General features: G+C 63.5%; 92 protein-coding genes, 1 tRNA gene and 2 pseudogenes (1 of these 95 cut by a window edge). 52 read left to right on the top strand and 43 right to left on the bottom strand.

The genetic code is table 11. From position 1 onward, the window contains the following. The 4 genes and pseudogenes from AOT83_RS08970 to AOT83_RS08955 form a co-directional block, all read right to left on the bottom strand. A pseudogene (locus AOT83_RS08970) lies at window positions 1-1,058 on the bottom strand (hypothetical protein); the annotation flags it as partial. Window positions 1,059-1,174: 116 nt separating this feature from the next. Then, the gene (gene dcd / locus AOT83_RS08965; RefSeq protein ID WP_030097194.1) at window positions 1,175-1,744 is read right to left on the bottom strand and encodes a dCTP deaminase; all 570 of its coding nucleotides are present in this window, start codon (window positions 1,742-1,744) and stop codon (window positions 1,175-1,177) included. A gap of 52 nt (window positions 1,745-1,796) precedes the next feature. Next, window positions 1,797-2,477, bottom strand: a complete 681-nt coding sequence (locus AOT83_RS08960; protein WP_109394504.1) for a L,D-transpeptidase family protein — start codon at window positions 2,475-2,477, stop codon at window positions 1,797-1,799. A 43-nt stretch (window positions 2,478-2,520) separates the two neighbouring features. Beyond that, on the bottom strand, window positions 2,521-3,228 hold the full coding sequence (locus AOT83_RS08955; RefSeq protein WP_078284845.1) for a L,D-transpeptidase family protein: 708 nt from the start codon (window positions 3,226-3,228) through the stop codon (window positions 2,521-2,523). Between the two features lie 23 nt (window positions 3,229-3,251). Between AOT83_RS08955 and AOT83_RS08950 the strand changes: the two genes are divergently transcribed. Further along, on the top strand, window positions 3,252-4,151 hold the full coding sequence (locus AOT83_RS08950; protein ID WP_030097199.1) for an alpha/beta hydrolase: 900 nt from the start codon (window positions 3,252-3,254) through the stop codon (window positions 4,149-4,151). On the opposite strand, the gene AOT83_RS08945 is transcribed toward AOT83_RS08950, so the two are convergent. Together AOT83_RS08945 and AOT83_RS28030 are read right to left on the bottom strand one after the other, a co-directional pair. Further along, window positions 4,141-4,554 carry an MmpS family transport accessory protein gene (locus AOT83_RS08945; protein ID WP_030097200.1) on the bottom strand — a complete coding sequence of 138 codons (414 nt, stop codon included), beginning with the start codon at window positions 4,552-4,554 and terminating at the stop codon, window positions 4,141-4,143. The two genes, AOT83_RS08950 and AOT83_RS08945, sit on opposite strands and share 11 nt — an antisense overlap. 116 nt (window positions 4,555-4,670) lie before the next feature. Continuing rightward, complete coding sequence (locus tag AOT83_RS28030; RefSeq protein WP_227465306.1) at window positions 4,671-5,093, bottom strand: WhiB family transcriptional regulator; 423 nt, start codon at window positions 5,091-5,093, stop codon at window positions 4,671-4,673. A gap of 309 nt (window positions 5,094-5,402) precedes the next feature. Here AOT83_RS28030 and AOT83_RS08940 point away from each other — a divergent pair, with 309 nt between their 5' ends. Together AOT83_RS08940 and AOT83_RS08935 are read left to right on the top strand one after the other, a co-directional pair. Next, window positions 5,403-6,296, top strand: coding sequence for a formylglycine-generating enzyme family protein (locus AOT83_RS08940; protein ID WP_267888681.1), 894 nt, complete (start codon window positions 5,403-5,405; stop codon window positions 6,294-6,296). Between the two features lie 130 nt (window positions 6,297-6,426). Then, window positions 6,427-7,230: a transglutaminase family protein gene (locus AOT83_RS08935; protein WP_030097202.1), complete on the top strand. Its 804-nt coding sequence runs from the start codon at window positions 6,427-6,429 to the stop codon at window positions 7,228-7,230. 25 nt (window positions 7,231-7,255) lie between these two features. Here AOT83_RS08935 and AOT83_RS08930 read toward each other — a convergent pair whose 3' ends face one another. After that, on the bottom strand, window positions 7,256-7,468 hold the full coding sequence (locus tag AOT83_RS08930; RefSeq protein ID WP_030097203.1) for a CsbD family protein: 213 nt from the start codon (window positions 7,466-7,468) through the stop codon (window positions 7,256-7,258). 349 nt (window positions 7,469-7,817) lie between these two features. On the opposite strand from AOT83_RS08930, the gene AOT83_RS08925 reads away from it, so the two are divergent. The 3 genes from AOT83_RS08925 (at window position 7,818) to AOT83_RS27615 (ending at window position 13,398) form a co-directional block, all read left to right on the top strand. Then, entirely contained in the window at window positions 7,818-10,325 is a 2,508-nt protein-coding gene (locus AOT83_RS08925; protein WP_057965437.1) for an arylsulfatase, read from the top strand. A gap of 130 nt (window positions 10,326-10,455) precedes the next feature. Beyond that, complete coding sequence (locus AOT83_RS08920; protein WP_057965438.1) at window positions 10,456-10,911, top strand: NUDIX domain-containing protein; 456 nt, start codon at window positions 10,456-10,458, stop codon at window positions 10,909-10,911. Between the two features lie 207 nt (window positions 10,912-11,118). After that, on the top strand, window positions 11,119-13,398 hold the full coding sequence (locus AOT83_RS27615; protein WP_057965439.1) for an alkaline phosphatase family protein: 2,280 nt from the start codon (window positions 11,119-11,121) through the stop codon (window positions 13,396-13,398). 8 nt (window positions 13,399-13,406) lie between these two features. On the opposite strand, the gene AOT83_RS08910 is transcribed toward AOT83_RS27615, so the two are convergent. From AOT83_RS08910 to AOT83_RS08895, 4 genes are all read right to left on the bottom strand, one after another. After that, window positions 13,407-16,019 (bottom strand): LuxR C-terminal-related transcriptional regulator, encoded by a 2,613-nt coding sequence (locus AOT83_RS08910; RefSeq protein ID WP_081343766.1) that lies wholly within the window; start codon window positions 16,017-16,019, stop codon window positions 13,407-13,409. A 56-nt stretch (window positions 16,020-16,075) separates the two neighbouring features. Further along, entirely contained in the window at window positions 16,076-17,353 is a 1,278-nt protein-coding gene (locus tag AOT83_RS08905) for a trypsin-like peptidase domain-containing protein (protein WP_057965606.1), read from the bottom strand. Window positions 17,354-17,656: 303 nt separating this feature from the next. Continuing rightward, on the bottom strand, window positions 17,657-20,560 hold the full coding sequence (locus AOT83_RS08900) for an RND family transporter (RefSeq protein ID WP_081343765.1): 2,904 nt from the start codon (window positions 20,558-20,560) through the stop codon (window positions 17,657-17,659). Further along, window positions 20,557-20,988 (bottom strand): MmpS family transport accessory protein, encoded by a 432-nt coding sequence (locus tag AOT83_RS08895; RefSeq protein ID WP_030097210.1) that lies wholly within the window; start codon window positions 20,986-20,988, stop codon window positions 20,557-20,559. Before AOT83_RS08895 ends, AOT83_RS08900 begins: the two co-directional genes overlap by 4 nt. Before the next feature lie 180 nt (window positions 20,989-21,168). On the opposite strand from AOT83_RS08895, the gene AOT83_RS08890 reads away from it, so the two are divergent. The 4 genes from AOT83_RS08890 to AOT83_RS08875 all read left to right on the top strand — a co-directional run bounded on the left by AOT83_RS08890 (window position 21,169) and on the right by AOT83_RS08875 (window position 24,234). Beyond that, window positions 21,169-21,837, top strand: a complete 669-nt coding sequence (locus AOT83_RS08890) for a TetR family transcriptional regulator (RefSeq protein ID WP_057965441.1) — start codon at window positions 21,169-21,171, stop codon at window positions 21,835-21,837. A 115-nt stretch (window positions 21,838-21,952) separates the two neighbouring features. Then, window positions 21,953-22,026, top strand: a tRNA-Gly gene (locus tag AOT83_RS08885). Between the two features lie 328 nt (window positions 22,027-22,354). Then, window positions 22,355-23,395: a DNA adenine methylase gene (locus AOT83_RS08880; RefSeq protein ID WP_232783324.1), complete on the top strand. Its 1,041-nt coding sequence runs from the start codon at window positions 22,355-22,357 to the stop codon at window positions 23,393-23,395. After that, complete coding sequence (locus AOT83_RS08875) at window positions 23,395-24,234, top strand: hypothetical protein (protein WP_030097213.1); 840 nt, start codon at window positions 23,395-23,397, stop codon at window positions 24,232-24,234. Before AOT83_RS08880 ends, AOT83_RS08875 begins: the two co-directional genes overlap by 1 nt. A 253-nt stretch (window positions 24,235-24,487) precedes the next feature. Here AOT83_RS08875 and AOT83_RS08870 read toward each other — a convergent pair whose 3' ends face one another. Continuing rightward, entirely contained in the window at window positions 24,488-24,898 is a 411-nt protein-coding gene (locus tag AOT83_RS08870) for a DUF6188 family protein (protein ID WP_030097214.1), read from the bottom strand. A gap of 261 nt (window positions 24,899-25,159) precedes the next feature. On the opposite strand from AOT83_RS08870, the gene AOT83_RS08865 reads away from it, so the two are divergent. Further along, window positions 25,160-26,344, top strand: a complete 1,185-nt coding sequence (locus tag AOT83_RS08865) for a prolyl oligopeptidase family serine peptidase (protein WP_057965442.1) — start codon at window positions 25,160-25,162, stop codon at window positions 26,342-26,344. On the opposite strand, the gene AOT83_RS08860 is transcribed toward AOT83_RS08865, so the two are convergent. The 3 genes from AOT83_RS08860 to AOT83_RS08850 all read right to left on the bottom strand — a co-directional run bounded on the left by AOT83_RS08860 (window position 26,341) and on the right by AOT83_RS08850 (window position 30,379). Then, window positions 26,341-27,243, bottom strand: coding sequence for a class I SAM-dependent methyltransferase (locus AOT83_RS08860; RefSeq protein ID WP_057965443.1), 903 nt, complete (start codon window positions 27,241-27,243; stop codon window positions 26,341-26,343). The two genes, AOT83_RS08865 and AOT83_RS08860, sit on opposite strands and share 4 nt — an antisense overlap. Window positions 27,244-27,307: 64 nt before the next feature. After that, entirely contained in the window at window positions 27,308-28,834 is a 1,527-nt protein-coding gene (locus AOT83_RS08855) for a sugar transferase (protein ID WP_165612068.1), read from the bottom strand. 633 nt (window positions 28,835-29,467) lie between these two features. Continuing rightward, window positions 29,468-30,379, bottom strand: a complete 912-nt coding sequence (locus AOT83_RS08850; protein ID WP_030097218.1) for an oxygenase MpaB family protein — start codon at window positions 30,377-30,379, stop codon at window positions 29,468-29,470. 94 nt (window positions 30,380-30,473) lie between these two features. Here AOT83_RS08850 and AOT83_RS08845 point away from each other — a divergent pair, with 94 nt between their 5' ends. Then, window positions 30,474-31,076, top strand: a complete 603-nt coding sequence (locus tag AOT83_RS08845) for a TetR/AcrR family transcriptional regulator (RefSeq protein ID WP_057965444.1) — start codon at window positions 30,474-30,476, stop codon at window positions 31,074-31,076. On the opposite strand, the gene AOT83_RS08840 is transcribed toward AOT83_RS08845, so the two are convergent. Then, on the bottom strand, window positions 31,066-31,647 hold the full coding sequence (locus AOT83_RS08840; protein WP_030097220.1) for a VOC family protein: 582 nt from the start codon (window positions 31,645-31,647) through the stop codon (window positions 31,066-31,068). The genes AOT83_RS08845 and AOT83_RS08840 overlap by 11 nt on opposite strands. A gap of 115 nt (window positions 31,648-31,762) precedes the next feature. On the opposite strand from AOT83_RS08840, the gene AOT83_RS08835 reads away from it, so the two are divergent. From AOT83_RS08835 to AOT83_RS08810, 6 genes are all read left to right on the top strand, one after another. Then, window positions 31,763-32,368, top strand: coding sequence for a TetR/AcrR family transcriptional regulator (locus AOT83_RS08835; RefSeq protein ID WP_030097221.1), 606 nt, complete (start codon window positions 31,763-31,765; stop codon window positions 32,366-32,368). Continuing rightward, window positions 32,369-33,493, top strand: coding sequence for a hypothetical protein (locus AOT83_RS08830; RefSeq protein WP_057965445.1), 1,125 nt, complete (start codon window positions 32,369-32,371; stop codon window positions 33,491-33,493). After that, entirely contained in the window at window positions 33,469-34,425 is a 957-nt protein-coding gene (locus tag AOT83_RS08825; protein ID WP_101312102.1) for a 2-hydroxyacid dehydrogenase, read from the top strand. Before AOT83_RS08830 ends, AOT83_RS08825 begins: the two co-directional genes overlap by 25 nt. A 65-nt stretch (window positions 34,426-34,490) precedes the next feature. Further along, a complete protein-coding gene (locus tag AOT83_RS08820) occupies window positions 34,491-35,342 on the top strand; it encodes an SDR family oxidoreductase (RefSeq protein ID WP_046255035.1) in 852 nt (283 codons plus the stop codon). 14 nt (window positions 35,343-35,356) lie between these two features. Next, window positions 35,357-37,540, top strand: coding sequence for an acyl-CoA dehydrogenase (locus AOT83_RS08815; RefSeq protein ID WP_030097225.1), 2,184 nt, complete (start codon window positions 35,357-35,359; stop codon window positions 37,538-37,540). Further along, the gene (locus tag AOT83_RS08810; RefSeq protein ID WP_030097226.1) at window positions 37,530-38,474 is read left to right on the top strand and encodes an alpha/beta hydrolase; all 945 of its coding nucleotides are present in this window, start codon (window positions 37,530-37,532) and stop codon (window positions 38,472-38,474) included. Before AOT83_RS08815 ends, AOT83_RS08810 begins: the two co-directional genes overlap by 11 nt. 27 nt (window positions 38,475-38,501) lie before the next feature. Here the strand turns inward: AOT83_RS08810 and AOT83_RS08805 are convergent, their stop codons facing one another. From AOT83_RS08805 to fadD2, 3 genes are read right to left on the bottom strand one after another with little or no spacing between them, the layout of a single operon-like run. Continuing rightward, window positions 38,502-38,966, bottom strand: a complete 465-nt coding sequence (locus AOT83_RS08805; protein ID WP_057965446.1) for an SRPBCC family protein — start codon at window positions 38,964-38,966, stop codon at window positions 38,502-38,504. Window positions 38,967-38,993: 27 nt separating this feature from the next. Further along, on the bottom strand, window positions 38,994-40,241 hold the full coding sequence (locus AOT83_RS08800) for a saccharopine dehydrogenase NADP-binding domain-containing protein (RefSeq protein ID WP_030097228.1): 1,248 nt from the start codon (window positions 40,239-40,241) through the stop codon (window positions 38,994-38,996). 3 nt (window positions 40,242-40,244) lie between these two features. After that, window positions 40,245-41,915 (bottom strand): long-chain-fatty-acid--CoA ligase FadD2, encoded by a 1,671-nt coding sequence (gene fadD2 / locus AOT83_RS08795; RefSeq protein WP_057965447.1) that lies wholly within the window; start codon window positions 41,913-41,915, stop codon window positions 40,245-40,247. A 121-nt stretch (window positions 41,916-42,036) separates the two neighbouring features. On the opposite strand from fadD2, the gene ligD reads away from it, so the two are divergent. Next, window positions 42,037-43,245, top strand: coding sequence for a non-homologous end-joining DNA ligase (gene ligD, locus AOT83_RS08790; RefSeq protein WP_057965608.1), 1,209 nt, complete (start codon window positions 42,037-42,039; stop codon window positions 43,243-43,245). On the opposite strand, the gene AOT83_RS08785 is transcribed toward ligD, so the two are convergent. Further along, window positions 43,242-43,637 (bottom strand): hypothetical protein, encoded by a 396-nt coding sequence (locus AOT83_RS08785; protein WP_057965448.1) that lies wholly within the window; start codon window positions 43,635-43,637, stop codon window positions 43,242-43,244. The genes ligD and AOT83_RS08785 overlap by 4 nt on opposite strands. A 500-nt stretch (window positions 43,638-44,137) precedes the next feature. Between AOT83_RS08785 and AOT83_RS08780 the strand changes: the two genes are divergently transcribed. The 3 genes from AOT83_RS08780 to AOT83_RS08770 are packed head-to-tail and all read left to right on the top strand — an operon-like array spanning window position 44,138 to window position 45,745. Continuing rightward, a complete protein-coding gene (locus AOT83_RS08780; RefSeq protein WP_057965449.1) occupies window positions 44,138-44,890 on the top strand; it encodes a hypothetical protein in 753 nt (250 codons plus the stop codon). Further along, window positions 44,887-45,480 (top strand): cytochrome c oxidase subunit 3, encoded by a 594-nt coding sequence (locus tag AOT83_RS08775; protein ID WP_030097233.1) that lies wholly within the window; start codon window positions 44,887-44,889, stop codon window positions 45,478-45,480. The genes AOT83_RS08780 and AOT83_RS08775 overlap by 4 nt, the downstream gene beginning before the upstream one ends. A gap of 4 nt (window positions 45,481-45,484) precedes the next feature. Next, the gene (locus tag AOT83_RS08770; RefSeq protein WP_030097234.1) at window positions 45,485-45,745 is read left to right on the top strand and encodes a cytochrome C oxidase subunit IV family protein; all 261 of its coding nucleotides are present in this window, start codon (window positions 45,485-45,487) and stop codon (window positions 45,743-45,745) included. Between the two features lie 18 nt (window positions 45,746-45,763). Here the strand turns inward: AOT83_RS08770 and AOT83_RS08765 are convergent, their stop codons facing one another. Genes AOT83_RS08765 through AOT83_RS08750 form a run of 4 tightly spaced genes read right to left on the bottom strand, consistent with a single transcriptional unit; the run spans window position 45,764 to window position 49,870 of the window. Further along, the gene (locus AOT83_RS08765; protein WP_030097235.1) at window positions 45,764-46,522 is read right to left on the bottom strand and encodes a MerR family transcriptional regulator; all 759 of its coding nucleotides are present in this window, start codon (window positions 46,520-46,522) and stop codon (window positions 45,764-45,766) included. After that, a complete protein-coding gene (locus tag AOT83_RS08760) occupies window positions 46,519-48,018 on the bottom strand; it encodes an NAD(P)/FAD-dependent oxidoreductase (protein WP_030097236.1) in 1,500 nt (499 codons plus the stop codon). The genes AOT83_RS08765 and AOT83_RS08760 overlap by 4 nt, the downstream gene beginning before the upstream one ends. Before the next feature lie 11 nt (window positions 48,019-48,029). Beyond that, complete coding sequence (locus AOT83_RS08755) at window positions 48,030-48,950, bottom strand: reductase (protein ID WP_046255047.1); 921 nt, start codon at window positions 48,948-48,950, stop codon at window positions 48,030-48,032. A 35-nt stretch (window positions 48,951-48,985) separates the two neighbouring features. Continuing rightward, entirely contained in the window at window positions 48,986-49,870 is an 885-nt protein-coding gene (locus AOT83_RS08750; protein WP_052399558.1) for an SDR family NAD(P)-dependent oxidoreductase, read from the bottom strand. 59 nt (window positions 49,871-49,929) lie between these two features. Here AOT83_RS08750 and AOT83_RS08745 point away from each other — a divergent pair, with 59 nt between their 5' ends. Further along, on the top strand, window positions 49,930-50,985 hold the full coding sequence (locus AOT83_RS08745; protein ID WP_057965609.1) for a ferredoxin--NADP reductase: 1,056 nt from the start codon (window positions 49,930-49,932) through the stop codon (window positions 50,983-50,985). Between the two features lie 17 nt (window positions 50,986-51,002). Here the strand turns inward: AOT83_RS08745 and AOT83_RS08740 are convergent, their stop codons facing one another. The 4 genes from AOT83_RS08740 to AOT83_RS08725 all read right to left on the bottom strand — a co-directional run bounded on the left by AOT83_RS08740 (window position 51,003) and on the right by AOT83_RS08725 (window position 55,923). After that, entirely contained in the window at window positions 51,003-52,886 is a 1,884-nt protein-coding gene (locus AOT83_RS08740; protein WP_057965450.1) for an acetoacetate--CoA ligase, read from the bottom strand. Continuing rightward, window positions 52,879-54,516 (bottom strand): AMP-binding protein, encoded by a 1,638-nt coding sequence (locus AOT83_RS08735; RefSeq protein ID WP_057965451.1) that lies wholly within the window; start codon window positions 54,514-54,516, stop codon window positions 52,879-52,881. The genes AOT83_RS08740 and AOT83_RS08735 overlap by 8 nt, the downstream gene beginning before the upstream one ends. A gap of 91 nt (window positions 54,517-54,607) precedes the next feature. Then, the gene (locus AOT83_RS08730) at window positions 54,608-55,435 is read right to left on the bottom strand and encodes a CoA ester lyase (protein WP_057965452.1); all 828 of its coding nucleotides are present in this window, start codon (window positions 55,433-55,435) and stop codon (window positions 54,608-54,610) included. Beyond that, the gene (locus AOT83_RS08725) at window positions 55,432-55,923 is read right to left on the bottom strand and encodes a MaoC family dehydratase (RefSeq protein WP_030097243.1); all 492 of its coding nucleotides are present in this window, start codon (window positions 55,921-55,923) and stop codon (window positions 55,432-55,434) included. Before AOT83_RS08725 ends, AOT83_RS08730 begins: the two co-directional genes overlap by 4 nt. Window positions 55,924-56,064: 141 nt before the next feature. Between AOT83_RS08725 and AOT83_RS08720 the strand changes: the two genes are divergently transcribed. Continuing rightward, window positions 56,065-56,844 carry an IclR family transcriptional regulator gene (locus tag AOT83_RS08720; RefSeq protein WP_030097244.1) on the top strand — a complete coding sequence of 260 codons (780 nt, stop codon included), beginning with the start codon at window positions 56,065-56,067 and terminating at the stop codon, window positions 56,842-56,844. Here the strand turns inward: AOT83_RS08720 and AOT83_RS08715 are convergent. Further along, complete coding sequence (locus AOT83_RS08715) at window positions 56,841-57,716, bottom strand: LysR family transcriptional regulator ArgP (RefSeq protein WP_030097245.1); 876 nt, start codon at window positions 57,714-57,716, stop codon at window positions 56,841-56,843. The genes AOT83_RS08720 and AOT83_RS08715 overlap by 4 nt on opposite strands. Window positions 57,717-57,787: 71 nt before the next feature. Between AOT83_RS08715 and AOT83_RS08710 the strand changes: the two genes are divergently transcribed. From AOT83_RS08710 to AOT83_RS26745, 10 genes are all read left to right on the top strand, one after another. Continuing rightward, window positions 57,788-58,381 (top strand): LysE/ArgO family amino acid transporter, encoded by a 594-nt coding sequence (locus AOT83_RS08710; RefSeq protein WP_030097246.1) that lies wholly within the window; start codon window positions 57,788-57,790, stop codon window positions 58,379-58,381. A gap of 67 nt (window positions 58,382-58,448) precedes the next feature. Further along, complete coding sequence (locus AOT83_RS08705) at window positions 58,449-58,916, top strand: DUF4334 domain-containing protein (protein WP_030097247.1); 468 nt, start codon at window positions 58,449-58,451, stop codon at window positions 58,914-58,916. Continuing rightward, window positions 58,913-59,980 carry an NAD(P)-dependent alcohol dehydrogenase gene (locus tag AOT83_RS08700; protein WP_057965453.1) on the top strand — a complete coding sequence of 356 codons (1,068 nt, stop codon included), beginning with the start codon at window positions 58,913-58,915 and terminating at the stop codon, window positions 59,978-59,980. The genes AOT83_RS08705 and AOT83_RS08700 overlap by 4 nt, the downstream gene beginning before the upstream one ends. A gap of 41 nt (window positions 59,981-60,021) precedes the next feature. Beyond that, window positions 60,022-60,564, top strand: coding sequence for a TetR family transcriptional regulator (locus AOT83_RS08695; protein ID WP_198530392.1), 543 nt, complete (start codon window positions 60,022-60,024; stop codon window positions 60,562-60,564). Window positions 60,565-60,624: 60 nt separating this feature from the next. Further along, window positions 60,625-61,605, top strand: a complete 981-nt coding sequence (locus tag AOT83_RS08690) for an ABC transporter substrate-binding protein (RefSeq protein ID WP_078284864.1) — start codon at window positions 60,625-60,627, stop codon at window positions 61,603-61,605. Continuing rightward, complete coding sequence (locus AOT83_RS08685; protein ID WP_030097251.1) at window positions 61,605-61,997, top strand: hypothetical protein; 393 nt, start codon at window positions 61,605-61,607, stop codon at window positions 61,995-61,997. Before AOT83_RS08690 ends, AOT83_RS08685 begins: the two co-directional genes overlap by 1 nt. A 10-nt stretch (window positions 61,998-62,007) precedes the next feature. Next, window positions 62,008-62,721 carry a queuosine precursor transporter gene (locus tag AOT83_RS08680; protein WP_030097252.1) on the top strand — a complete coding sequence of 238 codons (714 nt, stop codon included), beginning with the start codon at window positions 62,008-62,010 and terminating at the stop codon, window positions 62,719-62,721. 39 nt (window positions 62,722-62,760) lie between these two features. After that, window positions 62,761-63,408, top strand: coding sequence for an allophanate hydrolase subunit 1 (locus tag AOT83_RS08675; RefSeq protein ID WP_057965456.1), 648 nt, complete (start codon window positions 62,761-62,763; stop codon window positions 63,406-63,408). Further along, window positions 63,405-64,280, top strand: a complete 876-nt coding sequence (locus tag AOT83_RS08670) for a 5-oxoprolinase/urea amidolyase family protein (protein ID WP_057965457.1) — start codon at window positions 63,405-63,407, stop codon at window positions 64,278-64,280. Before AOT83_RS08675 ends, AOT83_RS08670 begins: the two co-directional genes overlap by 4 nt. An 18-nt stretch (window positions 64,281-64,298) precedes the next feature. Next, the gene (locus AOT83_RS26745) at window positions 64,299-64,850 is read left to right on the top strand and encodes a GNAT family N-acetyltransferase (protein WP_070927752.1); all 552 of its coding nucleotides are present in this window, start codon (window positions 64,299-64,301) and stop codon (window positions 64,848-64,850) included. Between the two features lie 59 nt (window positions 64,851-64,909). On the opposite strand, the pseudogene AOT83_RS28425 reads toward AOT83_RS26745, so the two are convergent. From AOT83_RS28425 to AOT83_RS08650, 3 genes and pseudogenes are all read right to left on the bottom strand, one after another. Beyond that, a pseudogene (locus tag AOT83_RS28425) lies at window positions 64,910-65,467 on the bottom strand (VC0807 family protein); the annotation flags it as partial. A 47-nt stretch (window positions 65,468-65,514) separates the two neighbouring features. Then, window positions 65,515-66,183 carry a VC0807 family protein gene (locus AOT83_RS08655; protein ID WP_030097256.1) on the bottom strand — a complete coding sequence of 223 codons (669 nt, stop codon included), beginning with the start codon at window positions 66,181-66,183 and terminating at the stop codon, window positions 65,515-65,517. Window positions 66,184-66,203: 20 nt separating this feature from the next. Beyond that, on the bottom strand, window positions 66,204-66,863 hold the full coding sequence (locus tag AOT83_RS08650) for a VC0807 family protein (protein ID WP_057965458.1): 660 nt from the start codon (window positions 66,861-66,863) through the stop codon (window positions 66,204-66,206). 170 nt (window positions 66,864-67,033) lie between these two features. Between AOT83_RS08650 and AOT83_RS08645 the strand changes: the two genes are divergently transcribed. After that, window positions 67,034-67,462: an Hsp20/alpha crystallin family protein gene (locus tag AOT83_RS08645; RefSeq protein WP_030097258.1), complete on the top strand. Its 429-nt coding sequence runs from the start codon at window positions 67,034-67,036 to the stop codon at window positions 67,460-67,462. A gap of 27 nt (window positions 67,463-67,489) precedes the next feature. Here the strand turns inward: AOT83_RS08645 and AOT83_RS08640 are convergent, their stop codons facing one another. Both AOT83_RS08640 and AOT83_RS08635 read right to left on the bottom strand, forming a co-directional pair. Then, window positions 67,490-68,458 (bottom strand): acyl-ACP desaturase, encoded by a 969-nt coding sequence (locus tag AOT83_RS08640; RefSeq protein ID WP_030097259.1) that lies wholly within the window; start codon window positions 68,456-68,458, stop codon window positions 67,490-67,492. A 255-nt stretch (window positions 68,459-68,713) separates the two neighbouring features. Continuing rightward, the gene (locus tag AOT83_RS08635; RefSeq protein ID WP_057965610.1) at window positions 68,714-69,385 is read right to left on the bottom strand and encodes a TetR/AcrR family transcriptional regulator; all 672 of its coding nucleotides are present in this window, start codon (window positions 69,383-69,385) and stop codon (window positions 68,714-68,716) included. A 97-nt stretch (window positions 69,386-69,482) separates the two neighbouring features. On the opposite strand from AOT83_RS08635, the gene AOT83_RS08630 reads away from it, so the two are divergent. From AOT83_RS08630 to AOT83_RS08615, 4 genes are all read left to right on the top strand, one after another. Then, window positions 69,483-69,956: a DUF4383 domain-containing protein gene (locus tag AOT83_RS08630; RefSeq protein WP_030097261.1), complete on the top strand. Its 474-nt coding sequence runs from the start codon at window positions 69,483-69,485 to the stop codon at window positions 69,954-69,956. Window positions 69,957-70,021: 65 nt separating this feature from the next. Then, the gene (locus AOT83_RS08625; RefSeq protein ID WP_044105383.1) at window positions 70,022-70,747 is read left to right on the top strand and encodes a cutinase family protein; all 726 of its coding nucleotides are present in this window, start codon (window positions 70,022-70,024) and stop codon (window positions 70,745-70,747) included. Between the two features lie 175 nt (window positions 70,748-70,922). Then, window positions 70,923-74,108, top strand: a complete 3,186-nt coding sequence (locus AOT83_RS08620) for a cytochrome P450 (RefSeq protein WP_057965459.1) — start codon at window positions 70,923-70,925, stop codon at window positions 74,106-74,108. 87 nt (window positions 74,109-74,195) lie between these two features. Beyond that, on the top strand, window positions 74,196-74,924 hold the full coding sequence (locus tag AOT83_RS08615) for an isochorismatase family protein (protein WP_030097264.1): 729 nt from the start codon (window positions 74,196-74,198) through the stop codon (window positions 74,922-74,924). A 60-nt stretch (window positions 74,925-74,984) separates the two neighbouring features. On the opposite strand, the gene AOT83_RS08610 is transcribed toward AOT83_RS08615, so the two are convergent. Both AOT83_RS08610 and AOT83_RS08605 read right to left on the bottom strand, forming a co-directional pair. Continuing rightward, a complete protein-coding gene (locus tag AOT83_RS08610; protein WP_030097265.1) occupies window positions 74,985-75,512 on the bottom strand; it encodes an alkyl hydroperoxide reductase in 528 nt (175 codons plus the stop codon). A gap of 15 nt (window positions 75,513-75,527) precedes the next feature. Next, entirely contained in the window at window positions 75,528-76,115 is a 588-nt protein-coding gene (locus AOT83_RS08605) for a peroxiredoxin (protein WP_030097266.1), read from the bottom strand. Between the two features lie 96 nt (window positions 76,116-76,211). Here AOT83_RS08605 and AOT83_RS08600 point away from each other — a divergent pair, with 96 nt between their 5' ends. Further along, on the top strand, window positions 76,212-77,150 hold the full coding sequence (locus AOT83_RS08600; RefSeq protein WP_030097267.1) for a hydrogen peroxide-inducible genes activator: 939 nt from the start codon (window positions 76,212-76,214) through the stop codon (window positions 77,148-77,150). On the opposite strand, the gene AOT83_RS08595 is transcribed toward AOT83_RS08600, so the two are convergent. From AOT83_RS08595 to AOT83_RS08580, 4 genes are read right to left on the bottom strand one after another with little or no spacing between them, the layout of a single operon-like run. Next, entirely contained in the window at window positions 77,147-77,911 is a 765-nt protein-coding gene (locus tag AOT83_RS08595; protein ID WP_030097268.1) for an isocitrate lyase/phosphoenolpyruvate mutase family protein, read from the bottom strand. The two genes, AOT83_RS08600 and AOT83_RS08595, sit on opposite strands and share 4 nt — an antisense overlap. Before the next feature lie 29 nt (window positions 77,912-77,940). After that, the gene (locus AOT83_RS08590) at window positions 77,941-78,633 is read right to left on the bottom strand and encodes a GntR family transcriptional regulator (RefSeq protein ID WP_030097269.1); all 693 of its coding nucleotides are present in this window, start codon (window positions 78,631-78,633) and stop codon (window positions 77,941-77,943) included. After that, window positions 78,614-79,351 (bottom strand): maleate cis-trans isomerase, encoded by a 738-nt coding sequence (locus AOT83_RS08585; RefSeq protein ID WP_078344332.1) that lies wholly within the window; start codon window positions 79,349-79,351, stop codon window positions 78,614-78,616. Before AOT83_RS08585 ends, AOT83_RS08590 begins: the two co-directional genes overlap by 20 nt. Beyond that, window positions 79,344-80,105: an Asp/Glu/hydantoin racemase gene (locus AOT83_RS08580; RefSeq protein ID WP_030097271.1), complete on the bottom strand. Its 762-nt coding sequence runs from the start codon at window positions 80,103-80,105 to the stop codon at window positions 79,344-79,346. The genes AOT83_RS08585 and AOT83_RS08580 overlap by 8 nt, the downstream gene beginning before the upstream one ends. 190 nt (window positions 80,106-80,295) lie before the next feature. Here AOT83_RS08580 and AOT83_RS08575 point away from each other — a divergent pair, with 190 nt between their 5' ends. After that, entirely contained in the window at window positions 80,296-81,162 is an 867-nt protein-coding gene (locus tag AOT83_RS08575; protein ID WP_199347690.1) for a D-2-hydroxyacid dehydrogenase, read from the top strand. Beyond that, on the top strand, window positions 81,155-82,546 hold the full coding sequence (locus AOT83_RS08570) for an amidase (protein WP_057965461.1): 1,392 nt from the start codon (window positions 81,155-81,157) through the stop codon (window positions 82,544-82,546). The genes AOT83_RS08575 and AOT83_RS08570 overlap by 8 nt, the downstream gene beginning before the upstream one ends. A gap of 7 nt (window positions 82,547-82,553) precedes the next feature. Here the strand turns inward: AOT83_RS08570 and AOT83_RS08565 are convergent, their stop codons facing one another. Together AOT83_RS08565 and AOT83_RS08560 are read right to left on the bottom strand one after the other, a co-directional pair. Then, window positions 82,554-83,048 carry a DUF3830 family protein gene (locus tag AOT83_RS08565; protein WP_030097274.1) on the bottom strand — a complete coding sequence of 165 codons (495 nt, stop codon included), beginning with the start codon at window positions 83,046-83,048 and terminating at the stop codon, window positions 82,554-82,556. Continuing rightward, window positions 83,048-84,253, bottom strand: a complete 1,206-nt coding sequence (locus tag AOT83_RS08560) for an aminotransferase class III-fold pyridoxal phosphate-dependent enzyme (protein ID WP_109394542.1) — start codon at window positions 84,251-84,253, stop codon at window positions 83,048-83,050. Before AOT83_RS08560 ends, AOT83_RS08565 begins: the two co-directional genes overlap by 1 nt. Window positions 84,254-84,403: 150 nt before the next feature. On the opposite strand from AOT83_RS08560, the gene AOT83_RS08555 reads away from it, so the two are divergent. The 9 genes from AOT83_RS08555 to AOT83_RS08520 all read left to right on the top strand — a co-directional run bounded on the left by AOT83_RS08555 (window position 84,404) and on the right by AOT83_RS08520 (window position 92,006). Next, window positions 84,404-85,819 (top strand): NAD-dependent succinate-semialdehyde dehydrogenase, encoded by a 1,416-nt coding sequence (locus AOT83_RS08555; RefSeq protein WP_030097276.1) that lies wholly within the window; start codon window positions 84,404-84,406, stop codon window positions 85,817-85,819. 8 nt (window positions 85,820-85,827) lie between these two features. Then, window positions 85,828-86,868 (top strand): isocitrate/isopropylmalate family dehydrogenase, encoded by a 1,041-nt coding sequence (locus AOT83_RS08550; protein ID WP_346424252.1) that lies wholly within the window; start codon window positions 85,828-85,830, stop codon window positions 86,866-86,868. A gap of 110 nt (window positions 86,869-86,978) precedes the next feature. Then, window positions 86,979-87,251 (top strand): hypothetical protein, encoded by a 273-nt coding sequence (locus AOT83_RS08545; RefSeq protein WP_030097278.1) that lies wholly within the window; start codon window positions 86,979-86,981, stop codon window positions 87,249-87,251. Next, entirely contained in the window at window positions 87,248-88,057 is an 810-nt protein-coding gene (locus AOT83_RS08540) for a hypothetical protein (RefSeq protein ID WP_030097279.1), read from the top strand. Before AOT83_RS08545 ends, AOT83_RS08540 begins: the two co-directional genes overlap by 4 nt. A gap of 45 nt (window positions 88,058-88,102) precedes the next feature. Beyond that, the gene (locus tag AOT83_RS08535) at window positions 88,103-90,016 is read left to right on the top strand and encodes a fumarate reductase/succinate dehydrogenase flavoprotein subunit (RefSeq protein ID WP_030097280.1); all 1,914 of its coding nucleotides are present in this window, start codon (window positions 88,103-88,105) and stop codon (window positions 90,014-90,016) included. Between the two features lies 1 nt (window position 90,017). Further along, entirely contained in the window at window positions 90,018-90,764 is a 747-nt protein-coding gene (locus tag AOT83_RS08530) for a succinate dehydrogenase/fumarate reductase iron-sulfur subunit (RefSeq protein WP_030097281.1), read from the top strand. Between the two features lie 24 nt (window positions 90,765-90,788). Next, a complete protein-coding gene (locus tag AOT83_RS08525) occupies window positions 90,789-91,397 on the top strand; it encodes an SRPBCC family protein (protein ID WP_057965463.1) in 609 nt (202 codons plus the stop codon). Between the two features lie 74 nt (window positions 91,398-91,471). Beyond that, window positions 91,472-91,627, top strand: coding sequence for a hypothetical protein (locus AOT83_RS27315; RefSeq protein ID WP_044105389.1), 156 nt, complete (start codon window positions 91,472-91,474; stop codon window positions 91,625-91,627). Window positions 91,628-91,709: 82 nt separating this feature from the next. Further along, window positions 91,710-92,006: a metalloregulator ArsR/SmtB family transcription factor gene (locus AOT83_RS08520; RefSeq protein ID WP_030097283.1), complete on the top strand. Its 297-nt coding sequence runs from the start codon at window positions 91,710-91,712 to the stop codon at window positions 92,004-92,006. 4 nt (window positions 92,007-92,010) lie between these two features. On the opposite strand, the gene AOT83_RS08515 is transcribed toward AOT83_RS08520, so the two are convergent. Then, window positions 92,011-92,478 (bottom strand): helix-turn-helix domain-containing protein, encoded by a 468-nt coding sequence (locus tag AOT83_RS08515; RefSeq protein WP_030097284.1) that lies wholly within the window; start codon window positions 92,476-92,478, stop codon window positions 92,011-92,013. A gap of 89 nt (window positions 92,479-92,567) precedes the next feature. Between AOT83_RS08515 and AOT83_RS08510 the strand changes: the two genes are divergently transcribed. After that, window positions 92,568-93,022 carry the 5' portion of an SDR family oxidoreductase gene (locus tag AOT83_RS08510; RefSeq protein WP_030097285.1) on the top strand. Its footprint extends 241 nt past the window's final position, so 455 of the gene's 696 nt are visible here — the first part of the coding sequence; it begins with the start codon at window positions 92,568-92,570; its stop codon lies off the right edge, out of view.

Here is a 93,022-nt window from a genome sequence, read left to right as displayed (position 1 = left end):
CGAATACGAGGACACCGATGACCAGCCCGCCGAACGCAAGCCATTCTTGCTTGTTTGGGCGCCTCGGGCGGCAGCGGGTTCTGGACGGGGTTCTGCACCACCGCGCGGTCCGGTGAGGTCGGGCCCTGGTCCACCGTGGAACGCACCGTCACGGTCAGCGACACGGCCAGCGCTATCGAGCAGATGCCAAAGACCAGCAGCAGCGGCGCCCCCACCAGCAAGAATGGCTTGCGTTCGGCGGGCTGGTCATCGGTGTCCTCGTATTCGCTCAGCTCGGTCTTGGCGTCCCCGAACTCGCCGGCACTTTCGGTGACAGCGTCGGGGTGCGCGAAGCCCGTGCCCGTGGGTCCCTCGAGTGAGTAGGCCTGTCCCAGCAGCGCGGTGCTGGCCTCGAAATCCGGTTCCTGCGCCGAGGCGAGCGCGGCGCCGCGGGCCAGTGCCAGCTCGGGCTGGTCCGGAGAGTTCACCGGCAGGGCGATCGCCTCGCCCAGTGGGTCGGTCAGATCGGAGACATCAGTGCCCAGGCCCAGCAGGAACACCCCGTCGGGCGCGTTGTCGTGGCCCTTGAGCGGGTTCACCAGGTTCGCCAATACCCCGGGGGTGACGCCGGTGATAAGCGGCTCGCTGGCCAGGCCGACGATCGATCCGTCGGCGGAGTCGACCACCGCCAGCGTCGCGTTCTCCGGCTCGATCACCAGCAGCGCCGACTTGTCGTACCCGGTGACATTGCTGGCAGCCTTGGCCAGCGCGCCTCCGGCGTGCAGGGCAGAGAAGAATTCGACGCCGTCGATCCCGCGGCTGGCCAGGGAATCGCGCAGCGCGGCGGCTTCGGCGTGATCGCTCCACACCACACCGGTGGACACCAGGTGGTGGCCGCCGTCGAGCATGCCGTCGCGGGTGCCGACGATCGCGGAAAGAACCTGTTCGGAGGCGGTGCCTTCGCCGTCGGAAACGATGATGGTGTCGGTGTCGACGATCCTGCCGTCGGCGCCCGCGCCCTCGACCAACACCAGCCGGGCAGTCGTCGGTGTCATCGAGACACCAAGTACGACGTCCACGTCAGATCCTCCGCTACATATCGAGACGGTCACCCGAACAAACGCGCCGAGGCCGTCAAAAAGTTCGAGTTGTTGCCGATTGTGTATCGGTGCGGCGCGTTTCCCCGTTACCCCAGCTAGGGGTTGATGAAGTTCTGGTAGGAGCGCGACGGGGTCGGACCGCGCTGCCCCTGGTACTTCGACCCTACCCCGGCACTTCCGTACGGGTGCTCGGCCGGCGATGTCAGGCGCAGCAGACACAGCTGCCCGATCTTCATGCCCGGCCACAACGTGATGGGCAGGTTCGCGACGTTCGAAAGTTCCAGGGTGATGTGCCCGGAAAAGCCGGGGTCAATGAATCCGGCGGTGGAGTGGGTCAACAGGCCCAGGCGCCCCAACGAGGACTTTCCCTCCAACCGTCCGGCGAGGTCGTCGGGCAGCGAGCAGACCTCCAGCGTGGACCCGAGCACGAACTCGCCGGGATGCAGCACAAACGGCTCACCCTCGTCCGGCTCTACGAGGCTGGTCAGCTCGTCTTGGCGTTGTTTGGGGTCGATATGCGTGTATCGGGTGTTGTTGAACACCCGGAACAGGCTGTCGAGCCGAACATCGATGCTCGACGGCTGGATGAGGGCTGGATCAAGGGGCTCGATACCAAGGCGCCCAGCGTCGAGCTCGGCGCGAATATCGCGATCGGACAGCAGCACGCGACGAGCCTACCGAGGAGCTGCCGGTACGCAGGGGCTCGGGCGGATGCGGCTACCCCTTGATGGCGATGACAGCTCCCGGCCGCAGCCAGCCGATGAGTCGTACCAGCGCGGCATCGTCGAGTGTCACGCATCCGGCCGAGGGCCCACCGTCGGAGGCGTGCACGAAGAATGCCGACCCACCGCCGGGTGTGCGTGATTTGTTGACGCCCATGACGATCGCGCGGGGGTATCCGTCCAGCTCTTCACTCAGCGAGGTGTCGAACGGGCAAGCGGATTGGGCGCACCGTTGGTGAGAGTTGTACCCCGGACTGGCGGGATCGCCGTCCCACCAGTCATCGGCATCCACCTGCAGATAGTTCAGGCCGTGCGCCACCGATGGTTCGGTGCCAAAGGCGTAGTCCAAACTGAAGACACCGGTGGGGGTCGCCGGATTGTCGTCGCTGGCGGTGTCCGCGAATCCGGTCGCACCGACATCGGAGGGCACGTTCTGTTCGATCGGTTCCCAAGCATTGCCCGAGCGCTGCCAGATGCCGATGACGGCCTTGGCGCCACCAGTCCCCTGGACCGATACCACTTGTGTTGCGGTACCGACAGATTCGGCAAACCACGGCGGCGGTGTGGCCTGGGCTGCGGCCGCCGGAACGACAGCGACCGGATGCGCCTCGGGGGCGGTGCCGCACGCGCCGGCCAGCAGCACAACGCTCAGCGGCAGCAGGCGGATCGGGCGCACTCATCCATGGTGCGGGTCAAACCTGAAAACCGCCTGTTAGTAACTAACCCTTAATGGCAATGACCGCACCGGGCCGCAGCCAGCCGATCAACTGCACGAGCATCCCGTCGTCGAGGGAGACACAGCCCGCGGTCGGGCCGCCGTCGGTGCTGTGCACGAAGAAGGCCGAACCACCGCCGGGAACCCGGTCCTTGTTCACACCCATGACGATGGCGTGTTTGTACTGCGGGATCGGGAGGTTCTCGCTCTGCGCGGTGTTGAACGGGCACTCGGCCTTGGCGCACTGCTGATGCGTGTTGTAGGTGGGGCTGTTGCTATCACCGTCCCACCAGTCGTTGGGTCCGATCTGGAGGTAACGCAGCCCGCTCGGGGGCGGCGGGGCGGTACCAAAGGCCCAGTCCAGTGAGTAGACGCCGTTGGGGGTGGCCGAGGCTCCCTCGCGTGCCTTGTCGATGAATCCGGCCGAGCCCACGTGAGCGGGAATCCCGGTGGATACGGCCTTCCACTCGTTGCCGCTGCGCTGGAACACATCGATCTTGGCTTTCGAGCCGCCCGCGCCGTTGACCGCGACCACCTGGGTCGCGTTGCCGACGGACTGGGCGAACCACGGCACGAAGGGTTCCGCGGCCGCAGATGTTGAGGTAGCCAGGGCGAGTATGGCCGCACACAGCAGCGTCACAAGACGGAACACGAGACCATCCTCGCTGATGTTGTTCTCGAATCCTTCAAGGTTGGGACACGGTTGCGCCACGGACCGATCGGTATAGTTCGGCCATGGACGCCGAGCTTGAAGAATGGAAAGCCGCCGGGCATTACTTCGATTACCTGGGTTTCGACATCTTCTACCGCGTTGAGGGCAGTGGGCCTCCCCTGTTACTCGTGCACGGTTATCCCTTCAACTCGTGGGATTGGGCACTGATCTGGCCCACGCTGGTGCAGCGGTTCACGGTCATCGCGCCGGACATGATCGGGATGGGCTTCTCCGACAAACCCGTTCAGTACGGGTATTCGGTTCTCGATCACGCCGATATGCACGAGGCGCTGCTGTCCTATTTGGGCATCGAGCGGATTCACCTGCTCACCCATGATCTGGGGAACTCGGTCGGCCAGGAGTTGTTGGCGCGCTTCGAGTTCGACGAGCAGTCGCGCGGCCGGGTGCCCATCGACTCGGTCACCTGGCTCAACGGCGGACTCTTCATCGAGGCCTACCGGCCCCGTATCGCCCAGACCTTGATGTCTCGAACACCGTTGGGCGACTTGGTGAGCCGGTTCCAGGGCACGCCGCTATCGCGCCGGATCCTGGATGCCGCCGTCAGCGAGATGTTCGGCCCGGACACCAAACCGTCGCCACGGCTGCTGTCTTTGTTCCAGCAGGTGTTGGAGTACAACGACGGCGCGCGGGTCACCCATCAGGTGGGCCGATTCATCAACGACCGCTATGACAACCGGAGTCGATGGGTGCGGGCCATGCGCGAAACCGCCGTGCCGATGCGGATGATCGACGGACCGATCGACCCGAACTCCGGGTTGCACATGGCCGAGCGCTACCTCGAGGTCATTCACGACCCGGATGTGGTGCTGCTCGACGACAACATCGGCCATTGGCCACAGATCGAGGCGCCCGAGGCAGTGCTCACGCACTTTCTCGCACACATCGATCGGGTCACGCCTTAGGCGGGGCCGTGTCCAGGTACGAGGAGAAGGTCGCGTAGTTACAGTCGGCCTCTCCGGTGCCGGTGGTGCTCTGGCACACCACCTTGTCGTTCAGGTAGATGCGCACTGTCACCGCCGCGTCTGGGGTCGCGGTGGAACGCCAATCAGCCTTGATCTCCGCGTGGTTAGGCGTCTTGGCGCCACGAGACAGATCGCCGACGGGCGCGTCGACCTTCCAGGGCAGGGTGACGCCGTCGGCGGGCTGCATCTCGGTGCCGTCCCAGTACTGCACGTTCGCCGTGGTCGCGCTGGACGACGTGACTTCGTAGGTCACCGTCTTGTCATCCGCGTGTGCCGCCGCCGGGAAGCTAAGCGCGCAGGCTGAGGCCACGGCAGACGCGGCAAGTAGTTGACGGACGGTCATGGAACACCTCGAGATGTCAGTTAGGTTTACAGATCGTTAGGCAGGCTACAGGGATTTTCTGGGCGTCAGCTGAGGCCGCGATCCAGGGGTTTCCGCCCGACTACGTCAGCAAACCGTCAAGCGTCCGAACCATGAGGCGGGGCGACTTGGGGACCGGCCCCGCAACAGGGGCGCAGAGTGACCCCGGCAGCAAGAAGGATTCTCCTGACCGCCGAGTACGGGGCTCCGGAGGCCGTAGCCAGGTCGCGGATACTGGCGCCGGCTTGGTATCCCGCCGCGAGCTGCGCGCGTTCGGGGGTCATCACGGGTGCGGGCTTGGGGCGCTGTTCACGCCGACGTTCGATTTCCGTGGCTCCACCCCAAATCCCGTAGGGCTGGCGTGTCTGCAACGCGTAGGTCAGACAGACGGCCGCAACGGGGCATCGACGGCAGATGCTTTTGGCCTGTTGTTCGCGCATACGGCGCACGGATCTGAGCTCGCGATCGCATGGGAAGAACAGCTCCGGGTCCACGGAGGCGTGCCGACATCGGCCGTACATCTGCCAGTGCGCATCATGGATATCTGGCGGTGGTGATTGCATAACCAGCTTTCGTTCTCGATACGCCGGGCAATCAACGGTTGCCGCGTCCGGACCACCAGCTGGTTGAGGCCCGATCTCTGAGCAGGGCCCAGCGCGGTCGGACATCTCCGACCTTCACCCCTGCGACAATAGGAAGCGACCGGCTCGGTGCCATCACCCTTTTCGGGTGATCTTCCGGCGCATGCGATAACGACGGGCGCGGAAAGTGACATAGGCCCAGTGGGTAGGGTCGGCCATCTGCGACGTCTTGAGAAGGAGGACTCGCCGGTGGATCGAGTCAATAGGCCGCTGACTGAGTTAGTGGAATTGCCGGGCGGCCCATTTTTCATGGGCTGCAACACCTTTTACCCCGAGGAACGGCCGGAGCGCACCGCGTCGGTCGATGTTTTCGCCATCGAGCGCCACCCGGTCACCAATGCTCAGTTCGCCGATTTCGTCGCCGAGACCGGTTACGTCACGGTGGCCGAGAAGGCGCCCGACCCGGCGCTGTACCCGGGCGCGTCCCCCGACGATCTGGTCCCCGGCGCGATGGTGTTCCGGGCTACCAGCGGACCGGTGAACCTGCACGACTGGCAACAGTGGTGGGACTGGGTTCCCGGCGCTTGCTGGCGGCGGCCATTCGGGCCGGGCAGCGATATCGACGGCGCCCCAGATCATCCCGTTGTGCAGGTCGCCTACACCGATGCGACGGCCTACGCGCGCTGGGCGGGCAGGCGGCTGCCCACCGAGGCCGAGTGGGAGTACGCCGCGCGCGGTGGCACCTCCACGATCTACGCCTGGGGCGACGAGGTGTCACCCGGGGGACAACTGATGGCCAATACCTGGCAGGGCAGGTTCCCGTACCGCAGCGACGGCGCACTGGGCTGGCACGGCACCTCCCCCGTCGGCACCTTCCCGCCCAATGACTTTGGCCTTCTGGACATGATCGGCAATGTGTGGGAATGGACGTCCACGCGCTTCGAACCGGGCGCCGATGCGCCCACCTCGTGCTGCAGTCCTTCCGAGAATCCTGACCCCTCGGTGATACAGGCCCTCAAGGGTGGCTCGCATCTCTGCGCGCCCGAGTACTGCCATCGCTATCGGCCGGCGGCACGCTCGCCTCAGTCACAGGACAGCGCGACCACCCACATCGGGTTTCGCTGCGTGCAGAGCCGGTCATGATTCCCACCCGGTGACCATGCCCACCGGCGCGCCCATGATGGCGACAACAAGCGCGTACATGGTTCCGATGTCAGACTGATCCCGCGCTACGGCAACGCACGTGGCGGTATTGACTTGTCGGAGGAACTGTATGAAACGTGATGTTCGAGCCCAACTCGACGTAGACATCTTGGCACCGTCAACCTTGGAGTTCCAGGTCGCTGTGTCGCCGCTTCCCGGTGCCGAAGTGACGGAAACCATGTCGCTGGAGCTGAATGGACAACCGGTCGAGGCCCAGGAGGTCGCCGGCGAGCACGGCAACCGTATCCATCGGCTCTACGTCGGGCAGGGCAACCTCCAAGTCACTTATGAGGCAACCATTCTCGGACAAGCGGACGAAGTTCCGGTCGAGGCTGCGGATTTGTCGACGTACTTACGCCCGAGCCGCTACGCCGAAGCCGACAAGTTCTACGGTTTCGCGGCAACCGAATTCGGTGAACACACCGAACCCGCGGTTCTGCTGGAGAAAGTCTCATCCTGGGTCGGCTCACGGTTGACGTATTCACCGGGATCCAGCGATCCCATCGATGGTGCCGTCGATACCCTGCTGGCGGCCGCCGGCGTCTGCCGCGACTACGCGCACCTGGTGGTGGCGTTGCTTCGCGCCGTCAAGGTGCCCGCCCGGCTGGTCGCGGTATACGCGCCTGGCTGTGACCCGATGGATTTTCACGCCGTAGCCGAGGCCGTCGTCGACAATCGCTGGCGCGTGGTGGACGCCACCTGCCTGGCCCCGCGACAAACAATGGTGCGCATCACCACCGGGCGCGACGCCGCCGACACGGCGTTCCTCGACAACCACGGCGGGCAGATCGTGCTGAACGGAACGTACGTCTCCGCCGTGGTCGACGGTGAGTTACCTCAGGATCATGTCGATCAGCTCATCTCCCTGCGATGACCACAGGGAGATGAGCTGACGACGGCTAGGAGTTCCCGGTCAACTTGTCCTTGACCGCGTCCACGCCTTCCTTGAGCTTGTCCGCAGCCTCAGTCAGCTTTTCCTTGACCGCGGCTATCCCCTGATCAAGCTGGCCCTCGGCCTTCAGATCCTCATCGCCGGTGGCTGCTCCAACGGCTTCCTTGGCACGGCCCTTGAGGTCCTCGGCCGTGTTCTTTGCGTCGTCAGCAATTCCCATGTGTTTCAAACCTTTCTGTATTCCGGCCGCTGCAAGAGCGGGCGGAAGGTTCATCACATCGACTTCCGGCAGTTTTCGTCAACGCCATCTCCGACAGTACCCACGGATTCCCCCTGCTGTGATGAGTTCCTTTCACGGCACTGCCCCGAAGAATCACCCGAAAAGGGTGATGCTCGCCCCCGCCCCTGCCATTAGCGTCGATGCAAGCATGTCTATTCATATATTCACGCCCATCTTCGCGATCACCCTCCGTTTCCGGATCTTGGCGAGACACAATGAATCACGTTGATGAATAGCGCCGCGGTGACGCCACTGCAGACCCAGATTCTTCGCCTCGAGAGGACTAACCATGGAACCCAATAACGGGGACAGCGCCGAATCCACCGAGAACAACAAACGCGGAGGCCTCTCGCGGCGTTCGATTCTGGGCGGTATCGCGGCCGCTGGTGTCGGTGCCGCCGCGGCCACCGCCGCGATCAAGGGGTTTGAGGGCACCGATCACGCGACAGGTGCCGGTACCCCGGGAACGGGGCCCACCAATGAGGACTTCCACGGGAAGATTGCCCTCGACGTGCGCGATTCGACACCCGACTGGACTCCGTACGAATTGAAACGGGCGCCGGAAGGTGCACCCAACATCCTGGTGGTGTTGTACGACGACACCGGGCTGGCGGCCTGGTCGCCATTCGGCGGACGTATCAATATGCCCGTCATGCAGCGCCTCGCCGATAACGGGCTGCGGTACTCGCAATGGCACACCACCGCGCTGTGTTCGCCGACGCGGTCCTGCCTGTTGACCGGCCGCAATCATCACGTCAACCGTTCGGCGTCGATCACCGAGGCCTCCAACGGATTTCCCGGTGCTGCGGGCCGGCTGCCCGCGGAGTGCGCCACCATCGGGCAGGTGCTGCAGGACAACGGGTACAGCACGTTCTGGGTGGGCAAGAACCACAATGTGCCCGAAGAAGACATCGCCGGTGGCGGTAGCCGATCCGAGTGGCCCCTGCAGAAGGGCTTCGACCGCTACTACGGCTTCCTGGGCGGCGAGACCAACAACTGGTACCCCGATCTGGTCGAGGACAACCGGTTCATCGAGCCGCCGTACACCCCTGAAGAGGGCTATCACCTGTCCAAAGACCTTGCCGACCAAGCCCTTCGGATGCTGCGGGATCAGCGGGCGACCAACCCGTCCAAGCCCTGGTATCTGTGGTTCTGCCCCGGCGCCAACCACGCTCCCCATCACAGCCCCGCCGAGTACACCGAGAAGTACAAGGGCAAGTTCGACGACGGCTACGAGGCCTACCGCGAATGGGTGCTGGCCCGCATGATCGAGAAGGGTGTCATCCCGAAGGACACCAAGCTCACGCCGCTGAACCCGATGCCCGCGGAGGTCGCCAACGAAGCGGACTCTGTGCGGCCGTGGAACACCCTGAATCCCGACGAGAAGCGCCTCTTCTCCCGGATGGCCGAGGTGTACGCCGGGTTCTCCGAGTACACCGATGCCCAGGTCGGCCGGATCGTCGACTATCTGGAACAGACCGGCCAGCTGGACAACACCATCGTGTTCTATTGCGCGGACAACGGCGCCTCCGGCGAGGGCTCCCCCAACGGCTCGGTGAACGAGAACAAATTCTTCAACGGCTATCCCGATGAGCTGTCCGAGAACATGCAGTACCTGGACAAGCTGGGTAGCCCTGACACCTACAACCACTACCCCACCGGGTGGGCGGTGGCCTTCTCCACGCCGTTCCAGATGTTCAAGCGCTACTCGCAGTTCTCGGGCGGAACGTGCGATCCACTGGTGATCCACTGGCCCAAGGGCATCAAGGACAAAGGCCAGGTACGCCACCAGTACCACCACGTCACCGATATCGTGCCGACCATTCTCGACGTGACTGGCCTGCAGATGCCGGAGACGTACCGAGGTGTCACGCAGTATCCGGTGAACGGTGTCTCGATGCGGTACAGCTTCGAAAAGGCCGATGCTCCCACGACCAAGAAGCGGCAGTACTACGCCATGCTGGGTACCCGTGGAATCTGGGAGGACGGTTGGAAGGCCGCGGCGCTGCACGCACCGATCAGCGGCAAGGGCCATTTCGACCAGGACAAGTGGGAGCTGTACCACGTCGACGAAGACCGCTCCGAGTCAACGAATCTGGCCGATAAGTACCCCGACAAGCTCAAGGGGCTGATCGCGGCGTGGTTCGACGAAGCGGACAAGAACTTCGTGCTGCCCCTCGATGACCGGTCGGCCACCGAACTGCTCACCATCGAACGGCCCTCGACCGAGCCCAAACGCAACCGCTACATCTACTACCCCGACACCGCACCCGTGCCCGAGGGCGTCGCGGTCAGCATCCGCGGCAGGTCGTACAAGATCATCGCCGACGTGGAAACCACGAAGGATTCACAGGGTGTGATCTTCGCGCACGGTTCGCGATTCGGCGGGCATGCCCTTTTCATGAAGGACGGGAAGCTCCACTACGTCTACAACTTCCTGGGGCTCAAGCCGGAGCAGGTGTTCGTCTCACCGCCGGTGTCTGCCGGGAAACGCACCCTCGGCATGGAATTCGTGCGCAAGGACAAGGGCAAGTACGGCGAATCTCTCGGGACGACAACGCTGTTCATCGACGGTAAGCCAGTTGCCAACGGCCCGATGCGGGCCCAGATCGGCAAGTTCACCCTGGCGGGCGACGGCCTGTGTGTCGGATTCGACAGCGGGGACAACGTCTCGCAGCTGTACGCCCACCCCGGGACGTTCACCGGGGGCACCATCAAGGGTGTCGCGATCGACGTCAGCGAGGAAACCTTCATCGACCTGGAGAAGGAAGCGCAGGCAGCGTGGGCGCGGGACTGAGCTCGCACGCGGGGTGAAATGCCGCCGGGCCCGGGCTGACCATCGGGAAGTTGGTCGGTCCGAGCCCGGTGGCTCCATCCGCCGATAATCGGGTGTGCGAAAACCGATATCAGTACCGAGAGGGGGAAAGATGACTCGTAACCCCGAGATATGCGACCGGCCGCACCCCGGTGTGGGCTGCTTCGTCGTGAAGGACGGCCGGTTTCTGATGGGGCGGCGCCGTGGCGCCCACGGCGCAGGCACCTGGTCGGTGCCAGGTGGCTGGATCGAGCGGGGTGAGAGTCCGGAATCGGCAGCGATGCGCGAGGTCTGGGAGGAAACCGGCATGCGAGCCACCGATGCGCATGCCGTCGGCGCCACGACAACTCTCCATGCTGAAGGTTTGTGTTCTCTGACGGTGTGGGTTGTTTCGCGTTGGGAATCTGGCGAACCGATCTGCATGGAACCTGACAAATTCGTTGAACAGCGCTGGTGTGCACTGGAAGAAGGCCTGCCCGCACCACTATTCGACGTATGGGCTGATCTACTGGTCTCGCCCACCTACGCGCGTCTACACGAGGTGTTGGCCGCCAGCCCGTATGCATGACGGCGCCAAAGTACAGGCTGATTAAACTCGCCACGAATTCAAGCTGCGCGACTACGGCAGTACGTATCCCGTCGCGCATACAGCCAAATCTTCACCGCGACTTCGTTTAACGTCCAAACCCACTCCTCTCATTTGTTCGATCGTCGCTATCTACTTCCGTGATCCGATTGCGCAACTTCTTGATTTCCGAGTGGTTTGGAGTATCCGGTGGTCGATTTGGGCACATTGCTATTGCGGACGGGCGCTGGAGCGCTGCTGATTACGGCGGGATGCCTGGTGGGCGCGAGCGCGGCGCAGGCCGCGCCGTCCGGCGACGGCGCCGGAGCTCATGGGGCAGAGTCGGCCAGTGGAGCGAAATCCAGCTCGGGCGCGACGTCTTCGGGTGAGTCCACTGCTCCCGCCGGGACCTCCACAGCCACAAATTCCGTCAACACCAAGTCCTCCAAGGAATCACAACGTTCGGTAACTCCTCGCAATCCACACGACGCAGCAGACTCATCCAGCACAGTAGGCTCTGGCAGCTCTGCCGCTGCGCAGCAGAAATCCCCCAGTGCCCCGCCGCGGACCAACACTCTCACCAGCGCGAAACCAAGTACCGCAGGCGCATCCAGCGCCAGCCGCGAACCACACACGGATGCCAGCCAGACGACGGCGTCCGAACCCGCTCACGAGGCAACCGCCGCGACCAAACCGGTCGACGGCTCCAAGGCGCCCGCGCAGACTCTGTCAGGTCTCGACACGACCACTAGCGCCCCGAAAGCACTTGAAGCGCAACTTTCTCGGACCAAGACCTCCGCGCCGGAAGCACTTCCCTCCGCCGCTGGCGCCCCCAACGCACAGACGCAACAGGCGGGCAAAAGGACGTCCACCCGAAGCGCTGAGCCTGCCGTCACTGCACCACTTCACACCGCAGCCGATAGCGAGCTGGCCAACAAGGTCACCTCTACTGTCAGCATCACTCGAAGCGCGCCGACAGCAACCCTCACCGATACGGTCGCACCACAGCACCTGGCAACAGTCGAGCTGCCACGACGCCAGTCGGCCACAGCCGAAGCAGCGCTGGCGCCCATAGCCTTAGCGCCAACGACTTCCGTCTCCACGGCGGTGGCGTCTGCCCTCCCCGCGCCGGTCGCCCCGCTTGCACCACCGGCGCCCGCGCCGGTTCCGGTGCCAGTCAATCCACCGGCGCCCACCGGTGGAACCAGCTCCGTCACGTCGACCTCTGTCAACACCCGTAAGCGCGGTGAGAGCGCCGGCGATACCGTGACTCAGGAACCCGTGAACAAGGTGCTGGTGATCGGTGTTGACGGCACCAACATGAGCAAGATTCTTGATGCGCAGACACCCAACTTCCACGAGCTGATGCAAGAGGGAACCACTGGCGTGTCAAGTATCGCCGGGCATACCACCATCTCCGCGGACTCATGGACGACGATCCTGACCGGCGTATGGGACACCAAACACGGCGTAACCAACAACGGCATCACCAACGACTTCACCCGATTCCCCTCCGTCTACACCCAGATTGAAAGGGCCAAACCGGAACTCAAGACTGCATCGATAGCTGACTGGAACGTGCTGGAAAAGATTGCGCGGGGAGGTATCGGCGCCGACCAGGTTGTCCGCACACCCGCTATCGCCGGTGACGATTCCGAAAGCCAACTCGATGCGCAGACCACGGCCAACGTCGCCAAGTCAATCCAGAACGACGGCCCCGACTTTCTCTTCACCCATCTGGACCAGGTGGACCATGCCGGCCACCTCTACGGCGGTGGATCTCAGCAGTACATCGGCGCACTTGAACGCACAGATACCAACGTCGGCACCATCATGGACGCGGTCCGGGCCCGGGAAGCGGCGGCCGGCGAGAAGTGGACGGTGCTGGTGGTCACCGATCACGGACACCGTCCAGAGTTGGGTGTCGGGCATGGATTCCAGTCTCCGAACGAGACATCCACCTTTGTGATCGCCCGCGGCCCGGGCTTCAAACCCGGCCAGATCAACCCGTCGTTCGGAATTGACGACATCACTCCGACCGCTCTGGGGCTACTCGGAGTGCCGTCGCTTCCCGACTCCGACGGCACCGACCTGCGGTCGCTCGCCGATCATGCCAGCACGCCAACCAATCGCAAGACGGCGATCAGCGACATGGTCAACGCCAACCACTATCCGGACCTGCTCACCCGGCTGCGGCTCGGAATCCGTTCGGTGATCAGCCTTCCCGCCGGCCCGCTGCTCGACGGAATCGTCGATGGTGTCAACGGGGTACGGCAGCAGCTTGACGCGGTGGGCTCCTCCGGAGTGCCCGTGTTCTCACAACTGGCCAGCGCCACGAGTTGGGCATTGGGGGCGTTCAACCAGGGACTCACGGTGGTGACCAACACGGTCGTCACGGTGGTCAACCGTCTCACTGGCGCGGGAGTCGTCGACGCGGCGCCCGGTGACAACGACCGCAGCCTGCCCCAGCAGGTGCTACCGGCCCTCTGACCTAGTTGTCAGTGCGGCGCAATGCCGATCGCCTCACGGCGGTTCGATACGTGCAGTTTCTGGTAGATGGAACGCTGATGTGTCTTGAGGGTGTTGACCGACACCGACAGCTTCGCGGCGATCTCCGCCGCCGTCATCGGAGTCCGCAGGTATGCCAACACTTCTCGCTCCCGTGAGGTGAGTGCCGCGGCAGGGTTCTCCGATGCGCCCGTCTCGCAAGCCAACAAGCACTCGGCGAGAAAGTCCGGATACGCGGTCCGTGAGCTGTGCGCCCCCAACAGCTCACGACACGACTGATCGGCGTTGTCCAGGAACGGGTAGCGCACGGATTCCGGTGCGGCCAGCGCGAGCGACTCCTCCAGCAGCTGGTGTGCCCGGGCATTGTCGGCCCGTTCCCACGCCAGCAGCGCACCGATCAGGGCGGCATAGGCACGCGTGTACGTGGCCACCGATTCGCCACGTGCGTTGTCGGCCAGGGTCTGTGCGAGATCGGCATTCCCGAGCCTCCGGCAGATGCCCGCAACCATCGCGGAAGCGGTCGGCAGTGGGGTGACGTCGACGAGCCTCGCCGCGAGCTGCAATGCCTCGTGCGAGTGCCCCCGCATTTCGGCGATCCTCGCGAGTGCGGCGGCGCGGAAACTGCCTATCGGGACGGCCCTGTTGTCTCCCTCGCCGATGCGCATGGCCACCGCTTCCAGTTGCGGGAGGGACAGATCGCACCCCTGGTTCCGCAGAGCTGCAGCACTGAACACCAACATCATGCGCCCGATGTCCGGGTAACCATCCCCTACCGCAGCATCCGCCACGGCGAAATCCTCGAGCGCCCCAGCCAGGTCGCCCTGCCACATGTGGATGAATCCAGTTGTGAAGCAGGATATCCCGCCTCCTTCATGGGAAATCCAGGGAACCTCAGCCATGCTGAGCGACTGCAGGGCGTGGCCGAACTGCCCGGCGTGGACATAGGCGAAGGCCAGGCTCTCTGCGGCCCTATCCGCGACTGCCGTCAGACCCAGCGCGCGGCATTCGTGTGCCGCCGACTCCAGCAGTCGCATCGAGTAACCGACGTCGCGCCGCAATCGGGTTTCGGCCCAGCCCAGTAGGAACAGCGCGCACGCATACACGCGGTGGGGCACGAGTGCACGATCGGTGAGAGCTTCGGATACCGCGTCGACAGCGGCCGCCATGACGCTGTGGTCGTCGGAGATCAGGATGCGGCTCAGATTCGCGATAAGGCGCACGCGCCGAGACTCGACATGGCCATGCGCCAGGTCCTGGGCGCGTTCGAAATGCAGCTGTGCGCCAAGGCGATCACCGGCGACCTCCCGGCAGCAGGAACGCACCATCGCAATGTCGGCGGTCTCGCCGAATGCGTCGGCCACCGCGATGCAGGCACTCTCCAGCGCCACGGATCGGGCTTCCAGCAGCAGTTCGAGCCAGTGATCGGTGATTATCTCTGCGGCCAACCGCCCGTCCGCCCCGCGAACGGCATGCTCGACGGCATCCAACGGGTAGCGGTCACGCAACTCGCGTGCGGCCAGCAGGTTCAAGGCACTCCATCGCGCCGGGTCCGACTGCCTGAGCACTTCGCCACATCCGTGTGCGAACATCGAATGCCACTGGTAGATAGCATCTTCGCCAGATCCGAATCGTTCGATGAACAGGCCGGAGGTCGCGCATTCGGCGAGCAGTCCCGCGGCATCGGAACGCCCGGAGAGCGCGGCGGCCAGGCGTTCATCCACCCGTGTGCATACCGTGGCAGCCAGTACGAACTCGGCAAGCTCGGGGCGCAGCCGCGCGAGAACGGCGGCACGGATGTATTCACTGAAGTCGAGATCATCTAGGGCGCTGGGCATCTCGCCGTCCAAGAGCGCCAGCCGCACGGCTGCGGGCCAGCCCCCGGTGCTCTGCACGATGCGTTCGGCATCCCTGGCGGCAAGGTCCTGCTGGTGCACATGCCCGGCGGCCGACAGCACATCCTCGGCGGTGAAAGCCAGGTCGCCCGCCGTCACCACCGCCACCTGACCATGCACCCGCAGCCTGGTGAGCAACGCCTCCGGCGCCACTGTGGTGATCAAGACAAGTCGCAGCCAGGGCGGGCCGTGCTCGATGAACTCGACGAACTCCGTGGACTGTGTGACTCCGATGGCCTTCTGGAAATCGTCGAGCACGACCGTGACCGGGCCCGGAATCTGGATCGTCGATAGGGCGGTGAAGATCAGTCCCAGGGATGGCAGCTCGAAGGCGGTAGCCAGTGCCCGCCGGGCCTGGGCGTCGTCACCGTCACCCGCCGCGTGCCGCAGCGCCGTCATGATGCCGCGGATCAGCTCGGGGAAGTCTGCCGCCTGCTCCGTCACCGTCAGCCACCCGACCGAGCCCGGCTGCTGCTGCCGCTGCGCGGCGGCCCATTGCCCCACCGCGACCGTCTTACCGAACCCGGATGGTCCCAGCACCACGACCGCCCGAGACTGCTGAACGTGCAGGTCAAGAATGCGGTGCACGTCCGTGCGGGCGATCATTCCAGGACTCGATGACGGTGGCGTGGCCAGGAACCATGGGGCCGGGCTCCATGCCGTCGAGCCGGCGGGCGTCCCGCCTGCGGTCAGGTCGTCGCAGCCAGCCATCCGTTCATTGTCTCCGGAACCGCTGAACCCGAGTTAGCCACCCGGGTTCGACGCTGTCACGTTGCCGATTGCCCGAGGGTGACCTGGACCGTGCGCGATGTTCCCGATTGGTCCGCGTAGGTGAGCGTGACCGCGTCGCCAGGTGCCTTGGACCGCACCGCGGCCACCAGCGCCTCGGGGCCGTCGATGATCTGGTTGTCGACCTTGGTGATCACGGCGCCCTTGGGCAGTCCGGCTGTCGCCGCCGCGCTGCCACTGACCACACCTGCCACGACCGCGCCAGGCATGTCGTCACCGGAGCCGAGCTGTACGCCCAGCGAGGCATGCCGCACGGTGCCGGTGGAGACCAGCTCGTCGGCGATGCGCTTGGCTTGATCCACCGGGATGGCGAAGCCCAGGCCGATCGATCCGGCTTGTCCGCCGCCCTGCGAGTCCTGCCCGCTGGACAGTGACGCGATTGCCGAGTTCACACCGATGAGGTCACCGTTCATGTCGACGAGTGCACCGCCGGAGTTGCCGGGGTTGATGGCCGCATCGGTTTGGATAGCGCTCATCACCGAATGCTGTCCGCTCTGATCATCACCGGTGCTGACCGGGCGACCGAGCGCGCTGATGATGCCGGTTGTCACGGTCCCCTGCAGGCCCAAAGGTGAGCCGATGGCGACGACGTTCTGGCCAACCTTCAGGTCTTTCGACGAACCGATAGAGATCGGGGTGAGGTCGGAGACACCCTGGGCCCGAACCACGGCCAGGTCATCGTCGGGGTCGGCGCCGACGACGGTGAATGGCACCGTTCGGCCGTCGGCCAGGGTCACGGTCGCCTTGACGCCGTCGCCGGTGTGGGCGGACGGGCGGGTGCTGCGCCGGTCGTTGCCGTTGGGCACCTGCCCGTCACGACCGTCTTGATAGTCACCGGGCAGCTGTTCGCCGGGAAGGATGCCGGGCGGAAGGTTGGTGAGCGGCCCGCGCCGCGACGGGGCCGAGGGCGCCAGATCGCCGCTGCCCGACATGGCTGCGGCGACGACGTGATTGTTGGTCAGGATCAGCCCGTCAGGGCTCAGCACGATGCCGGAGCCCGACTCGCCCTCCTGCCCGCTCTGGATCTTCAGTTGCACGACGCTGGGCAGCACCTTGGCCGACACCTGTTCGACCGAGCCGGCCGGGGTCGCAGCACCCGGCTGTCCGAGTATTGAACCTGTTGGCAGGGAAGGCTTTCCGGCGAGGCCCGGGCTCGATACCTGCGCTACGGGGGCGGGATGTCCGGACTGGTTCACCACGACGACGGCCGTGGCGGCGCTGGCGGCAATGGCCACCACGACGGCACCGGCGGTCAAGCCGACGGCACGAAGACGTTTCCGGCGCAGCGGGTTCGGAGCCAGTTCGGCGCGGTCCGGGAACGTCTCGCCATACGCGTAGCGTGTCCGGGTGTCGGTGACCGGACCGTGCACCTGGCGATAGCCGTGCTGGCCCAACGGGAATTCGTTTCCGTACGGCGGATGCCCAGGCTGGTAGTTCATCGATATGTCCTTCTTCCTCACGATGCAGTCAGGGCACTGTCCGCCTCTGGTTCGCACTGTCACAGTGCCTGCATCCACTGAGGCCAGGCTGAGAATTTCCTCGATGCTAGCCAAGACTTTTCAGGAGGTGGTGGGAGCAGAAGGCGGTTGCTGTCCCGCATCCACCACCGCAAGGGGCGCCGTCGCCGGTTCCGAGGCGTGCTGCTGGCGGCCGCGCCGGACAATCTCAAAGACGTTGATGGGCCACCAGAACCACCGGCCCAGTGCCGCCGCGATGGCGGGCGTCATGAATGCGCGGACGATCAGGGTGTCGACAATCAGGCCGATACCGATGGTCATACCGAGTTGGCCGACCACGCGTAGATCGCTGACGATCATGGACATCATGGTGAACGCGAACACCATGCCTGCGGCGGTGACGACGCGACCGGTGGCGCCCATGCCGCGGATCATGCCGGTGTGCAGCCCGGCGTGGATTTCCTCCTTGAGCCGCGAGACCACCAGCAGGTTGTAGTCCGAACCCACCGCCAACAGGATCACCATCGATAAGGGGATGACGATCCACTGCACACCGAGCCCAAGGATGTCCTGCCACAACAGCACTGACAGGCCACACGCGGTGCCCAGGGACGCGGCCACGGTACCGACGATGACCAGAGCGGCCACCACACTGCGCGTGATCAGCACCATGATCGCGAAGATCAGGATCATCGAGGCGATGATTGCGATGGCCAGATCGACGGCTACACCGTCCTGCATATCGGCGTACATCGATGCGGTGCCGGCCAACGAAACCTTCGCATTGGACAGCGGCGTGCCCTTCACCGCATCGGCGACAACACCTTTGATGTCACGGACGTGTTCAATGCCTTCGACCGATGCCGGGTCGCCCTGGTGGGTGATGATGAAGCGAACCGCCTTGCCGTCCGGGGAGACGAACATTTTGAGGCCGCGTTTGAAGTCCGGGTTGGTGAACACGTCCGGCGGTAGATAGAAGAAGTCGTCGTTCTTGGCTTGGTCGAAGTACAGGCCAATTTCCGTGGCGCCCTTGGCCATCTCCTGCTGCTGGGCCTGGGTGCCCGCCTGGGTGCTGTGCATGGCGAGCATGAAATCGCGCATACGGCTCATCGAATCGATGGTCGTTCTCAGGACCGGCAGCATCTGCGGCATCAGCTGATCCATGCGATCCATATCGGTGACCAGACCACTCATTTGGTCGGCGAGTACGTCAACACTGTCCAAAACATCAAAGATCGATCGCAGCGACTGGCAGACCGGGATGTCAAAGCAATGCTTCTCCCAGTAGAAGTAATTGCGCAGTGGCCGGAAGAAATCATCGAAATTGGCCAGGTTGTCGCGCATCTGCTGGATGGTTGCCACCATCTCGTGCGTCCGGCCCACCATGGAGTGCATGGTGCCCGTGAGCTCCTGCATGAGGCTGTACATCCGCTCCATGCTGGCGAGCGTCTTACTCAACTCGTCGGCCTGCTCCAGCATCTGGGCCGAGCTGTCGTTGTTGAACTTTGCGGTCTGCAACGTGCCGGCGTTCTGCGCGCCCATGAGGAACGGGATCGAGCTGTGTTCAATGGGGGCGCCGAGCGGACGGGTGATCGTCTGCACCCGTTCGATACCGCGCATATGGACGATGCCCTTGGCCACCCTGTCGATGACGAGCATGTCGGCCGGGGTGCGCAGGTCGTGGTCGGCCTCCAGCATCAACAGTTCCGGGTTCATGCGGGCCTGCGAGAAGTGCCGGTCCGCCACGTCCATCGCGCGGTTGGCCGGCATATCGGCGGGCGTGAATTTCTGATCGTTGTACTGCGGCACGTAGGTCATCAGGCTGACGAAGCCGATGATCGCAATCATGCTGGTCATCACGATGATGGGAATGGGCCAGCGCACCACCGAGGTACCGACCTTGCGCCACCCCGTGGTGGAGAGCTTGCCCCTGGGTTCCAGCAGACCGAACTTCGAGGCCACCGTCAGCACGGCGGGCGCCAACGTCAGCGCCGCGAGCACGATCACCAGCACCGAGATCGCGCACGGCAGCGCCATGCTTTGGAAGTACGGGAGCGTGGTCATGGTCAGGCACATGCACGCGCCGACAATCGTCAGACCGGAGCCCAGAATGACGTGTGAGACACCGTGATAGGCGACGTAATACGCGTCTTCGCGGCTGAGACCCTTCGACCGTTCCTCGTGGTACCGGCCGAATAGGAAGATCACGTAGTCGGTACCGGCCGCGAGGGCCAGCATCGTCACCATGCTTACCGCGTACGGGGTCAGACCGATGATGTTCAGGTATCCGGCAGTTGCCGTAACACCTTGTGCCGCAAATAATTCCAGGCCAATGATGACCATGGATATGAGCATCGTGACGAGGGAGCGGTAGATGAACAAGATCATCACGATGATCACGCCCACCGACACCAATTCCATGGTCGCCATGCTTTGGTGACCGGCAACCTGAGTGTCGGCGTTCAGCACGGAGGTGCCGGCGATATGAGCCTTGATGCCCTGCGGCGCGGGCACGGAGCTGACGATCTCGCGCACCGCGGCAACAGATTCATAGCTCGCGCTGGTGCCCTGCGATCCGTTGAGGAAGATCTGCACGTATGCGGCTTTACCGTCCACGCTCTGCGAACCCGCCGCGGTCAGCGGATCGCTCCAGAAGTCCTGGACGTTCTGCACGTGCTTGTGATCGGCCTTGAGCTTGGCGACGATCTCGTCGTAGTACTTGTGCGCGGCATCGCCGAGCTTGTCGTCGCCTTCCAGGACGACCATCGCCGAAGAGTCCGAGTCGTACTGCTGAAACACCTTGCCGATGTTCAGCATCCCCTGGTACGACTCCGAGTTTTGCGGGCTCAGCGGCACCGATCTGGTGGCTGCCACTTCGTTCAGCGAGGGCGTGACTGTGCCCAGGATGATCGCCAGCCCGACCCAGAACAAGATGATCGGCAGCGAGAAGATCCGGATCATGTGGCCTACGAACGGCCGGTGTGGTTTCGCGTGCACGTTGCTCATACGGATTTCACCAAGCAGTAGATGAACGGTTTGACTTTGTCTGTGCTGGTTCGGTCGTCGCGCACGCCACCGTCGACCGTCACGCGACACCCAAGACCGCTGACGTTGCGATCACCTTGCGCGACGATGTTGGCCGACATGGACGGCATGGTTGTCACGATCGTGAATGACCAAGGCAGTGGGGCATTTTCGATGAGATGGGGCTGCCCGTTCTCATCGAGGTAGTTGAGATTCGCGGTGCCGCCCGTCCCCACGATCTCGTAGGTGATGTGCTTGGGGTTGAAGTTGGCGGTGATGCCCGACCCCTCACCCGGCTTGGGCGGGCGCGGAGTCGCCGAGCTGCGGATCTGCGCAATCGCGTATCCACCGATCCCGACGACAACCACCAGCAGCAGCGGAATCCAAAACCGCTTCAACAGTCGGTACACCGCGCATATCCCCTTCTGCCTCTGCCCTGCCCAGGACCGCAGGTTCCTGCCGATGAGACCCAACTACCGAGAGCCGGCGACACCACATTGCGTACCGCCGGTCTATTACGGCAGGACCGTATCACGGTAATAGACCGCCGGTTCACTATGAGGAAGCTGGCCGGACACTAAAATCGGGCCATGACCTTCCGTCGAGCGCGCAGCGAGGAGCAGCGCGAGGTCCGTCGGCAGGCCATCCTGGAAACCGCGTCGTCGATGCTCAGCGACATGCCGGTAAGCCAGATCAGCCTCAATGAGCTGAGCCGACGCACCGGCCTAGCAAAGTCGGCGATGGTGCGCTATTTCGAGTCCCGCGAGGCCGTGCTGCTGGAACTTCTCGACGCCTCACTGCGCTGCTGGGTCACCGAAATTGTGGCGGAGCTCTCTTGCGACACGCGCTCCGGCTCGGCGCAGGAAAGGGTCGATCACCTGGCCGCACTGCTCAGCCGGTCGTTGCGGCAGCACCCTGTGTTGTGCGACCTCATGACCGCCCAACCAGGAGTGTTGGAGTACAACGTCTCGCCCGAGACGCTGCTGTGTTTTCGGCGCTCTGCCCACAACACCATTGCCATGTACACCGACGCGATTCGCGACTTCATCCCCGAGCTTGGTGACGACGCTCGAAGCGTGTCCCTTTCCACCGTGGTGACCAGCGCCGCGCTGTGGATGTACGCCCAGCCGTCGGCCAGCGCGGTCGCCGCCTGCGAGGCCGAGCCTGAATTGGCGGACATCTCGTTGAACTTCGACGATGACCTGGAAACCATGCTCGCCAGGCTCATCACCGGCGCCCTGGTCAAGCGCGGTTCCTGATCGCCTGTCCGCGCCGCATGCCCCAAAGCGGTGATGGCGCGGACTCGGAGACGCTCTCACATGTAAGCTCACACGCCGAGAGGTACTACCGGTTCCGCCGGACAGACCACTCTCCGCCGATGTAGTTCAATGGCAGAACATCAGCTTCCCAAGCTGAATACGCGGGTTCGATTCCCGTCATCGGCTCCACGAATCAATGACAAGCCGTTCGACCTGTTTGGCTCCTGGCCTCGGTATCAGAGCGTTGTGGCATCCGGTCGAAAGTATCTACCAGCGGTTTTCAAAGCGTCATCCTACGAGTGCTATGCAGCCGGTTCGGGGCACGTCCTGGCGCCTCCCGCAAGCAAGTCGCCGACAAGCTCATCGATACGGGCGTTGATGCGCCGCTGACCGGGCTCGGCACCGCGCAACTAGGTGCCGTGAAGCGGTTATCCACAGATCGAACTCACTACACAGGATGGTGCATTCGCACCCATTTCTGTGGGAATCTATTTCCGTGGCGCGCGAACGTTTCGACATGTCCTCATCTGAGATCGTCGCCCATGCTCAACAATTCCCCCGACTGCGCTACATGGGGTCGAAGTACCGCCTGTTGCCTCATCTGGAGCGTGTCTTTGCAGAGATCGGCGGCGAGACCGCCGTTGATGCTTTCTCCGGCTCCGGCGTTGTGTCCTACCTGCTCAAAGTGCAGGGTTTTGAAGTGACGTCGAACGACTTCCTGAACTTTCCTGCTGTCATCGCGGCGGCGACGGTTCAAAACTCTTCGGTCCGGCTCGACTCAGATCTCATCGATCAAATCTGCGGACCACCAGCCGACGACCGTGATTTCATCCAGACCAAGTTCGACGGTCTGTACTTCACACCCGAAGATCGGCGATTCCTCGATTCGGCCTGGTCGCACATCGACAGGTTGAAAGGCCATCGCCGAGACCTCGCAATCGCCGCCCTTGTGCTGTCGGCCGCACGTAAGCAACCCCGTGGTGTGTTCACTTTTACCGATGGCACCAAGTACGCGGACGGACGCCGAGACTTGCAGCTGACGTTGCGCGAACACTTCCGCGAGCGCGCCGCCGACTACAACACAACCGTGTTCAGCAACGGCAAGCGCAGCCGAGCGCGGCGGGGCGAAGTATTCGACATCCCCCATACCGCGCCGGATCTCGTCTATCTCGATCCTCCGTACGCACCGCCGAGCGACGACAACGACTACATCAAGCGCTATCACTTTCTCGAAGGTCTATCCGTGTACTGGCGCGGCGTCAACATCATGGAGAACACCAAGACCAAGAAACTTGAGAAGCGATTCACACCGTTCGCTTACAAACGCACGATCGAAGATGCGCTGCTCCGGTCGTTCGAGCACTTCGAGGAAGCGGGCGCAATCGTGTTGTCCTACTCATCGAACGCAATCCCCGACGCAACTCGTATTCGAGACCTGTTGGGCAAGGTCAAACCACACGTCGAAGTGCTCGCCATCGACCACAAGTACAGCTTCGGAACTCACGTCGCTGCTGCCCGCCGTGACGTGAGCGAGTATTTATTCATCGGAAGGGACTAGTGAGCGATCCGGTTTCGTTCGATGACTACTTAGCCTCATTACGTCGGCTCACCCCGTACGTCGATCCGACAACACCGACACCTGCGTCCGAAGACCTCCACTCTGCGGTGGCTGATCTGGAGTCGCTTGATTTGATATCGGTGGAAAGCCTTACAGATTGGGTAAATCTCCACCCAAGATGGGCCAACGTTCTTGGTCTGGCGGTTGGTCTGTCGCAGGAGCAGCTAAAAAACTCGCTAAAGAGTTCTCTCGGCAGCTCGGGGTGGATCACGCTTGCGCGAAAACGTCCAGCGGATCTAGTGAACTTCTTCGAGGAAGAATTTGAGCTGGTCCGGGCTTTGGAGTCTCAGCGCGGTCGAACTTACGGCTTTGCCGACATCCTGGTAGCGCGCGCAGGTTCTCGGGTTACGGCGGCGCGCAGCCAATCGGCAGGCCGAATGGTCGAAGACCGCATCACTGATATCGCGACAGGCCTTGGCTTGCCCTATGTCGCGCGCAGCAGCTTTGTTGGCCGGGACGGAGACAACAAGCCTGCGGATCTGATTGTCCCCTCAGTCGCAGACGCGCAGATCGTTGTTGCCGCAAAAGGTTTCGATTCAACCGGCAGCAAGCTTACTGACGCATACCGGGAGATTGTCGATGTAGCCAACCACCGGTTTGCACACCAGTACGTATTCGCCATCGTTGACGGCATAGGTTGGCACTCCCGACTAGCGGACCTCCGCAGAATTCACGAACTCTGGGTCAGTAAGAGGATTAACGGGATGTACACCCTGAGCAGCCTCGACCAGTTCCGCGCCGATCTCCATGACGCCGCTCACCGAGCCAAGCTCATCTAGATTTCCTTGACCGTGGCCGCCTGGGTCAACAACATTTCACGCCGGCTGATTGAGGCTCGGCGCCAACGTGTGACGTATTGCAACGTTCTGGCACAACTCCAGTCGCCCATGTGCATCGCCGCCAAGCCGACTATGCGGATTCGATTCCCCTCATCGGCTCCTTCCGATACCGCTGACGCACATGCCACCGCGAGAAGTCTCACGCGGTATCCACGAACCAACCCACCGTCGGGTTCGATCGCGGTGAAACCGGTTAGGCCCCGGCTTCCTCAGGCACGTCGTGGCGCACCACGCGGACCTTGCCGCGCGGAAGACTGGCTACATACCCGTGGTACTTGCCATAGATCTCCCACGCCGTGTCAAAGTCGTGATGCGGCACGTCGATCGCGTGGTCATCGGAGAACTCCATGTGCAAATCGCCCTTGTCGTTCCACCTGGCCTCGGTGCACGTTGCACCCGAGATGCTGAAGAGCGGACGCTCCTCATCCAAGATCGCCTTCGGATCGACGCAAACAATTTCCCGTGGCCACCGCCCCGCAGGGGGAAGCGTGAGCCACATCGGCACGGCGATAACCACCTCGTTGTAGTCACCCAGGCTGATTACCAATCCGTCACGGAACATGATCCGCTGGACCGGCAAGCCCTCAATCCATGCTTCGGACATACCTTCACTCTGAACCCGCCCCTCAGCTAGCACAAGGGGTTGACGGCACAAGTTTTATTGTCGAAACTGGTCGAAACGTAAACGTTATTTGTGCTGCCCGCGAACCTGAGCAGCACACTGTTTTGCTTGGCTTTCTCGCCGTTTCCAGACTCCCGCTAAGACGGTGGCATCACCGTACTTGCCGGACGAATTTCGCTTGGGTGCCCTAGCATTCGCTATGAGCTAGCAGCGTGGCTAGCGCAGGGGGCGAAAGGGACACCCATGACAGCGGAGCTATCGGAACCCATAGATCAGCCGCGGATCACCCCGCGAGCCGCGCCCACCGAGCGCCCGCAACTGCCCCGCAGCGGTGACCTGACCTTTCGTGAACGCGCGATGGTCGAAACCTCCGCGCTCACCGATGTCGCCCTGCGCACCGTCGGCGCCCTGTCTGTGATGGGAGTCGTGGCCCCGAGCCTCATCGTCGACAGGGAATTCGTGGCGCGTGAGCGCGACAACCTGGCCTTTTACGGCGAGCTTGCCGCGATGGGTGATGCGGACCTTTCCTTCCCGGCGCCGGAGACCACACCCGTGGTGTTCTCACGCCCCGCAGGTCCGCTCGCACAGGCCCTGGCCAAGGGCAACGTCGAGAACCTGGACTTCGAAAGCCCTTACGTGGCGCGCAATCCCGCCCTGCGTGACTACTGGCAACGCTTCCCGCACAACAGCATCGCGCGCGCCCAGCACTGGCGCCACGACGACGGTCCACGCCCCACCCTGTGCGTGATTCACGGGTTCTTCGGATCGCCGTATCTACTCAACGGGGTGTTCTTCGCGCTCCCCTGGTTCTTCCGCAATGGTTACGACATCTTGTTGTACACCTTGCCTTTTCACGGACGGCGCGCCGAGAAGTACTCACCGTTCAGCGGAGCCGGATACTTCAGCCACGGGTTCACCGGTTTTTCGGAGTCGATGTGTCAGGCTGTGCATGATTTCCGCATTTTCGTGAACTATCTGCGCGGCACCGGTGTGGAGAGGATTGGGCTGACCGGTTTGTCGCTGGGCGGCTACACCACCGGATTGATCTCCACCGTGGAGCGCCGAATCGATGTCACCATCCCCAATGTTCCCGTGGTCGACGTCAAATCGCTTCTGCACGGCTGGGTTCCGGCCGAACCGACGATCAGGCTGGCTGCCAAGCTGGGCCATCTCGATCAGAACCAGCTGGACGGCGCACTCTCCTATTCGTCGCCCCTCACCTACCAGCCGGTGGTGCCCAAGGAACAGCGCCTCATCATCACCGGCCTCGGTGATCGCCTAGCACCCCCGGAACAGGCCGAGATGCTGTGGGAACACTGGGATCGCTGTGCGCTGCACTGGTTCCCCGGAAATCACATACTGCACGTGAACCAGGGCGACTATCTACGCCGCATGACCGGATTCCTGGATCGGCATCTGAATATCTAACCCTTCACTGCCGATACCAGGCTGATCGAGTTGAACATGTACCACGCGGGCTGGCTCGGCTCGGGCACGGCACGCCCCGAGACGTTCAGGTAGTCCAGCAGCTCGGTGCGCACGGAATCCCAGCCGTGGCAATGGAACCAGGTGGAAGCTTCGCTGCGCTGCTCGTTGTAGATCAGCGAGAAGAAATCCGAATTCGCCTGGTCACCGCTTTCGTTGGCGCCGGCGACCAGCATGTCGAAGACCACATCGGCGTACGTCGTCATCTGCTCGATGCCCACGAAGCTGCCCGGGGCGGCCAGCTGATCAATGGACTCGAAAAGTCGCTCCTGCGCGTCGGCCGGCAGGTAGATCAACAGTCCTTCGACGATCCATGCCGACGGCGCCGACGGATCGAAGCCCTTGTCTTGGAGTGCTTTACCCCAGTCCTCGCGCAGGTCGATGGAGATCTCCTGTCGAGACGCCTTGGACTCGGCGCCATGCTCAGTGAGCACCTCACGCTTGAACTGGTGCACGAGGGGCTGGTCCAATTCGAAGATCGTGGTACCCGGCGCCCAGTCGAGTCGATAGGCGCGCGAGTCGAGTCCGGCAGCCAGGATCACCACCTGCTTGACGCCGGCCTCGATCGCCCTGGCGAAGTAACTATCAAAGTAACGGGTGCGCGCGCCTTGAAAGCTCACGAAGTACTGTCCGAATTCCTCTGAACGCAAAGGGTGTTCGGGTACACCGCCGGCGACCAGATCGGCCCATTCGCCGCCTGCGGCACGGCAGAACACCTCCGCGTACTGATCGACCGCCAGCGGCGCGGGTTTGGTGGCCTCGAGCGCTCGGCTGGCCGCCACGAACAACGCGGTGGAGCCGACGCTGGTGTTGATGTCCCAATTATCACGATCGGTACGCATGGTCGCGACAATACTCCGCGACTGTGACAACTAGGTTGACATGCGTGGGCGCGCGGATGGCGCGCTAGTAGGCGCCGTCGCTACGCGCCACCGCGCGGAATGTGCGCCACAGGATCGACACATCGGACACCATGGACCAGTTTTCGACATACGACAGATCCAGCCGCACTGCCTCATCCCATGGCAGGTCGGAGCGCCCACTAACCTGCCACAGACCGGTCATCCCGGGCTTGACCAGCAGCCTGCGCTTGATGACGTCGGTGTACTCCTCGACCTCGCGCCGCAGCGGTGGCCGGGGGCCCACCAGGCTCATCTCTCCGCGCAGCACATTGATCAGCTGGGGCAGTTCGTCGAGGCTGGTACGGCGCAGGAACCTGCCCACCACGGTGACCCGCGGATCTTCGCGCATCTTGAAAAGCGGTCCGGCGCCGTCATTTTGTGCCAGCAGCGCCGCCACCATCTGGTCTGCGTTCGCCACCATGGACCGGAACTTGATCATGCGGAAGGGCTTGGACCGCACGCCGATGCGTTCGGCTGAGTAGAACACCGGTCCGCGCGATTCCAGCTTCACCGCAAGGGCGCAGGCCAGCAGGATCGGGCTGAATCCGATAAGGAGCAGGAGCGCGCCGACTCGGTCGAAGAGGACCTTGTGCAGCCGGGATGCACCCTCGTACTGCGGCTCGGCGAGATGGATCAGCGGCACCGACCCGGCGGGCCGCACCCGGACCCGCGGCTGATCGACATCGAACACACCCGGCGCTACCAGCAGATTGACGCCGATCTCGCTGAGACGCCAGGCGAGCTCCCGCATCTTCTCCGGGCCGAGCTGTTCGGTGGCCGTCACCGCCACCGTGTCCGCACCGGCCTCCAGCACTGCCGCGACGATGCGGTCCTCCGAACCCAGGATCGGGATGACCCGGTCGATGACCTCAATGTTCTGGCCCGGCGCACCCAGGTATCCGGGGACGCACACACCCACCACGCGGTATCCGAGCGCGGTGTCACGCCCAAAGGCCTCGGCAAGGTTGAGCGCCGCGGCATCCCCGCCGAGCACCACCACCCTGAAGATCTGCTTTCCGCGCGCACGCTGCCGGTTGAGCCAGGTCCGGCTGATCTTCCGGTTGAGCAACAGGAACACGATCCCGACGATGAGCGCCATCCCCAGCGCGAAACGCGAGACGTTGAACTTGAACAGCACGCTGACAATGGCGAAGAGACCGAACATGTGGAATGTCGCGCGCAGCACCCGCTGGTACTCCTCGCCACCGCTGCCCATGAGGTGCAGGTCCCTGCTGCGGTACACACCGAGCAGCAGTGCCCAGTAGCAGAAGAAGCCGATCCGGATCCACAGCTCGACGGGAGTCATCGGGTTGGTCGCGTTACGCAGTTCGACCCAGGTCCAGCCGGCACCCGCGACGATGGCGGTGTCGGAGATCAGCAGCCACCGGCCGTACTGCTCGCCCCACTGCGCTGCGCGATGCCCCGCGGAGGTCTGACCGACTGCCGATGGGGATCGGCGAGGGCGCCGCACGCTGCCGATCCGGCCCCTCAGCCGGGTCGTTGCAGACGAGCCCTCGTTCACCGCGACCACGCGCGTGTCCTCTCAGAACAGCCCCAACAGCAAATGCAAAAGTGCTCGTTTCATGAGGCGGCGGACGCGGAAATCTCGGCGCAACCCGACGATGAGAACCCTCGTGCAAACGACCGGCATTTCGCGCCCCCGGAAAGGGAACATCCGTTACCAGTTTTCGTACCGGGGGAAATCTAACTACTGGGGCACCTTCTGGCAACACCAGAGCCACATGCTTCCGCAATTGTGGCCAGCGTCACTATGGCGATGAGGCAAATATGCGGGACGTATCGATCACCCGCGATCAAGATCCCGAATTTTTGGCTTTGTACTGCTCATATGTCGAATTCGATCACTCGCCGTAAAGTTCGCTGCGTACATTGTTAACTCACCGAGCGTGGCATCTCTTGCGTACACAGCAATGACGGAGCCGACTTCTGTCAATGGCGGCGCAACACATCTGTCACAACCCAGGCCCGCCACGCAGCACTCGTCCGCGCCCACCAGCCCACACGCCGAGCATGTGGACGGTTTTGCCCATAACTAGACATCGAATTCAATAAATTTGGGTAACACTCTTAACCACATGGTCATGAAGGAGATGGGGCACGTGAGGCGCCGCTAACAAGATCTACATGTTAGCTCGGAGATCGATCAGACTAGATCGCGACCGGTGCGCATTCTCCAGTTGAGGTCGATCATCAGGGCGTTGAAAGGAAAACGACGCAACGCATTGGGCAGCAGGCGATTGGCGACGCCAAGGAGCGTGACAACAACGCCGAAGGTTCGCTGGCGCGCCGGGCTCCAGGGCAGCCTCATCTCGTCCCGGAACCGCTGCGGCAAGAATCCCGTCGAGATGAGTCTCGAAAAGGCACCCACTGGCCTACGCATGAACCGTGGAACCGCAATGGACGCCGACACGATCCGGTACAGATAGGGCCGGACGTGATCGTCGATATGAACCTGATCCAGGGACTGCTGCCAGTACGCGTCGAACTCCGCGCACGACTTCGGCCACATCGCCAGCGGCATCTGCAGTGTGGTTCCCATGACGGCGCCTTCTTGCAGGCACCGCTCGGCCATATCGGGCGTCATCGGACCCACGAAAGCCTCGTACACATCGACGAATCCCTTGTAGAGGCAGATCGCTACCCACTTCTGCAGGTCCGGGTCGAAGGCGTTGTACTGCACGGTGTCCCCGGGGGCCGAACGCACCTGCGCATGCGATCGGTTGGTCGCCTTGCGAAACGCCGCCTTCTGCTCGGGGCTGCCCATGGTGGCCACCGCCAGGTAGGTGAACGTGGTGCGCGCCCGCTTGACGGGGTGCAGATCGGCGCGTCCGCTCTCAACCTTGCTATCGACAACGCCGTATCCCACACCGGGGCGCGCCAACTGCATCACGATGTTGGCCGGGCCCGCCAGCAGGGCCAGCCCCATCATGTTGTCGACCATGGTGGGCTGACGCCGCCACGACCATCCCGGCGACAGACGCGCAGCCGGTGGCACCGGCTCGCCGCGACGACTCCGGGTACCCGGACCTCCGTCACCGACGAACGATTCATCCATTTCAGACACCCGCTCGATTGTCACCGTTGACCCCTTAATCTGCGAACGATTGTTCTCAAATATCTTTCAACGGGGTGCCACCTGTCAAGATGTAGTGGTGACGTCATCCCGGGTCTATGGAGGTGTACAGGCCCCTGACCGCCAAGCCGAGCGCCGGAACCGGCTCCTGGAGGCAGGCCTTGACCTGCTGACCTCCGGTCCCGCGCCGAACGTGACGGTCCGCGGCGTATGCAAGCAGGCCGGCGTGGTCGCCCGGTACTTCTATGAAAACTTCACCGACCTGGACGAGCTGACGACACAGGTGTACGACGGCGTGATCGGCGAGGTCGCCACCTCAACCCAGAAGGCGGTGGACGCCGCACCGCTGCGCGAGAAGACCGCGGCGGGCATCGCCAACATCGTGCACGTCATCGCCGCCGACCCCCGGATCGGCCATCTGCTCTTCGGCAGCAATCCGGCCAATTCGGTGATCGCCCAACGCCGTAGCGCGGCAGAGCAGCTCTTCGCGGCGCTTTCCGGCCAGCACCTGAACAAGACGTATCAGCTACCGAACGATGAATCAATGCGCGCGGCAGCCTATTTCGCGGTCGGTGGCGTCGGCCAGACGCTCGCGGCCTGGGTGTCCGGGCAGCTGACGCTGAGTTCGGACGAGCTCATCGTCATCTTGACCCGGCTCCTCGACCCCGTCAGGCGGTAGCGACCTCCCGCGGGGTGCGCTCAGCGGCCGTCTTCGGTGCAACAGTCACATCCGCTGCAGTGAATTCCTTGGTCCAGCAAGCAAATTCCAGGGTGATTCCGTCGGGATCGAGGAAGTAGAACGACCGCACGTACACGCCCGGATGCAGCTCCTTCGATACCTGGAACTCACTCTCGTCATGGTTGAGAATCGGCCCCACCCGCACGCCCTTGGCCTTGAGCTTGACGCGGTATTCGTCGAACTTCTCGGCGGGGACGTGCAACGAGATGTGGTTCATGGAGCTCACAGCACTCACGATGTCGCCGATTCCCGGTATGGCGGGCGGGGCCGAAATGCCCGGGACGCCGTCCGGCGCGTCCTTGAACCAGAAGAATGCCAGGCTGTCGCCGCCCCCGGCGTCGAAGAAGAAGTGCTGCCCCTGCCCCATGGGCAGATCGAGCGACTTGATGAGCGGCATGCCCAGCACGTTGGTGTAGAAGTCCACGGTGCGCGCCATGTCCGAACACACAAGCGCCACATGGTTGAACCCGCCGAACTCGAACTCGGAGTTGGGGTTGTTCGGTTTGATCATCGTCACGGGGAGCCTCCTTGATCCGACCGCATGACTGTCTTGCGCTTTACGCTAACCTGAATCTAACATCAGATTCAGAAACGGGTCAATACCCATTCGGCGAGAGAGGGACGTCGTGGTCCAACCCACCGTGCGAGGCCGTCAAACCCAGGCCGCGATCGATGAGGCCGCCCGAACTGTCATAGCCCGCAAGGGAATACTCGCCACCACCGTTGCCGATATCGCCACCGAGGCGGGGCGGTCCACGGCGTCGTTCTACAACTACTACGACTCCAAAGAGGCGATGGTCGCGCAGTGGGCCATGCGATTTCGCACGGAGGCGCAGGAACGGGTATCTGCGGTCATCGGGCACGGGCGCTCCAACAAGCAGCGCGCGCGAGATATCGCCACCGCGCACTGGCTCACCTGGCGCCACCAGCTCGCCGAGATGATCAGCGTGTCTCAGCTGGCCATGATCAACGCAGAATTCGCCGAGTTCTGGAACCAGATGTGTTCCGAGCCCATCGATTTCCTGACCACCACGATCAAACGCGCACAACGTGACGGATACAGCCCCGGCAATGATCCACACCTCATGGCCAGCGCCATCGTCTCGATGATGAATCAGTTCGCCTACAACCAGCTCAGCCAGGGCAATGCCGCCACTGTCGACGACGATGCCTGCATCGACACCCTGGCCGGAATCTGTTACCGCGCCATCTATTCCAAGGAGGTCTGCTGAATGCCCACCGAAGTGACCATCGAGCGAGAGTTCGTCGGGCTGCCCTCGCCCACCGCGGGACGCAACGGCGCCGGCGGACATCCATGCCAGGGGCTGTACCACCGGGCCGCGGGCACCCGGCCCAAGATCGCCTTCATCGCCACCCACTATCAGATCGACTTCTCGGAGCATTACATCGCCGAGTACCTGGCGCGGCATGGATACGGTTTCCTGGGCTGGAACACTCGATTCCGGGGATTCGAAAGCCACTTCCTGCTCGACCACGCCCTGGTCGACATCGGCGTGGGTGTGCGCTGGCTACAGGAGCAGGCGGGCGTGGAAACCGTTCTGCTGCTGGGCAATTCCGGAGGCGGCTCGCTCATGGCGGCGTATCAGTCGCAAGCGGTGGCTCCCAAGGTGACACCGCTGGAGGGCATGCGCCCAGCGGAGGGACTGGACACCCTGCCGGCCGCATCGGGCTACGTCGCAAGCGCCGCGCACCTGGGCCGCCCCGACGTGCTGACCGACTGGATGGACGCCTCGGTCATCGATGAAAGCGACCCGACCTCCACCGACCCGGCCCTGGACCTGTTCAACGAGGACAACGGACCGGCCTACTCCCCCGCCTTCGTCACCAAGTACCGCGAAGGACAGGTGGCGCGTAACCACCGGATCACCGCATGGGCGCTCGACGAGCTAGCTCGCGTGCGCGCCGACGGGTTCAGCGACCGCGCCTTCACCGTGCACCGGACCTGGGCCGACCCCCGCATGGTCGACCCCACGTTGGAGCCCACCAAGCGTCCGCCGAACCTCTGCTACGCGGGTGTGCCGGTGAAGGCCAACCGCTCTACTTTCGGAATCGGTTGCGCGACCACGCTGAAGAACTGGCTCGGCATGTGGAGCCTGTCGCACGCGCAGACCCGGGCCGAACCACATCTTGCCGATGTCACCGTTCCTGCCCTGGTCATCAACGCCGACGGCGATACCGGGGTCTTCCCATCGGATGCTCAACACATCTACGACGCATTGGGCTCGACCGATAAGTCCCAGGCCTCCGTCGACGCCGACCACTACTTCCAGAACCCCGGAGCCCGCCAGGAGCAGGCCGATACGATTGCAGAGTGGACAAGCAAGCGGTGGGAGTGAAGGTCCTCGCCCACTTTCCGGGCGGCCCACGCGTCCGCGAACAGCTTGCACCACACGCCGATTGGCTTGACGTGCGCTTCTGCGCCGAAGACGATGACGACACCTTCTACGCCGAGCTACCGCACGCCGAGGTGCTGTGGCATGTGCTTCGTCCGCTCTCCGCCGATGACGTCGCGAAGGGCGCACAGCTGCGGCTGATCCACAAGTTCGGTGCGGGAGTGAACACCATCGCGCTGGACGCCGCATCCGCGCAGGGGGTGGCCGTCGCCAACATGCCGGGCGCGAACGCGCCCTCGGTCGCCGAGGGTGCGCTGTTGCTCATGCTCGCCGCACTGCGACAGCTGCCACGACTGGACCGGGACATCCGCGCTGGTCGCGGGTGGCCCACCGATCAGTCCCTGGGCGACACTGTGCGCGATATCGGCTCTTGCACAGTCGGATTGGTGGGATACGGCAACATCGCCAAGACTCTGGAACAGATCCTGCTGGCGATGGGCGCCAGTGTCTTGCACACCAGCACCCGCGACGACGGGTCCGCGAGCTGGCGCAGCCTGGATGCCCTGTTGACCAGCAGCGATATCGTGTCGCTGCATCTCCCGCTGACCGACGCCAGCTCTGGTCTCCTCGACGCCGCGGCCCTGGCCCGGATGAAACCCGGATCAGTCCTGGTGAACACCTCACGCGGCGCAGTCGTCGACGAGACGGCACTGATCGACGCGCTGCGACAAGGCCCCCTCGGGGCTGCAGGACTGGATGTCTTTGCACAGGAACCGATCTCGCCGGACAACCCCTTGCTGACCCTGCCTAATGTGGTGCTCACACCACACGTCACATGGTTCACCGCGGACACCATGACGCGCTATCTGGAGCACGCGATAGACAACTGCCGGCGTATACATGAGGGACTGCCGCTAGCTGACCGCGTGCGCTAGGCTAGCGCCCGGAGATTTACACTAGAGAGTATTCGTAAACGAACCACAATGGCGTGGGAGGACGAATGGGAACAGCTGTACAGCTCGCGGGCAAGGTCGTCGCCATCACCGGCGGAGCACGCGGAATCGGCCGGGCCATCGCCACGGCGTTCGCCGCCGAAGGCGCGAAGGTGGCGATCGGCGATATCGATAAGAAGCTGTGTGAGAACACCGCGGCTGAGATCGGTAACGGCACCATTGGCCTGCCACTCGATGTCACCGACTACGGCAGCTTCGAGGCCTTCTTAGACACCATCGCGGCCACCGTGGGACCCGTCGACGTGATCGTGAACAACGCGGGCATCATGCCGATCACACCCTTCGGGGAAGAGTCGCTGGAATCCATCCAGCGTCAGCTGGATATCAACGTGCGCGGCGTCATGTGGGGCAGCCAGCTCGCCATAGCGCGGATGAAGCCGCGCGGCGGCGGCGTGATCGTCAACATCGCCTCGGCGGCGGGCAAGATGGGCGTGCCCGGGCTCGCCACGTACTGCGCGACGAAATGGGCCGTGGTCGGTCTCTGCGAGTCGCTGACTCTCGAACTCAAGGACGACAACATCTCCGTTGTCTGCGTGATGCCCGGCGTCGTCAACACCGAGCTGGTGGCCGGTCTCGAAGAACACTGGTTACTGGGAATCGTTCAGCCCGAAGATATTGCCGCCGGTGTGCTCAAGGCCGTACGAAAAGGCAAGTTCCCCGTCATGGTGCCCAAGAAACTCGGCCCGCTGCTGCGGACAACGGCCATGCTGCCCCGGGCGCTGTACGGTCCCGCGGCGCGATCGCTGGGTATGGACCACTTCATGCTCGACGCCCATGGCACCTCGGCGCGTGCCGCATACGAGAACCGTGCCAGCCACAGCGAGCCCAGCGCCGACTAGTTAGGAAACAGCCAATGCCTATCGCCATCAACAGTGAGCATGTAGCACTTGCGGATTCGGCGCATGCGTTCGTCGAACGCGTGGTGCCCTCCGAGCTACTCCACGAGACCCTCGAAACACCTCTGCCGTGGCCTCCCCCGTTCTGGAAGGCCGCTGCCGATCAGGGTCTTACCTCCGTACACCTCGCCGAATCCGTTGGCGGCCAAGGATTCGGCGCACTGGAGCTGGCGATTGTGGTGGCCGAGTTCGGGCGGGGCGCCGTGCCCGGACCATTCGTCCCGTCGGTGATCGCGAGCGCGCTGATCAGCGGCCACGATCCCGACCACCCGCTACTGGGCGACCTGGCCTCCGGTGCGTCCATCGCCACCTTCGCCTCCACATCGTCGTTCAACGGTACGGCCTCCGGCGACGGCCTCACCGTCGATGGGCAGGCTCGTTCGGTACTGACGGCGGCCTCAGCGGCCTATGTGGTGGCCCCGGTTTCGGTCGGCGCCGATCGGGTGTGGGTGGTCCTGAGCGCCGATGACGTCACCCTCGCACCGCAGCAGAGCGTGGACCGGCTGCGACCGGTCGCCCATGTGACGGCCGCCGCCGTCCAGGTACCGGCCGATCGCGTGCTGACCAACCTGACCGACGCCCGGGCCACCAGCATCATCTCCACGATCCTGTCGGCCGAGGCCGTCGGGGTGGCCCGCTGGGCCACCGACATCGCCTCCGAATACGCCAAAGTGCGTGAGCAATTCGGCCGCCCCATCGGGCAGTTCCAGGGCATCAAACACAAGTGCGCCACCATGGCCGCCGTCACCGAACGCGCGACGGCTGCGGTGTGGGACGCCGCACGCGCCCTTGACGATGAGGACGAGACCGCCGGCATCGTGGAGTTCGCGGCCGCCGCGGCGGCGACACTGGCACCGGCGGCTGCCCAGCAGTGCGCGCAGGACTGCATTCAGGTCCACGGCGGTATCGGCTACACCTGGGAGCACGATGCGCACATCTACTACCGCAGGGCGCTGGGTCTCATTGCCGCCCTGGGGCGTTCCGGCAGTGCGCCGACGACCGTGGTGCGCACCGCCGTCGAGCACGGCCTGCGCAAGGTAGATATCGACCTGGCACCGGAAACCGAGGCGCTGCGCCAGGAGATTCGTTCCGAAGTCGCCGCCCTCAAGGAGATCCCGTCCGGGAAGCGCAACACCGCCATCGCCGAAGGCGGGTGGGTACTGCCCTACCTGCCGACGCCATGGGGGCGCGCCGCGTCACCCATCGAACAGGTGATCATCTCCCAGGAATTCCTCACCGGAAGGGTGCGCCGGCCCCAGCTCGGCATCGCGACCTGGCTGGTGCCGTCCATCGTCGCGTACGGCACCGAGGAGCAGAAGCAGCGCTTCCTGCCTCCCACATTCCGGGGCGAAATGATGTGGTGCCAGCTGTTCTCCGAGCCCGGCGCCGGGTCCGATCTCGCCGGTCTGTCCACCAAGGCAGTCAAGGTGGACGGCGGCTGGCGCCTCACCGGCCAGAAGATCTGGACCTCGGTGGCCCAGTTCGCCGACTGGGGTGCCTGCCTGGCCCGGACCGATCCCAACGCTCCTAAACACAACGGCATCACGTACTTCCTCGTCGATATGAAGAGCGAGGGTGTCACCGTTCGGCCGCTGCGCGAGATGACCGGCGGCGCACTGTTCAACGAGGTGTTCATCGACGATGTGTTCGTACCCGATGAGCTGGTGGTCGGCGAGGTCGACCGCGGCTGGGAAGTCAGCCGCAACACCCTGACCGCGGAACGAGTTTCGATCGGCAGCTCCGACCTGCCGTTCCTTGCCAGCCTCGACGATCTGGTGTCCTTCATCGGCGAGCACGAGCTCAGCGAGGTAGCACGCGACCGGGCCGGCCAGCTCATCGCCGAAGGGCATGGGGTGAAGCTGCTGAATCTGCGCTCCACGCTCCTCACTCTGGCCGGCGGCGACCCGATGCCGTCGGCAGCCGTGTCCAAGCTGCTGGGCATGCGTACCGGACAGGGATACGCCGAGTTCGTGGTGAACCATTTCGGACCGGACGGCGCTATCGGCGATTCCGAGCAGGAACAAGGTCGCTGGGCCGACTATCTTCTAGCTAGCCGTGCCACCACCATCTACGGTGGCACCTCCGAAGTGCAGCTAAACATCATTGCCGAGCGACTGTTAGGACTACCGCGTGACCCGTAATACCGCGACCGAAACCGCGTGGCGTCAGCATGAGGACTTTTTCACCGCCGCTGACGGCACCCGAATCGGGTTCTCCGATACGGGGAACCGCACGGCGCCCGTCACCGTGCTGTTCCTGCACGGCTGGACCCAGAACCGCGAGGCCTGGGACGATGTGGCGGGTCCGCTGCACGAGCGCAATCCTGAGCTGCGCATCGTCGCACTGGATCACCGGGGCCACGGCCAGTCCGATCCGGCACCCCAAGGCTCGGTGAACGTTCCCCAACTGGCCACGGATGCAGCCGATTTCATCAATGCTGAAATCCCGACCGGGCAGATCGTGATCGTGGGTCACTCGATGGGCGGCATGACCATGATGGGCCTCGGTGAATATCACCCGGACCTGGTCGCGCGCCGGATATCAGGCGCGGTCTTCGTCGCCACCTCGGCGGGCAGGCTACTGCACCGACTCCGGGTCGTCCCGCCGGTATTCGAAGTCGTCAAGGCGGTAATCCTGGGTGTGGTGGCGCAGGGCTGGTTCCTCCAGCAGGGCTATCTCATGCGCCCCATCATTTCGACGTTGGTATTCGGGCGTGACCCGCGGCCTTACGACGTCAGCCGAGTGTGGGACCAGATCCGCTCCGGCACCCCGCGCAGCTACAAGGACGCCGCCGAAAGCATGGTGCTGCACGAGGACCTGACCGAAGGTCTGGGCGCCTACCGGGGCAAGCCTGCCGCGGTGTTGGCAGGTGCCCGCGACTTCCTCACTCCGGCAGGTGATTCCCGCATCATTGCCGCGGCCCTACAGACCAAGGAACTGCGCACCTACCCGGGCTCGGGACACATGCTGCCCAACGAGCGCGCCGGCGAAGTTGTCAACGAAATCGTCACGGTGCTCGAGGCGATAGCTCACGAGCAGCCGGCTACCCGCACCGCCACGGAGTCCGCCGGGTAGTCGGCGTCTCGGCAGTGCGCTTGCCGGCTAGCTGTAGCGGCCCTGAAGGCGCGTCAGTGTGCCCTCGATCCCTCGGGCGTTTGCCTTGATGAAGCCAGGCAGCTTGTAGTTCAGCAGGGTCTGTATCGCACCGGCATTACGGAAGTCGAACGTCTCTGTGACACGGGTACTGGTTGGCGATAGGGCATCAAATTCCCACCGCCACTTGTGGCCCAGCGGATGCCGCCATTCGATGACCCTCTCGGGTTCGAGCTCTGTCACGGTGCTGGTGATGCGGTAAGGAAGCCCGAACATCCGCATGCCGGTGGAAAAGCGCGAACCAACCTCGAGATGATCAGGTGTACGGATGTTCTGGCCGACAGTTCCCGACCCGTCCAGTTCGTGGTGGCGTCGCGGATCGGCGACGATACCGAACAACTCCGATGCCGGAGCAGATACTTCGACCGAGCGACGCACCTGCTGGGGCCCCGCCTCTACCACTGATACCGACATACACCCACTCCTTCGTTTACCGGAGAACTAGAGCCGTTCGACTTCGACCGTCACACCCTGGGCTACCCGAAGCCGATTCAGCAGCGGATCTCCCATGGCGGCCGCAGGCGTCAAAACCCCTAGCCTGTCCGGCAATTCGCTGCGATCGAGCGCCAGGGTCAAGCCACTTTCGCCCAGGAGCACGGCGGTCGCCTTATATCCGGGGTCGCCCTCTTGCGCGATGACCGCGCGGTACCGCACACCCTGGGTTGTGGTCGTGTACGTCTCGACACGGTAGTGACCCTTGTTCCGGGTACGCTCACTGGGGCCCGAGCCGGGCTTCGGAAGTAGGCGTTGCGCAACGAATTTCGGCATGGGGACCCGAGTCCCCAGGCCGAAGCCGGCCGTCAGAAATCCGGTGACGGCGGCCGCGGCGATCGGCGCGACCACCGAACTTCCCAGGCTCATCACCTCGCGATAACGTATCCGGGTTCCGTATGCCCAGTCCAACAATGCGTTGCTACGCCGGACAATACGGGTGTTGACCGGCCCCATGAAGAATGCCCCCAGCCATTTACCCGCCAATTCCGGTGCCACGGATTCACCACGGAGCGTTTGAAATTCGCGTTGGCGCCCCACCTCCGGTTCGGCGGGGCGGTCCGGGCTCAGCGAGTAGGGGTCCTGGGAGTTGCGGCGCACCTCCGGATCCTCGGCACTCGCCTCCATCACCTCGACCATGGACGCGGCCGTGCCACCGCTAACACCGCCGCGGAACTTGCTCAGCACATAGGTTGTCTCGAGCAGCTCGCCAGTGCCGTCTTCCTGAGCTTGCCGGTACAGCGCATACACGCTCAGATCCGATGGAATGGAATCGAATCCGCAGCAGTGAACGATCCTGGCGCCGGTGTCGGCGGCCTGCTTGCCGTAGACATCGATGCTCTCTCGCACGAAGTTGACCTCACCGGTCAGGTCCGCATAGTCGGTTCCCGCCTCGGCACACGCGGCCACCAACGGCAGTCCGTATTTCGTGTACGGCCCGACGGTGGTGACAACCACCTGAGTAGAAGCCGCCATGGCCGCCAGCGTGGCCGGTCGCGTGGCATCGGCCTCGATCAACGGCCAGTCGCGCGCCGCCGGTCCACACTCATCACGCACGGCGGCAAGCTTTTCGGTGTTTCGTCCCGCCAGTGCGATCCGTGCGCCAGTGGCCTCGACGCGTCCCGCCAGGTACTGCGCGGTAAGTCTGCCGACGTATCCCGTCGCGCCGTAGAGAACGATGTCGTATTTCCGGGGCATCGGCTATACCTCCAAGTCGCGCAGCTGGCGCTTGAGGATCTTGCCGGAGGGGTTGCGCGGCAAGATATCCAGGAAGACCACGTCACGTGGCACCTTGTATCGAGCCAGGTTGTCGCGCACGTACGCACGGATGCCGTCGGCGTCCACCGTCGACTCCGGGTGGCGGACCACGAACGCCCGCAACCGAGCGCCCCAATCCGGGTCGTCGACTCCCAGCGCGGTGGCCTCAATGACCTCCGGGTGTCCGCTGATGAGATCTTCAACCTCCGCCGGGAACACGTTCTCGCCGCCCGAGACGATCATCTCGTCATCGCGCCCGGAGACGTAGAGCAGCCCATGCTCGTCGAAGTAGCCGACGTCACCACTGGACATCAGTCCGTCGATGATCTGCTTGTGCCCGCCCCCGGTGTAGCCGTCGAACGGGATCGCGTTGCTCACGAAGATCCGTCCGACGATGCCCTGCGAGACCGGCTTTCCTTCGTCGTCAAGGATTTTCACGGTGGCGCCCTTGACAACAGGGCCCACTGTGGACGGATTGATGGCTAGATCCTGGGGCCGCGCGATAGTGGCGAAGGCCACCTCGGTGGAGCCGTACAGGTTGTAGATCACCGGCCCCAGTGTCTCCAGCGCGCGGGAGGCCAGCTCGCCGCCCAACTGTGATCCCGACACGAAAACGATACGCAGCGAAGATAAGTCGGGCTTGGTCGCTGCCTCGTCGATGGCGTTCAAGATGCGGTTGAGCATCACCGGAACGATCACGACGGCGGTCACCTGGTACTTCTCGATATCGGAGAGCACGTTCTCCGGCTTGAACTTGCGATGCAGGATCAGAGTGCAGCCCAGGGTGAGCGCCAGGCTCTGATGCAGGTATCCCAGGGCGTGGAACATCGGGGCGGGCACCGATGTCACCTCGCCGGAGCGGAACGGCACATGCGAGAACATGCCGCCGACCGGCGCCAGGGTCAACGCCAGCTTGCGCGGCGCTCCCTTCGGCGTGCCGGTGGTGCCACTGGTCAGGATCACCAGCGAGGAGTACTTCGAGGGGCGCGGCGCGGCAGAGGTGCTGTTGCGTTTGATGACCGAGGCGATGGTCTCGTCGTCAGAGGCGGGTTGATCCGGGTTCTCCGGGTTGGTCGGCAATGCCATGATCCGCCCCAGCTCGGGACTGTAGCCGTCCAGGAACTCGGCGTACTCGGCGTCGTAGATCAGGACACGGGCGCCTTCACGCTCGGCGACCTCCTTGGTCTGCGGCCCGGAGAAATCGGTGTTGAGCAGGATGACGCGAGCGCCGGCGCGGTGTGCGGCGTAGTTCGCGATGATGAACCAGCGGTGGTTGCGCGCCAGGATGGCCACGCCGTCGCCACCCTTGATACCCAGACGGTTCAGGCCGTGTGCCAGGGCGTTCACGGCGTCGTTGAGCTCGGCATAGGTGATCGAGCCCTCGTCGTCGATGATGGCGGTCCGCGCCGGGCTGCGGTGCGCTCCGAAGCCCGGTACCGCGCCGATCTCACCGAACCGGTAGAAGTCGCGGACGATTGCCGCGAGCACGTTGGGCGGATCGAGTTTGAGCATGCCCGCCTCGATGACCTTGCGGAGATAATGCAGCTCAGCGCCACCGCGCTTCGCAAGAGTCTGAAGTTTCGAGAAGAGCGGCCGTTCGGCGATGATCGACATGATCGACAGCCTATGTGACCTCCCTCTCAGCGGCACAGCCAACCGGTCGGTCGGGGGCCCGTCACCAACTACGCCCGGGAAAGTCGGTCTGCAGCCCTACGATGACGCCATGGCAGACGTCGTGCTGCAGGTCGCGGGGCGCGAGGTCACCATCACGCACCCCGACAAGGTGGTCTTTCCCCCGGGTGAGGACACAGCGGGCGTCACCAAGGCGGACCTGGTGCACTACTACCTGGATGTCGCCGAAGGGGCGCTGCGCGGCGTGCGTGACCGGCCGATGATTCTGAAGCGGTTCGTCAAGGGCATCTCACAGGAGGCGGTGTTCCAGAAACGGGTGCCCGAGAAGCGGCCGGACTGGATTGCCTCCGCGGAGCTGCACTACGCGCGCGGAACCTCCGCCCGAGAGGCCGTCGTCACCGATGCGGCGTCGTTGGCGTGGGTGGTCAACCTGGGATGTGTCGACCTCAATCCACACCCAGTGCGTGCAGACGATCTGGATCATCCTGACGAGCTGCGTATTGACCTGGACCCCGTCCCGGGGGTGCCGTGGAGCCAGATCCTCGATGTCGCGTTCGTGGTGCGCGCGGTTCTTGACGACCACGGGCTGACGGCATGGCCGAAGACGTCTGGCTCGCGGGGCTTTCACATCTACGCGCCCATCGCGCCCCGATGGACGTTCCGGGAGCTGCGTCTGGCCGCCGAGACGGTGGCCCGCGAGGTGGAGCGCCGCGCCCCGGAGCTGGCGACCAGCCGGTGGTGGAAGGAGGAACGCCATGGGGTGTTCGTCGACTTCAACCAGAACGCCAAGGACCGCACGGTGGCCTCGGCGTACTCCGTGCGTGCGACCCCCGATGCCCGGGTGTCGACGCCGCTGCGCTGGGACGAGGTCGCGCGTTGCCGCCCTTCGGATTTCACGCTGCACACCGTGCGCGAACGATTCGCCGAGATCGGCGATCCATGGCGGGACATGGACGCCGAAAGGCAAGCCGGCACCGGGGCGTTGGATCAGCTCCTGGTGCTGGCCGCCGAGCTGGGCCCTGCCGAAAAAGCCCCGAAAGGCGCTTCCCGGGACGGTCGGCGTCAGTCGATCATGCCGTTGGTCGAGATTGCGCGAACCAAGACCAAGCCGGAGGCTGAGGCCGCGTTCGGCATGTGGCGGGACAAATATCCAGCAGTAGCTAAATTACTTGAACCGCAAGACATTCTGATTGACGGCATGCGCGGCCCCAGCTCGATTTGGTATCGGGTGCGAGTCAACCTGGTGCACGTCCCCGAGGCCGAGCGGCCCGCGCAGGAGGAACTGATCGCCGACTACTCGCCGTGGGGCTAGCCCTGCTGCGCCGGTTGAGCAGCCAACGAGGCTGCACCCAACACCACGGCCGATAGCGCCACCGTAGTGCCGAGAGTCGAAGTCAGCTTGCTGATTTCACCCCGACGCCCGGCCGCGGCAATCGCCACCGCATCGACAGCGTCAACCACCACATTGAGGCCAAGGAATATCCTGGGCACGGTGAATGCGTCAAGGCGCGCCAGGCCGAGCGCCAGCACCGCGTTGCGGATTCCGAACATCCGCAGTGCGAACACGGCGGGTGTACCCGCGATCTGCATGCGGAAAAGCCGCGCAAACAGGTACGGAGCAAAGAGGCTTCCGGAAGCAACGGTACTGCGCCCCAAGATGAACAGCTTCAAAAGGCTCGGGCGCTTGGTCACTTGTGCAGGCATGGAAGTTCTCCTCGTTGAGTTCAGTCCATAGACGTTGCCCTACAACGATTATGGAAATTGATTCGAAATATACCAATCGGTTTACTATGTGACAGCTCCCATCGTTGCGCCATCCCTCTCCGCTGTGATGGTGGTCACACATGGGCACCCATGTGATACCCGATATTACCGACTGTTCAATTTACGATTTCCCATCTACCGTAAATGCGTTCGGCGCAGCGACCCGCATGCACCGACAGACGCACAAGGAGGTGCGCATTGAGCCGTGCATCCGCTCTCCATCGGCCTCGCCATCGGTTCCAGAGTTGGCTCTACACAACACGCTTGGTGTCATCCGACCTTGAGTTCAACCTCGGAGCGGTGCGGATATCCGTGATCGCTTCTCGTCGCTCCAGAGCCTGAGCACAGCGATACCGCACCTGGAAATTCTCGCTCTCCGGGCAATCGCTGTCCTCCACCGCCCTGGAATCTTCTGCTCACGTATTGAGGAGTCTGCCCACATGTCATCAAACGTCCGCACACAGGCCGTATTCACCGCCATCGGAATCGGCGGTTTCACACTGGCGTTCGTCGTCGGATGGATTCTTTTGGCGCGCTTTGCATTACCCGCACCAAGCCCGGCCTGGAGCGCTGAACAGCTGGCGGCGTTCTATGTGGAGAACAAGAATCACATACGGCTCGGGTGCATCGTGGCCCTGTTCTTCCTGCCCTTCTTTGCACTGCCACTAGGGGTAGTGCTCGCCCGGCTGCACCGAGCGGAAAGAGGCACCCCGGTGTTTACCTACACATCGCTGGTACTCATGCCGATCGCGCTCTTTCTGCTGATTCTTCCGTTCATCGCGTGGTCGGTGGCCGCTTTCCGCCCCGAACAAATCGAACCGCAGATCACCCAGGCACTCAACGACCTGGGGTGGTTCATTTTCCTCTTCACCTGGGCCGTGTTCACCGTCCTGTTCACGCTCATGGCGATAGCGATCCTGCGCGCCGAACCCGGCAACGAGCCCTTGCCACGCTGGTCGGCCTATCTCCTCCTCTGGTGTGGACTTCTGTTCGCCGGATCAGTGCTGATCATTTTCTTCAAGGACGGGCCATTTGCGTACGACGGCCTTGTCGGCCTGTACATCCCGGCGGCTGCCACCGCGATCTTCCAGGCGGGGATGTTCGCCGCGCTCACACAGATCCTGCTATCCGACTACCGGGCCCAGACAGGGGTTTCCACCGTTCTTGAGCAGATCAGGCCAAAGGTCTCATGACAGGAGATCTAGCAACTCACAAGCAGACACCGATCGATCACCGGGCACCGCACGTCCCCGGAGAGCCCGGACTCTGGGTGTTTCTATTCGGCGACATGATCGTCTTCGCGGCATTCTTTGCCGTCATCGCACACTATCGATCATCCGAAGCAGAGGCATTCGCCTCCGGGCAATCACAGTTGAACCTTGGCCTCGGGGCACTCAATACCGTTCTGCTGCTGAGCGGCTCACTGTTCGTGGTAATCGGCCTGGAGAAGGCGCGAAACGGATCAACACACGCGGCCCGCTATTACCTAGCGGCGGCAGGCAGTGGCATCTGCTTCATCAGCGTGAAATTGATTGAATACCATGAGGTTACAAGCCAAGGCTTGAGCCCGATGACCAGTCACTTCTTCATGGTCTACTTCGTCTTCACGGGAATCCATCTGGTTCACACCATTGTTGCCACGGTCATTCTCGGGGCGATGGCGTATGCATCACGCGGTGCCGCGGCCAGTTCGGACATCCGGCTCCTCGAGGGAGGCTCCTGTTTCTGGCATCTCATCGACCTCTTGTGGATCGGGCTCTTCTCACTTCTCTATCTGGCATAGGCACATGAATCTCACATACAGTCGCAAAGCGACACTGGTTTTCCTGGTTCTCGTTGCGGCAACATGTATCTCGCTACTGCTTGACGCCGAGAAGGGATATGGCCACAACATCTCATCGATAATCGTCGCCATCACTTTCGTCAAGATCTGGCTGGTAGGGAACTACTTCATGGAGCTGCGCGAAGCGCCAGGGGTGCTCCAGTTCCTCTTCGGTGGATACGTCGCATCGGTCCTGGCGATCCTGCTCGGGTTCTTCTATGTGTAGCCGAGCGCTTTCGGCAACTCACGAAGGATCGGCGGGCAGCTGCGCCTGCTCCCGGTACAGATCCATCTCGGCGCGCAGCGCGTCATCGAGCGCGCGGTTCATGGCGGCGTGCGAGGTATGCGTCGCCGCACGGCGCATCGTCCCGATAAGTTCTGTTGCCCAAGCCAGTTCGTCGTCGGTGGAGGGGACCCAGCCGGGCCCACGTTGACGTGCCACCTCATCGCGCGCGGCACCGATGAGTACCCGTGCGGCATCGTCGAGCTTCTCGTTGGTCCTCACGTGGATGTCGGCTAGGTCGGTCACTCTCATTCCGAGGGAGATCAAAGCCGCGAAGTTGTCAATGGTGTCGAGATCGGTAACGAGATAAGAATCCGAGCCGTCAACAGGCTGGATCAGCCCGGCTTCGGTCAGACGCGCAAGGGCCGCCGAATCGATCGGGCCGAGCGTCTCTTCGAGCTCCCTCAACGAGAAATTTCCCTGGGCAGCGTTGGAGAACCGCTTCTCGAGCAGGCCCTCCAGATCAGACAGGTCGAGAACATCGGCGAGCTGGGCACCGCGCTGCAGCCCACTGAGGAACTTCGTGATGTGTTTGAGAGTGAAACCCTCGCTGAGCAGGCGATTGATCGCCCTCAACTGGCGCAGATGCCAATCGTTGTAGATGGCTGTCCTGCCCCGGCGCAGCGGCCGGGGCAGGAGCCCTCGTTCTTGATAACCACGGATGTTCCGGGTCGTCGTCCCCGATGCCCGCGCGAGGTCGTCGATCCGGTACTCGGTCATGGTTTCGAAGCTGGCCCTGTCAGTATCAGTTCGTCACTGGTGTTCGAGACAGTGATTTTATAGTCCTGTAGGTCGAACCTCTTGAGTTGGTTGACGTACTGCGTGGCGAATCCGGGGAACATCGTCGCGTTGAAGCCGTCATCCGTCAGGTACCAGCTCTGGCAGCCCGAGTTCCACGTGGTGGATTGCAGGCGCCGCTGGATGTCCTGGTTGTAGCTCTCCTGGATCTCGGGGCGGGGCTCCACCGATTTCCAGCCGTTGTTGACCACTGCCGCGATCGCGTCGGTGATGTAGTTGATCTGCGCCTCCATGTACACCAGCGCCGAGCTGTGCCCCGGTCCCGAATTGGGCCCGAAGGTAAGGAACAGATTGGGATAGCCCGACACCGCCACGCTGCGGAAGGCATATGCCCCTCCTGACCACTCGGTGGCCAGGTCCCGTCCGTCGATCCCGGTGACCGGGAAGGGCGTCCCGGCCTTGCACACGTCGAAACCGGTTGCGAAGACGATGCAGTCGAACTGGTGCTCAATACCTTCTACCGTGCGAATACCCTTCGGGGCCAGCCGGGCGATGGGCCAGGTGACCAGCTTGCAGTTCTCCGCCTGCAAGGCGGGGTAGTAGTCACTGGTCATCAGCAGACGCTTGCAACCGGCCGAGAAATCCGGTGTCAGCTGCCGGCGCAGCCACGGGTCCTTCACCTGGACGCGGCGATGCGCGGAGCTGACCGCCTCGACCACGCGAGTGAAGGGTGTATCCCACACAACACCCATGGCCACCGACTCATGTCCCCAGAACCAGGCCGCACGCGCCAGCCGCTGGCTAAGCGGCCAGTTGCGGTACAGCTGTTTGAGCCGACTGCCGGTGGCGCGGTTGACGCGGGGCAAAACCCAGCCGGGCGTCCGCTGGAAAACCTTGACCAGCTCGGCGGACTTCACCAGTTCCGGGATGATCTGGACGGCGCTGGCTCCCGTGCCGACCACTGCCACTCGCTTGCCGGTGAAGTCGTAATCGTGATCCCATCGCGCGCTGTGGATCTTGTGGCCCTCGTAGCTCTCAAGGCCCGGAATGGCCGGAAAGCTCACATTCGCGAGTGGGCCGGACGCCATGATGACGGTGCGGGCCCGCACCGGTTCCTGGCCCTCGAACTCGACGGTCCACTCCCCGTTAGCCTCGTCATACGTGAGGCCGACGACGTTATGCCCGAAGCGGATGTATGACCGAAGGTCTGCCGATTCGACCATCTGGTCGATATAGCCCAGGATTTCGCCGCTACCGGAGTACGTGTGCGACCACTCGGCATTTGGCGCGAAACTGTAGGAGTACAGCCTCGAGGGAATGTCGCACGCCGCCCCGGGGTAGGTGTTGTCACGCCAGGTGCCACCCACCGTGTCTCCGCGCTCGAAGATCGCGAAGTCGGTGATTCCCTTGTCTTTCAGGCGGATCGCTGCACCGATGCCGGCAAAGCCGGCACCGATGATGGCTACGGAGATGTTCATGCTGGCTGCTTTCAGGCGACGGGTTCGTAGGTGAGTTCCTGCGACCAGGTGGGCTTGTTCTCCACCAACCGCATGGGAATTCTGCCCGTCAATTTCACGAGCAAGTCAGCGGTGATGTGGTACTTGGACTTGCGATTGATCACCTTCATCGCATGCCAGGAGATGATGCGGTAGTTCGGCAGCCGCCGGACATTCTCGTTACGTTCGCCCACGCTCTTGTACCGTTTCATCGCCCCGTAGAGACGCTCCTCGTCGACACCCATCGCCACGATGTTGTCGCGCATCTTGTTGAGCAGTGGCACATAGCTCAGCACGCCGATCAGCAGGCTGGGCTTGAGCCAGCCGCCGACAAACTCGATGAGCATCTTGCGCATCTTGGCATGGCCGAGGATGTCCATGACCTCGAAATCCACTGCAAGATGACGTGATTCGTCGGAGTTGATCCGCTTGAAGGCCTCCTGCGCGATCGGATCCTTGACCTCGTCGGTGATGAACTTGATCAGTGCACCATCCAGAGCGACCTCAAGCATGGGGATGACCGTCCCCAGGAACGACAGCGACATCCCATCGGAGTACTTGTCGAGCCAGTTGATCACCAACTGCACATTGATACTCGGGGAAGGGATTTCGTCGTTCTCAAGCATGCCCCACCGGCGCATCAGCGCGAGCTCGGCGTTGGCGTGCTTCTGCTCTTCGGCATGGAAGTGCTCGTAAATGCTCTTGAGAGTGGGGTTCGGCGCCTTCTTGGCTAGCGCCGCGAATCCGCGTGCGCCGACGTTCTCGATCCACATCAGATCCGCGATGAACGGCTTGAGCTTGGCATGTAGCTCGGGCTCGATCAGCTCGGCGCCGGGCGCCTCCCAGTCGATGTCGGCCAGGGACCATTGCTTGTCTTTGATCATCTGCAGCATGTTGTCGAGATCCATTGACATGGAATGTTTTTCCTTTCAGTCAGGTGATATGAAGTTCAGTGAGTGGGAAGAAGGCGGCCAAGCAAGCCCGCAACGCGCGCGTGTAGCACGGGGAAGTGCCGTTTGAAGTGCCAGATGACCTTCGCGTCGAACTGCGGGACCACATACAGGCGGCCCTGGTCATGTGCGTCAAGGGTGCTCACGGCCACCCTCTCCGGGGAAAAACCGGTGAGCTCGATGAGCCGGTCGACCAAGCCCGAGGTGCCGATCTCCACCCCGGTGAGGCGAGCGTCCTTGAAGATGTTCGTTTTGACGACGGTGGGGCACAGCACGGTCACGTTGATATCGGTGCCGCTCAGCTCGGCAGCGAGGGTTTCCGACAGAGACATGACCCCGGCCTTGGACACGTTGTACGAGGCCATCGAGGGACCTGCCGCGAACCCCGCGGCGGAGGCGACGTTGATGATTCCGCCGCGGCCGGCCGCACGGAGCAATGGCGTGAACAGTTCGCAGCCGTAGATGACGCCCCACAGGTTGATACCCAGCGCCCACTTCCAGTCGTCCATGCCGATCTCGCCGACCGGCTTACCGCCGATTCCGACGCCCGCATTGTTGATCACCAGCGTGGGCGGCCCCGCGAATACCTCCTGCGCCTCGAAGACCAGCTTCTCCACCTCATCTCGCGATGAGACATCGCAGGTCACCGCGTGTGCGCAGCCCGCAGACAGCCGGTCTATCTCAGCCACGGTCTCCGCGACCCGTTCGGCGTTGATGTCCGCGCAGATCACGTGACCGCCCCGGCGGGCCAGTTCAAGAGCGAAAGCACGCCCGATACCACTGCCCGCGCCGGTGACCACTGCTTTTGAGTTCACAGAGATCGGCGGGCGTCTGAAGACGTCAAGGAGCCCCATGAGGAAATAGAACAACAGCAACTGTGCCATTTGTCAATGGCACAGTGCATGATGACAATGAGGTGTACACCACTCCGGAAGGAACTCGCATGACGACGCACGCGTCCACCGCCCCCAGCGCATACGCACTGGAGGTGCTCGAAGTCATCGCCGAAACTCCCGACGCGGTCTCCATCGTGTTCGCCGCGCCGCACGACGCCCGGGCAGACTTCGCCTACAAATCCGGACAGTTCCTCACGCTGCGCGTACCGGCCGGCACGGACTCCGTATCTCGGTGCTACTCGCTCTCGAGCGCACCCGGCCTCGACGAACATCTGAAGGTCACCGTCAAACGTACATCCGGCGGCCATGCCTCGAACTGGCTGTGCGATAACGCTCGCGCCGGAATGACGCTCGAATCACTTCGCCCTGCAGGGGCATTCACCATGCGTGACACCATGGCAGTTCCGGTGTTCGTGGCCGCGGGCAGCGGCATCACGCCGATCATGTCCATGATCCGGACGGTGCTCTCCCACTCCGTACAGAATGCGGTCCTTGTCTACGCCAACCGAGACCGCGAATCGGTGATCTTCGACGCCGAGCTGGCGGCACTGCAGTCGAAATATGGGAGTCGCCTGGCGATCGTGCACTGGATCGAGGCGGAGGACGGACTGCCGACCCCGGACGGCCTGCGCGCGCTGCTGCCCACCCCAGTCCCTGGCACTGCCGCATATCTCTGTGGCCCAGCCCCTTTCATGGATGTAGCGGCGGCCGCGCTCGGCGATACCGGACTGGCCCGAGAGAACATCCATCGTGAGGTCTTTGTGTCGCTGAGCACCGACGCCTTCGCCGCGGCACCAGTTGTCGCGACCGCACCGACCGATCCCGATGCGGTGAGCGCCACCGTCGAGATCGAGGGCGACACCCACCAGATCAGCTGGCCGAAAACACAGGTCCTTCTGGATGTGCTCCTCGGCCTCGGCATCGATGCGCCCTACGTCTGCCGCGAGGGGAACTGCGGTGGTTGCTCCTACACCCTTCGCGAGGGTGAAGTGACAATGCAGGTCAACGACATCCTCGACGACCACGAGATCCGCCACGGCGTGCGGCTGGCGTGCCAGTCACTGCCGCAGTCGGACACCCTGACCATCGCCTTCGACCGCTAGAAGGAGCTTTGGTGCCGCTACCAGCGGTGACCGCTCCCCTGCTCCCGGTACCAGTCGACCAGATGGGGATTGTCGATCGAACGCGGATCCAATGACACGTCAACGCGTCCGGCGAGCACACCACAGATGGGGACCTCGAGCTTCTTGCCGGTTCGGGTGTGCGGGATTCCCGGCGCCTCGATCACCTCGTCGGGGACATGCCGCGGCGACAACCGGGCCCGGATCTCCCGCGCGATCCGGGCACCCAGGTCGGCATCGAAGGCGTGCCCCGGCGCCATCGTGACGAACAGCGGCATCCAATACGCGCCACCGGGCCCGTCGACACCGAGGACGAATGCCTCCGCGATCTCGTCCATGGACTCCACGACCTCGTAGATGTCCGCCGAGCCCATCCGGATTCCGTTGCGGTTCAGGGTGGCGTCACTGCGTCCATGGATGACCAGCGATCCGTGCTCGGTGACGGTGACCCAGTCACCATGGCGCCAGACCCCGGGGTGTGGGCCATCAGCCCATTCATGCTCGAAATAGGCAGCCCGATAACGTGATCCATCGGGGTCATCCCAGAATCGGATCGGCATGCAGGGCAGGGGTTGCAGGATCACCATTTCGCCTACCTCACCGACGAGGGACCGGCGATCGGGTGACCAACTGTGCAGGTCCACCCCCAGGTAGCGGGCGGGCAACTCGCCGGGATGCGCGGGCACTCCCGGTGTACCGCCGGCGAAGGCGGTACACACGTCCGTACCTCCCGACAGGGACGACACCGTGACCCCGACATGCGAACCCACCCAATCGAACAGGTCCGGCGAAAGCGGAGATCCGCTGCTTCCCAATGTCTTCAGTGCACTCAGGTCATGGATGGCCGACGGCTCCAGTTTCGCCTTCTTGGTTGCCTGCAGGTGTCCGGGGCTGGTGCCGAAGTAACTCACCGCTTCGGAACCCAGCAGCTCCCACAGCCGATCCGCGTTGGGATACAGCGGATGCCCGCTGTAGCAGACGACGGTGGCGCCGACCAGCAGCCCACTCAACCGGAAGTTCCACATCATCCACGACAACGCCGTCTGCCAGAAGAACACGTCGCCCGGGCCTAGATCGCAGTGCAGCCCCGCCCCTTTGAGATGTTCCAACAGCATGCCTCCGTGGCCGTGCACAATCCCCTTGGGCTTGCCGGTGGTGCCCGAGCTGAACAAGATCCAGATCGGATGATCGAATGGCACCATCTCGACTGCGGGGTCTTCACTGCCCGTGGGCAATTCGACCATCAGCACCGGAGTACCGGGCAACAGGCGATGCAGTTCGGCAGTGTCGGCTGCCTTATCCACCCACCGACCGTTGTACTGGTATCCGGGGCCGGAGATGAGAACCTTGGGATTGAGCTGACCCAGCCGTGCCGCCGCCCCCTCCGGGGCGTAGTCCTGACCGCATCCCGCCCACACCGCGCCCACCGCCGCGGTGGCCAGGAAGGCAACCATCGCATCGGGCACATCCGGCAGATACGCGGCCACACAATCACCGCGGCCGACCCCCAGCCGACGCAGCTCAGCGGCCACCGCACCGATCCTGCCGGGCAGTTCACCCCAGCTGATCGCGATGCGCCCGCCCGCTTCATCCACACCCACGATGGCGTCCCCGTCGAGATGTGTATGGCGCAGCATCGGGCTCACGTAGTTGAGCTCGGTGCCCGGAAACCATTGCGCGCCCGGCATCACCGAACCGGACAGCACGCCGTCATCGCCGTCACGCAGCCCGCGTCCCGGAACATCGAAGAACTCCCACAATGCGCGCCAGAACTGCGGTACGGAATCAACGGACCAGCGCCACATAGCGGCATAGTCCTTCAGTGACAACCCATACCGTTGCGATACGTGCTCGACGAACCGCTCGTACGCGTTACTACCCATGCGACCGGCCCTGCTCGCGCAACCCCAGAAGTTCGATCGCCTGCGCCCGTATTTCGATCTTGCGCACCTTCCCGGTGACGGTCATCGGAAAGCTCTCGACCACCTGCACGTAGCGCGGAATCTTGTAGTGGGCAAGGCGCCCCGTGGCGAAGGCACGCACGGCGGCGACGTCCAAACTCGCACGCTCTGTCCTCATCCGAACCCACGCGCACAATTCTTCGCCGTACTTCTCGTCCGGCACCCCGACAACCTGAACATCCTCGATGTCGGGATGGGTGAGCAGAAACTCCTCGATCTCGCGCGGATAGATGTTTTCGCCGCCACGAATCACCATGTCCTTGATTCGCCCAATGATGGTGCAGTAGCCATCCTCTCGCATCACGGCCAGGTCCCCGCTATGCATCCATCCGTCGGAGTCAATCACCTCACGGGTGTACTCCTCGTTGTTCCAGTAACCGAGCATCACCGAATAGCCGCGCGTGCACAGCTCACCAGAGTGCCCTCGTTCCAACGTTTCTCCGGTCCCGGGGTCGACCACCTTGATCTCAACGTGCGGGTGCGCACGCCCGACTGTCGCGGTGCGGCGATCGAGGTCGTCGTCGACGAGCGTCTGGCACGAGACAGGTGACGTCTCGGTCATTCCGTACGCGATCGCCACCTCTGCCATGTGCAGATCGTCTATGCACCGCTTCATCACCTCCACGGGGCACACCGAACCCGCCATGATTCCCGTCCGCAGGCTGGACAGGTCGCGCTGCGCGAAATCGGGGTCTGCCAGCATGGCGATGAACATGGTGGGCACCCCGTACACCCCCACACAGCGCTCACGTTCGATCGCCTCGAGCGTGCGTGCCGCATCGAATCCCGGCGACGGGACCACGATGGTGGCGCCGTGCGTCGTGCATCCGAGATTGCCCATGACCATTCCGAAGCAGTGATAGAAGGGCACCGGGACGCACAGCCGATCGCCGGCCTCCAGGTGAATCGACTCGGTCACGAAGTATCCGTTGTTGACCACGTTGCGGTGCGACAGCGTCGCACCCTTCGGATAACCCGTTGTCCCCGAGGTGTACTGGATGTTGATGGGATCGGTGTTGGACAGCTGTGACATCCGGGTGCGCAGTGCCTCCTCGGAGACCTGCCCTGCGACGGCAATCAGATCCGCCCAGTCGGAGGTACCGATGAACAACACGTCCACCAGCGAGGGCACCTCCGGGCGCACCTGTTCCACCATCGTGACGTAGTCGGAGGACTTGAACGCCGTGGCACAGACCAGCGTGCGAACACCCGACTGATTGAGGGCATAGGCCAGCTCATGGGTGCGGTAGGCCGGATTGATGTTGACCAGTATTGCGCCGATCTTTGCCGTCGCGTACTGCACCAGGACCCACTCCGGACAGTTCGGCGCCCAGATGCCCACCCGGTCCCCTGCGTCGATTCCGAGTGACATAAGGCCGCGCGCAACGCGATTGATGTCGGCGTCGAGCTCTCGGTATGTCCATGTGCGTCCACCCGCGACGTCGACCAGCGCATCGACATCGGGATAGGTGCCGGCGATGCGCTCGAAGTTCTCCCCAATAGTCTCCTCGATGATCGGGGACGTCGGCGGCCCGGCCTCATAGGACTTCATCGTCTCGCTTTCACCACATAGACCGACCACGACTCTAACGACTCATCCCAGCCCGCATCTGGTGTTTCGGTGCGTTGCCGTCGGATGCTTCTCACCCGGGCCTCCCGCCAGTCACCATGTTCAGCTGGATGATTCGCTCCGCGCGCCGAAGCACGGGCGCATCAACCATGGCGCCCTCGAACTGGAAGACACCGCGTTCCCGGCCCGCCAGCTCAAGCACACCGTGCGCCCAGCGCACCCGTTCGGCGGCCGGCCGGTAGGCCGCGCGAATGACGTTTACCTGCGTGGGATGGATCGCCACCTTGGCATCGAATCCGACGGCCACCGCGTCATCCGCTTCCGCACGCAGACCATCGAGCCCCGCGATATCGAGGTACACCGAATCCACGGCTATCCGGCCAAATGCCTTTGCCGCCAAGAGGGTTTGCGAACGCACGTGCCGCGCTACATCGCGGTAGCTGCCGTCTGGCCAGCGGTTGTTGGTGCCCCACGTCGCGGCAAAGAGATCCTCGGCACCCCACATCGCCGCGACAACGTTCCCGGGCCGCACCAATTCCGCGACGTTAAGAGCTCCCAACGGAGTCTCGACGAGGACCACCACGCACCACGGTGCCAGTGCCGCGACGTGATCCGCGTGTTCGCTCTTGGCCAGCATTACGGTCCTGTACTCGGTCCGCGCGAGTGCCTCGACATCCAGCCGGTGTTCAGCGGTGTTGGCCGGGTTGAGGCGGACCACGGTGCGATCGGGATCCAGTGGGGTATTGATCAGGGCGCCGCGGGCAGCAGGGCGATCGGCAGCCGCAACCCCGTCCTCAAGATCGATAATCACCACATCTGCTGCTGCAGCGGCTTTTTCGAAGCGTTCGGGGCGATCGGCCGGACAGAACAGCCAGCCCGGACCGGCATCAAGAAGTGTCACTGCTGCTGCCCTCCGGGCCGTTTACGCACCATGGTCTTTCGCGAGGCCGTTGCCACCACGTCGCCGTGCTGATTCCTGCCGGTATGCGCGAAGGTGACGATGCCCTCACCCGGGCGGCTCCTGGATTCGCGCTTACCGATCACCTCTGACTCCGCATACAGCGTGTCACCGTGGAACAGCGGTTTCGGGAAGGCGATATCGGAGAATCCCAGATTCCCGACGATGGTGCCCTGGGTCAGTTGTGCGACCGACAACCCGACCAACGTCGACAGAGTGAACATCGAATTCACCAGCCGCTGATTGAACGGCGGTAGCGCCTCCGAGAACGCCGCGTCGAGATGCAATGCCTGGGTGTTCATGGTCAACGTGGTGAACAAAACGTTGTCGGCCTCCGTGATCGTCCGCCCCGGCCGGTGCACGTACAGCACATCGGGCTCGAATTCCTCGAACCACAGACCGCGCTGCTCGACAATCTGTTTGTCGCTCACAACCACCTCCAAGCCCAACCAGAGCGTCCACTTGCTGGCGCACCGGCGCACCGACACCTTGGATGAAAACCCAGCTGCACGGCAAGGATGGTGCAGAAAGCTCTCACCGGATGAACACACTCGGGCTTGAACGTCCATTCAATGGACACGTATCGTGAGCGGGTGACCGAGGCACCCAGCGTGGTACGCCGCACCGCGTCCCTGCTGCGTGCCGTGTCAGCAGACACCGGAACGGGCGTCAGCACCACAGAACTCGCTCGCCGCACCGGCATCCCGCGGGCCACCGCGCACCGGCTGCTGGAATCGCTCGCCACCGAAGGGTTCGTGGAGCGCGATGCCCGCTCCGGCCAGTGGTTCCTAGGTCCGGAGATCTACGTGCTCGGCGCTACCTCAGCTCCCCGTTACAACATCACGGAGAAGGCGGCCGCCGACGTGGCGGCGCTGGCACGGGAAACCGGCGAGAGTGCGTTCTTCTCACTGCGCCGCGGAGATCACACCGTCGTATTGCTCAGCGAGGACGGCGATTTCCCAATCCGGTCGCACGTGCTGTACGAGGGCGCCCGTTTTCCGCTCGGAATCGTCTCATCCGGAATGGCCGTCCTGGCTTACCTTCCAGACGACGCGATCCATGCCTACTTGACCAGGGCCGACCTGGAGTCCGAGTGGGGCAACGGTTTTCGCACCGACGCCGTCTGGGATCGGATCGGCGCCACCCGGCAGGCCGGCTGGTCCCTCAACCCGGGCCAGCTGGTCGAGGGATCCTGGGGCATGGCCGCCGCCGTGTTCGATACCAACCACAACCCCATCGGTGCGCTCACCTTGACCGGCATCGAGGCACGGTTCAACGCCGAACGCCAACCGGTCCTCGGACAGCTCTTGCTGCGGCACGCGCATCGGCTCAGCCGCGCCGTGCGCCGCTAGCTTTCGCGCCGCAGAACGGAAGCCTCCTTGCGCACCGCGGAGGTGATCGCCTGCAGTGTCGAGGACTCGAATTTCCAATGTTGCCAATACAACGGCACATCGAGATACCGACCCGGCGCTAGGTCGACAAGGCCGCTGCGATCCAACTGCTCAAGCATCATTCCCCAGCCCAATCCGACCCGCAGCGCCTCGGTGTTTCCACTCGTCGTAGGCACGTAGTGTTCCGGGACCGCGACATCCCGACGAAAGAGCTTGCGTAAGAACTGATCTTGGAGTGCATCACGCCTGTCCCACCGCATCATCGGCGCGCGCCGGACGGCCTCGATCCCCGAGTCAAGCAGACCGCCCGGGAGGTAGCGCGCTACATAACCCGGTGACGCCATCCCGAAGTACCGCATCGAGCCAAGCGGTTCGGAGCGGCATCCGGCGATAGGCTTAGGCTCCGTTGTCACCGCTGCCATCACAACGCCTGCGCGCAACAACTCCGCGGAATGATCCTGATCCTCAACGCGGATGTCGATAAGCACGCCGTCGGGAATCTGCGCCAACACCGACCCCATCCATGTTTCGAATGAGTCGGCATTCACCGCGATCGCGACCCGGATCGGAGATCCATCGACACCCATCTCACGCAATGCCTCACGCTCCAGTGTGCCAACCTGGGCCGCCAGCCGCATCAACGAGACACCCGCATCGGTTGCCACACAGGGCTTCTCGCGGCGAACCAGCACCTGACCCACCGACTGCTCCAACGCCTTGACACGTTGACTCACCGCCGAAGGGGTGATGACGAGCCGCCGGGCGGCGGCATCGAAGCTGCCCTCCTCGATGACGGCGGCGAAGGCAACCAGCTGCTGCGAGTCCAGACTCACATTAGCGATTCTAATGCAGAGTAAGAATCATTAGCTGTACTACAGCTTTTTACCGCCCTAGCGTCGATGTCGTGACCGTCCTCTTCCTCGGCTTCCTGACCGGAATGTCCCTCATTGCCGCCATCGGCGCCCAGAACGCCTTCGTACTCAGACAAGGGATTCGCAGTGAGTACGTGCTGCCGGTGGTCGCCGTGTGCATCACCGGCGACTTTCTGCTCATCGCCGCGGGTATCGGCGGCCTCGGTGGACTGATCGCGGCCACGCCGAGCCTGCTCACTGTGGCCAAGGTGGGCGGTGCCGCGTTTCTCATCTGCTACGGATTGCTGGCCGCCCGCCGCGCATTACGGCCCGGCACTCTGGTTCCCGCCGAATCCAATCCGGCACGCCTCGGCGCGGTGCTGATGACCGCACTGGCCATAACCTTCCTGAATCCGCACGTCTATCTCGACACCGTGGTGCTGCTCGGCTCACTCGCCAACGCACACAAGGACGCACGCTGGCTGTTCGGCGCGGGCGCCCTGATCGCAAGTGTCGTCTGGTTCGTGGGGCTCGGCTTCGGCGCCCGGCACCTTGCCGGACTGTTCCAGCGTCCGGGAACCTGGCGTGTACTCGACGCCGTCATCGCCGTCGTCATGATCACGCTGGGCCTCACATTGGTCGTCTGATCACCCTTGCCGAACCATTTGGTTCGGTGTTAGCGTCCTTCCCGAACCAACTGACTTGGGAGAGACAATGGATGTCGACAAGGCCCGCACCCGCTTCGCCGAACTTCGAGGGCACCGGGACGTCAGTCCCGCCGACCTCGACGAGATCTGGGCCGCGCTCGATACCGCCCGACCCGAAGACATGCTCGGCAGTTGGAAGGGCGACGAGTTCCACACCGGACACAAGATGAACGGCCAGCTGGCCGCCGCCCGCTGGTACGGCAAGATCTTCAGATCCATCAACGACGTCGAGCCGATCGTCTGTTACGACGACGAAGGAAAGTTGTTCTCCAACAACGATTTGAGTCTGGGTGGTGCGACCCTGTGGGATATCGAGTTCCGCGGCGAGGTCACCGGCACCATGGTGTACGACGGACAGCCCACTTTTGATCACTTCAAGTGGGTCGACGAGAACACGCTGATGGGCATCATGAACGGCAAACGTCAGCGCGCCAGCGGCAACTACCTCTACTTCATTCTCGAACGCGATCAGTGAAAGTCACTGCAGCACTGAGCCGATCCGCAGAGCCTTCATTCACCCTCGAAGAGGTGGAACTCGAGGATCCGCGCTCCGATGAGGTGCTCGTCAAGATTCACGCCACCGGCCTGTGCCACACCGACCTGACCTTCACATCACAGGTACCGATCCCGGCGGTGCTCGGCCATGAGGGTGCGGGGGTTGTCCAGGCCGTAGGCCCTGACGTGAGCGGTATCCGGCCAGGAGACCGTGTGGTCTTGAGCTACCGCAGCTGCGGCCAGTGCCGACAGTGCGATGCGGGTGAGCGGGCCTACTGTTCCCGCGCCGCCCGGCTCAACCTCTCGGGTACACGGCTCGACGGCACGACGGCACTGTCCCAGAACGGGAACGCACTGTTCGGCTCGTTCTTCGGACAGTCGAGCTTCGCCCAGTACGCACTCGCCACCGCCGACAACACCGTCGTGGTGGACCCCTCCACGGACCTCACCATCGCCGCACCCCTTGGCTGCGGTCTGCAGACCGGTGCTGGTGCGGTGCTCAACGTACTTACACCTGAAACAGATTCGCGCCTCGTGGTGTTCGGCGCTGGCGGTGTCGGCCTCGCCGCGGTGATGGCCGCCAAGGCGGTCGGCGTGCAGACGATCATCGCTGTGGACCCTGTCGCCTCGCGGCGAGACAAAGCCACCGAATTGGGTGCGACCCATACCGTCGACCCCACGGCCCAGGACGTGACTACCGCCGCACGCGGGGCCACCCATGCTCTGGACACCACGGCCAACCCCGATGTCATCGCCACGGCGCTCGGGCTGCTGCGGCAGCGCGGTGTACTGGTTCTGGTCGGGCTGGGTGCCTCACGCGGAACAATCGATCTCACCGATCTGATGTTCGGCGGCAAGGTGATCCGCGGATGCATCGAGGGCGACGCGAATCCTCTGGAGTTCATTCCGGAACTGCTGAGGATGCACGCGCAGGGCCGCTTCCCGATCGAATCGCTGATACGCACCTACCCGGCGCGTGATATCGATCAAGCCGTCGCGGACGCGCGATCGGGAATCGCGATCAAACCGGTGCTGCTCTGGTGAGCGCCATGCGAGCGGCTGGGCAGGCCACCCACGACCGGATCATGGCGGCCGCCAAGGCCGAGTTCACCCAGTACGGCTTCGCTGGTGCGCGGCTCAACCGAATTGCCACCAATGCGAACGCAAGTAAGGAACGGCTGTACAGCTACTTTGAGAGCAAGGAGCAGCTGTTTGAAGCCGTTGTGGCGCAATGGATCAATGATGCGCCATACAAGGTGCCGCTGCGCGCCGACGATGTCCCGGGCTACGTCGCGGGCCTCTTCGACAACATCGTCGCCGACCCCCAGGGCGCGCGGTTACAGCGCTGGATCGAGCTGGAAGCCCCCGACGGAATGTTCGACAACCACGTATTGCGCCGCATCTTCCAGGCGAAACTCGACGAGGTGCGCCGGGGCCAGCAGTGCGGGCTCATCGACCCGGCGTGGGACCCCACATGTCTGCTCATGATGCTGATCGATATCGCCTACTCGATGGCGGCTAGCGGATTCGGTATCGACCGGATTGTCGGCGAACCGCTCGGCGACGACGTGCTCGCGGACCGCCGCACCGCAGCCGCCGAGGCGGCACGCCGGCTGGTAGCCCGTTAACGAACATCGCCGCACCCCCTGAGTGCATGTGCCAGCTACTCTCGATATGTGCCGTCCGCGATATTGACCCGCCGCGGGTTTCTCGCTGCCGGTGCCACGCTCGCCGCGGGCACCGCGCTGGCTGCCTGCACCAAGGACTCTCCTCCCACTTCCGAGCGCAACGGTGTCGCCGTCATCAAGCACGCGTTCGGCACCACCGAAGTCAAGACTCCGCCGCAGCGCATCGTCAGCGCCGGGTACACCGAGCATGACTACCTGCTGGCGCTGGGCATCGTCCCTATCGCGGTCACCGAGTGGTACGGCGGATTCCCCTTCGCCACCTGGCCATGGGCTACCGATCGCCTGGGCGCGGCGACACCCGAGGTGCTCACCCTTACCGACGGACTGATGGTCGACAAGATCGCATCCCTGAAACCCGACCTCATCCTGGCCACCAACGCCGGGCTGGATCAGGACAACTACAACAAGTTGTCCGGTATCGCACCGACCATCGCGCAGTCGGGCAAGTACGCGTTCTTCGAGCCGTGGAAGGACCAGGCCAAGGCCATCGGGCAGTCCGTATTCAAGCCGTCGGAGATGGACGCGGTGGTGCAGGCCGTCGACAGCAGATTCGCTTCGGCCACGTCTGCGCACCCCAGCTTCAAGGATAAGAAGGTCATCTACCTGCAGGGTGAACTCCTCGACGGACAGGCCATCGCGTATCGATCCGGACCGCGCACCGGATTCCTCAGCTCCCTCGGATTGGCTGTTCCCGCCGAATTGGAGAGCTACGGCAAGGCCGACCAGCTCGCCCATCTTCCGGCCGATCAGCTTGCCAGTGTGCTCGGGCAGGCCGATGTGTTGGTGTGGGGCACCGAATCCGACGAACAGAGCACCGCGCTGCAGGCCGACCCGGTGATCACCAAACTGGGCTCCTCGCTGCTGAACCGCAGCATTTTCACCAGCAAGGAGTTGGCCGGCGCCATCAACTTCAGCTCGCCGCTGAGTCTGACCTACGTGGCGGACAACCTGGTCCCCCAGCTGGCCCGAGTACTGGGGTGATGAACTACCCACCCGCCCGACCGGCCCAGCCGTATTGGGCTGACGTTGTGATTCGCGTAGTCGGCGGCATCGTCGGCGCGATAGCTCTTGGTGTCTTCGCACTGGGTGCATACATGGTGTTGTCGACCCGGCTGTCGTCGAATCCGTTCGCCGACCCGCACGGCTACGGGCTGATCATCGGAATGGTGCTCGCCCTGCCCTGCGGACTGCTGGCCTCAGGCACGCTGCCGTTGGCGCTTCCCCGCAGGCAATGGCTTCGCGCCTTCACCATCGGCTTCGTCGTGTATCTCGCGTCAGCGGCATTGTTGATCTACTCGGCCGCCACCATGCCCAACCGCCCTCCGCCCTGCGCGACAAATCCACCCGCGCCCCATTGCAAGCACGCACCCTAGACTTCGCGGAATGGCGACAAGCGAGGTCGAGACAAGCCCCCAGGATCATGTGGTCTTCGCCCAGGTAGGCCGCAGCTACTATCCGCTGCTGTCGGCTGTCTTTGTCGGAGTCGTACTCATCTCGAACGTGGCTGCCACCAAGGCAATTGGCTTTGGCCCTGTGGTCGGCGATTGGTCGCTGATCACCGACGGGGCGTTTGTGCTGTTCCCGCTGAGCTATGTGATCGGCGATGTGCTCAGTGAGGTCTACGGGTATCGCGCCACTAACCGGGTGATCCTGCTCGGGTTCGCGATGGAGCTCCTGGCATGCCTGGTGTTGTGGACGGCCAAGATCCTGCCGCCCGCCGACTTCTATCCCAACCAGGAGGCCTTTTCCACCATCGTCACCAGCATCACCACGCTGATGGTGGCAGGACTGGCGGGATATCTTGTTGGACAAACACTTAACGCGCTCGTGGTGGTGCGGATGAAGAAGCGTTCCAAGGAACGCCACCTGTGGGCGCGATTGGTGGGTTCGACGGTTATCGGCGAGTTCGCCGATTCACTGGTGTTCTGTTCCATCGCGGCCACCGCGCTGGGCATTCACACCTTCGGCCAGTTGGCGACGTACACGGCCCTGGGCTGGATCTTCAAGTCGGTGGTGGAGATCGTGATGCTGCCGATTACCTATCGGGTGATCGCCTACATCAAGAAGCACGAGCCGACTTATACACAGGCCGGATAAATGCGCCCCTAGGCGTGGCCACGGGAGTACCGTCGAAATATGAGTACCGCAACGGATTTGAAGGTGCGGGATCACGGGGATCGGGCGTTGTTGCTCGAGTGCACATCCGTGCAGGAAGTGCTGGCGTGGACGTCGGCGCTGAATGCCGACCCTATCGACGGCGTCACCGATATCGTTCCCGCGTCCCGGACCGTACTTCTCAAGCTCGACAGCCCGGCCGACCAGGCCATAGTGCGGCACCGGCTGACGCAACGCACGGCACCGTCGGGCACGGCGGAGAGCACCGCCTCACCACCGGTGACCATCCCGGTCCGGTACGACGGTCTCGATCTCGAAGAGGTTGCCGAACACACCGGCCTCGGTGTAGACGGTGTCATCGCGGCACACACCGGAACGGTATGGACCGTCGGATTCTGCGGATTCGCACCGGGATTCGCGTACCTCGTGGGCGGGGACACGCGTCTGGCCATCCCGCGCCGCGCCGACCCGCGCACCAAGGTACCTGCCGGTGCCGTCGCACTCGCCGGCGAGTTCAGTGGGATTTACCCGCGTGAATCTCCCGGCGGCTGGCAACTGATCGGCAGCACCGACGCCGTCATCTGGGATCTCGACCGCAACCCACCTGCGTTACTGACGCCCGGTACCCGTGTCCAGTTCCAAGTCCAAACCCAGGGGACGATCGAATGAGACCCACCCTCGAGGTAATGCGCACCGGCCCTCTCGCCCTGATTCAGGACCTCGGCCGCGTCGGCAAGGCGGCCATGGGTGTCGGACGCTCCGGGGCAGCCGATCGCAAATCGCATTCGCTGGCCAACCGGTTGGTGGCGAACCCCGACCATCTGGCGACCATCGAGGTGACACTGGGCGGCATGTCATTTCGGGTCTCCGGCGGCGATGCGGTGGTGGCTGTTACCGGTGCCGACACCGATCCATCCGTCAATGGAATTCCCTTCGGTACCAACAGTATTACCCAAGTTCAAGATGGCGATGTGGTGTCGCTCGGAGCACCGCTCAGTGGCCTGCGTAGCTACGTGGCCGTGCGCGGTGGAGTCAGCGTGGCGCCGGTGATGGGCTCGCGCAGCTTCGACATCCTGTCTGGCATCGGCCCCAAGCCGCTGCAGGCCGGGGACAGGCTGCCGGTCGGACCACGGTCCCCTTCCTTCCCGGAGATCGAGCAAGCACCGGTGGCCACCATGTCCGATGACATCGTCGAACTCAAGGTGGTGCCCGGTCCGCGTGACGACTGGTTCGTCGATCCCGACGAGCTGACACACGGCAGCTGGATCGTCTCCGATCGCAGCGACCGGGTAGGCACCCGGCTCAGCGGTAAGCCTCTGGAGCTACGCGACCCCGCCAGGCAGCTGCCGAGCGAGGGCGTGATCCGCGGTGCAATCCAGGTGCCACCCGGCGGCCAGCCCGTTATCCTGGGCCCTGACCATCCGGTGACCGGCGGCTATCCGGTCATCGGGGTGATCACCGATCAGGATGTGGACCTGGCCGCCCAAGTGCGGCCAGGACAAACCGTTCGGTTCCGCTGGTCAAGACCGCGCCTCAGCTAGGAGCATCCCGTGTCTACGATGCCGACCGTACCCGTCATCCGGACCCACACCGCGCGACTCATCCACACCGCCGATCTGGATAGCGAAACACGCCATGCGGCAAGGGAATTACTGATCGAAGCCTTTGAGGGTGAGTTCACCGAGGAAGACTGGGAACACTGCCTGGGCGGCATGCATGCGCTCATCTGGTACCACGGCACACTCATCGCCCACGCCGCGGTGATCCAGCGTCGGCTACTCCATCAAGAGCGGGCCATACGCACCGGATACGTGGAAGGCGTTGCGGTAGATAGTGACTGGCGCGGCAACGGGCTAGGGCGCGCAATCATGGACGCGGCCGAACAGGTTTTGCGTGGCGCCTATGAACTGGGCGCGTTGAGCGCCGATGACGAGGTCGCACCGTTCTATCGGGCACGCGGCTGGGTCCCCTGGCTCGGAACCACTCCCGTCGCAACCGCAGACGGCATTGTGCCCGCAGAGGATGAGGGCGTGCACGTACTGCCGATGAGTTCCGGGGTTGACCCCTCCGGCTCACTGACCTGTGATTGGCGCGGCGGCGACGCCTGGTGATGTCCTCGGCGACGCAGGAACACCCAGATCACCGCGATCACAAACGCCAGCCGTGCAGCACTGCCGGCCGTCGCCAGTAGGCCGTTGACCACCTGCGCGATGTCCACCGGATACCGCAGGATGATCCCCGCCATCGCAGCGGCCTGTACCAACTCCAGCGAGCCGACGATCACACAGAGCCGCACATGCATCCGGTGATAGGCGCGCAAGTCCGCATCGCCCCAGTGATGACGTGCTACCCAACCCGGGCGGATCATGTCGATGATGACTTCGGTGAGAGGCCGTTTCGTCAGACAGCTACCGATATAGAACAGGCCGAACAACACCACCGGGACCACATGGGTGAGTTGAGCCAGCTGTGGTGAGCTGGTCAGCAGCGCGACCACGAGCGTCGCGCCGTGCATCAGCATGATGAATCCCGCGACGATGTCGAAGCGCCTGTCTCGCAATGCCGTGTAGATGACGCGCAGCGCCGAGACCACCGCCGCGGCCATCAGGGCATGCAACTCCGAGGCACCCAGCAGGCGCATCCCGTAGTACGTACCCAGGCCGAGCGCGGCACTGACCAAAGCGTGTCCGAGTGTGAATTTCCCTGCACCCTTACCCAACCCACTCACCACAGCGACGGTACCGACGCAATCTAAGAGAGCCTGAGAAAGCGGGGCTACCTGCCAGCGAGGGCGCGTTCCTTACGGCGCAAGTACATCCGGATCGCAACGACGACGCCCACGATCAGTCCCCCCGTGGTCAGCATCGACACCACCGGGTTCACCGCCTGGACCACATCGACGGAGAAGCTGTAAATGATCACCACCATCAAGGCGCAGAACAGCAGGCTGAAGATCCCGCACCAGAAGCTGACGAGAACATGCAGCCGGTGGTACGAGCGCTGGTCCTCATCGGTCCAGCCCTGTTCCTCGGCCAGTTTCTCCACGCCGCCGGGCCAGAGTTTGGTGACCAACAGCTCGGTCAGTGGCTTGCCGATGAGCGCACTAACCAGAAAATAGGTGGCCAGCAACATGCCCGGCACCTCGTTGGTGACCTGTGACAAACGTGGGTCGCGGGTGAGCCACGCCATGACGAGGCTGACGCCAAAGATGGGCACCACCAGCAATGAGACCGGATCCAGGGCCCGCTTCCACGCCATCTTCACCAACGCCTGGGCGGCCGATACCGCGGTGGCGGCCATCAGCGCGTGCAGCTCCGAGAAGCCTGCCAGGCGCAGACCGAAGTAGGCACATAGCGCGGGTCCGACATTGAGCACGCCCTCGATCAAAAGCTGGCGGGGCGAGATCCCGTTCTCGGTTTCGGGCTGCTCGGTGGACAGGGACACCGCGCGACTGTATCCGGTCGTCAGGCCGCGGGCGAGTCGTACGTCATGCGCTGGAGGTAGCGCCGGATAACCACAATGATGCCGATGATCAGCCCCATTGTCGTCACCAGGGAGAAGATTTGATTGACCGCCTGGGCGATATCAACCGAGAAGCTGTAGATGATGACGATCGATATTGCCGACAGCAGCAGGCTGATGACACCGCACCACAAACTCACGTGGACATGCATCCGGTGATACGAACGGAAGTTCTCCGGAGTCCAATGATGTTCGGCCGCAATCTCTTCGATTCGCCCAGGCCGAGCCTTCGCGATCATCAGTTCGGTGAGGGGCTTGCCGATGAACGCACTTCCGATAAGAAACAGCGATAGCAGGATGCCGGGAATCGTGTTGGATACCTGGGCCATACGTGCATCGGAGGTGACGAGCGCGATGACCAGACTCAGCCCGAAGTTGAACATCAGGAAGCCCGACAGGACGTCGAACTTGCGGTTCTTGACCACCGTGATCAACACCTGAATCGCGGCGACCACCGTGGCAGCAATCAACGCGTGAATCTCGGGTTGCCCAAAGGCACGCAGCAGGTAATAGGTGCCGAGGGATGGTCCGACGCTGGCGAGGGTGTGCCGGAGCACGACGCGCGCTGACGCCTTCTGATTCTCTGCGGGCTGCTCGGGCACGCGGCGAGGGTACCCGGCGAAACTGGGAATCAGAGGCTGGCACGCAGCGGCGATGAGCTCGCGCGCGCGTTCGCCGTCGGCGTACAGAAAACGGAACTTTAGCGCGGGTCACTCAAGTTTGTACGTGTGACGGCCGGTTGAGATTCCGGCCCTATAGAAGGAGACACGCTATGAGCAATCTGGTTTGGACACGCCGCAGCCCGTTCGCCGAGTTCGACGCGCTGGTACGTCAGTCCTTCGGCCCCGCCACCAGCTGGCCCACCCCCGGTTTCGTTCCGTCCGCCGAGGTCGTGAAGGACGGCGATGACGCCCTGGTCCGTCTGGACCTGCCCGGCGTCGACGTCGACCAGGACGTCACGGTCGAGGTGGAACGCGGCAAGTTGGTGGTGTCCGGTGAGCGCCGCGACGCACGCGCCGAACAAACGGAAGGACGCGTACTGCGCGAGGTCCGCTACGGCACGTTCCGCCGCACCTTCACATTGCCCACCCATGTGACGGGTGATGCGATCTCGGCGAGCTACGACGCGGGCGTGCTGACCGTCAAGGTCGCCGGCGCCTACGCAAACGCCGAGGCGCAGAAGATCGAGATCACCAAGTAATCGGCAGGCCGAGAAGGGAAGTCCGCACTATCCGGCGCGGGCTTCCCTTTTCTTCGCCTCGCGGGCCAGCATGCGGTCGCGCTGCTCTTCGAACTTAATGACTTGGCGCTTAAGGTCTTCCACGTACGCGGCGAGCTGCTCGCGTCGCTGCTCTCCCTTGGCACTGAAATCACTGCGATCGAAGATCCGCCACTTCCGTAGATTCGGCGTGACAACCTCTTCGAGATGCTGGCGGGGGTCGTAAATGCCGTGTTTGGCCATCAGCACACCATTACGGCGGAAGTTCGGCATGCCCTGTCCGGGCATGCGGAAGTTCTCGATCACCGCGGCAATCGCCTCCAACGCCTGATCTGGCACGAGATCCAGTGCGGCACTGCACATATTGCGATAGAAGATCATGTGCAAGTTCTCGTCGGCAGCGACACGTTGCAGCATCCGGTCCGCGACGGGGTCGTCACACACCTTGCCGGTGTTGCGATGGCTGACGCGGGTCGCCAGCTCCTGCAACGTGGTGTACGCGACCGAGAGCAGGAAGTCGGTCTTGTGTACCGACTCTTCCTCATCGGTGGGGTTGAAGCCCGCGGTCATGTGTTCCATCCGCGCCCGCTCCAACGCCACCGGATCCACTCCCCGCGTCACAACCAGATAGTCGCGAATGACGATGCCGTGCCGGTTTTCCTCGGCGGTCCAACGCCCCACCCAGGTTCCCCAGGCACCGTCGAGACCGAAGTACTGGGCCGCCTGGCGGTGGTAGGACGGCAGGTTGTCCTCGGTAAGCAGATTGGTGATCATCGCCGCCTTGGCAACTTCGCTCAGCTGTGACTGCTCCGGGTCCCAGTCGTCGCCGCCCATCTGCGCAAAATTACGACCGCGTTCCCAGGGAACGTAGTCGTGCGGATGCCACTCCGTGGCCACCGACAAATGCCGGTTAAGGTTGGCTTCAGCAACGGGTTCCAACTCGCTGAGCATCTCAAGGTCGGTCAACTCTCTTGACATTTCACCTTGTCTTTCGCGTTGGAGCCCCGAGCCCACGCACAGGGTAACTTATCTGAGCAATGTTTTAAGGTGCCTGTCAGTCACGACTGATTGCCTGCAACTTCCACCCCGACCACACCGCCGGACGGGTCACCATGCCTGTTTCGGCCCCCACAGCTGGGCAATGGCTTGCTACAGACCCGATACTCGAACCGGCTTCGCAGCACCATAGCGCCGTGAGAGCAACATCACTAATCGGGCCGTGTCACATCGCCCTCACACCGAGGAATTGCCGCCCGAGTCCAACATCGGGGCCAGGTAATCCAGCGCAAACCGGCGCGCTTGTTCCGGACTCTCCAGGCCTATCACCGTCTGCCTCGTCAGAATCAAGGACAGGGCAATACGTATATGCAGCTCGGCAACCGTACGCAAGTGAGCCAACATCTGCTCCGAAACCTCTGCGTCACCGTAGATCTCGCTCTTCCAGAGGCTCGCGCAAAACTCGCGGAACGTCCCGATGAGCGGGCCGGCCTCCACCGTGAGGGAGGGCAGGATCGAGTCAGGCTCGGTTTCCAATAACCTCCGCAGAAGCGGGTGATCGATGATGAATTCAACGGTGTAGGAGGAGCTTTCAGCCATTCGTTCGGCCAGCGTCATCGTGCGGCCCTCGACACGCGCGGACACCCCGATCATGTATTTACGCAGCTCCGCATACACGACCGCTTCGGTGAGGGCCTTCTTGTTCGGAAATCGCCGGTAGACCGTCGCACGGCTCAGCCCAGCGCGCTTCGCGACGTCATCAACCGTGGACCGGCGCCAGCCCACCACCGCGATCTGCTCGAAGGCGGCCATCAGTACCCGCTCAGTGAGTTCGTCGACATCGTCGGGTAGGCGCAGCGCGGCAGGGTCGGCCGAGGCCAGCGTATTGAGCAGTGTGTCCTCAGTCACTTGCGTCGCGCGCTCCTTGTCACTCCTCCGGATGTCGACCATACTTCAGAAACAAAGAGATGAAAATTGTCTCACGATCTCCAATGGAGGAGGACACATGTCACGAGCTGCGTTTTCTCGCTACATCCAGGGCGTCTGCGCGAGCCGCGTTCAGTTCCTCGCATTCCTCATGGGTGTTTGGTTCGTCACGAACTGGGTCGTCGGGATGATGATTGACCCGAGCTTTCCTACGCACTCCACACATGAGATGTACGTGGCCGCGTTCTACGCATACGGCGTAATCCCAGTCGGCGTGAACGGCTGGCATGCCTTCTTTCACCTGGCCACGGGCATTGCGCTCTTGATCGGCGCACGCACCCAAACCGGCGCCATCCGATCCGCGGCCGCAATGGCACTCGTCTATTGGGCCATGCTCGCGGTCTGCGTCCTGGGCGGCATGACCGTGTGCAGCGTGATGGCCGTCGACACCGTCGGCAACTGGGTTCATGGCAGCGAGGGCGTCATCCTTGCCGGCATCGCTGTCTACGGCCTAGTCAGCAGCAAGGAGCGCGCGGTGGTCCCCGCCGCGTAGCGGCTACCACCGTGCGCCGGGCGGCCCCATCGAACGGTCGGTACTTTGAACACGTGCGAACTGCGATGTGTCCCGCGGCAGCCGCCGCCACTGCATTCCTTGCCCTGCTGAGCGGATACGGGCTGTCGTCGCCAGCGGAAGCACAGGCATCTGCCTGCGCCGACATCGACCTCTCGTTCGCGCGCGGCACCAATGAACCCGCAGGTCTGGGCGATGTCGGCAAGTCCTTCACCGACGCGGTCCAGAAACAGCTGAAGGGCGCCAAGGGGATGAGCATCTCCACCTACGGCGTGGACTATCCCGCAAGTATCGATTTCATCCAGGCCGGCAAGGGCTCGGACGATCTGAGTAAGCACATCCAGAAGACGGCCGCCGACTGCCCGAAGATGAAATTCGTCGTCGGGGGGTATGCACAGGGCGCTGCGGTAGTCGACGTGCTGCTAGGCAACACTCCCCCGGGTACCTATACCTTCACCAATCCCCTGCCCGCCGGGCTCGAGCAGCGCATCGTCTCCATTGTGCTGTTCGGTGATCCCAAGAACATTCGGCCACCCGGCGTCGATGCCAACCTCGCGATCCGTGAAGACCTGCTGCACAAGGTGATTGACGTCTGCAACCCCGGAGACTTCTTCTGCGATCCGCAGGGTGGGGACATCGTCTCGCACACCACCTACGCCAAGGACAAACTCACCGACGGCGCGGCGGAGACTGTGGTCCAGCGCCTGGTCGCCGCACTGGGAAATCGCTGCCAGGGCAGCGAGCCGTCGGGCGCCTCCGCGACCTGCGCATAGTCGGAGGCAGGCGCCCCCCGTTTTGCCGGTTCCGGCGTGCCGGGACGGCCTGACGCAGAACAATCAAACCACTCCAACCACGACATTACGCGGGTTGTAGCCACATGTGTACAGTCGTGGATGGCCATGTTGTAGACGAATGACTACAGCGGCAGGAGCGGAGGGTGACGAGCGCATGAGCAGCGATATTCGCGTGGTGGAGCCGGGCGAGTACACCTCACCCGCACGTCCACCGGAGATCGAAGGCATTCCCTGCGCCGACGGAAGACCGCTGCCACCCGGCCCGGTGCCGGGCCGCCCCTATGCGCTGCCCGCAGATCTCCTCGTAGAGGAGTTCGGACCGCTCTTCTATGCCGATTTCGGGGTTTCGCGCCGGCTGTATGCGTGCTCGCTGGCATTGGTCGAGGAGCTATGCGACGAGAGCCGGTTCATCAAGGGCATCACCGACCGGCTGGATCGATTCCGTCCACTCGCGGGCGATGGATTGTTCACCGCCTACCCGGGCGAGCCGAACTGGCAGAAGGCCCACGATGTTCTGTTGCCCGGCTTCAGCTTCAGTGGTCTGCGCAACTACCACCCGGCCATGCTCGATATCAATCGTCAGCTCCTTGCCCGGTGGGACGCGAGCGCCGGCGAGCATCTTGTGGACGTGGCCGAGGATCTGGGCAAGCTCGCCATGGATACGGTCGGGCTGGCCGGGTTCGGGGCGAGGTTCGATTCCTACCAGCGGGAGGGACTTGCGGCTATTCCGGCGAGCTTCGCCGTCGCACTGCACCAGATGCTGGCTCCTGAAGGTGCTCACAGCGATCTGTTCGCGGCCGAGCAACAGAAGCTACATACCTTCATCGACGAGCTCATTGCCCGGCAGCGCGACGGCGCGGACGAGCATGAGAATCTCCTCGGACTGATGCTTGCGCCCGGTACCCCACAGTCCCCGGCGCTGGAGCTGAGTAGCGTTCATTCTCAGGTCCTGACGTTCTTGATCGCCGGGCAGGACACCACCTCCACGGTGATGCCGACCGCGCTCTACAGCCTGGTCAAAAACCCTGCCGTGCTCCACCGGGCCCAGGCCGAGGCTGACGCGCTGTTCGGGCCGGAAGACGACCACACCCCCACGTTCGACGAGATCGGCAAGCTCCGTTACATCCGCCAGATCGTGGACGAGACACTCAGGCTTTCGCCCCCGGTCCGTGAATTCGACCGAATGGCAACAGAAGACACCCTGCTCGCCGGGCGCTACCCGGTGCGCAAGGGTGAAGTCGTCACTGTCCTCACGACCGCGCTGCACCGTCAGCCGCAATGGGGCGACAACGCGGAGACTTTCGACCCAGACCGGTTCTCGCCGGAACGATCTGCCAAGCGACCGGTGAACCTGTTCAAACCTTTCGGCACCGGAGCCCGTTCCTGCATCGGACGGCAGTTCGCGCTGCACGAGGCGACGATGGCCCTAGCGACACTGGTACACAGATACCGCTTCATCGACTCCGAGCACTACCAATTGCGAACCCAAAGTGATCTCATCCGGAAACCGGTGGGCTTTCGGATTGGCTTGGCGCGACGTACTTCCCAGGACCGCCAGCATGAGTCGGCAGCCGCGACCACCCCGTCACCACAGGCGTCGCGGCAACTGGCGGTCACCGCTGTACCCGGATCGGCCCTGATCGTCTTCCATGGCTCAAACCTGGGCACCTGTCGGGCACTGGCACACCAACTGGCTGAGGAAGCTTCCGATCTCGGCTACCGGACGACTGTGGCCCCGCTGAACGAAGCGACACACGCCCTGCCCAGCGAGAGCGCCATGGTGGTCGTGGCCTCCTCCTACAACGGTCAACCGACTGACGATGCCCGACAGTTCCTCACCTGGCTCGATAGCGCAGAAGCGCGTGCGGACGGCGGGCTGCGCTACGCGATACTCGGCGTCGGAGACCGGAACTGGGCCGAGACGTACCAGGCGGTGCCTCGAAAGATCGATGAACGCCTCGCAGCGCTCGGCGGCACGCCAATTGTTTCCCGTTGCGAGGCAGACACTTCCGGCGATTTCGCAGGCAGCGTCGAGTCCTTCTCGCAAGCACTCTGGACGTCGTTGGGCACGGTCGCCAGTACGGATACTCCCAGCGGCACCCTCGAGGGTCCCCTTTACGAACTCCGCGCCATCGACGGGCCGGTGACGGCGGCAATCGATGCCCGGTTCGAGGTAATACCCATGACCGTTCTGGAGAACCGGGAACTGGTCGGCACCAACAACCCACTGGGACAGGCCAAACGGCTGGTACGTGTGGCATTGCCCGCCGACGTCGAGTATCACACCGGGGACCACCTCACCGTCCTCGCGGACAACCAGCCCGAAGTCGTGGACAAAGCCGGAGAGTTGCTCGGCCTCATCCTGGACCGGCGCATCTCCATCAACACCCGGCGCAACAGCCGCCGGGCCATTGCACTGGACCGCGAAGTAAGCGTGCGTGAGCTACTCACCCACTTCGTCGAACTGCGCAAGCCGGCCACCAGAACGCAACTGCTCCGGCTGGCCGCGGCGAACCCCTGTCCACCGGAACGATCCGCGCTGGAGGCGCTCGCCGAGCATCCGGAGACACGCTCGCTCGGTATCGCAGGGTGCCTCATGGAGTTTCCCGCCACCACGCTCTCGCGCGCCGAACTTCTTGAACTGTTCGAGCCGATGACGCCACGGCACTACTCGATAGCTTCCTCGGCCCGACAGAGCCCGGGGATCGTCGAGCTGGTGGTCAGCGTGCTCGATGCCCCCGCCCGATCCGGGTTCGGAGATTATCAAGGAGTGGCCTCCAACTACCTCGCCAACATCACACCAGGACAACAGATCCGGGCACGGGTCGATCAGGCCCGGCAGGCGTTTCGTGCCGGGGCCAACCCCGCCCGCAATGTCATCTTGGTCAGTGCCGGTACCGGAGTCGCACCGTTCCGGGGATTTGTCGGTGATCGGCTGGCCGCACAGCGCGCCGGCGAGCCATATGCTCCGGCACTCTGCTTCTTCGGCGTCCGGCATCCGGAAGTCGACTATCTGTTCCGGGACGAGTTCGCGGCCGCCGAACAGTCGGGCGTCGTCCACATGCGCCCGGCATTCTCTCGCGCATCCGAGAACGGCATCAAGTACGTACAAGACCGGATTGCCGCCGACGCGGACGACGTCTGGGATCTGCTCGGCGATCCGGCCAAACAGACCCATGTGTATGTCTGTGGCGACGGCGGCAAGATGGCCCCAGCCGTCCGGGAGGCATTCTTGGATATCTACCGAAAGCACACCGGCGCCACCGAACCTCAGGCGCGGAACTGGCTTACCGGCCTGGTGGAGGCCGATCGCTACGTGGAGGATGTCTGGACCGAGTGAGGCATACGCTCCCGCGCCGCGAAGCCCGGCCTCAGCAGCACGTAGTGTTTCTTGAAGGTCCCTGACTCTTCAAGCGGGAGTGAACCGATGCGCAGACGCACCTTTCTCCGTTCCAGCTCCGTGGCATTGCCTGCCGTCGCACTGGGCCTCTCGACAGCCGGGAGCGCCGCTGCCGACGTCCGCCCCACCGGGTCAATTGCCTACCCGTTCAGCACCATTGATGTACCTGCGAAAAGTGCGCCGTGGACCCTGGAAACGAACCGCGCCGCGCTGCTGGTCCACGATATGCAGCACTATTTTGTGAAGGCATATGCGCCGCATGCCGATCCCATCGCCACCGTGCTGAAGAACATCAAGAGCCTGCTTGACGTCGCGCATGCCCGCGGCGTGCCCGTGCTCTACTCAGCGCAGCCCGGCGGTATGACACCGGAGCAGCGCGGACTCTTCGGTCAGCTCTATGGTCCGGGCATGCCGGACGACGACGCCGAGCGTGCGATTGTCGATCCCCTAGCCCCGATGACGACAGATACCGTGCTGACGAAATGGAAGTACAGCGAGTTCTTCCGCTCTGAACTTCTGGAGATTCTGCGTAACGCCAACCGCGATCAGCTGATCATCGTCGGCGTCTACGCCTTCTCCGGAATCACCGTGACATCTGCCGACGCGGTCCAGAACGACATTCAGGCATTCGTCGTCTCCGATGCCGTGGCGGACTACACCGCTACGGGGCACAACCAGGCACTCGCCTGGTGCGCGGAGCGGACCGCCAAAATACTGACCACCCGGTCCGCGATAGCGGCACTTGATAACTCGTAACAGCTGACGGCACGACAAAGGCCGCTTGCGTCACACGCAAGCGGCCTTATGTCTTTGTGCCTAGACCAGCGCGGGCACGGTGGCCAGCGCCTGGGCGACGCCCGAGACGATCGCCGCGATCTTGAGTGCCTCGAGAATCTGCTCGCGGGTCAATCCGGCCTCACGCAGCACCTTCTCGTGCGAACCGACGCAGAAGTGACAGCCGTTGATGGTCGACACCGCGAAGGACCACAGTTCGAACTCCGCCTTGTCGACGCCGGGGTTACCGATGATGTTCATCCGCAGACCCGGGCGCAGGTCGTCATAAGCACCATCGAGGAAGCCCCGCCCGCGGTAGAACACGTTGGTCATCGCCATGATCGAGGCCGCGCCGAGTGCGGCGTCGAGTGCCTCGGGCGACAGCACGGTGGCAGCCTCTTCGCGAATCTCCTTGAACACCTGATCGTTCCGGGTGGCCGCCGCCGTCGCGACGAGAGTGCCCCAGAGCTGGGCCGGCGACAGTACGGTGCCACGGGCGACCGTACCCAGGTTGAGCTTGAGATCCTTGGCGTACTCGGGCAGCGCCTCTTTCAGGTTGTCAATAGACACAGTTACCCAATCCTCCTAAACGCCCGCGCTCATCAGCTCGCCCGCATCGATCGTCGGGTCACCCTTGCGCCAGTTGCAGGCGCACAGCTCGTCGGACTGCAGCGCGTCGAGCACGCGGAGCACCTCGTCGACGTTGCGGCCCACCGAACCCGCGGTGACGGAGACGAACTGGATGATGTTGTCGGGGTCGACGATGAAGGTGGCGCGGTCGGCCACACCATCGGAGTTCAGCACGCCCGACGCCTCGGCCAGCTCGCGCTTGAGATCGCTGAGGATCGGGAACGGCAGGGTCTTGAGGTCCTCATGCTGTGCCCGCCACTGGAAGTGCACGAACTCGTTGTCCACCGACGCGCCCAGCACCTGGGTGTCGCGATCGGCGAACTCGTCGTTCAGACGGCCGAAGGCCGCGATCTCGGTGGGGCACACGAAGGTGAAGTCCTTCGGCCAGAAGAAGATCACGCGCCACTTGCCGGGGTGGTCCTCGCTGGTGACGGTGGTGAAGTAGTCGTCAGGCTGCTGGGCGTTCACCTTCGACAGATCGCCGCCGATGACCGCAGTCAGGTTGTAGGCCGGGAATTCATCGCCGATGGTCCGCAGAGTCACGATTCTCCTTCACGTATTCGCTGAATGCTTACTGGCACCATCGTGCCGGAAATCTTTCAAAAACAAAACGTGATTGTTGGCACTATATTGATAGGTATGTCCGATCGTAGTTATCAGCCGACTCTGGTCGGCCTGCGCGCTTTCGTGGCTATCGCACGAAAGCGGCACTTCGGAAGCGCCGCCGCCGAGCTCGGCGTGAGTCAGCCCTCGCTGTCGCAGGCCCTGTCCATGCTCGAAGAGGGGCTGGGGGTGCGGCTCGTCGAGCGCAACACCCGCAAGGTGCTGCTCACTCCGGAGGGCGAGGCGCTACTGGAGAAGGCCACCAGCGCGCTGGATGCGGTCGACGAATTCACCTCGGCCGCAAGCGGGGTGCGCGATCCGTTTGCGCAAACGCTGCGACTCGGCTTGATTCCCACGGTGGCCCCCTATGTGCTGCCCATGGTGCTCAGCGGACTGTCCCGTGAGTTCCCGGAGATGTCCTTGCGGGTCACCGAGGACCAGACCGGCCGGCTGCTGCGGTCCCTGGCCGATGGGTCCCTGGATGTAGCGGTCATGGCGCTGCCCGCGCAAACTCCGGGCATGGCGGAGATTCCCATGTACCGGGAAGATTTCGTTCTCGCCCTGCCGTCCGGACATCCGCTTGCCGGCAGCACGAAGGTCGAGCCCGCCGATTTGGCGGATATGCCGCTGTTGTTGCTGGACGAAGGACATTGCCTGCGCGATCAGGCTCTGGAGGTATGCCAACTCGCGGGAGTGCGGCCCGATCTCGGACACACCCGTGCGGCTTCGCTGGCCACCGCTGTGCAGTGTGTCGAGGGCGGCCTCGGCGTCACGCTCATCCCGGGCACCGCGGTCACCGCCGAGACCGCCAGCGGCGGACTGGCCACCGCCACCTTCGCGTCACCGGTACCAGGCCGCCGGATCGGATTGGTGTACCGGGCGATCAGCGGCCGGGAGGACGCCTACCGACGGCTGGCCGGGCTGCTGACCCAACTTGTCGCGGCCGTGCACCCGGTCTTGGCCGAGGCGGTCTAACGCCAGCGGGCCAGGATTTCCTCGGCCCGGGCCGAGAGTGCGCGCTGCAGAAACGGCCCGAAACTGATCCGCCCGACGCCCAACGGACCAAACGAGGCCGGATCATCCACATCGGGCAGCGCGATCGCGTTCACCGGAAGCGGCAGCTCAGATGTCAAGCGTCGCTGCACATCCGGATCATGACGGCCTACCGGGTACAGCGAGTCGGCGCCTGCCTCGGCAGCGAGCGTTAACCGCGTAATGGCCCGATCCACCCGGTCCGACTCGTCCCCGATTTGACGCAGGAGGATGTCCGTCCGCGCGTTGATCACCACCGGCACGCCCGACTCATCGGCCGCAACCCGCAGTGCCCCAACAAGATCGGCGTGCTCCTGCGGTTCACGAATCCGGCCGCCTTCGCTATGTACCGAGTCCTCGATGTTCAGACCGACCGCACCCGCCTCGATCAGTCCCTCGATGAGCCGCTGTGGCGTCTGCGCATAGCCGGACTCGATATCCACGGACACCGGCAGGTCGACCGCGGCGGTGATCTGCGAGACCCGTGCCACCACGTCCTCAAATGACATGCCCTCCGCATCGGCCTTACCCACCGAATCGGCGAGCGGATGCGAACCCACCGTCAACGCCGCAAATCCGGCATCGGCGGCGAGCTTCGCGGACCAGGCATCCCACACCGTCGGCAGGAAGACCGGGTCACCCGGCACATGAAGCGATTTCAGCAGAACGGCCTTAGCGGCAAGGTCACCGGAGGTGTTGGTCATGCCTACATCCAACCCCGTCCCGCACGGATTTACTCCACCGGTGCGCCCGCGGAACCGCGCCGTGCCATAAGGCGCGCAACCGCGTCGTGCATATGCTCCTCGATCAATCGGTACGCAGCAGGCGCATCACCGGCGCCGATCGCCGCACACAGGACCTCATGCTCACGGACCTGTTCCGTCAGGTCCGGGTAGGCGCCCTGCAGTTCCCCCAGCAGCATCCGGGTCTCCAACAGCAGGGTGCGCATGGCGCGGCGCAGCCGGGGGCTTCCCGAGGAATCCACCAGCACCTCGTGAAAGTCCTGATCGGCGTCGGTCACCGCGACGATATCGCCGCGAGCGGCGGCCTCCGTCATCACCGCCACCGGCACGAGCAGCCGCCGGTAAGCGGTAACGGTGTCGCCGGACATGATGCATTCCAAGGCCGCTCGTTCGATGGCCGCCCGCGACCGGTAGACATCGTGGACGTCTTCATCGGTCAGCTCGATGACGAAGATGCCGCGATTGCGCTCGCTGCGCAGCAGACCCTCCGACACCAGGCGCTGCATGGCTTCGCGTAGTGGTCCACGGGAGACCGCGAACTGCGCGGCCAACGACGCCTCCCCCAGCTGGGCTCCGGGGGCCAGCACACCGCGCATGATCGCGATGCGCAACCGCTCGGCGATCAGCTCCGCCGTCGACTGCCGTTCCAGGGGCGCGAACTCCTCAGGTACCAGCGTCGTCATGTCGTCTCCTGAAAAGCCGCCCCAAACCCGGAAAATCGGGCACCTCTTTGATTAATCGCAAACCTTCCCACACCGTGACCTGGTTCGCGGTCAATACCACTTTGTCCAGCCGAGATTCGAGCCGCTCAACGTGCGCGACGGTGTGCATGGCGGTGTCGGGAATCAACAGCGCCTCGGCGTCTGGATGGTCGTGCGCATCTGCCAGCTCGTCGACCTGGCTCGCGGTAAGCCGGCCCACCTCGGCCGCCGTGTCGATGCCCGCCTCGCCCATCGACACGACCTCAATGTCGTGCGCGGCCAGAAATGCGACGAACAGCTCGGCGATATCGCGCGGATAGCTCGCAGCCACCGACACTTTCGAAATCCCCAGCGCTACAGCCGCGTTGACGAAGGCGAAGGACGTGCTCGACGCAGGCGTACCGCTGGACTCGGACAGGAGCGCCACTTGATGCGCCGCGCCCTGCGGACCGTAGACAAAGCTGCCCGAGGTGCACGCCCACACCACAGCACCCGGTTCATGAGGGCGCAGCAGTCGAGCACCCTCGGCGAGTTTCTCCGGACTGCCCAGATCGAGCAGTTCGGGCACGGCATGCAGGTCGGTGCCGTAGATGTGCACGACAGGGAAGTTCATGTCCAACTGGCGCGCCACCAGTGGGTAGTCCGACTCGGCCGCGTGATCCGGGTAGATAAATCCCACCGTCGGACGCGTATTACTCACTCGAACCTCCTCCGAAGACATCGCGAAGCCACTTACCGGGCCCCATCATGGGAAGACTCATCCGGTCCAGACAGGCCCAGATGGTCAGTTGGTTAGCCGTCAACACCGGCTTGCCGAGCAGCCGTTCCAACGGCTCGATCACGTCATAAGTGCGCAGGTTGGTACAGCTGACGAAAATCGCTTCGGCATCATCGGTGTCGGCAGCGAGAATTCGCTCGGCGACGGTGCGGTAGTTGACCTTCCAGATGCCCCCGCCCAGGCCCAGATGATCTGTCCGCACCACCGTTACCCCCAACTCCCCCAGGAACTTGGCGAGCAGCTCGGTCAGCTCGGCGTCGTAGGGAGTGATGACGCTGATCCGGCCGATACCCAGGGCGGTCACGGCCTCCGCCAGCGCACCGGAGGTGGTGACAGCAGACTTGGCACCAGTCGCCATGATGGCCTCGACCAGCGACCGCTCGTGTTCGACACCGCGAATGAAACTGCCCGAAGTACACAGGTATGCAACGACTTCCGGCTCGACGTGCAGGACATCGCGGGTGGCCGCCTGCAGGTGAGCGGTATTGGAAACCAACTCGGCCATGGCCCTGCTCACCGGTACCGGCTCATACGGGGTACGGGCCAGATGCAGCGATACCTCGGCCGGAACCCAACGCCACAGCTCACGCTCCAGCGCAAGGTCGAAAGGCGCAATGATGCCGATGCCGCGCTGATCAGCCGACTCCGAGAAATCGGGAAGAGACGAGAAATCCACCGGCAAGACCTAACACTCGCAGCATCGCTCCGCGCTCCGAGCGATCACTCAGATTGTTGACAATCATACGATATCTCCATACCGTGTCAACGTGAGCGCGCGCCCGATTCTCGCGGATGAGCAGCTTGCGCGAAGACCAGTGGTGGCCGTGCAACACTCACCTAATTCGGTACCGGACCGACTCGACACCATGGCCGCGTCCGCTGAGCTACGACTAGTGGAATCGGACCAACTCGCCACGGCGCTGCCCGGAGCCGAGATCCTCTTCGTCTACGACTTTCGTTCCTCGGCGCTGCGCGAAACATGGTCCGCCGCAGACTCATTACGCTGGGTGCAGATCGCGGCCACGGGTGCCGATCCGGTGCTGTTCGATGAACTCGTCGAGAGTGACGTGGTACTGACCAATTCCCGCGGTCTGTTCGAGCGCCCCATCGCCGAGTACGTGCTGGCACAGATCCTGGCTTTCGCCAAGGACATTCGCCGTTCCACGCGCGCCCAGGCCGCGTTGAGCTGGCGCCATTTCGAATCAGAATCCATCGAAGGCGTGCCCGTAGCGGTACTCGGTACCGGACCGATCGGCCAGGCCATCGCCGCCCTCTTGGCCGCGGTGGGCATGCGGGTTACCGTGCTCGGCAGAACCGAATCCGCCGAGCTGTCTTCCCATGTAGCCGATGTCGAGTATCTGGTGCTCGCCGCCCCGCTTACCGCGAGCACGCACGGAATCGTCAACGCACGCGTGCTCTCGGCGATGCCAACGACAGCCCGGCTGATCAATGTGGGCCGCGGCGAACTGGTGGGCACGTGGGATCTGGTGTCCGCACTGAATCAGGGAGCCATTGCCGGGGCCGCATTGGACGTCACCGATCCCGAACCGCTGCCGGTGGGACACCCTCTGTGGCGCACACCGAATACGTACATCACCCCGCATAACAGCGGCGATGTACACGGATGGACCGACCGTCTTCAGGACCAGTTTGTCGCCAACTTCGACCGCTATCTGCGTGGCGAGGAACTTCTGAATATCGTCGACAAGAACAGGATGCACCGCAATGCATGAACCCACCGATCCCACCGAGATGACCGCTCTGGAGCTGGTGGCCGCGTACACCTCGGGTGAACTGTCTCCGGTGGAGGCGACAGCCGCGGTGTTGTCCAAAATCGCCCAAACCGACAGCGCCATCAATGCTTACTGCCTCGTCGACGAGGAAGCCGCTCTGGCAGCGGCCACACAATCCGAGGAGCGATGGCACGGTCACTACACCCGTGGACTACTCGACGGGGTGCCGATCTCCATCAAGGACGTCTTCCTGACCCAGAACTGGCCGACCCTGCGGGGCTCGGGCCTAGTCGATCCGGCTGGCCCATGGGAGGCAGATAGCCCCGCTGTACATCGCATCCGGGCCGACGGCATGGTCATGGTCGGCAAGACCACCACGCCCGAGCTGGCCTGGAAGGGGGTTACCGATAGCCGTCAGCGCGGAATCACCCATAACCCGGCCGACCCGCGCCGCACGGCAGGTGGGTCTTCCGGCGGCAGCGCGGCTGCGGTGGCCGCCGGCATGGGCCCGATGTCCATCGGCACCGATGGTGGGGGCAGCATCCGGATACCCGCCAGCTTCTGCGGCGTAGTCGGTTTCAAACCCACGCACGGCCGGGTCCCGATGTACCCGATCAGCCCCTTCGGGCCGCTGGCACACGGTGGCCCGATAACTCGCACGGTGGAAGACGCTGCGCTACTGATGGACATCATCAGCCTGCCGGACCACCGCGACCCCACCTCGCAGCCGCCCACCCTCACCACCTACCGCTCGCAGGTCTACCGGGATATGACAGGCCTGGATATCGCCTACTCACCCACGCTCGGCTACGCCGACGTCGATCCCGAGGTCGCCGACCTGGTCGAAAACGCGGTGAACGCCCTTGACGAGGCCGGGTTGCCCGTGACCCACGCAGATCCGGGATTCTCCGACCCCATCGATGCCTTCGAAATCCTATGGGCTGCAGGGGCAGCCGCCAGTCTCAACAACTATGGCACCCTCAGCGAGGTACGCGACGGGATAGATCCAGGGCTGGCCCAGATGTGGGACATCGGCCTTGAGGCCTCCGCCACCGAGTATCTGGGAGCACGCAACGCCTGTGTAGAACTGGGCGCCATCATGGGTGCTTTCCACGAGATCCACAATGTGCTCATCACCCCGACCGTGCCGATCCCCGCGTTCCCGTTGGGCGCCGACGTCCCGCCGAACTCAGGGATGCGCTGGTGGGCACAGTGGACACCATTCACTTACCCGTTCAACATGACTCAGCAGCCGGCCCTGTCGATTCCGGTGGGCCGCACCTCAACGGGGCTGCCGGTCGGCATGCAGATCATCGGCCCGCGGCACAGTGACGACCTGGTGCTGGCGGTCGGCCATTTCGCCGAGCGGGTGCTCGCGGGCTAGGCCCAAACTAAGCCCGCGCGAAGGCCAACTGCTCGCCCTGAACGCCGGTGAGCCACAGATCCTGGCAGGCGGCCGCGATATCGGCCAGACCCTCTTCGATGGTCGCGAACACATTCCCGGGCACCCATCCGGCGTCCCCGTTGATCAGCAGATTGTTGCGGCCATAGAAGATCGCCAGATCGGTGGCGCCCTGCGCCGAATGCGCTTCCGATCCCGGCTCGTACCCGTAGGCGGGGTTACCGATCTCCCATGGCTCGAACCCAAAGAAGCACACATCCCCGGGGATCGGGGTGATGGTTGGATTCTCCCGGCCGGGCGCCGGCAGTAATGGCGGCAACAGGGTGTACACCTCGTTGCGCGCATACTTTGCGTGGTATGCCTGACCTACGACCGGCAGTGAGTTCCATACCGTTTCACAGGTTCTCGGTGCCTCAGCGTCGAGCAGCCGGGCACGGCACGTGACGCCCCGCTTGGTCAGCGTGATGGATATGTAGCGATCCATCACAGCTCCGCCAACACGGTGCTCCAGATGCCCAGGGCATCGGATATCTGATCGGCCGTCACTACCAGGGGTGGAATCATCCGCACCACATTCATATGTGGACCGCACATCAGCAGGAGCAGCCCCTTCTCGGCCGCCAACGCCTGGGCCCGGGCAGCGAGCTGGGCCGCAGGCCTGCCGTCCACACTGAACTCCACACCTACCATCAACCCCAGACCGCGCACATCACCGTCAATCCCTCTCTCGGCAGCGATCTTTCGCGCACCGTCGAGAAGCTCCCGGCCACGCGCCCGAGCGTTCTCGACGAGCCGTTCCTCGTCGATCACGTCGAGGGTGGCCAGCGCAGCCGCACAGGCAACGGCATTGGCGCCATAGGTTCCGCCCTGCGAACCGGGCCAGGCACGCCCCATCAGCTCGGCAGAGGCCGCGATACCCGAGATGGGGAACCCGCTGGCGATTCCCTTGGCCATCACCAGAATGTCTGGCGTCACGCCAAAGTGCTGATGGCCGAAATACTCTCCGGTGCGGCCGAATCCGGTCTGCACCTCGTCAACCACCAGCAGGATGCCGTGCTGGCGAGCGCGTTCGGCGACGCCGTTGAGGAACTCGGTGTTGGCGGGGATGTAACCGCCCTCGCCCAACACCGGTTCGATGACCAGCGCTGCCACCTGATTGGGTGCCGTCGCGGTGGCGAACAGGTAGTCCAGCTCTTGCAGCGCGAACCGGGTGGCCTCGGTCTCGCTCCAGCCATACCGATACGCCGTCGGGAACGGAGCCGTGTACACGCCGGCCATCAAGGGGCCGATTCCCGATGAGAATCGTGGCCCCGAGGTGGTCATGGTGGCCGCGGCCAGGGTACGTCCGTGAAATCCACCTTGGAACACAACGATGTTCGGGCGGCCGGTGGCCTGCCGCGCCAACCGCACGGAGGCCTCGATGGCCTCGCTGCCCGAGTTGGCGAAGAACAACGAATCTAGATCCGCAGGCAACACATCACCAAGACGGCGCACCAAGTTCTGCAATGGTCGATGCATCACCGTGGTGTACTGCCCGTGAATGAGCGTGGCCACCTGCCGTTGCGCGGCCTCGACCACACGAGGATGGCAGTGACCCGTACTCACGACACCGATACCCGCAGTGAAATCCAGGTATTCGCGGTCACTTTCGTCATACAGATAGCAACCCTGGCCTCGCACCGCCACCACCGAGGTGGCCTGCTTGAGCACGGGCGATAACGCAGTCACGGCATCCCTTCCACTGACATACTCAGAACTATTGTCGATTGTTGACAATCTCCCTAGCATGGTGGCATGCATCCAGGCGCAGTGTCTACCCCCCTGTCCACCGAAAGCGCGGTGGTCGCCGCCGCGCTTTCCCAGCAGCTCCGCCACGGCCCTACCTTCCCCGTCGTGGACCCCTCGACCGAAGAGGTGCTGGCCGATGTCGCCAACATGGACGGCCGCGCCGCACTCACCGCGTTGAGTAATGCGGTTGCCGTCCAACGCTCCTGGGCCTCGACCTCGCCGCAGCAGCGCGCCGACATACTGATGCGTGCCTACACGCTGATGATCGAAAGCACCGAAGACCTGGCCCTGCTCATGACCCTGGAGATGGGCAAGCCCCTCACCGAGTCACGCGGCGAGGTCACCTACGCGGCAGAGTTTTTCCGTTGGTTTGCCGGCGAAGCGGTACGCCAGGACGGAGGCGTGATGCTGGCACCCGACGGCGGATCACGGTTGATCGTGACCCACCGCCCGGTGGGCCCCTGCCTGCTGATCACGCCGTGGAACTTCCCGCTGGCCATGGGCACCCGAAAGATCGGCCCCGCATTGGCCGCGGGCTGCACCTGTCTGGTCAAACCGGCCGAACAGACGCCACTGTCGATGCTCGCCCTACTCGGCATCCTGCGCGAAGCCGGAGTTCCCGACGGGGTGGTATCGGTGATCACCACCGCCGACCCCGGACCGACCATGGCACCCCTGCTTGCCGACCCCCGAGTGCGCAAGCTCTCCTTCACCGGATCCACCGAGGTGGGCCGCTACCTCCTCACGCAGTGCGCACCTACCGTCAAACGCACCTCGATGGAATTGGGCGGAAACGCACCGTTCATCGTGTTCGACGACGCCGACCCCGAAGAGGCCGCCGCCGGCGCGCTGATCGCCAAGATGCGCAACATCGGCCAGGCCTGCACCGCTGCCAACAGGATTTACGTGCAGCGCGGTGTCGCCGGAGCGTTCACCGAGGCGCTCACCGCAAAGCTCGGGGCGCTGCATATGGGACGCGGCACACAACCCGGTGTCGATGTCGGCCCGCTGATCGACCCAGACGCGGTGGCCAAGGCCGACCGGCTGGTCACGGACGCCCGGAAGCGCGGTGCCACAGTGCGATTGGGCGGCGAGATTCCTGACGGTGCCGGATACTTCTACCCTCCATCCCTGCTGACCGACGTGCCCGATGACAGCGACATGATGCGGACCGAAATCTTTGCCCCAGTGGCCGCCATAGCGAGCTTCGACACCGAGGAGGAAGTGATCGCCCGCGCCAATGACTCCGAATTCGGTTTGGTGGCATACCTGTACACCAATGATGCCCGACGCGGATGGCGGGTTTCCGAGCAATTGGAGACCGGCATGGTGGGGCTGAACCGGCCCGTCGTGTCCACCCCCGCCGCCCCCTTCGGCGGCGTCAAACAATCCGGGATCGGACGGGAAGGGGGCTTCGCGGGAATCGAGGAGTTCCTGGAGACCAAGTACATCGGCGCGGCCGTATGAACGCCCGGATGAATGTGGCGACCATTCCGGGAGACGGGATCGGCGTCGACGTGACCAGGGAGGCCGTCAAGGTGATGGACGCCGCCACCGGCGGCCGCATCGAATGGACCGAATTCGACTATTCCTGCCAGAGATACGCCAACACCGGCGCCATGATGCCCGCCGACGCACCCGCGACGCTGGCCGGATTCGACGCTATTCTGCTTGGCGCGGTGGGGTATCCGGGCGTGCCCGATGACGTCTCGCTATGGGGACTGCTCATCCCGCTGCGGCGCGCCTTCAACCAGTACGTGAACCTGCGACCCGTACGTCTGCTGCCCGGTATCGCCTCGCCTCTGGCCGGAGTATCTGCCGATGCCCTCTCGATGGTCATCGTGCGCGAGAACACCGAGGGCGAATACTCGCCAATCGGCGGCATTCACAACCGCGGCAATCAGAACGAATTCGCGCTTCAGGAATCGGTTTTCACGCGCATCGGGTGCGAGCGCATCATCCGGTACGCATTCGAGCTGGCCGCGTCTGCCGGATTCCGCGTCTGCTCGGCCACGAAATCGAACGGCATCATTCATTCAATGCCTTACTGGGACAGCATCTTCAACATGGTGGCGGCCGAGTACCCACAGGTTCCCTCCGTGTCGATGCACGTCGACGCTCTTGCCGCCCGGATGATCAGCGATCCCGGCAGCCTGGACGTCATCGTTGCATCCAACCTCTTCGGCGACATCCTCTCCGACTTGGCGGCGGCGGTTACCGGAGGCCTGGGACTGGCGGCATCCGGAAACATCAACCCGGAACGAACCGCCATCTCCATGTTCGAATCGGTGCACGGTTCGGCACCCGACATAGCCGGCCAGGGCATCGCCAACCCCATCGCACAGATACTGGCCGGCGCCATGCTTCTGGACCATCTGAACGAGCCTGACGCGGCCAACAAGATTCGTCTCGCCGTCGACCAGGTACTGGAGGAAGGTCGCGTTCGCACGCCCGATCTCGGAGGTAGCGACACCACCGAGCAGCTCGGCACAGCAATCGCCGAAACTGCTCGGTGATCTTGAATTAACTGACGACATCAGTGACTTGTGTCACTTTCCGTTCGGCTGTCCTGGCAAGATGGTTGTCGTAGCCTGTGATCCACGACACCTTCAGCCCAAGGAGTCCGATGTCGACGAAGACGGAGCTCACCGAGCTCAACCAAGCACTTGGCAGCCTGCGCCGCTGTGTCCACTCTCTGCAGTCTCGTTATGGCGACCTGCCGGCCGTGCGCCGCATCGTCAATGACGTAGAGCGGCTGGATATCGACGCCGCCGATCTGGATCTCTCGCCTCATGAGCACCGGCTCGCGAGCAACGAGAAGATCCAAATCCCCGACACCGAGTACGACCGGGAGTTCTGGGGCGATATCGACGACGAAGGAGTTGGTGGCTACAGATGAGTCAAGCCACCGGGGTCTTCTCGCCTTCGCGTGCCCAGATTCAGCAGCGCACGCTACGCACTGACAAGTGGTGGCTCGCACCATTACTCACCAACCTCGGGCTGGCGACATTCGTCATCTACGCCACTGTGCGCGCTTTCTGGGGCAGCGCGTACTGGGTGCCGCAGTATCACTATCTGACGCCGTTCTATTCACCATGCGTCAGCACTGCCTGCGCCCCCGGGGCCAGCCATTTCGGGCATTGGGTAGGTGATCTGCCGTGGTTCATTCCCATGGCCTTCATCTCGCTGCCGTTCCTGCTCGCCTTCCGGCTGACCTGCTATTACTACCGCAAGGCCTACTACCGGTCGGTCTGGCAGTCGCCGACCGCCTGCGCGGTGGCCGAGCCCCACGCAAAGTATTCCGGCGAGACCAAGCTGCCGCTGATCATGCAGAACATTCACCGGTACTTCTTTTACGCCGCGGCGATCATCTCGCTCGTCAACACCTACGACGCCATCGTCGCCTTCCATTCGGAAAAGACCGGCGGTTTCGGATTCGGCTTGGGCAACGTGATCTTGGTGACCAACGTGGTTCTGCTGTGGGTGTACACGCTCTCCTGCCACTCCTGCCGGCATGTCACCGGCGGGCGGCTCAAGCACTTCTCCAAACACCCTGTCCGGTATTGGATATGGACACAGGTCAGCAAGCTCAACACCAGGCACATGCTGTTCGCCTGGATCACGCTGGGCACGCTGATCCTCACCGACCTGTACGTCATGCTGGTGGCCAGCGGCACCATCTCCGACCTGAGATTCGTTGGTTAACAATCACATTCATATTCATCCTCGCAAACAAACTGGGGTTAATTAATGGCTGAACTCGAACGGCACCAATACGACGTAGTCGTGATCGGTGCCGGTGGCGCCGGACTACGCGCCGTCATCGAGGCACGTGAACAGGGCTTTAAGGTCGCGGTCGTCTGTAAATCCCTGTTCGGCAAGGCACACACCGTGATGGCCGAAGGCGGTTGCGCCGCCTCGATGGGCAATGCCAACGACAAGGACAGCTGGCAGGTGCACTTCGGTGACACCATGCGCGGCGGCAAGTTCCTGAACAACTGGCGGATGGCCGAGTTGCACGCCAAGGAGGCCCCGGACCGGGTCTGGGAGCTGGAAACCTATGGCGCGTTGTTCGATCGCACCAAGGATGGCCGGATCAGCCAGCGCAACTTCGGTGGCCATACCTATCCGCGGCTGGCGCACGTCGGCGATCGCACCGGCCTGGAGATCATCCGCACCATGCAGCAGAAGATAGTTTCGCTACAGCAGGAAGATTTCGCCGAAACCGGTGATTACGAGGCACGTATCAAGATCTTCGCCGAGTGCACCATCACCGACCTGCTCCTGGACGGGGACCGGATCGCCGGCGGGTTCGGATACTGGCGCGAATCGGGCCGGTTCATCCTCTTCGAGGCTCCCGCAGTGGTTTTGGCCACGGGCGGCATTGGCAAGTCGTTCAAGGTGTCATCGAACTCCTGGGAGTACACCGGTGACGGTCATGCCCTGGCACTGCGCGCCGGCGGCACGCTGATCAACATGGAGTTCATCCAGTTTCATCCGACCGGCATGGTCTGGCCTCCCTCGGTGAAAGGCATCCTGGTCACCGAAGGCGTGCGCGGCGACGGCGGAGTGCTCAAGAACTCCGAGGGCAAGCGATTCATGTTCGACTACATCCCTGCGGTGTTCAAGGGTCAATACGCCGAGACCGAGGAAGAAGCCGACCAGTGGCTCAAGGACAACGACTCGGCACGGCGCACCCCTGACCTGCTGCCCCGTGACGAGGTCGCCCGGGCCATCAACTCCGAAGTCAAGGCCGGCCGCGGCACTCCGCACGGCGGCGTGTACCTGGACATCGCTTCACGCATCCCCACCGAAGAGATCAAGCGGCGGCTGCCGTCGATGTACCACCAGTTCAAGGAACTCGCCGAGGTGGACATCACCAAGGACGACATGGAAGTCGGTCCGACTTGTCACTACGTGATGGGCGGTATCGAGGTCGATCCCGACAGTGGAGCCGCGACGGTGCCCGGTCTCTTCGCAGCGGGTGAATGCTCCGGCGGCATGCACGGGTCAAACCGGTTGGGCGGCAACTCCCTTTCCGACCTGCTGGTGTTCGGACGGCGCGCCGGACTGGGAGCCGCCGACTACGTCAAGGGACTCACCTCCCGCCCACAGATCACCGAGGCCGACGTCGACAAGGCTGCCGCCCTGGCGCTGGCGCCCTTCGGCGACCCGGCGGCCGAGGGTGCCGAAAATCCGTACACACTGCACACCGACTTGCAGCAGGCCATGAACGACCTGGTCGGCATCATCCGCAAGGAAGAGGAAGTCGAACAGGCCCTGGTCAAGCTGAACGAGCTCAAGGAACGCTTCAAACACGTTGCGGTGGAAGGGCACCGACAGTTCAATCCGGGCTGGCACCTGGCCATCGACATGCGCAACATGCTGCTGGTCAGTGAGTGCGTGGCCAAGGCGGCGCTGCTGCGTACCGAGAGCCGAGGCGGGCACACCCGCGATGACCATCCGGACATGGATGCCACCTGGCGCAAGACCCTGCTGGTCTGCAGCACCACCGGCGGAGATCCGGCGGTACCCGATGTACTCGTCACGCCCGAGCCGCAGATCCCCTTACGCCCAGATCTTTTGGAACTTTTCGAGATCGGCGAGCTGGAGAAATACTTCACGCCCGAAGAACTGGCAGAGCACCCAGGAAGGAAGTCCTGACGTGAGCTATGACGCGCACCTCCAGGTCTGGCGAGGCGATGACGACGGCGGTGAGCTCATCGACTACACCGTTCCGGTGAGCGAGGGCGAGGTCGTGCTCGACATCATCCACCGCATCCAGGCCACACAGGCCTCGGACCTGGCGGTGCGCTGGAACTGCAAGGCCGGAAAATGCGGCTCCTGCTCGGCCGAGATCAATGGCCGTCCGCGGCTCATGTGCATGACCCGGATGTCGACATTCGATGAATCCGAGACCATCACCGTGACGCCGCTGCGCGCCTTCCCGGTGATTCGCGACCTGGTTACCGACGTGTCGTTCAACTACCAAAAGGCCAGAGAAGTCCAATCATTCACCCCACCGAAGGGCTTGAAACCCGGCGAGTACCGGATGCAGCAGGAAGATGTAGAGCGGTCACAGGAGTTCCGCAAGTGCATCGAATGCTTCCTCTGCCAGAACACCTGCCACGCGGTGCGCGACCATGAGGAGAACAAGAAGGCTTTCGCCGGACCGCGCTATCTGATGCGGGTGGCCGAGCTGGAGATGCACCCACTCGACGTTGCCGATCGGCGCGAGGTGGCTCAGGAGGAACTGGGCCTGGGCTACTGCAACATCACCAAGTGCTGCACCGAGGTGTGTCCCGAAGGCATCCACATCACCGATAACGCGCTGATCCCTATGAAGGAGCGGATCGCCGATCGCAAGTACGACCCGATCGTCTGGTTGGGCAACAAGCTGTTCCGCCGCTAGCCGGGTCTTGCACAGGAGAAGCGCATGGAAACCTGGCTCGTCATCGTCATCGCCGTTGTCTGCCTGGCAGCCGCAGGTGCCGTCGCGGGCTTGATCCTGCTGGCAATTCTTGCTGCGGGCGGCATCTCGGCCGCTCGGTTCAATCTCACCCCCGTAGCCGCCGATCAGCTGCATGAGTATCTGGCTTCCGACGCCTCCTTCGCACTCTCGGTCCAGCGCGACTTCTTCTACCCTCCCGATCGCGTGTTCAAGGCCCTGCTCGACGAGCGGTTCATGAGCTGGGTCCCGTTCTCCAAGGGTGTGGACTACGCCGGTACGGCATTGCGAGAGGTGGGCACCAAGCGCGCATTCGTCAACACCTTCGGGGTGTTGGCCGAACAGATCGTCGTCAACGAACCCAACCGCACACTGGGCGTCACCATCACCGCATGTTCTGTTCCGCTGGTTCTGGATTCGGCTGCGGAGATCTTCGAAGTGGCAGATAACGGCACCGGCGGCACCCGGCTCACCTGGCATGTGGGCGGCACCCCTAAATGGGTGGGCTGGCTCCCGCTGCGCCTGGCCGCACCACTCGTGCGTCCGGTGGCCAAGTGGCAGATCGGCAAGCTCCGCGCGATCATCGGGCGCCGCTGAACTCCAAGTTGTTGCGCGGGACTTTGTGACTGGTTGCCAATGCCCAATTCGGGCAACACGGGCAACATCGGAATATGGGTGACACTGTGAGCGTCGCGGATATCCGCACTGCCATCAAGGAGCTTTCGTTGCGCGCCGATCTCGCCGATCGCGAAGATCGCGCGGATGACGCGCGCGAACTCCGTGATCGCATCCGCGGATACCAAGAGGAACTCGCCAAACGCCCCTAGGCCGTATCAGCGGCCGGGGCGTGATGATGACGATCCTTTATATAGCATTGTGTCTATATAGATAGAGTGCAATACTCGACGCATGGACGTTTTCGAAGCGGTGGCGGAGCCAAGCCGCCGGATTCTGCTCGATGCGCTGGCCGGCGGGGAATGGACCGCCGGAGAACTCGTCGCGACACTGCCCGGCCTGACACAGCCCACCGTCTCGCGGCATCTTCGCGTGCTGCGCGAGGCCGGCCTGGTCGACGCCCGGCCGGATGCACAACGCCGGATCTACGCGCTGCGTGCCGATGGCCTGGTCCAGATCGACCAGTGGATCGACCCATACCGGCACTTCTGGAGCGGGCACCTGGACGCACTGGAAGGACACCTGCCCTAGCGGTCTAACGCCCCGCCCACCTGACCTCGATGCCTTCGGCACCCAGCTGCTGACCCGGGCGCGATGTCACCTGAACATCGATTTCCCGCCCGGTCTTCTTGTCGATCAATTCCAGCGGCTTGTGCCCATCCTGCAGGTACTCGTCCCCCCACTTGAGCAGGGACAGCAGTACCGGAAGCAGATCCTGGCCCATCCGGGTCAGCACGTACCCGTCCCGCTCCCGCTGACCGGGCTCGCGATAAGGCACCTTCTCGATGACGCCCGCCGCCTCCAACTGCTTGAGTGCACGCGACACCGCCGGGGCAGATACTCCGATGCGCTCGGAAAACTCGTCGAATCGGGTTGAGCCGTAAAAGCATTCGCGGACGATCAGGAATGCGGTCTTGGTGCCCAGCAAGTCCAGGGCCTTCCCGATCGAACACGCATCGGTGTTCCAGCGGGAGCGGTCCTGCAGCAGCCGCTCGAACTCCATGGTCACCGGGCCATTGTAACTAACGCTTGCGTTATTCAGCTAGTCCCGCTAGCGTCCTAACTAACGTAATCGTTAGTTAGGAGATAGGGATGGTCGAGAACAAGGTCGTACTGGTCACCGGAGGGCGCCGCGGACTGGGCGCAGCCATCGTCGACGAGGTACTGAGCCGCGGAGCGCGCAAGGTCTACAGCACCGCCCGCCAACCCTTCGAGGACCCGCGCGCGCAGGTGATTCCCCAACAGCTCGAGGTGGCCTCCGAGTCATCGGTGCGAGCGCTGGCCCGTGAGCTCACCGACGTCGAGATCGTGGTCAACAACGCCGGTGTGCTGCATCCCGATTCGCTGCTCACCGGCGACCTTGATCGGGTGGACGCGACGTTCCAGACCAACGTCTTCGGCCCGCTGCGGGTCATCCGGGCGTTCGCGCCGATCCTCAAGGCCAACGGTGGCGGAGCGATCATCAACATCCACTCGGTGCTCTCCTGGCTGGGCGGAGCCGGCGCCTACGGTGCGTCGAAGGCGGCCATCTGGTCGGTGACCAACAC

The sequence above is a fragment of the Mycobacteroides sp. H001 genome, assembly GCF_001440005.1.
Lineage (GTDB): Bacteria > Actinomycetota > Actinomycetes > Mycobacteriales > Mycobacteriaceae > Mycobacterium > Mycobacterium gwanakae.
The sequence above is the reverse complement of the archived record's forward strand: the minus strand, read 5'-3'. Positions and strand labels throughout refer to the sequence as shown.

Coding starts and splice junctions, on each gene's coding strand:
- AOT83_RS08950 (WP_030097199.1), top strand. CDS start 3,252: ATGGACGCCGAGCTTGAAGAATGGAAAGCCGCCGGGCATTACTTCGAT.
- AOT83_RS08945 (WP_030097200.1), bottom strand. CDS start 4,554: ATGACCGTCCGTCAACTACTTGCCGCGTCTGCCGTGGCCTCAGCCTGC.
- AOT83_RS28030 (WP_227465306.1), bottom strand. CDS start 5,093: ATGTACGGCCGATGTCGGCACGCCTCCGTGGACCCGGAGCTGTTCTTC.
- AOT83_RS08935 (WP_030097202.1), top strand. CDS start 6,427: ATGAAACGTGATGTTCGAGCCCAACTCGACGTAGACATCTTGGCACCG.
- AOT83_RS08930 (WP_030097203.1), bottom strand. CDS start 7,468: ATGGGAATTGCTGACGACGCAAAGAACACGGCCGAGGACCTCAAGGGC.
- AOT83_RS08925 (WP_057965437.1), top strand. CDS start 7,818: ATGGAACCCAATAACGGGGACAGCGCCGAATCCACCGAGAACAACAAA.
- AOT83_RS08920 (WP_057965438.1), top strand. CDS start 10,456: ATGACTCGTAACCCCGAGATATGCGACCGGCCGCACCCCGGTGTGGGC.
- AOT83_RS08910 (WP_081343766.1), bottom strand. CDS start 16,019: ATGGCTGGCTGCGACGACCTGACCGCAGGCGGGACGCCCGCCGGCTCG.
- AOT83_RS08900 (WP_081343765.1), bottom strand. CDS start 20,560: ATGAGCAACGTGCACGCGAAACCACACCGGCCGTTCGTAGGCCACATG.
- AOT83_RS08890 (WP_057965441.1), top strand. CDS start 21,169: ATGACCTTCCGTCGAGCGCGCAGCGAGGAGCAGCGCGAGGTCCGTCGG.
- AOT83_RS08880 (WP_232783324.1), top strand. CDS start 22,355: ATGTCCTCATCTGAGATCGTCGCCCATGCTCAACAATTCCCCCGACTG.
- AOT83_RS08870 (WP_030097214.1), bottom strand. CDS start 24,898: ATGTCCGAAGCATGGATTGAGGGCTTGCCGGTCCAGCGGATCATGTTC.
- AOT83_RS08865 (WP_057965442.1), top strand. CDS start 25,160: ATGACAGCGGAGCTATCGGAACCCATAGATCAGCCGCGGATCACCCCG.
- AOT83_RS08860 (WP_057965443.1), bottom strand. CDS start 27,243: ATGCGTACCGATCGTGATAATTGGGACATCAACACCAGCGTCGGCTCC.
- AOT83_RS08850 (WP_030097218.1), bottom strand. CDS start 30,379: ATGGATGAATCGTTCGTCGGTGACGGAGGTCCGGGTACCCGGAGTCGT.
- AOT83_RS08840 (WP_030097220.1), bottom strand. CDS start 31,647: ATGATCAAACCGAACAACCCCAACTCCGAGTTCGAGTTCGGCGGGTTC.
- AOT83_RS08830 (WP_057965445.1), top strand. CDS start 32,369: ATGCCCACCGAAGTGACCATCGAGCGAGAGTTCGTCGGGCTGCCCTCG.
- AOT83_RS08820 (WP_046255035.1), top strand. CDS start 34,491: ATGGGAACAGCTGTACAGCTCGCGGGCAAGGTCGTCGCCATCACCGGC.
- AOT83_RS08815 (WP_030097225.1), top strand. CDS start 35,357: ATGCCTATCGCCATCAACAGTGAGCATGTAGCACTTGCGGATTCGGCG.
- AOT83_RS08805 (WP_057965446.1), bottom strand. CDS start 38,966: ATGTCGGTATCAGTGGTAGAGGCGGGGCCCCAGCAGGTGCGTCGCTCG.
- AOT83_RS08800 (WP_030097228.1), bottom strand. CDS start 40,241: ATGCCCCGGAAATACGACATCGTTCTCTACGGCGCGACGGGATACGTC.
- fadD2 (WP_057965447.1), bottom strand. CDS start 41,915: ATGTCGATCATCGCCGAACGGCCGCTCTTCTCGAAACTTCAGACTCTT.
- AOT83_RS08785 (WP_057965448.1), bottom strand. CDS start 43,637: ATGCCTGCACAAGTGACCAAGCGCCCGAGCCTTTTGAAGCTGTTCATC.
- AOT83_RS08780 (WP_057965449.1), top strand. CDS start 44,138: ATGTCATCAAACGTCCGCACACAGGCCGTATTCACCGCCATCGGAATC.
- AOT83_RS08775 (WP_030097233.1), top strand. CDS start 44,887: ATGACAGGAGATCTAGCAACTCACAAGCAGACACCGATCGATCACCGG.
- AOT83_RS08770 (WP_030097234.1), top strand. CDS start 45,485: ATGAATCTCACATACAGTCGCAAAGCGACACTGGTTTTCCTGGTTCTC.
- AOT83_RS08765 (WP_030097235.1), bottom strand. CDS start 46,522: ATGACCGAGTACCGGATCGACGACCTCGCGCGGGCATCGGGGACGACG.
- AOT83_RS08760 (WP_030097236.1), bottom strand. CDS start 48,018: ATGAACATCTCCGTAGCCATCATCGGTGCCGGCTTTGCCGGCATCGGT.
- AOT83_RS08755 (WP_046255047.1), bottom strand. CDS start 48,950: ATGTCAATGGATCTCGACAACATGCTGCAGATGATCAAAGACAAGCAA.
- AOT83_RS08750 (WP_052399558.1), bottom strand. CDS start 49,870: ATGGCACAGTTGCTGTTGTTCTATTTCCTCATGGGGCTCCTTGACGTC.
- AOT83_RS08745 (WP_057965609.1), top strand. CDS start 49,930: ATGACGACGCACGCGTCCACCGCCCCCAGCGCATACGCACTGGAGGTG.
- AOT83_RS08740 (WP_057965450.1), bottom strand. CDS start 52,886: ATGGGTAGTAACGCGTACGAGCGGTTCGTCGAGCACGTATCGCAACGG.
- AOT83_RS08735 (WP_057965451.1), bottom strand. CDS start 54,516: ATGAAGTCCTATGAGGCCGGGCCGCCGACGTCCCCGATCATCGAGGAG.
- AOT83_RS08720 (WP_030097244.1), top strand. CDS start 56,065: ATGGACACGTATCGTGAGCGGGTGACCGAGGCACCCAGCGTGGTACGC.
- AOT83_RS08705 (WP_030097247.1), top strand. CDS start 58,449: ATGGATGTCGACAAGGCCCGCACCCGCTTCGCCGAACTTCGAGGGCAC.
- AOT83_RS08695 (WP_198530392.1), top strand. CDS start 60,022: ATGGCGGCCGCCAAGGCCGAGTTCACCCAGTACGGCTTCGCTGGTGCG.
- AOT83_RS08685 (WP_030097251.1), top strand. CDS start 61,605: ATGAACTACCCACCCGCCCGACCGGCCCAGCCGTATTGGGCTGACGTT.
- AOT83_RS08680 (WP_030097252.1), top strand. CDS start 62,008: ATGGCGACAAGCGAGGTCGAGACAAGCCCCCAGGATCATGTGGTCTTC.
- AOT83_RS08675 (WP_057965456.1), top strand. CDS start 62,761: ATGAGTACCGCAACGGATTTGAAGGTGCGGGATCACGGGGATCGGGCG.
- AOT83_RS08670 (WP_057965457.1), top strand. CDS start 63,405: ATGAGACCCACCCTCGAGGTAATGCGCACCGGCCCTCTCGCCCTGATT.
- AOT83_RS26745 (WP_070927752.1), top strand. CDS start 64,299: ATGCCGACCGTACCCGTCATCCGGACCCACACCGCGCGACTCATCCAC.
- AOT83_RS08645 (WP_030097258.1), top strand. CDS start 67,034: ATGAGCAATCTGGTTTGGACACGCCGCAGCCCGTTCGCCGAGTTCGAC.
- AOT83_RS08640 (WP_030097259.1), bottom strand. CDS start 68,458: ATGTCAAGAGAGTTGACCGACCTTGAGATGCTCAGCGAGTTGGAACCC.
- AOT83_RS08630 (WP_030097261.1), top strand. CDS start 69,483: ATGTCACGAGCTGCGTTTTCTCGCTACATCCAGGGCGTCTGCGCGAGC.
- AOT83_RS08625 (WP_044105383.1), top strand. CDS start 70,022: ATGTGTCCCGCGGCAGCCGCCGCCACTGCATTCCTTGCCCTGCTGAGC.
- AOT83_RS08620 (WP_057965459.1), top strand. CDS start 70,923: ATGAGCAGCGATATTCGCGTGGTGGAGCCGGGCGAGTACACCTCACCC.
- AOT83_RS08615 (WP_030097264.1), top strand. CDS start 74,196: ATGCGCAGACGCACCTTTCTCCGTTCCAGCTCCGTGGCATTGCCTGCC.
- AOT83_RS08600 (WP_030097267.1), top strand. CDS start 76,212: ATGTCCGATCGTAGTTATCAGCCGACTCTGGTCGGCCTGCGCGCTTTC.
- AOT83_RS08595 (WP_030097268.1), bottom strand. CDS start 77,911: ATGACCAACACCTCCGGTGACCTTGCCGCTAAGGCCGTTCTGCTGAAA.
- AOT83_RS08590 (WP_030097269.1), bottom strand. CDS start 78,633: ATGACGACGCTGGTACCTGAGGAGTTCGCGCCCCTGGAACGGCAGTCG.
- AOT83_RS08575 (WP_199347690.1), top strand. CDS start 80,296: ATGGCCGCGTCCGCTGAGCTACGACTAGTGGAATCGGACCAACTCGCC.
- AOT83_RS08570 (WP_057965461.1), top strand. CDS start 81,155: ATGCATGAACCCACCGATCCCACCGAGATGACCGCTCTGGAGCTGGTG.
- AOT83_RS08565 (WP_030097274.1), bottom strand. CDS start 83,048: ATGGATCGCTACATATCCATCACGCTGACCAAGCGGGGCGTCACGTGC.
- AOT83_RS08550 (WP_346424252.1), top strand. CDS start 85,828: ATGAATGTGGCGACCATTCCGGGAGACGGGATCGGCGTCGACGTGACC.
- AOT83_RS08545 (WP_030097278.1), top strand. CDS start 86,979: ATGTCGACGAAGACGGAGCTCACCGAGCTCAACCAAGCACTTGGCAGC.
- AOT83_RS08540 (WP_030097279.1), top strand. CDS start 87,248: ATGAGTCAAGCCACCGGGGTCTTCTCGCCTTCGCGTGCCCAGATTCAG.
- AOT83_RS08535 (WP_030097280.1), top strand. CDS start 88,103: ATGGCTGAACTCGAACGGCACCAATACGACGTAGTCGTGATCGGTGCC.
- AOT83_RS08525 (WP_057965463.1), top strand. CDS start 90,789: ATGGAAACCTGGCTCGTCATCGTCATCGCCGTTGTCTGCCTGGCAGCC.
- AOT83_RS27315 (WP_044105389.1), top strand. CDS start 91,472: ATGGGTGACACTGTGAGCGTCGCGGATATCCGCACTGCCATCAAGGAG.
- AOT83_RS08520 (WP_030097283.1), top strand. CDS start 91,710: ATGGACGTTTTCGAAGCGGTGGCGGAGCCAAGCCGCCGGATTCTGCTC.
- AOT83_RS08515 (WP_030097284.1), bottom strand. CDS start 92,478: ATGGAGTTCGAGCGGCTGCTGCAGGACCGCTCCCGCTGGAACACCGAT.